Here is a 115,095-nt window from a genome sequence, read left to right as displayed (position 1 = left end):
GCAGTTACTGGAAATGATGAAATTTTAACTATTTTAACAGATGCTTATTTATTTGATGAATATTTATATCAACACTCCTTCCAAGTGACCTTGTACTCCATTGCGATTGCCAAAGAGCTTGGTTATTCGGCTGAGGATTTACGCTTAATCGGTATTGGTGCTTTACTGCATGATGTTGGTAAACTCATGGTACCTAAAGATATATTAACAAAGCCTGATCGTCTCACTAATGATGAGTTTGAAACAATGAAAATGCATGCTCGTTATGGTTTCGATTTATTGCGCAATTTACATTCTATCTCATTACTTGTGGCACATTGTGCTTTTCAGCATCATGAGCGAATTGACGGAAGCGGCTATCCAAGAGGGCTTGTTGATTTTGAAATTCATCCTTTTGCCAAGATTATTGGCGTGGCAGATGTTTTTGACGCAGTTACAACCAATCGTGTTTACCGTGAAAAGATGCTACCCTCACAAGGGTTAGCAATTGTTGAAGCAGGCTCTGGTACTCTTTATGATGCTCGTGTTGTAAAAGCGTTAAAAAGGGCAGTGGTCCACTATCCAAATGGCGTTATTTTAAAATTATCGGATGGACGACGCGGTATTGTATCCAGACAAAATACATTGGATGCAGCATTACCGTGGATTCGTATTTTTGAAGAGCAAAATCAATTGCTCGCAGCTACATATGAAATCAATTTAGTGGATTATCCTAGTGTTTCAATTGAAAGTGTTGAGACCGATTACGTGGCTTCCGCAAAAGTAGAATAAATTGCTCCCCCTGTTCATACGTTATGGAACAGGAGGAGATTTTTTTGTTTTTCCCTCGAAAAAGGATGAAATTACGCTCATATAATCAAAGGGGAATACGTCTTAATCGATTAACAATTTTAATTGTAAGTACGGTTATTTGCCTTATATTATTTATTTATTATTTAAACGAACGGCTCATGCCAACCTATTTGCAGTATGCCGAGGTACAAACCACTAAGATTGCGTCATACGTTGTGAGCAAAGCCATTAATTCACGTACCTCAAATGTATTAGATGTCAATGATATCATTCAAGATATTCCTCCCGGTACATCTGAAATGATGACGACTAAGTTTAATACAGAAATTATTAATCGTGTTCGAGCAGAGACATTAGAGCTTGTTAAAATGTATTTAGAGCAAGCTGAACAAGGAGAATTATCGCATTTACCTGAATTAGATAATGTTGAATATGATATTAACAGAATTCAGGAAGGTGATGGTATTGTCTTCTTTGTACCTCTTGGTCAAGCGGCCAATATACCTTTGCTCGGAAATTTAGGGCCAAAGATTCCGATACGCTTCCACGTGATTGGAAATGTTCATAGCAATGTGACGTCCTCCATTCAGGAATTTGGGATCAACAGTGCTTATGTGGAGGTAGGTATTCATTTAGAAGTCAATGTACAGATTATTGTCCCGTTCGCTAGTAAATCTTCAACCGTTGCACAAGATATCCCTGTAGCAATGGGCTTAACGAGAGGTCCTGTTCCAAACATTTATACAAATAGTAGTGATGCACCGCAACCCTCCATCGAAATACCTGTCCCTTATAAGTAGAAATGTTATTGTGATAGTTGTTGGAGCTCCTTTAATATGTTACATTGACAACAGTGAAGATAGTTAATATTAAAAAATGCATATTTTTGATAGGGGCGATATTCGTATGACATCTTGTAAACCTACAAGTAAAGAAGAACATGTAAGAAAACCAGACTGGCTAAAAATAAAACTAAACACGAACGACGAATATAAAGGGCTTAAAAAGCTGATGCGTGAGAAAAATCTGCATACAGTATGTGAAGAAGCTCGCTGTCCAAATATCCATGAATGCTGGGGAGAAAGACGTACTGCTACCATGATGATTCTTGGTTCCGTTTGTACACGTGCTTGTCGTTTCTGTGCAGTCAAAACAGGGTTACCCAATGAACTAGATTTGGCTGAACCAGAGCGCGTTGCAGATTCAGTAGCAATTATGAACTTAAAGCACGTTGTAATCACAATGGTAGCGCGTGACGATTTAAAGGATGGCGGTGCGCAAGTATTAGCCGAAACAGTTCGTGCTATTCGCCGTAAAAGTCCTTTCACATCTGTTGAGGTGCTGCCATCAGATTTAGGTGGTATAAAAGAAAACCTTCAACTGCTAATGGATTCGAAACCAGATATTTTAAACCATAATATTGAAACGGTACGCCGTTTAACACCAAGAGTACGTGCTCGTGCAAAATACGAACGCTCATTAGAGTTCCTTCGCTTGGCTAAAGAGATGCAGCCAGAAATTCCAACGAAATCATCGTTAATGATTGGCTTAGGCGAAACACACGAAGAAATTTTAGAAGTAATGGACGATTTACGTGCGAATAATGTAGATATTATGACAATCGGTCAATATTTACAGCCAACGAAAAAGCATTTACCAGTTAAAAAATATTATTCACCAATTGAATTTGGTAAACTGCGTAAGATTGCCATGGAAAAAGGCTTTAAACATTGTGAAGCAGGCCCACTTGTACGTAGTAGTTATCATGCAGATGAACAAGTAAATGCTGCAACAAAAGAACGTCAATTACAAGCAGAACTCTAAACGTCAAGGCTGAACGAAAAGGGTGGTGTCACTTTGATCATAATTGAAGGATTAGAATATGAACTAATAAAGGATTATCGAGAAGCCTTTCAGGAGGAAGTTTTTCAGGAAAGGTATTCAGATATTTTAGCCAGATACGATTATATTGTAGGGGATTGGGGCTATAATCAATTACGTTTAAAGGGTTTTTTTGATGATAAAAATCAAAAATCAACTTTTGATACGAAAATAAGTACGCTTCAAGACTATCTATATGAGTATTGTAATTTTGGCTGTGCTTATTTTGTGTTACGTAAAACGGGCAAAGTCATGAAACAGCCCGAAGTGTTGGATACAAGTGTGGTAACAAAGCCAACAGACCAAGAACCTTTAGCGGAATAAAAAAGATAAGAGAAACCTGATGTGATAGGCATCAGGTTTTTTCTTGTGTCCTTGTTTTCTTTTGCAGTAATGGGGGAAAACTAAAGCACAAAACAGCTTATTAAAGGTGTGTTGCATATGAAAAGAGCCGTATTTTTAGATCGCGATGGTGTCATCAATGAGGTACTAACGAGTCGTGTGAAATTTGTCAATAAGCCTAAGGATTTATACTTTTTACCACAGGTGCCTGAGGCGATCAAGAAGTTAAATAAACATTTTGATTATGTGTTTGTTGTGACAAATCAAGGTGGTGTCGGTTTAGGTTTCATGAAGGAAACGAGCTTACAGAAAATACATGAGCATATGGTGAAGGAGCTCAAGAAAAAAGGCGCCACTATCCATGAGGTCGTTTATTGTCCACATAAGCCTAGGTCGGGCTGTGCTTGCCGAAAGCCCAATAGTAAATTAATTGTGGATTTAGCGAGGAAATATAACATTGATGTATCTAAATCCTATATGGTTGGTGATACGGACACGGATATAATTGCAGGCAAACAAGCAGGAACAAAGGGTGTATTTTTAGGAGACCAAGATCCATTAGCAGATGCCGTTTTCCCAGATTTAATAAGTGCTGCACATTGGATTATTGAGGATTCAACGACTTAATTAGTGTGAAAAAAAGAAGTATAAAACATTAAAAAAAGGATAATTTATGAGTGGAGGTGATGATATTGGCAAAGAACAAGCGCGATAAAAAGCCATTAGATCGTGAGGAATACGGATATGGTTTTGATATAAGTGTAGATGATTTAGCGGTTATTGGTCAAAATCAGCAAGCAAAAAAACAAAATGATGAAGAAAACAAAGACAATAAGCCCCATAATAAAAATAATCCATCTACTTTAAATAAATAACAATACGTAAAAAGATTTCGCAATCGCCTACAGGGTAACGCGGAATTTTTTTATGCCCTATAAAAAAACACCCAATAAAAAGGGTGTTAGTTCAATAATTCACGTAAATATTCTCGTAACTCTATCGTTTCTTCCTCTGTGCGATTGTACACATGTTCTAAGTAACCAGGTTCTTCTATATCATCAGGGCCGATGATAGCAAAGCGACCAAATTGAATATCCATGACAAGCACTTTTCCAAAGAAGCGGCCTGATTGTAAAATAGCTAAATCATAACGTAGCTTTTTCCCAGCAAAACTAACAAAGCGTGTTTTTGTATCTTCTACATCATCATATAAAAAAAAACGTTCCATCTTTTAATCTCCTTCCAGTCCTATAGTTATGGTACTATAGAAGAGAAAAGACTATCAACTTTTAATGATTTGAATGGGGGCTTTCCTTGTGTATTTTGTAGATCGTAATAAAATCACAAAAAATTTACAGTACTTAGATGGGCTATTAACTATTTTGGAGACAGAGGATAATGATAACTGGCTTCAAAATGATATAAAGAAATTAGCTATCGAGCGAATTGGACACAACATTATGGAGTCAATGATGGATGTAGGCAATTTAATGATTGACGGTTTCATTATGCGTGATCCAGGAAGCTACGAGGATATCATCGATATTTTAGTCGATGAAAAAGTTGTAGCTGCTGAAATGGAAGCACCATATAAAGCAGTTGTTGGCTTGCGTAAAATGCTTGTACGCGAGTTTATAGATGTAGATATCCCAGAGGTTATTCAGGTACTAACAGCCAATTTAGAGGCTTTAAAGCAATTCTCGCCAGCAGTCCACCATTATTTAACAAATGAATTAGGGCCAGTTTCAGCTTTTTTACCAGAGGACCATCAATGAAACAATATAAAGCCTATTGCTTTGATTTAGATGGCACTGTCTATCGCGGGAAGGAAGGAATTCCTTCAGCGGTTGCGTTTATTCATCGTTTACAGCAAGCAGGAATTGAGCCATTTTATGTAACGAATAATTCTTCGAAGACGCGAGAACAACTGCAGGAAGCTTTAATGTCTATTGGTGTAAACGCACCATTAGAGCATATTTATTCAAGTGCATTGGTAACAGCAAAATATGTGGCACTTCATTTCGCAGGCAAAAAAGTAGCCATGATGGGCACAGATGGAATACGTCAGGCATTACTCAATGAAAATATTGAACCTGTTGAAGATGAGCCGGAAGTATTTGTTATGGGTATTGATCGTACGCTTGATTATATGGCACTTGCTAGAGCAACGATTTTTGTCCAAAAAGGGGCAACCTTTATTGCGACTAATCAAGATATTAAATTCCCGACAGAGTACGGCTTTTTACCAGGCAATGGTTCTTTTGCTCGCTTAGTAGGAGAGGTTGCAGATGTTGAACCAATCTATATTGGTAAACCATCACCAGCCATGCTGGAAGTAATCGCTACAGAACATGGAATTGCTAAAGAAGACATGGTGATGATCGGTGATAACTATGACACGGACATTATGTGTGGTATTCATTTTGGCTGTGACACCATTCATGTGAATACAGGCGTTACTCCTACAAAGGTTGTACTAGAAAAAGAATGTCAACCTACATATGTAGTGGATGTATTAAAATAATAAAAGGATGTTTATGCTGATTTTTAGCATAACATCCTTTTTATTTGTTCAAATTTATTTCATATAGGCATTTTAGAAAACTACCATAATGGATTTTCTTCAATAAATTGATAAATGGCTTTCGTTAATGCATCAGGAGAATCGGCTTCTACTAATTCACCATTTACAATTGCATAAAAAGATTCCGAGCACTTTGTACAATAACTGAGGCAGCCATATTCCAAAACGTCGATGTTTGGGTCGCGTTCGAGTACTTCATAAGTTGCTTGAGAGCCATTTGCTAAATTACTTATACAAAATTCAACCATTGGATTCATTCATGTCACCTCACCAAAGTAATGCTACTCGGTTTTACGATTTTCGTCAATTATTTATGTTTAAGGTAAAAGAAACGTTTTTTGATAAAAGATAAAGGGAATTCGTTATTAATAGCTCTAAAATCAATCGAAATGAACAAGTTCTCATTTATTATGTGAAATCTTTCACAAAATTTCATTCTGATATTGTGAAACTTCTCACAATCGGTTATACTCGTTTGTGGATACTTTGTGAACAATTATTAAAAGAGATATAAAAGGAGACTATTATGGGTAAATTAGTACTTTTAGGTGGCGGCTACGGCAATATGCGTGTCATGCTTCGTCTATTAAATAGCTTACCATTAGACAGAGAGGTAGTTATAGTAGATAGAGCCCCTTTCCATAGTTTAAAAACAGAATTTTATGCATTGGCGGCAGGGACTGCAACAGATAAAGAAATTCGTGTAAGCTTCCCAGAGCATGAACGTTTAACGGCTGTATATGGAGAAGTCGTTGAAATTAATCGTGCAGAAAAAGTAGTCCTTTTAGAAGATGGGCAACGTATTGAATATGATGATTTAGTCATTGGGCTTGGCTGTGAAGATAAATATCATGGTGTACCAGGTGCGGAAGAGCACACATATAGCATTCAAACGATGGGACAATCGCGCGCAACATTCCAAGCACTTTGTGGTTTACCGGCTGGGTCTACAGTGGGAATTGTAGGGGCTGGCTTGAGTGGAATTGAGCTTGCAAGTGAGCTACGTGAAAGTCGATCAGATTTAAAAATAAAGTTATTTGACCGTGGTCAACGTATTCTTAAGGATTTTCCAGAAAAACTAAGTAAGTATGTAAAAGATTGGTTTGTTAAGCATAATGTTGATGTTATAGCCAACTCCAATATTACAAAAGTAGAACCAGGTAAAATTTTCAATCACGAAGATGAAATATTACTCGATGCTGTCGTTTGGACTGCAGGTGTACAGCCTGTCAAAATCGTTCGTGATATGGATGTTGAGAAAGATAAACATGACCGTCCACTTGTCACTCAGTATTTTAATGTACTTGATGATGAACATGTCTATATTGTAGGGGATTGTGCTTCTTCAGAATTACCTCCAACAGCACAGTTAGCTGAGGAACAAGCGGAGCAAATCGTAAAAGTACTTCGTATGCGTTGGAAAGGTGAACATTTACCAGAGAAGATGCCAGACATTAAATTAAAAGGCTTCATGGGGGCTCTTGGTAAAAAACAAGGCTTTGTGTACTTAGCTGATACAACAGTCACTGGACGTATCGCGCGCTTAATGAAATCAGGATTATTATGGTATTACAAACGTCAAAATGATTAATTAGCTACTGTCTTTCATAGAGAGAAAAGGGATTGCTCTAACATCATGTTGAAGCAATCCCTTAGCTTTGTTTAAACAGTTTCGTCTGGAACAAAGCCTAAATTTTCAAGTGCTGTAAATACAGGCTTTAATTGCACATAGCCTTCACCAACAACTTCATTATTTATGAGGACAAGAGGGTAAAAAAACTCATCTTCTTGAATACGTTTGGCATACTCTTGGTCGCGATCATTCTCAATTGGACCTTCAATATCAATATAGCGAATATCGTAGGTTTGCTCTGGGTACTTACGGTCGATGGCTGCTTGAAGCCACTCATATGTATCTTTTGAAGATGGAGCATTGACACAGCTAGCACAGATAACAGCTGTTCCATAAATTTCAATCATCGGTTTTGTTGATGGCATAGTATTTTCTCTCCTTGTGATTCAATATTGGATTTTTTCTGTTGCTAACATTATAATCATTATAAGGAAAGGAGTCGAGATAAATGGCAGAAGCAACAATTAACGACCAAGTACAAGAGGTATTAGATAAATTACGTCCATTCTTACTACGTGACGGTGGAGACTGTGAATTAGTAGATGTTGAGGATGGCGTTGTTAAATTACGTTTATTAGGTGCATGTGGCAGTTGCCCAAGTTCTACGATTACATTAAAAGCTGGTATTGAACGTGCTTTACTAGAAGAAGTACCAGGTATTGTGGAAGTAGAGCAAGTATTCTAAGCTATCATAAAAAGTTCTAGCTGTCAGCACAGCTAGAACTTTTTTCAGCTATACATGGCGTGCATGTTCTTTCTCTTCACGTATAATGGCCCATTGCTCTTTCGCCATATCCACAATTTTTGCTTCGCCCCCAGCACTTTGTTTTTCAATGACTCTTGAAAAGAAACGTGTGGCATTTTCAATATCTCCAATGCGTCTGGATAATTCAGCAATCATATACATGATGCGGACAGCTGACATTTGTGTGGAGCTGTAATCCTCGGTAGAATAAGATTCCATATAATAATCACGTGCTAATTTCATAAAGCGCTCCTCTTGTCCACTATTGTTCAACGAACGATAGAGCCAAGCAAGACGTAGAGTTAATCCGGCAATCGCTACATTTTTTTCTTTTTTAATTGTCCCACAAAGAAAAGCTAACTTATAGGCTTGAATCGCTTGAAATACGGTACGTTCACCCTTGAAATCATGGTGCACCCATTTTTCCGTAATGTGTGTACGAATTTCATCTTGAATACCTGGTGCAAAATATTTTGTAAAGTCTTCTGTAAAGGAGAAGCCGCAATGCTCGCAAACAAAGACGTTGTAATAAAGAGCATTGACATCATCTGCATAGATCGGTTGAAAATCTGTTTCGGTATGGTCTACTTTAATAAATTTTGAGCGTACCTTTAATGTTGGAAATTCTTTTTTGCAATTCAAACATTGAATTTTTTTTTCGTAATATGGTGAAATCTCCATATATATTCCCCCCTACAAAGAAGTCGTTGTAACTATTATACCAATAGAGTTTTTATTAACATGAATAAAAAATACTAAAAATGTGAAAAATATTAGAATTATGACTAAAAATCGACTTGAAGCTGAATGTTTGTCATACAATGGTCAAAATTGATATGATAATACGTAAGAAGGAAGGTGATTGGGATGACAAGTACAAAAAAAGTAATAGAAGTTACACAAGCTGCTGGCTTTCATATTAATGAAATGATGGAGCATAATGAAGAACAAGGTTCTTTTTTACGTGTAGTGGTGAACGGTGGCGGCTGTAGCGGACTATCCTATGGCATGCACTTTGATCAAGAGAAAAAAGAAGATGACTTTGAAGATGTACAGCATGGTTTAACAATTCTTGTTTCCCGTGAAGATGCGCCGATTTTGATGGGAACAAAAATTGACTATAAACAATCGCTAATGGGCGGTGGCTTCACAATCGATAATCCAAATGCTATTGCATCATGTGGCTGTGGTACTTCATTTAAAACAGCTAAACGTGAAGGTACACCTGAGGTTTGTGAATAAAAACTTGTATCAGGAAGTTGATAGATAAGTGTACACAATCCTTAAAATAAGAACACAACCCTAAAATAGCGGTTTAGGGTTATAGATACCAAGCCTTTTTGATTTGTATGTTGGGATAACAACAAATTGAAGAGGCTTTTACTATGGTTTGCAAATATAAAAATTTAAAACGAAAGCCCCGTTTATATAATGAAACAGGGCATTCTAATAATCTAAAATTTATAATACCAAAAAATCGCTATTTCATTTGCTGTTGGAAAGTTTGCATAAAGCATTGTATCCACTGCACCTATTATAAAGTGATTTTTGGCATAAAAATGACAAGCTGAAACATTGATATCCTGTGTTTCAAGCGTGACACCACAAAAGCTCCTTTCTTTTGCCCACTCAATTGCTTTATTTAGTAAGGCAGTACCAACACCCTTTTTTCTATAATCCTTTGCAACAGCAATATCTTCAATAAGTGCATATCCATTCCAATTGGAGCACATCTTAATCTGCCCAACACAGTTGTTTTCAATATAATAAAAAAATACAGCTTTCTCGACTTCCTCTATGTAACGAAGGTCCATTTCATCATCATTATATTTCTTGAAGTAAGGCTCAGCAAATATTTCCTCTGTGAATGTCCAAATATTATTTGCATATGTCGGTACAATCCTTCCTGAAACCATAAAACCGTCGTTTGTTTTATTAAAATCCTTTAGATTATCTTGAGTCATTTTAATAATCATTTTCATCTCCCTTTCTCCATTGAGGTAGGATTTCTACCTATCTTAAGCCAAACTAACATCTACCTTCTTTAATGGAATTCCCGACAGCATGAAATTGGAATTTACATGTTTACATTGGTGGGACCCTCTTTGATGAAATAATAGTTAATGTACAGTCAGTTCTAAGAAAAGGGCTTCTTTCATGGGCTAATCAGATTTTTCACGCTCAATAAACTTTGCCTCATTTAAAATAGCTAGCTGGTAAATGGCCCTTTTTTCATCGAGACCAAATTGTCCGTTTTCCTCGATAACAAATTGTTCATTGTTTGTTGTTTGAAAGTAATACGTTCCTACAGAGCCTATTTCATATTCGTAGATAACCTCATTTATATCTTGCCATTTATAAATAATTTGTTTGTGATAATGTTGAAAAACGATTTGATCCTTTTGTATGGCGCTATAGCTTAAAAAAGAATAATAACCTAATACGAAGCTGCTTAAGATGATTGCAGAAGAAATGGCGTAAATATATGGATTTCTTTTTAATCCGAGGACAATCAAAGCTAATACTATCAATCCGATGGCTATTAAAAGCATAATAAAGTTGCTAGGAGGTGTAATCAGTACGACATTATCCCTATTAAAATAAAATGTATGCGATATAGTTAAGGGCATAAAAAAGGCAAGAAAAGGAGTTAATATTGCTAACATAAGTGCTGTTATAAAGTACTTTGCTCGCACTGAGAGTGCATTTAACATAATAAATCAAACTTCCTTGTTATTAAAAGTGTAACATATTTACAAATAAGGTATGTATACGCATTTTTATAGTATATAAAGATTGGTCTTAAAATTCTGAATAAAAGCTTCATTCCATTGAAAGCAAGCAGGTATAATAGTTAGATAGAGGTGAAGGTTATGAAAAAAGATCGAGGAAAAATATGGTTGGGTGTATCAGGTGTTACGGTCAATGAGCTTGGACAATGGTTAGTTGTGAAAAAGGCTTATAGCGGCTTGAAAGGACGTTGGTCATTGCCAGCAGGGTTTGTCAACGCAGGTGAAACAGTGGATGAGGCGGTCATTCGTGAAATCAAAGAAGAAACAGGAATTGATTGCAGTGTATCAGGCTTAATTGGATTTAGAACGGGTGTCATCCGTGATGACATTAGTGATAATATGGCGATTTTTTATTGTCATATGCTAGATGAGCAGCAACAGGTATGCATTCAGGAAAAAGAAATACTAGAAGCCAAATGGTTGTATCCTCATGAGCTAGCACAGGATGAAACAACCTCGGTTATGTTAAAAGAAATGGCATCCAATCAATTCGAAAAACATCAATTAGAAGCGATAGAGGGGATTAATCCTGGCGATATTTTTGGTTATACCTCTTATCGACTGTTCTTTAAAAAATGATATGACTTCAGGAGGAAGGCTATGATGGAGTTATTTTTATTTATGCTGGAGCGAGTCGGTTTGATCATTGTGTTTGCCTTTTTAATGTCCAGATGGAGACTTTTTCGAGAGAAGCTGTTTCAGGAGCAAGGAAAGAAGGAGAAAATATGGCTTATCATTATCTTTAGTAGCTTATGTATTATTAGTAGCTATACAGGTATTAAAATTGAAAGCGGTACGATTCATCCTTTAAATCAGATGATACATAGTACGATCAATGCTGAGGAGGCTATTGCTAATACGAGGTTAATCGGCGTAGCCATTGCAGGTATTTTTGGTGGGCCCCTTGTAGGTGTTTGTGTAGGGATTATTGCAGGTGTTCACCGAATTACACTTGGGGGCTTTACAGCGATAGCCTGTGGTGTTTCGACGATTCTTGCTGGCTTTATGACAGGTGGATTAAGCAAACGTTTCAAAATACGTCAAACTTTTTCCTATAAGAAAGCTGTCATTATTGGAATCTGTGCGGAAACGATTCAGATGATTGTCATTTTAGTAGTCGCGAAGCCATTCGAGCAAGCTTTGCAGTTAGTATCGTTAATTGCGCTGCCAATGATTTTGATGAATGCCTTTGGGATATTTTTATTTTTCATGATTATTAAAACATTTATTGATGAGGAAGAACGGACAAAAGCTTTACAAACACATCAAGCTTTTTCGATTGCCCAACAAACGATTGAGCATTTTCGTAAGGGTTTGAATGAAGAATCATGCCAAACGGTTGCTGAAATTATTAAAAGGGAAATAAAAGTGGAGGCGGTCGCTATTACTGATAAAAAGGGCATATTGGCACATGTCGGTGTTGGTGAGGATCATCATTTAATTCATCGTGAAATTATGACAGCTCTAACGAAACGTGTATTAAAGGAAGGCGAAATTTTAATGGCTACTTCGGCAAAGGAGATTCAATGTCCACATGATGGTTGCCCATTAAGCGCTGCCATTGTTCTGCCTTTAATGGTACAGCAGCGCACTGTTGGAAGCTTAAAGCTCTATTTCACGAAAGCAGAATCTTTAACAGGAGTGAAGAAGGAACTTGCGGAGGGCTTAAGTAGACTATTCTCCTCACAGCTCGAATATGCTGAAATTGAACAACAGCGAAAGTTATTAAAAGACGCTGAAATTAAAGCATTACAGGCACAAGTTCATCCTCATTTCTTCTTTAATAGTCTGAACACGATTTCGAGCTTGATCCGAACAGATGCAGATGCGGCAAGAGCACTATTGATCAAACTAAGCACATTTTTTAGAAGCAATTTGCAAGGCGCACGGCAAATGCTCATTCCATTAAAAAATGAAATTGATCATGTTGAGGCTTATTTATCCATTGAGCAAACAAGATTTCCTAATCGTTACGAAGTCGAATTTATGATGGATGAAACACTCTTTGATGTGCAAATTCCTCCATTTACATTACAGCCTCTTGTTGAAAATGCTATTTATCATGCCTTTAAAAACCGCAAGGAAGGCAAGATTTTTGTCAAAGTACAACGAGTGAACGATAAGCTAGTACTAGTAACGGAAGATAATGGCTGTGGTATGAGAAAAGAACAGGTGAAACAGCTCGGTAAACATATTATGCAATCGGAGCAAGGAACAGGAACGGCGTTATGGAATATTTACCAACGCATTCATGAAATTTACGGCACAGAGGCAGATTTTCATATAGCGAGTACATTGGATGTAGGAACGAAAATAATGATTCAACTGCCGCTAAAGGCGACTAGATGGGAGTAGAAAAGATTGAATGTATATATTGTGGATGATGAACCGTTGGCACGCGCTGAGTTGAGGTATTTATTAGAGCAAACAGCGTTAGTAAATGTTTGTGGCGAATCTGAAAATCTAGAGGACTTTTGCAAACAGTATGAACAGATAGATTGTGTATTTTTAGATATTGAGTTAGGAATGAATAATGGACTCGATTTAGCTAAGCAACTACTGTTAGATGCACAAAGACCCGAAATTATTTTTGCTACAGCCTATGATGAATATGCATTACAGGCATTTGAGGTCAGTGCCTTTGATTATATTTTGAAACCATTTGAGGCACAAAGAGTACAAGCTACTGTGGAAAAGCTATTAGCTAAAAAAAGAGCTGCCCAGGTAAAAACAATGGAAGAAATAAAGTTTTCACAGTTGGACAAGCTCGATAAATTAACGGTTTATGTAAACGATCGAATTTTATTAATGAAAATACAGGATATTTTATATTGTACATCTGAGGACAGTAAAACGGTGGTTGTGACAGAGCAAGGGAGATTTTTCGCTTCGGAGTCATTGGCAGCGTTAGAGAAGAAGCTGGCTTTAAAAGGTTTTGTGCGTGTCCATCGTGCGTTCATTGTTAATTTAGAGCATATTGTGGAACTAGAGCCTTGGAGTAGTTCTAAATATAATTTAATATTGCACAACAGACATTCAATTCCGGTTAGTAGGCTGTATATGAAGGATGTACGGAAAATTTTTGACCTATCAAAATAGTTGCATTTCAATAGAAGAATACGACATTTCAACTTTGATTTCTGACATTTCAGTTAATTTTATGAATATGGGGGACATTCCTTTGCTATGATGTGAAAAAAGTAAAAGGGGTGTTTGCATGAATGCGATTACAATTGTGATAGGATCTATTTGTGTTTTGGTGATTAGCTATCGTTTGTATGGCATATTCTTTACAAAAAAGGTACTCAAAATAAAAGATGATACGCCCACGCCAGCGCATGCTTTGGAAGATGGTAAGGACTATGTTCCGACGAATAAATGGGTAACCTTTGGGCATCATTTTGCAGCGATTGCCGCCGCAGGACCATTGGTTGGACCGATTTTAGCTGCACAGTTCGGGTATTTACCTGGACTTCTATGGTTATTAATAGGAGCGGTAATTGGTGGGGCTGTCCATGATGCTGTTGTGTTATTTGCTTCCATGCGTCATGGGGGGAAATCCTTATCAGAAGTGATGAAGGAGGAGCTTGGTCCTATTGCTGGCTTCTGTACAGGCCTTGCGATGCTATTTATTATTACGATTACTATGGCAGGTCTTTCAATGGTGGTGTTAGGAGCTTTAGAACGTAATCCATGGGGAACGTTTGCGGTAGGGATTACTATTCCAATCGCGATACTAGTAGGGATTGCTTATCGAAAAACAGGCAATTTAATTTTAACATCCACAGTAGGCTTTATTTTATTGATGATTGGCGTATTTATCGGGCCACTTATTCAAGGTACAGCATTTGGTGAATTTTTAACGTTTGACCGTGATACATTAGCTATTATCTTACCGATTTATGCCTTTTTCGCCGCTGCCTTGCCTGTATGGCTATTACTAGCCCCACGTGATTATTTAAGTAGTTTCATGAAGATTGGTGTATTTATTGCATTAATTATTGGCGTTTTCTTTGTCAATCCTGCTATTCAGTTCCCGCCGTTAACAGAATTTATTCATGGCGGTGGCCCAGTAATTGCAGGTCCTGTATGGCCATTTGTGTCTATTACGATTGCCTGCGGAGCTATTTCAGGCTTCCATGCTTTTGTAGGCTCAGGAACGACGCCTAAAATGATTGATCGTTGGGAAGATATTCGTATTGTTGGCTTTGGCGCAATGTTAGTAGAGTCATTAGTAGGCGTGATGGCCTTGATTGCAGCTACAGCCCTTCATCCAGCAGACTATTTTGCGATTAATTCAGCACCAGCTGTATTTGCCACATTAGGGATGGAGCCTGTTCATTTACAAGCCTTGTCTCAAAGCATTGGCATGGATTTAGAGGGACGAACAGGAGGCGCTGTAACCTTGGCTGTTGGAATGACAGATATCTTTACAGGCATTCCTTGGTTCGCAGAGTTATCTTCTTATTTCTATCAATTTGTAATAATGTTTGAGGCTGTCTTTATTCTAACAGCTATTGACGCAGGAACGAGAGTAGCTCGCTATTTGATTCAAGACTTTGGTGGCAATGTTTATAAACCATTGAAGCGTACCAATTGGGTACCGGGTACAATTTTTGCCAGTGCACTCGCCTGCTTTATGTGGGGTTATTTATTGTATTCGGGGGATATTAGCTCCATTTGGGTATTATTTGGTGTATCCAATCAACTGATGGCAGCTATTGGTTTAGTATGTGGAGTGACGATGGTATTGAAGGTGGCAGATAAGCGAGTTTATGCGTTAACATGCTTTATTCCATTGGCTTATTTATACGTCACTGTCAATGTTGCAGGCTATTGGATGATTAAAAATGTGTATTGGAATCCAGCAGCTGCAGGCTTCAATATGTTAAATGGCATCTTATCCGTTATTATGCTGATGCTCGGTTTATTAATCGTCATCACAGCCTTTAAAAAATGGGCACAGCTTTGGAAATCACCGAAGTTCTTGCTAGCTCAAACAGCTTCATAAAGAAACAGTAAAACTATTGAAGATTAGAAGTCCTATCTTCAATAGTTTTTTGATGATAAAAGCGGGAAAATACTCGCGATGAAGGAAGGAATACTCGCAGAAGACAGGGAAATACTCTCGATAGGAGGAGGAATACTCGCGGAAGACAAAGAAATACTCTTGTTAAGAGAAAGAATACCTGCAAAAATCCACGATAACTGAAAGATTAACTAAATATGTCGAACAAGCGAAAACAAGGATATGTTCATTGAAAGCGTTGTCGTAATCATGTAAACTAATGAGAGGAAAACGGAGGTTATACATACATGGATGGTCCAGTTTCATTAGTACAGTTAATCATTTCAATATTGTTATTTTTCGTCATGTTCTTTGGTATCGGATTTTTGTTAAATATGCTGTTACGTATGACATGGTTAATGTCGATTGTGTATCCAATCGTTGTCATCTTTATTGTAGATGAAGTAAGCTTCTTAGATTATATTTTTAAGCCAGGTTCTGCATTCCCAGCACTAATCGATAAATTACAGGCGCTACAGTTTGTAGATATTGCTATTTTATCAGGTGGATTTGCGGGTTCCATTGTGGCAGGTATCGTGATGATTTATTTACGAAAAAGTGGATATCGAATGTTCTAACTTGCTGAGTATTCTTCTTTCAATCGAAGGAAGAATACTTTTTTTATACAAAAAAACACAACCTCCCTCTAGAGGATGTGTTTTTATTGCTTATAATATGAAAAACTCGTAGGTTATGATGGCGATAAAAATACCTGTGAGAGCCCCAAAAAATACTTCGCTTCGTTTATGACCTAATAATGTTTTTAATTCCTCCATTTTCTCCTGCCCATCCATCTGAGGCCATTTTTTTAAATCATGGAGCAATGTTTGGAAGTCCTTGCGCAGCTGATTTAATATAGCGGCATGCTGTCCTGCTTGGTAACGAACACCACTGGCATCGTACATCACAATAATGGAAAACATAGCGGCTACTGCAAAAATAGGGGATTCCAACCCCGTCTCATAAGCAATCGAGGTTGCCAGTCCAGTGACTGAGGCAGAGTGAGAGCTAGGCATACCACCCGTCGAGGTAAACAGGCTCCAATTCACTTGTCTAGTCATTAAAAAATGGATGGGGATTTTGACAAACTGTGCAAAGAGAACGGCAAAGAGGGCAATTAGTAATGGGGTATTTTGAAGTAAACTCAATTCATCACAACCTTCGCAAATAATTGCTTTTATTATAACATTCATTATTTTCTAAAAGAAGATACAGGCAAATATTACGTACTTTTCAGAAACTTCGTTATAATAGTATATGGAATGGAGGAATTTACATGCATATTGTAAAAGAAGCAAAAACATTTGAAACGATTTCTACAGAACTATTAGTGGTGGGAGTCACAAAACATCGTGAACAAATGCAGGATTGGACAAGCTTTTCATCTTTTTACGGTGAATCACTTGATACGTGGATTAGTGCTGGGGACGTATCAACAGAATTAAAGAAACTAACGAAATTGCCATTTGTGAAAGACCATGCGAACCTTAAACGTATTTTATTTGTAGGCCTGGACGAGCGTAAAAACTTAACAGAAGGTGATATTCGCGCAGCATTTGGTTTAGTAGGAAAAGAATTAAAAGCTTTAAAGGCAAAAGAGTATTCCATTTGGCTTGAATCATTTACAACAGATTCAATTGCAACTACAGATGTAGCGTTTTTAGCAGGAGAAGGAATTGGACTTGGCTATTATGCTATTCCTCATTACAAAACAACTTCAAACGAAGTAGATAAACGTATTAATGCTGTTCATCTTGTGACAATGTCAGAGGATATAGATGAGGTTGTGGCTAGCTTTGAAGTAGGTGTAATTTATGCGGATGCTGTCAATGAAGCTCGTAGTTTAATTAATCTACCACCAAATCTACTAACAGCAACTGATTTAGCCAATTATGCACAATCACTTGCAGTAGAGTATGATTTTGAAGTAGAGATTTTAGGTAAAGCTCAATTAGAGGAACTAGGTATGGGCGGTATTTTAAGTGTTAACCAAGGCTCATATGAAGAACCACGATTAATTACTTTAAAATATAAAGCGACTGAAGATTTTGAAGATCCAATTGGCCTTGTCGGTAAAGGGGTAACGTATGATACAGGTGGATATTCTTTAAAGCCAAAAGACTCAATGGTCGGTATGAAAGGCGATATGGGCGGCGCAGCAGCTGTGCTTGGAGCGATGAAAATTATCGGTGAATTACGTCCAAATAAAAATGTTGTAGCTGTTATCGGTTCTACAGATAACATGGTATCTGATACAGCATTTAAACCAGATGATGTGATTACTACGTATAGTGGGAAAACGGTTGAAGTCTTAAACACGGATGCAGAAGGACGTTTAGTTCTGGCAGATGCAACTACATATGCTAAACAGCAAGGTGCTACATCACTGATTGATGTTGCTACTTTAACTGGAGGCGTCATTACTGCGCTAGGTATGGATAAAACAGGTGCTCTTGCGAATGATGATGCATTTTTCGCAGCATTTATGGAAGCTGCAAATGAGACAGATGAATTTGTTTGGCGTATGCCTTTAACAGATAATGATAAAAAACGAATTCGTAAATCAGATGTAGCTGATTTAAACAACTCTCCAGGTCGTGATGGTCATATGATTTTCGGTGGAGGCTTTGTAGGCGAATTTGTTGGCGATACGCCATGGATTCATTTAGATATTGCTGGCACATCTGATGCAGTGGCTATACATGATTTAGGGCCTAAAGGCGGTACTGGGGTTATGGTACGTACGCTTGCGAATTTTGTTCAACGTTTAGGGGAAGAAAAGTAAGAGAGAATGGCAATCAGCGGGAATTTGTTCTCGCTGATTTTTTGTGATTTAAGCACTAATCCCGATAGAATAGGCATTCTACATATGATAGATGTATCTTCCTTCATACGATAGAGTAAAAAGGGAGGTAGCATATGCGCAATTTCGGAGGTTACCCAGGAGGAGGATTTGGAGGCTTTATTTGGCCATTTGGTGCACCGTTTTTCGGTGGTTTTTTAGGAAGTTTCCTTGGCTCTCAATTTAATCAATATCCTTATAATCCATATTATCCAAACTATCGACCATATCAGCCAGGTCCATATTTTCGACCAGGTCCACGGTATCGCAGACCTTGGTAAGCACATAAAACGATCAACCAGTTGCCCTATAATCGGCAACTGGTTTTTGTTGTGCCTTACGAAGTAGCAAATTGGGTGTTGACAGAATATACTAAATTATTTATTATTCTTATTATATTACTAAGAATTAAATAGGTGGCTGACTAGCAAACTAGAGGCTTTTATTGTTCATAGGCATTGTTGTGCCTAAGGATAATATTGGCCTCTTTTATTATCTTGATTCAATAAGTGTTTTTTGAACCACCAGGTACAGAAGACTCCCTCCACTATAAATAGAGGATAGAAGGAGTGAAACGGAATGGGGAAAGTTTATATCGTAGGTGCAGGTCCTGGAGATGTTGACCTCATTACGGTCAAAGGATTACGTTGTATTGAATGTGCTGACATTATTTTATATGACAGACTCATTAATAAAGAGCTATTGGATTATGCCAAGCAAGACGCTAAATTGATTTTTTGTGGGAAATTACCACAACAGCATGCAATGATTCAAGAGCAGATCAACCAGACTCTTGTCAGTTATGCACAGCAAGGGTATGTCGTAACAAGATTAAAAGGAGGAGATCCGTTTGTCTTTGGTAGAGGGGCTGAGGAAGCTGAGGTACTAGCTAAGCATCAGATTCCATTTGAAATTGTACCTGGCATTACTTCAGGTATAGCAGCGCCAGCGTATGCAGGCATTCCTGTTACACATCGGGCATTAGGTTCAAGTTTTGCCATGGTTACGGGGCATATGCAGGATGGGAAAGAAGATGCGATACGTTGGGAAAGTCTTGCGAAGGGAATTGACACGATTGCCATTTATATGGGGGTTGGTAATCTGCCATACATTCGTCAGCAATTACTCAAATATGGCCGTGATGAAAATACGCCTGTGGCTGTTATTCATTGGGGCACATTAGCCACAAAGCAACAAACCGTTACGGGTACTTTAGCTACAATTGAAGAAATTGTGTGTACGGAAACTATTCAAAACCCTAGCATCATATTAGTAGGGAAAGTTGTGACACTAAGAGAAACAATTCAATGGTTTGAGCATAACACGCCACAGCCAGTCCAAATAACGAGGTAAGGATGTGGAATGATGCAAGCAATTTTATATATTGCACACGGCAGCCGAGTCAAGGCAGGCGTAGAGCAGGCCGTAACGTTTCTTCAACGCGTGCAGCAGGAAGTTCATGTATCCATTCAAGAAATCTGCTTTTTGGAGCTTGCAACACCGACCATTGCTGAAGGAATTGAGAGCTGTATTCGAAAAGGTGCAACAGCGATTGCAGTGATGCCCATTCTACTACTAGCTGCCCAACACGCCAAACAAGATATTCCGAAAGAAGTGGCAAAAGCTCAAAAGCAATATCCATCTGTAAAGTTTACTTATGGTGAGCCTCTTGGAATCCATGAACGATTAATTGACTCATTACAAGCTAGGATAATAGAAAAACAGCAACCTAAGTTTGACGCAAGTGTTTTACTCATAGGGCGTGGGAGTAGTGATCCAGCCGTCAAAAGAGATCTAGCAAAAATTGCAGCAAAGTTACGTACTAAATACCACTATAAAGTTGTTGATACATGCTTTTTATATGGGATGGGACCGACTTTTGAAGACTGGCTCCAACAAGAAAAAGGGAAGCAACGGCAAGTCTTTATTGTACCGTATTTATTATTTACAGGTATTTTAAGGAAAAGTATTGCCAAGCGAATACAGAGTTTTGACAGCCAAGATATCGTGCTTTGTGAAAGCCTAGGCTACGATGACAATGTGAAAAAGGTGTTAGTGGAACGTATTGATGAATTATTACATTTTAAAGAGGAAGGTGTTTCGTAATGGTAGATAAAAGAGCTGAAAACGTAAATCTAGCATTAGAGAATGTCCGCCAAATGTTAAATACTGTGAACCACGGATCAATTACATTAATTGTACAAAATGCTTACGTGGTTCAAATTGAAAAAAAGGAAAAAATCAGGCTTCGATAATCTAAAAAATGAAATGATGATGATTCGTGAGGTGGCAAAGATTGAAATTGCAAGTAATAAACAGTCCATTTAATGAAGAGCAGGTGAAGTTATTAAATGAGCTTCTTCCTAAATTAACAACCGAACAAAAAATTTGGCTTAACGGTTATTTAAGTGCACCACTAGCAATGTTGGAGGCAAGTGAGGAACAGCCAACACCAGCAGCCCAACCCATTACCCAAACAATGACCATTTTATATGGCTCTCAAACAGGCAATAGTCAAGGATTAGCTGAAAAATATGCAGCCGCTTTAAAAGCTCAACATGTAGAGGTTACTATCTCATCATTAGGAAAATTTAAAGCAACTAATTTAAAAAAGATAACAAATCTTTTACTGATTGTTAGTACACATGGGGAAGGTGATCCACCCGATCAAGCGATACAATTCTATGAGTTTTTGCACAGTAAGCGCGCACCTAAGCTAGAGCATCTACAGTATTCGGTCCTTGCTTTAGGGGATAGCTCCTATGAATTTTTCTGTAAAACGGGGAAGGATTTCGATGAGCAATTCGCCAAATTAGGTGCAACAAGAATGGTTCCCCGAACTGATTGTGATGTGGATTATGACGACGCAGCTGCACAGTGGTTCTCAGCAGTTCAACAAAAATTTCTGCAGCAAGCAACTGCTGTAGGGTCTACTTCAACATCAAACGAAGACACGCAACTACTAGAAGAATCTACATATTCAAGAAAAAATCCATTTTACGCTGAAGTACTTGAAAATCTGAATTTAAATGGTCGTGGCTCGAATAAAGAGACACGTCATCTTGAATTATCAATTGAGGGAGCTCATTTTCATTTTGAACCTGGAGATAGCATTGGCATTCTGCCAGAGAATGATGAGCAATTAGTCCATACATTGCTGGCAGCCCTTCAATTCAATCCAGAAACGGAAGTGACTGTTTTTGAGGAAACGGTAGCATTGAAGGATGCGTTACAGAAAAAATTAGAGATTACGGTGTTATCTAGGCCTTTACTCGAAAAAATAGGTGCTTATACAGAGCATCAACAATTTTTAAAGCTATTTGAGGAACCGAATGCTTGGAAGGGCTATGCAAAAGGTAGAGATTTACTTGATGTGGTAAAGGATTTTGCACCATTTACATGGAGTGCTCAGCAATTTGTAGAGATGCTACGTAAAATTCCAGCACGACTTTATTCAATCGCTAGTAGCCAAAAGGCCAATAACGAAGAAGTTCATTTAACCATTGGAAAGGTTAGCTACGAGACAGCTGGCAGAAAACGTTTGGGTGTTTGTTCTGGCAGTGTAGCAGAACGTGTTCAAATTGGTGATACATTACCAATCTATGTTCATAAAAACCCGAACTTCAGATTACCAGAGAATGAAGATACGCCAATTATTATGATTGGAGCAGGTACAGGAGTTGCCCCGTATCGAGCTTTCCTTGAGGAGCGAGAAGAGTTAGGGATTGAGGGGAAGGCGTGGCTTATTTTTGGCGACCAGCATTTTGTTACGGACTTTCTTTATCAAACGGATTGGCAACGTTGGCTTGCATCGGGCACATTAAGCCAAATGCATGTAGCCTTTTCACGAGATACCGACCAAAAAGTATATGTTCAGCATAAATTACAAGAAAATGCGGCGAGCTTTTATGAATGGCTTGAGCAGGGTGCTGTCATTTATGTGTGTGGTGATAAGCAGTCGATGGCAGCTGATGTGGATGCAACCATTCATCACATCATTGAGCAGCAAGGGCAGAAAACACCAGAGGAAGCAAAAATCATTGTGAATGAATTAAAACAGCAGAAACGCTACCAACGTGACGTTTACTAACTGTATTTAGCATGAGTTCTTTAGCAAATGATTCCTCTAGTGAGGCTCGTACCTTAGCTAAAAAGCACAGCCCCAGATGGAAGCCAAAACGCCAAGGTGAAGGATTAAAGGAGCGATCAAGAATGACAGAAAAGATAGTTTTACCTCCACAGCCTGGAGAACCAAGTGATGTAGAGCGCATTAAGACTGACAGTAATTACCTACGTGGTACGCTTGAACGTACCATGAATGATCCATTAAGCTCTGGTATTCCAGAGGATGATAACCGTCTCATGAAATTCCATGGTAGTTATTTACAGGATGATCGAGATCTGCGCAATGAACGTCAACGTCAAAAGCTGGAGCCTGCTTATCAATTTATGGTGCGTGTACGAACACCAGGTGGCGCAGCTACACCAGCACAATGGCTAGTCATGGATGAAATGGCTAGAACGTATGGTAATGGCTCTTTAAAGTTAACAACACGTCAAGCATTTCAAGTACATGGTATTTTAAAATGGAATGTCAAAAAATATATGCAGGAAATCAATGAGGTACTATTGGATTCTCTGGCAGCTTGTGGAGATGTAAACCGCAATGTGATGTGTAATGTGAATCCAAACCAATCGGCATTGCATGAAGAGGTTTACAACTGGTCTGCCAAACTAAGTGAGCATTTATTACCTCGAACACGGGCTTACCATGAATTGTGGTTGGATGGGGAAAAGGTGATAGATAGTCAGGATGAAGAAATTGAACCGATTTACGGAGCACAATATTTGCCTCGTAAATTTAAAATAGGGATTGCGATTCCACCAAGTAATGACGTGGATGTTTTTTCACAAGATATTGGACTTATTGCCATCGTTGAAAAAAATCAGCTTATTGGCTTTAATGTAGCTGTTGGTGGAGGAATGGGCATGACCCATGGTGACCATGAAACCTATCCACAGCTTGCTCGTTTAATTGGCTTTATTACGCCAGATAAATTATTGGAAACAGCAGAGAAAATTATTACGATACAGCGTGATTATGGGAATCGTTCTGTGCGCAAAAATGCACGTTTTAAATACACGATCGATGCAAGAGGGCTTGCCTGGTTCCAAGAAGAATTAACACGTCGGCTAGGCTGGGAAATTCAGCAGGCTCGTCCCTATACATTTGAGCGTACTGGTGATGAATTTGGCTGGATTAAAGGGGCAGATGGTCATTGGCATTACACGTTATTTATTCAAAATGGTCGTATAAAAGACTTTGAAGATTATCAGCTGTTAACAGGATTACGCGAAATAGCTAAAGTACACACAGGTGATTTTCGCCTAACACCGAACCAAAATTTAATGATTAGCAATGTGACTCCAGAAAAAAAGAAAAAAATTAATACGATTATTGAACAATACAAACTAACAGATGGTGCGCATTATTCTGCCTTACGTCGCAATTCCATTGCCTGTGTTTCTTTACCAACCTGTGGTTTAGCAATGGCGGAAGCAGAACGCTATTTACCTTCGCTCATTACGAAGCTTGATGCCATTATCGATGAGGCAGGATTAAATGAAACAGAAATTGTTATACGCATGTCTGGCTGTCCAAACGGCTGTTCACGTGCAGCTATGGCTGAAATCGGCTTTATCGGTAAAGGACCAGGGAAATATAATATGTATTTAGGGGCAAGTTTTACAGGCAACCGATTGAATAAAATCTATCGTGAAAATATTGGCGAAGAAGAAATATTAGCAGAGCTTCGACCAATTCTTCTGCATTTTGCGAAGGAGCGTTTAGAGGGGGAGCATTTTGGTGACTTTGTTATTCGTGCTGGATATGTGACAGCTGTTAATGATGGGAGAGAATTTCACTAATGATTAAAGCCATGTAGCAAATTGCTTTGCTACATGGCTTGTTGTTGAAAAAAGGTGATGTCAATAGCAAAAAAAGAACCTTTAGCAAGGCGAGAGGTTGATTTCCGTTCCGCCAGCGTCCTTTCCAGGGGGCGTCCGATGAGCCGCTTCACTCACTGCGTTTCGCTCCAGGGTCTCACCTGTGGACGCTAAATCCCCTAGGAGTGACGCTGGCTCCACTCCAACCAACCATGTGGTAAAAGTGTCTTTTCCTTCTCTTTCATACGAGCCGTAGTGAACAAAATAGCCCATTATTTGTAGAGAAAGGATAGCCTCTTATTTTCAATGTAGAGAAGTGATGAGTGACAACATCCCTCCATAAAGAGTAGTGAATACCTTCACTTTAGTTGAAAGCCTTTGCTAACAAGAAACATTTTTATGGATTGGAGCGGTAGCGGAGGAAGCGGCTCGGCTCTCGCCCACAGGAAAGCAAGTAGTCTGCAATGGAAATCTATTTTCACATTTCACAAAAATACTATTAATGGTTTTGTTTTTTCAACACTGAGCCATGTAGCAAATTGCTCTGCTACATGGCTTTTTAAATGGAGTAATCTTCGGGGGTAAATACTTTTAATTGTTTTGGCTTTACAAATACTTGATCGCCAACTTTAAGCTGTAGGTGGAAAAATTGTTCTTTTGATAACTCCGCCTCTAAAAATTCATCAAGATCCTCACGGCGTAGCTCAATTTGGACAATAGGTCCTAGCAAATGAATATGACTGATTTTAACAGGAACTGTCCCTGGAATACTTGTTTTTTCGATATGAATGTCATGAGGGCGTACATAGCCAATTACGTTATCATTCGTATGTGTGAGGGCATCTGGTACATCCAGTGCAACTTCGCCTTGCATGAGCTTACCATTATGTAAGCGACCTTTAAAAAGATTGACATTGCCCAAGAAGTCATAAACAAATGGACTATTTGGGTTCGTATACACCTCATCTGGGCTGCCAATTTGTTCGATTTTGCCATTATTCATTACGACAATGCGATCCGCTACATCTAGTGCTTCCTCCTGGTCGTGTGTCACAAATATACTGGTAATATGAAATTCATCATGCAACTTTCTTAGCCAGCGACGTAATTCCTTGCGAACTTTTGCATCAAGTGCTCCGAACGGTTCATCCAATAAAAGAACCTTAGGCTCTACAGCAAGGGCTCTTGCCAGTGCTACACGTTGCCGTTGCCCCCCTGAAAGCTGTGTTGGATATCGATTAGCGTAATTTTCGAGTTTGACTAGTTGCAATAATTCCATCACTTTATTTGTTATTTCTTGTTTTGAGGGTCTGCTTTTTCGCGGGCGAACCTTTAGCCCATATGCGACATTATCAAAGACTGTCATATGACGAAAAAGGGCATAATGCTGAAAGACAAAGCCCACATTGCGCTCCTTTGGATGTCGATTGGTTATGGACTGACCATCAAATAAGATGTCACCAACATCAGTGGTTTCCAGCCCCGCAATCACACGTAATAAAGAGGTTTTTCCCGAACCAGAAGGGCCGAGCAGTGCTACTAGCTCCCCTGACTGAATATGAACTGATATATCCTCTAAGGCTTGGAAAGCACCATATTTTTTGGATATGTTTTGAATTTGTATACTCAACGTGACCATCTCCTTTTAACTAGATTTTGATTTCCATGCGATTATATCTTTCACAACTAATGTAAAGATGGCCATAACACTCATTAAGGAGGCAACAGCAAAGGCTGCTGAAAATTGATATTCATTATAGAGAATTTCAATATGAAGTGGCATCGTATTGGTCATGCCACGGATATGACCTGATACAACAGAGACCGCCCCAAATTCCCCGATGGCTCGTGCATTACATAAAATCAAACCATAGAACAATCCCCATTTAATATTGGGCAATGTAACATACCAAAATGTTTTAAAGCCGTTGGCACCAAGTGAAATGGACGCTTCCTCCTCAGATGTGCCCTGTGTTTGCATGAGTGGTATTAACTCACGTGCAACAAAGGGTAAAGTGACGAAAATAGTGGCGAGGACAATGCCAGGCAAGGCAAAAACAATTTTAATATCATGTGCGAACAGCCAATCACCGAAAAGTCCCTGTGAACCAAACAATAAAATAAATACTAGTCCTGCGATAACAGGGGAGACGGCAAATGGTAAATCAACGATGGTAAGTAATAGATTTTTCCCTTTAAAATTAAACTTTGTAAGGGCCCATGCAGCCATTACGCCAAAAAGAGCATTAAGTGGTACAGCAATAGCTACAACCGTTAACGTAAGCTTAATAGCAGCTAACGCATCTGGATGTGTAATAGCAGCAAAATAAACGTCGGCTCCCTTTTGAAAGGCTGTAATAAAAATAGATAGTAAAGGTAGTACGATAAAGAAAGCTAAAAAAGCTAAGGCAATGAACGTTAACGAATAGCGAACAATACGGGGCTCCTGTAATGCAGCAGACTTTGGGGCTGCTTTATTTTTCTCACTACTAGCCTGCTGAATAAATGTTGATTGTTCCATGTGGTACCTCCTACTGTACAAAACGACGATTGGCTAGCCATTGGATCAAGTTGATGGTGAACAACAGAATAAAGGATGTCACAAGCATGACAACTGCTATTGCGGTAGCACCTGCATAATCATATTGTTCTAGCTTCGTCATAATAATTAACGGTGTAATTTCTGTTTTCATCGGCATATTTCCTGCAATGAAAACAACGGAGCCATATTCACCAAGTGCACGGGCAAAGGCTAATGAAAAGCCAGTTAAAATGGCAGGTAATAGCTCTGGCAGAATGACTTTACTGAAGGTTTGTAAACGATTGGCACCAAGACTTGCCGAAGCTTCCTCGACCTCAGCGCTAATATTTTGTAATACGGGTTGGACTGTACGTACTACAAAAGGTAGCCCGATAAATGTTAACGCGATCATAATACCAAGAGGTGTAAAGGCAATTTTAAAATCAAAAAATTGACCGATCCAGCCATTTGGCGCATAGAGTGATGTTAAAGCAATACCAGCAACAGCAGTAGGCAAGGCAAAGGGTAAATCTACTAGCCCATCAATGATTCGTTTAAATGGAAATTGATAGCGAACGAGAACCCATGCGATAATGGTGCCGAAAAGTACATTTAGTAAGCCCGCAATCAATGCTGTGCTGAAGCTCACTTTATAAGAGGCAACAGCACGAGGCTCTGTAATGATAGCGATAAACTCAGTCCAGCTTAAGGACATGGTATGAATGAAAATCGTTGAAAGTGGTAGTAACACTAGTAAACTAACATAGAGCATTGTATAACCAAGAGACAGATGAAAGCCTGGAATTATTCGCCGTGATTTTTTAGGAAGGATTAACTGACTCATCAAAACGCTCCTTATTGTGGTACATATATTTCATCAAAGGTACCACCATCTTTAAAATGGGTAGCTTGTGCTTGTGACCAACCGCCAAAATCATCAATGGACACAAGTTCAAGCTGAGGAAATTGCTCTTTATATTTTGCTAGAATGGTTTCATTACGTGGTCGATAATAGTTTTTTGCCGCAATTTCTTGCCCGATATCACTATATAAATGTTGTAAGTAAGCTTCCGCAACTTCACGTGTCCCTTTTTTATCAACGATTTTGTCAACAACTGCAACTGGTGGCTCTGCCAAAATACTTAATGATGGTGTGATGATTTCAAATTCGTCCTTCCCTAATTCATTTAAAGATAAGTAGGCTTCATTTTCCCATGCAATTAAGACGTCTCCAATCTTTCGTTCTACGAATGTCGTTGTAGCACCACGAGCACCAGAATCTAATACTTCAACATTGCTATAGAGTGATTTCATAAATTTTTTTATTTTTGTTTCATCATTGTTATATAACTTTCCAGCATAAGCCCAAGCCGCTAAGTAGTTCCAACGTGCACCACCAGATGTTTTGGGGTTGGGTGTAATGACCGACACATCTTCTTTAATTAGATCATCCCAGTCTTGAATGTTTTTTGGATTCCCTTTGCGTACTAAAAACACAATGGTCGATGTATAGGGGGTCGAGTTATAATCAAATTCTGTCTGCCAATCTTTATTCAATAGCTCGCGTGTTTGAGCAATTTCGTCTATATCGTAAGCTAGTGCAAGGGTGACAACGTCAGCTTCGAGACCATCGATCACAGCTCGACCTTGTTTGCCAGATCCACCATGTGATTGATTGATTTTGACATCTTGACCTGTTTCGTCTTTCCATTTTTTTATAAAATCCTTGTTAAATTCATCGTAAAGCTCGCGTGTTGGGTCATAGGAAACATTGAGTAGTTCTACAGACTTCTTTGCTTCCTGACCACTTGCTTTTTCATCAGAATTAGCACTTCCACAGCCAGTTAAACTTAACGTTACTGCAGCTAATAGTGCTAACGTTTGGAGAACATAGCTCCTTTTTTTCATATCATTTCGCTCCTTTTCCATCTAAAGAATGCAAAAAGCCATCCCCCATAATGTTATGACTTCATGGGTAGATGGCCTTCAGATTCTCTGATCAGCAACTTATTATTTATGTCAAAGCTTTAATAATACATTAAACATATATTTCCTATTAGTCAACAAGGAATTAAATAAAAAATTAATTATTTAGAAAATGAATGTAACGGTCACTAGATACCACTCATTCTATGCAGGAAGGAACTGAAAAAATGGGTGGATGAAAAAGATATGTCAAAAAACCTAGTTGACTACTTGGTGTATTTTAGTATATATTTGGTAATAAGAAGAATGATTGTGGTACGAGGTAGCAAATACTAGTGAACAATCATTAAATAAAGAGCTGGCTAGTCAAACTAGAGGCGTTTTAACAAAGACCTGTTTTACTGTGTCTATTGTTAAAATGCCTTTTTTGCTATGAGGGGGATTTGATGTTAACGTACGAAAATTGGCAAGAACCGATTATTGATTTTCAAGTCGATGATCTGTATAAGGGTGCACTGGAAGTTTTACAGTGGGGCTATCGAGAATATGGAGAGGAAATCGTCTATGCATGTAGCTTTGGCATTGAAGGTATTGTCTTAATTGATCTCATTTCAAAGGTAAAGCCAAACGCTACGATTGTTTTTTTAGATACAGATGTCCATTTTAAAGAAACCTATGAAACGATTAATAGAGTCAAAGAAAAATATCCACAACTAAATATTGTCATGAAGAAGCCTATCCTTACATTAGAACAACAAGCTGCTCAATATGGTGATGAGCTTTGGAAGTCCAATCCAAATAAATGCTGTGACATTCGCAAGATAAAACCTTTGCATGAAGCCTTGTCAGGTAACAAGGCTTGGATATCTGGCTTGCGGCGTGAACAATCGCCAACACGTCAACAGACAAACTTTCTAAATCGGGACGATAAATTTAAATCGATTAAAGTTTGTCCACTGATTCATTGGACATGGAAGGATGTCTGGCGCTATGTTTCTAAGCACAATCTGCCATACAACCCATTGCATGATCAAGGTTATCCAAGTATCGGCTGTGAGCATTGTACAAAGCCAGCATTTACGATGGATGATTTACGTTCAGGACGATGGCAAGGTTCTGGTAAAACGGAGTGTGGTTTACATGAATAAAGGAGTTTTGCCATGCTTGAATATTTTGCAATAGCTATTAGTTTATTTTTTGCGATGAATATAGGGGCAAGCGGAGCAGCAGCCTCAATGGGCGTTGCTTACGGTGCAGGTGCCATCAAAAAAGCTTGGCAAGCATTACTTTTATGTGCAATAGGTGTCTATAGTGGAGCTGTATTAGGCGGAGGAGAGGTTGTCAAAACGATTAGCTCAGGCATTATGCCGCAGGACTATATTACGGTAAAGGTTGTCATCATTATCCTAATTTCGGCGACAAGCTCCTTATTTTTCGCCAATCTTTTAGGTATCCCCTTATCAACGAGCGAAGTAACGGTTGGCGCTGTTGTTGGGGTAGGAATAGCCTATAAAGTATTATTCGTGCGTTCACTGTTAGTTATCATATCATTTTGGATCATTGTACCGCTTGTCGCCTTTGTCATTGCACTTGTCTTTGGAAAATTATTATATAAATTACAAAACAGAGGGCTGCTAAAAGATCGTCCGATTTTAACGATTCTTCTCGTATTAGCTGGATTTTTTGAAGCCTTTTCAGCGGGTATGAACAATGTCGCCAATGCTGTTGGACCACTTGTTGGTGCAGGGATGATAGATGTTACGATGGGCATTGTCCTAGGTGGGGCATTTGTGGCACTAGGTGCTATGCTACTTGGCAAACGAGTGCTTGAAACCAATGGTAAAAAAATTGTGCGCTTTCAAAAGGCAGAAGGAATCTTAATTTCTAGTACAGGTGCCCTTCTTGTTGGCGTAAGCTCGCTTTTTGGGCTTCCAGTTCCTTTAACACAAGTAACATCTTCATCCATCATCGGGATGGGCATGGCGAAGAATGGAAAACAAATTTTCCATCAGCATATTGTCAAAAAAATCATTCGGATTTGGATTGTATCGCCTATCTTTTCGTTAGCTATTTCGTACTTTTTAGTGCAGCTATTTTTAGAAAAGGACCTCTATGCCATTATTTTGATTGGCACTATTATTGTTGGGACACTAGGTGTCATTAGCCTAATGCGGACGATGCGAGAAGAAGAGCAGTCCATTTATGACGCAGGTGAAGGCATATAAATTGAATCATGCTAGAACTACTATTTTGACTATAAAACTTAGTATTTAACTAGAAGTAGGAGGAGATTTTCATGAGTTTACAACCACATGGTGGGCTTCTTGTGCAAGCGTTTAACCCAGAAAAAGAGATAGCAACCATTCACAAGGAAATTGAGCTGGATGCTATTTCTTTAAGTGATTTAGAGTTAATTGCGATAGGTGGCTATAGCCCAATTGAAGGCTTTTTAACACAAGAAGATTATGAGTCAGTTGTGGAACAAAGTCGCTTAGCATCAGGCGTAGTATGGAGTATTCCGATTACATTACCTGTTACACAAGAAAAAGCAGCTACTATACAGCCTGGTGATGAGGTGAAACTGGTCTATCAAGATGAAGTTTATGGCGTTATTGAAGTAGTTGATATTTATGAGCCGAATAAACGAAAAGAGGCTTTGCTTGTATATGGGACAGAGGATTTAGCACATCCAGGAGTTCAAAAGCTTCATGACCGACCTGCTATTTATGTCGGTGGAAAAATTACCTTAATCAAACGTATCGCACAACAATTTCCTGCGTATTCGTTTGATCCCGTAGAAACACGTCAATTATTTGCCGACAAGGGATGGAAAACAATTGTTGGCTTCCAAACTCGTAATCCAGTTCATAGGGCGCATGAATATATTCAAAAGGCAGCGCTTGAAACGATTGATGGGTTATTTTTAAATCCACTTATTGGTGAAACAAAATCGGATGATGTGTCAGCTACAATACGTATGGAGAGCTATGAGGTTTTATTGAAAAGCTACTATCCTGAAAGCCGTGTACAATTAGGCGTTTTTCCTGCCGCAATGCGTTATGCTGGGCCAAAGGAGGCCATTTTCCATGCGCTTGTAAGGAAAAATTATGGCTGTACCCATTTTATTGTTGGTCGTGACCATGCAGGTGTAGGTGATTATTATGGTACGTACGATGCACAAAAGATTTTTGAACAGTTTACAGAAGATGAATTAGGAATAGTGCCATTAAAATTCGAACATAGTTTTTATTGCCAGCGATGTGAGGGGATGGCTACTACCAAAACGTGTCCGCATGATGGCTCTGCCCATGTTATTCTATCAGGAACGAAAGTACGTGAAATGCTTCGTAATGGAGAAGTACCACCTAGTACATTTAGCCGCAAAGAAGTTGTAGATGTATTAATCAAAGGCATGCGTAAGGAGGTAGTTAAATGAGTTCAAATATTGTTTGGCATGAAGCCTCCATTACGAAAGAGGAACGTCGTTCAAAAAACAAACATCAAAGCTTTATTTTATGGTTTACGGGATTATCTGCTTCAGGGAAATCATCCGTGGCCAATGCTTTTGCCCGTCGATTATTTGAACGGGGCAATCAAGCCTTCGTTTTAGATGGTGATAATGTACGCCATGGCTTGAATAAGGATTTAGGATTTGATGAGTCCGGACGAAAGGAAAATATTCGCCGAATAGGGGAAGTTTCTAAGCTATTTATTGAAAGTGGTCAAATAGTGCTAACCGCTTTTATTTCACCTTATCGAGAAGATCGTCAAGTAGTACGTGGACTTGTAGACGACGGTGAATTTTTAGAGGTCTATGTAAAGTGTTCAGTAGAAACATGTGAAAAAAGAGATCCGAAAGGTTTATATAAAAAGGCAAGGAATGCTGAAATTACGAACTTTACAGGTATTAGTGCCCCATATGAAGAACCAGAGAATCCAGAAATTATTTTGAACACAGAACAGCATTCCATCGAGGAGTGTGTTGAACAACTGACGAAGATTTTAACTTTGAAGGGATACATTTAAAGAAATTAAAAGAACTGCTCGACAGTACGAACGAGCAGTTCTTTTATGTTTATTTTACATTTTGTTCCTTTTTCATTCTGTCAATTTCAGGACCTAACTCATCACGTACTGTACCTTTCCAAGGCTTTACACCAGCGATATAGGAAGAACGAGTCATAATGTGTCCCCCTACAGGACCAGTGATGAAGAGGAACAGTATCCCTAGTAAAATTCGGGGATTGAAATGATCTTCTATTAGCCAAAAGTGAAAGAATACACCAATCAATACACACATGACACCCAGTGTTGCACTTTTAGAAGCTGCATGGGCACGCGTATACAAATCAGGTAAGCGGACAAGTCCGATAGCTGTGACGACGATAAACAGTACGCCAACAGAAATGAAAAAGATAACTAAGCTATTAGCGAGAATTGTCACGTTTAATGATATCTCCTTTCTCTATGAATTTAGAGAAAGCCATTGTCCCGATAAACGATAAAATCGCAAGCAATAAAATAATTTCTAGAAAGAAGCTTGTTTCCACTAAAATCGAAAATAGTCCAATAAGAGAAATAAGTGAAACACCAAGTGAATCCAAAGCGACAACACGATCAGATGCAGAAGGGCCTTTTACCATTCGGTAAATAACTGCAATCATCGATAAGCAAATCACTACGATCACAGCAATAATAAATGTTGTCATGATTTACTCACCTCCAAAATCGCTTTCTCAAATGAATCTCGAATGGAAGCAACAGCTTCATCCACATCATTAATATCAATCGCATGTACATACAATGTTTTCGCATCATCTGATACATGCACTACCACTGTTCCGGGTGTTAACGTAATAAGACTTGATAATAAAGTGATTTCCCAGTCTTCGGTTAAAACAGTAGGATAGGCAAAAAAGGCAGGTTGCATGTCCAATTTAGGCTTTAACACGACCTTTAAAACTTGCACATTGGCTAATATTAACTCTTTAAAAAACAGCAAAGTCAGTTTAATAAGGGCCCATAAGCGGTAGACATAAAGACGTGATTTGAAAAATCTTCGCATGATGATAAGTAAAATGATTCCCATGATGAACCCTATGATAAAGCCAGCTGCTGTGTAATTAGAGGAAAGGAACATCCAGACGAAGGCAAGTACAAAATTTAAAATCATTTGAAATGCCATTGTGTTAATCCCCCTTCATGACAGCATCTATATAGATAGATGGATCCGTTAATAATTTTGCTGCATCGTCCATGAATGGCGTAATCCATTCTGAACCAACACCATATGCTACAGTAATGAGTACTAAAAGGGCAGTAGGCATAAACAGCATCTTATAGACAGATTTATCGACAGACCCGTGTGTTTCTTTCTCCTCACCCCAAAAAGCATAAAGGAAAATACGAATCACGGATAATAGGACAAGCAGTGAAGATGCTAAGATAAAAATACTACTCCACATACTACCAGCCTCAAAGCCTCCCTGTACAATAAGCAGCTTTCCAACAAATCCACTAAGTGGTGGAATGCCAGCTAAACCAAAAGCTGCAATCAAATAACACCAGCCTAGAGCCGGATATTTCTTCATGAGACCACCCATCTTACGTAAATCAGATGTACCAGTAATGTAGATGACAATGCCGATTAACATAAAGAGTGCTGCCTTTATAAGCATATCGTGAATTAAATAAAACATAGCACCCTTTAAGGAAACCTCATTCATTTGAGAAACACCAAATAAAATGACACCTACTGCAATAACAATGTTGTAGATAATAATGAGTTTGACATCAAAATAAGCGAGTGCCCCAATACATCCAGCTACGATAGTAGCAATGGCTAGTACCATTAATAAATCGTGCGTATAGGATAAATCATGTACAAAAAATAGCGTATAGGTACGTGTAATGGCATAGACCCCCACCTTTGTAAGCAAAGCACCAAATAGAGTTAGGACAGGAATTGGCGCTGCCGCATAAGAAGTAGGAAGCCAAAAGTATAATGGGAAAATGGCTGCTTTTAGTCCAAATACCATTAAAAACAGGACGGCAATAACTGTAATAATTCCCGGCTGATTAATTTCAGCAATTTTGACAGCAATATCCGCCATGTTTAATGTACCGACTACAGAATATAAAAAGGCAACGGTAATAACGAATAAGGCCGAAGAAATAACATTAATTAAAATATATTTAATAGACCCTTTCAGTTGTCCCTTCTCACCACCTAGAACGATGAGTAAGTAGGAAGCCATTAACAATACCTCAAAGAAAACAAACAAGTTGAAAATATCGCCAGTCGTAAAGGCCCCATTGACCCCCGTTAAAATAAACATAATACCAGGGTAATAAAAGAAGCGTTCACGTTCCTTCGTAATGGAACCGAAACCATACCAAACAACAAAAAATGCAATAAGCAATGTCGTTGTAACGAGTAATACAGATACCATATCAGATACCATTGTAATACCGTAAGGAACAGGCCAATTTCCGAATGTTACCTTTTGAATACCATCCTGTTTCACTTTTAAAAGAAGTGAAATAGCAGAGATGAAGGCGAGCCCAATACCAAGTAATGAAAATGACCGTTGATAGGTTAGATTTTTTTGCCCAAACATTAAAATCATACCGAAGAAAAACGGGATGATAATGGGCAATAATAGGAAGTTATTCATCCTCATCACTTCCTCTCATTAAGCTAATATCATCTGTGTTAAGCTCCTGATAGGAACGATAAGCAAGTACAAGGAAGAATGCTGTAACCCCAAAGCTAATAACAATAGCTGTTAAAATAAGTGCCTGGGGTAAAGGGTCCGCAAAAGTTTTGGCTCCTTCGTTTAAAACGGGTGGTGCTTCGCCACCAAGGCCCCCCATTGTTAAGATGAGCAGGTGGGCACCATGACTTAAAAGACCTGTACCAATAATAATGCGTAATAAGCTTTTCGATAAAATTAAATAGACAGCTGCCATAAAGAGAAAGCCGATGACAAAGGCCATAATTATTTCCATTATTCATCCTCCCCAATCGTTTGAATAATGGTCATCGTAACGCCGACAACAACCAAATAGACACCGCTATCAAAAAGCATAGCCGTGTGTAATGACTGTTTGCCCAGAAGCGGTAAATCGAAATAATCAAAGTAATGCGTAAAAAACGGTTTGCCCACAAACATTGGGAATGCCGCAGTAGCAAGGGCTAATAGTAAGCCAATAGCTGTTACATACGTATAATTGATAGGTAAGATATGGCGCACTGTATTGATATCAAAAGCTAACACTAAGAGAACAAGTGCACTTGATGTTAACAGTCCTCCAACAAAGCCGCCCCCAGGCGTGTAGTGACCAGCTAAAAATATATGAATGGAGAAGAAGAAAATAATGAAAAATACAATTTTAGCTGTAAATTGTATTATCACATCATTTGTTTTCATGTGTTTTCTCCTTTCTATTCATACGTAACTTAATCATGGCTAAAATCGCCATGCCCGCAATGCCTAGTACTGTAATTTCAAATAATGTATCGAAACCACGATAATCTACTAAAATTACGTTTACAATATTTCCTCCACCAGCTAATGAGTACACGGTTTCCTCGTAGTACTTAGCAATAGAAGGAATCAGTTTTTGTGAATGCGCAGATAGTGCCACAAGTGTTACCATAACACCAACTGCAATTGAAACAACGGCACGATTTAATTGGAATCTCATTCTTTCCTCGCGCTTACCAAGCTTCGGGAGATGATAAAATGCTAATAAAAATAGTGCTACTGAAATCGTTTCAATAACGAGCTGTGTTAACGCTAAATCCGGCGCGTTAAAAATAACAAAGAATAATGCAACAGTGTAGCCAACAGCACCCAGTCCAATAATGGCTGTTAAACGTGACTTGGCCAAGATAGTAATGGCTGTACCAATTAATAAAACCACAATCAATATAATTTCATATGGTCTAATTGGTGAGGTCCCTTGGAATGAAAGACTAAAAGCATCCTTCACGAAAAGAGAGCCAATGACGATAATAGCGATTCCACTAAACATATACAGTAAATAGTGACGCATCGAGCCAGTCATATAGCGTCGTGATAAACGATTTAAGCCAACACCCAACCCCTGCATGATTTTGTCATAGGCATTGTTTAATGTGAATGCTTGTGGGAATCGTTGGTATATTCCTTGCCATTTTGGTAAGGCAACAAATAATAATACCCCAATGATAATTATTCCGATTGTCATCAGTAGCTCAGGGTTAATGCCATGCCAAGCTGATACATGTATATCAACAGCTTGTGGTGTATCATATAAAAATGGCTGAATGGCTTGAACAGCAGGCTTGACAAAGGTATTGCCTATCAAATTCGGGATGAAGAAAATAATTACGACTAATGCTGCTAAAAGTATCGGCGAAATAAGCATCCCTATTGGTGCCTCATGTGGTTTATGAGGTAATTGTTCCGGCTTGTAATTGCCATTAAATGTTCGGAAAACAAAATAAAAGCTATAGATAAATGTGAAAATACTAGCGATCCAAGCAATAATAGGGAAGAGTGCTCCCCATGTTTCAAAGCCGAAAAATTCAAACTTTTGAAGGGCAAGCATAGCTGTTAAAAACATTTCTTTACTTAAGAAGCCATTAAACGGTGGAAGACCAGCCATTGATAAGCTGCCAATTGCTGCCACAGTAAAGCTAATCGGCATGATACTCATTAATCCACCAAGTTTTCGAATATCACGAGTTCCTGTTTCATGATCCACAATCCCTGCAATCATGAATAGACTGCCTTTAAATGTTGCATGGTTGATAAGGTGGAAAATAGCTGCATATGCCGCAAATTTAATCGTATCGACTGTGTCGTTAGCATGAAAGGCAACGGCGCTCGCCCCAAGCAGTGACATAATCAGTCCCAGTTGACTGACTGTAGAAAATGCAAGAATGCCTTTTAAGTCTGTTTGCTTCACTGCAAAGAAGGAACCCCAGAATAATGTTAAGAGACCTACTCCTGTTACAAGCCATACCCAAAGCTCTGAGGCAGCAAAAATAGGTGTAAAGCGTGCCACTAAATAGATACCTGCTTTGACCATTGTTGCGGAGTGAAGATAGGCACTTACTGGTGTCGGTGCTTCCATTGCATCTGGTAGCCAAATATAGAATGGGAATTGTGCGGACTTTGTAAATGCGCCTAAAAGTAATAAAACGAGCGACCAAGTGAATAAAGGTTGGTCTACTAAATTAGGTGCCATCACAATCAGTTCACGGATGGAATAGGTTCCTCCCATTAAATAAAGAAGAACGAAACCACCTAGCATCATTAAGCCGCCACCGACTGTTATCATCATGGACTTCAGTGCACCGAAGCGTGAGGCATCACGGTTATACCAATAGCCAATGAGTAAAAATGACGAAATAGATGTTAGTTCCCAAAAGAAATAAAGTGTTATTAAATGATCTGACTGTACTACTCCCAGCATGGCTGACATAAATAGCAATAAGTAAACATAAAAATTATGTAATTTTTCTTTATGCTTATCTAAGTAAAAGATAGAGTAAAGTACAACCAATGAACCAATTCCGGTAATGAGTAGTGAGAATAATAAGCTAAGTCCATCCAAATACGAAACGATGGAAATATCAAGTGATGGAATCCAAGGTAGCTCTGCAATAAATACTTCTCCTTCAGCTACTTGTGCAATATATGTTGCATAGATAACTGCGAGTGTAGCAGGTACAGCAAGAACAAACCAGCCTGTGTGAATATTTTTCATGCGTTTATATAAAAAAGGCACTAATATTGCAGCAAGCATTGGAATGAAAATATAAAGTACTTGTAACAAAAAAACCCTCCTTTATGCAGGTAAGTATACCAATTATAACGTACTTTAATTGCGAATGCATATGGACGAATGGGATTTAGCTTGCGGTAGTGGAAGAATTTTCGTTATATTATAAATAGGAAGTTATCAATAAAAATAGAGGAAAAAATTTTTTATGAGGAATCCTTATATCTATGGTTATCTACCATTAATTACAATTTTATTGTTTAGTTTGACATTTGGCATGTATGCTGTTGGCGAATCCTTACAGATTTTTCAAGCAATCGGTGTTTATTCAGGTATGCGAGAATTTTTATCTGATTTTGAGTTACGCGTATTTTTGCTCATTGTTTTTGCTATTGTTTTTTTTATGTTATTCTCTGCACTCAAACTAGTAGGGGAAACGATTCATGAGCTAGGAATGCTGTTTTTCTCAAAAGATAATGATGGAGCTACTGTTAGTCAGGCTCGAGGTGGCTATATTATCTTGTTTATCGGCGCCATGTGTTCCGCATTTGCCATCCAATTTATTTATGTTTTGATTGGTATCTTTATCATAACAGTGTTTACCTATTTTATTTATCTGATTTATAAAATGAGTCATTTTATGTCGATGGGCGGCACAATTGGTCTATTAATCTTTGAGCTTTTTATGTGGACCATTCTTTTAACACTCATTATTTATGTTGTGTTGAAGCTATATAATGGCATTTTGGCAAGTTTGCCGTTTGCCAATTAGTTACATTACATACTAGTGAAAAGAGGTAGCAGTCATGTAAGACTGCTACCTCTTTGCTGTTGTTGAAAAAAGATGATGGCAATAGCAGAAAAAGAACCTTTGGTAAAGTTAGGGGTTGATTTCCGTTCCGCCAGCGTCCTTTCCAGGGGGCGTCCGATGAGCCGCTTCACTCACTGCGTTCGCTCCAGGGTCTCAGCTGAGACGCTAAATCCCCTAGGAGTGACGCTAGCTCCACTCCAATCAACCCTGTGGCAAAAGTGCCTTTTCCTTATTTTTATACTAGTCGTAGATTATTTGTATAATTAAAGAAAGGATAGGCTCTTATTTTCATTGTAGAGAAGTGAATAGTGACAATACCTCTCCATAAAATGAGTAGTGAATACCTATATTTTATATCACAAAAATTTTATGGATGGTTTTGTTTTTCAACACTATGAAGAGGTAGCAGTCATGTAAGACTGCTACCTCTTGGCTGTTTCACTACTCTAATAAAACATTAAATAATTGATGATGAATTTTGTATGCCTCTAATTTTTGCATGGATTGAGGCTTATCATAGCCTAGCCATACAGCCGCAGTATAACCATCATTAAGTCCGGTAAGCCAGTAGTCCCGATAGTCATTAGTTGTGCCTGTTTTTGCTCCTATATAGTCGCTGTTACTGTAAACCCCTTGTCCTGTCCCATTTGCCACAACATCAGCAAGAAGCTCACGCATATATTTCACCGTTTTCGGAGACCAGATTTGATTACGCTGTGTATCCCAACTATAAAGCTCAGTTCCATCTAAAGCTGTCACTTTACGAATACCATGTGCTAAAACATAGGAGCCATCGATAAAGCTTGTATAGGCATCTGCTAGCTCTAAGGCTGTCACACCGTAAGTTAGCCCACCCAATGAAGCGGCATAATTATGATCTTTCGCTACAATCGAACGGAAGTGAAAGCGATTAAGGTATTGAAAGGCCGTTTCAACGCCAATAGTTTCAAAGAGACGCAGTGCAGATGTGTTGTAGCTGTGTCGAAAAGCTGTACGGAGGGACACATCACCATACGTATAGCCCCCATAGTTTTGCGGACAGAACGAGCCAACACAGTATCTACCTCCATTGACAATAGAATCAGGTGTATGTGCTGACGTTTCAAAGAAAGGGGCATAGACTGCTAAAGGTTTAAAGGCTGATCCAGGCTGACGTGTTCCTTGGAATGCACGATGATAATCAAATTTTTCATAGTTTTTTCCTGCATACAAGCTGACAATTTCTCTTGATTGGTTTTCAATGACTGCACCAGCTGCTTGCAACGAACCTGTACCGAGAATAGCTGACATTTTAACCTCATCATGTTGCTGTTTATTTGGATCAAGTGCAGTTTGAATGATGAGTCCATTTTGAAATAGTGTATCTAGTCGATTATCTAATTGTGCTTTAATTTTTTTCTTTTCTTCCTCATTCTCTGTATTGCTCAGTCGATCCGCATAACCCTCTTTTTCAGCAACTAACCACTTTAGCTCTTGAAGAACGTAAGTGCTATACATTGGATAACTTTGAATTTTATCTTTCACATTTAATGTAATCGGCTCAGCTTTGTAGGTAGCTGCATTTTCCTTTGTAATAGCGCCATTAACTGCTAGCGTATCTAACAAACGCTCCTGCCTCGCTTTAGTTTGATCGAAATTTTTCAAAGGATTATAAAGTGAGGGGTTATTTGGGATCGCCGCAATGAAAGCAATTTCAGCAATGCTTAATTCTTGAAGTGGCTTTTGAAAATAATAGGTCGCTGCTCCGCCGATGCCATAAACCTGGTTGCTAAAATAGGATTCATTAAGATACATTGTTAAAATAGTTTCTTTATCAAATTCTTTTTCTAATTCATGCGCATAAAAAAGCTCTGTTAATTTCCGCTCATATGTTTTTTCATCAGATAAATAACGCATTCGAACGAGCTGCTGTGTAATCGTACTACCACCTTGAGAGGCTGTGTTGCTATTCGAATTGGCTACAACTGCACGAATGATGGCACTTAAATCAAAACCGATATGCTCATAAAAATCAGCATCTTCACTTGTAATGAATATTTCCTGGGCAATTTGTGGAATTTCTTGTAAGGTTAACGGCTGTCGCCATTCGACATATTCCTCGCTAAATGTTTGCCCATTTCGATCAATTAGAGTGACAGGAAGTTGGGTTTGTACCTCAGGTAAATGAATAGCACTCGATATTTGTTCCTCATGTGCTTGAGCGATATTGATTTCTGTCCTAATGTTTGTACTAATCCACCATAAAGCAGGTAGGGATAGTAATATAATAAAAAAACCAAAAGCCTTTTTCATGTGTGCCTCCACTCTTTCGATAAATCCTTCATCAGAATAACATATTTTGGATTGATTCCAAATACTCGCTCAGACCTATTTCCTTGGTTTTGATTATGAAAGTTAAAATTGCAAAAATCGTCAATACTTTGATGAAGAAAACCAATAAGAAGTATGTTAGACTAAAATGAGGTCGGAAAGGATGCATTAGTCATTTTTTTCATTGAAACTGAAATTTATCATTAAAGGAGAGACTTCCATGTTTCCACAATTAACAACAGACGTACAAGCAGGCGAAGTGCTTGTAGAAATGAACACAACATTAGGTGCTATCAAAATTAAGTTGTTCCCTGAGCATGCACCCAAAACGGTTGAGAACTTTTTAGGCCATGCTAAATCAGGTTACTATAATGGCATTATTTTCCATCGTGTTATTCAAGACTTCATGGTTCAAGGTGGAGACCCAACTGGTACTGGTATGGGTGGAGAATCGATTTGGGGTAATTCTTTTGAAGATGAATTCTCAGATAACTTGTTTAACCTGCGCGGTGCGTTATCAATGGCAAATGCAGGTCCAAACACAAATGGCTCTCAATTCTTCATCGTACAAATGAAGCATCTGCCAAGTGATATGCTTCGCCAATTACAAGGAGCTGGTTTCCCAGAGGAGATCATTGAAGCTTATGCACAAAATGGTGGTACACCTTGGTTAGACCATAAACACACAGTATTCGGTCATGTTGTGGAAGGTATGGACATTGTGGACAAAATTGCTGATGTTGAAAAAGATTTCCGCGATAAACCATTAGAAGATGTGAAAATTGAGTCAATTACGGTTTTTGAATAATACTTATAAGGACGTGTAGAGTATGCAAAACTTTATGTACCAATTTTTATATTTCCCTGAAGACAAATCAGGTTATATTCCAGCGGCTTTTGAGTTTTTAATCATGCTTATTCTATGTATTATCGTGTTTATGCTTTTTAGAAAAATTTCTAAGAAACAGGAAATGAAATCAAAAGAAATCGAAGCACGTATTCTAGCAGATAAGAAAAATACAAACAATCAACAAAACATTTAGCTAAAAAAGAATCTGCTTCCCACATTAGATGTTAAGGGTAAGCAGATTCTTTTTTATAGATCATTTTTTATAACGACGAATCATATTTTGCACCGTCTTGAAGCCAGTGAAACAAACGAGTACAAGCGATAAACCAATCCCACTTAATGCGGTAATAAACGCTACCCATTCGAATAGTGTATAACTCCAAATACTCTCGAAATCACTGCTATCCTTCCACCCCTCAATAACTAAGTTCATACCGTAAATACCAGATACCACAGTAAATACAGTTAAAATAAACAGTAAATTATTACTTCTATTATCTGATTGATCCTCTTGTGTGCGATACAAACTGTCCAATGTCGCTTTGGTTTCTACATAATGCTCATTAATACGGAACAGCTTTCGTAGCATTTGGGAAATTTCTCTTCCTTCCGTTCGAACAATCACTTCTTCAAAATAATAGCGTGCCGAAAATTTTGTAATTAATTCAATTAATTCATTCACAACGAGCTTATCCTTGCCCCATTTGATTTCACTATATTCATAGGACAACTTTAAGAGCATCATTTTGTAAAAATAATGAATGAAAAGATTATAATAGTGTGTTCCCATAAACTCTTGAATGCTATGTGTACACTTTTCAAAGGGCAAATTCGTAAGGGTCATTTGTGCCTGTGCCGAAGTAATAATATAGCTATTGGGTGCCCAACGTGTATGTGCATGGTCTTGCACATATTGCGCAATATATTGAGCGTTTGTGCTGGAAATAAAGGGCTTGCCTGCAGGTGTTCTACCATCTACTTGTCCTAATCGAAATAAATGCTCAGGTAATATGTCTGCTTCTTTCTCAGCAATTAAATAGGCAGAAGCATACATCCGCTCATCCTCGAAAAACGGTAATCCTTCGTAGCTATTGTCTTGTTGATGCTGTAAAAAAGGCTGTAAATAGGGGATAAAATAGTTAAATAATAGTTCACTGGTTGAAGAACAATGGCCAAAGGAAAAATGATGACTCGCCCCTTTTTCTTCTCGAAGCTTAGCCTCCAGTACTCTAAAATAGTGAATAAAATTTAAAATGTCACTTATATCATGTGGGGTATCTGTTATATTTGTTCTCACGGTTATAATACCGTTTCCAAAAGGACATAGTGTTACATCAATACTCGTGATTTCATAATGGATACGACTGTCTAGATGATGTAAGGAGCCTTGGGTATAGAATGCTTTTGAAAACCGAATAAAGTCAGGGCTATTCATATCGTATGGGAATAATTTATCCTCTAAAAAGGGATAGAAAAACTGGGCAAGCTCCTCATGGATGATTGTCGTATCACCATAAAAGGCATTTTCAAGAGCTGTATTATTTAGGGTGAAAAAAGTAAAACCTTCCTTTAGTAGTACCTCTCCAATTTTTTGACGGTTTTTCGTGGAATAGGCAAAGGGAAATAAGAATGTCATATATGCACGTTTAATCATTAATGGCGCTAAGTCCATGAAAACACCTCTTTTTACATCCGATTGATAAGAAACTTTTCCACAAAATCATTATTTTAAACATATAAAAGGATATCTCCAAAAGTTGAGATATCCTTTTTACTGTCATTTTCTATTCAAACACTTTTTTAAAGCGTTTTACACCATCTTGAACGGTTTCAAATGAACAAGCGACATTCATACGTAGGAAGCCATGACCTTCTTCCCCATATTTTGTCCCTGGCTCTAATGCAAGCTTTCCGATTTTTAATAAGCGATTCATGATGTCCTTTTCTTCAAGCTCTAGCTCGCGGTAATCAATCCAGATTAAATAAGTGGATTGTGGTATTGTGACACGAATGCCTGGAAGCTGCTCTAACTCGGCTTTTACATATTCCATATTTGTAGAAATATATGGAAGTAACTCGTCTAACCAAGGAGCTCCTTCTGTATAAGCGGCATGAAGTGCAACAGAGGCAAATGTATTTAACGAGCCTTGCCCACTTGCCATATTTATTGCCTCTAGCTGTAGACGTTTTTTCCTATCTGTTACGATCATATAAGAAACTTGAATTCCTGCTAAATTAAATGTTTTGGTAGGAGCCATGCAAGTAATAATACGATTGATCTCATCACCTGCAACCTTTGCTAGAGGAATATGCTTATCCCCGTTTAACATTAAATCAGCATGTATTTCATCAGAAATAATGATGACATCGTATTTAGCACAAAGTCGTACAATCTCCTTTAAAGTAGCTTCATCCCATACATAGCCTCCTGGATTGTGAGGGTTACATAATATGTAGGCTTTCACATCTTGCGCTAATGCCTGTTCAAAGGCTTCGAAATCATAGCCAATCACACCATCTTTTTCAACTAATGGGCAGCTTACAACTTCACGCCCATTACTTTTGGGGATGTTATAGAATGGTGGGTAGACTGGTGGCGAAATGAGTACTTTGTCACCAGGGTTTGTTAGGGCTACAATGCTATTGGCTAATGCCGCTACAACACCATTACAAAATAGGATAGATTCTTTATCAATATGCCAGGCATGGCGAGTATTTTGCCAGTCTACGATTGACTGAATCGCTTCTTCACCCATAAAACTATAGCCAAAAATAGTTTGTTCAGCGTGTTTCTGTAATGCCTTTGAAACGGCTATTGGTGCTGCAAAATCCATATCGGCTACCCACATTGGCAAGATATCTGACGCATCATCTAGGCCATATACCTTTTCCATTGCGTCCCATTTTACAGAGTTTGTACATCGACGTTTGAAAGTTTGATCAAAAATAGACAAGCAAATCACTCTTTTCTTTTTTATTTAATATGGTATCATACGGGTATGATCAAAGGATAACAGGTGAGTATTTTGGAAAATATAAAAATGAATCAAGCAGCTGTACATCTGCTAGAGGAGTGGGATCCATTCCACTTAGGTCCAGACCATTATGATACAGAAACGGCAGATGTAGTAGCAGCATTGCAAGGGATAGATGATCCATCGACACTTGCAAAAATTATTCAAGAAACATATGAGCATTCGTTTGAACAATGGATACCATTTGAAGATTGTGTAGCCATTTCTTACAAACTAATTGCTATTAAATTTGAAGCAAAATGTATTATTTAAAATATTTTGCATATTTCTTATAAAAAAAGGGGGCTGTCATTCGACAACCTCTTTTTTAATGTGCACGTTTAAGGCTAGTTCTTATTTAAATAAAGGTAAAATCCCCTGAATGAAAATAATGAAAATGGCAATTGGAGAAACGAAACGAACTAAAATATACCAGATATTAAACATTAAGCTAGATGCGGCTAATTCCTTACGTGAAATATCCTTCGTATAATAATAACCTGCAAATATAGAAATAAGGAAGGCTCCTATCGGCATGCCGATGCTGTTCGTCAGAAAATCAACAAAGTCAAAAATAGAGCGATCTAATATTTTTACATCTGATAATATACCAAACGACAGCGCACTTGGGATACCGAAAATAAAAATGATGATTCCACCAATCCAAGCAATCTTTCTACGTTTTTCTGGATGGTCTCCAATCGCAATGGCTACAACAATTTCTAACATAGAAATGGAGGAAGTGACGGTAGCAAATAGCAACAGGATGAAAAAAATGGTTAAGAATAGACCACCAAGTGGCAACTGCTCGAAAACAGCTGGCAAAATAATGAAAACAAGGCCAGGCCCTTGGTCAGGCGTATAGCCTAGAGCGAATACTGCGGGGAAAATAACAAGACCCGCAAGTAAAGAAATAATAATATTCATGGAAGCTACATTGATTGCTGAATTACCAATCTTCTCTGTTTTAGACAAATAGGAAGCATATGTAATCATAACGGCAATACCTACACTTAAAGAGAAGAAGGCTTGTCCTAAAGCCATTAAAAATGTTTCAGCGTTAAAGTAAGACCAATCAGGCACAAACATAAATTTAACGCCTTCCATTGCGCCATCTAAAGTTAATGAGCGTATAACTAAGACAATGAAGAAAATAAAGAGCAAGGGCATCATCCATGTGCTGGCTTTTTCGATTCCACCCTTAATACCTGCCGATACAATCACTACTGTTAATAGCATGAATAGTCCCTGTACTAGAATGGCTTCGGAGGGGCTTGAAATAATATTGGTAAATAAATCTGCGTAATTCATCTCAGAACTAGCATTTGTTAGCTTAAATGTAATGGCACGACCCAAATAGCTTAAAATCCATCCACCAACAACACTATAAAACGATAAGATAAGGCCCGCAATCACCATGCCACCCCAGCCAATCAAATACCACGGCTTTCCTGGCGCTTGTTCCTTAAAGGAAGTGACAGCGTCTTTTTGCCCTCGACGACCAATCATAAACTCAGCAATAAGCACTGGTAAGCCGATAAAAAATGTACATAAAATGAATAATAAAATAAAGACACTACCGCCATTAGTACCTGCCATATAGGGGAATTTCCAAATGGCTCCTAACCCTATAGCACTTCCAGCAGCAGCTAAAATAAAACCAATTTTAGTTGTAAACTGATCTCTCGATGACACGAAAATAAATCCTCCTTATACTAAAGTTTTATTTTACCTCAATATTCTCATAACACAAGCAGATATCAGAAAATTGACGACGGATATTCCTATATCAGCAGCTATTTAGAAATAGAATAATAACATATTAGGAAGGGTCTTCTTTTTGAGTAAAAGATATATTATTTTTGTAACAATTGGGTATAATATTTCGTTTCACTAACAAAAGGGGGAATCGCTTTGACGGAGTCGGACTTAATAGCAAGGGCCCAACAAGGAGATAAGGAGGCCTATACCGAGCTTATTCGTATCCATCAACGAACTGTTGAAAAATTTGCCTTTCAATGTGATGTACATAGGAATGATTTAGCTGATGTTTCACAGGAGGTATTTGTCAAATTGTACCGCTTTTTACATCAATTTAAGCAGGATCGTCTTACAACGTGGCTCTATAAAATCACCTTAAATGCTACTCGTGATTACTACCGCAAGGAACAATGACAGCAGGAAAAAGAGGACAAGCTACACGCTCAACAACAAAATAACTACTCATCTGCAGAAGATAATGTTCTTCTATTTGAAGAGGACAGGCTGTTACCTAGTGCCATTCAAACTCTTGATGTAAAGTATCGCTATGCAATAAATCCATCCCAAACAACAATTAAAGTGGGCGTTAAACCAGAATCAATGCAGAAGATTGGTCAGCATTTAACCTTCCAGCTAAGTACAATGTCTACAGAAAAAGGCGGAGAACGTTGCATCATTACGGCCATTTCCGAGTAAGGAGATTTTTTGCCCCGTTTTTACACGTATGTTATAATTTAAGCGATATATACGTAGCAAACAAAAAGAAAGTGGGCAAAGGTTATGGTAAAAAAATATGAATTAGGAGACGTGTTGACCGGAAAAGTTACAGGTATTCAACCATACGGTGCATTCGTAGCACTAGATGACAATACGCAAGGCCTTGTGCATATTTCGGAAATAACATACGGCTTTGTTAAAGACGTTAGTGAGTTTTTAGCTGTTGGGCAGGAAGTAGAAGTAAAAATTCTTGAAATCGATGAAGAGGCCGAAAAAATTAGTTTATCGATGAGAGCGCTACAGGAACGCCCCACATCAGTACGAAAAAAAGATGCACCGCCGCGTAAAACATTGCAGGACCGTGTAGATGAATCGGATGCAAATGGTTTTAATTCCTTAAAAGATAAGTTGCAAGACTGGATCGAACAATCAGGACACTAAAAAAACGAGGATACTTTCGACGGAAGGGATCCTCGTTTTTTTGCTATTGTTTTTTTATTTTTCGGATTCGATATTGCAGGTTTTGGCGACTCATGCCAAGTGCATTCGCTGCTTTTGTAATATTGCCCTCATATAAATTTAAGACATTTTGCACATAATATGATTCGGCTTCACGCAAATAAGCATCCAGTGGCATGACTTCATGATTTTGATGAAACATAAAAAATTCTGGCTCACGGTTGTTTGTGTCTTGCTGTTGTACCTTGAAGCGGAAATGGAGTGGCAATAAATCTGAAGTAACCGTTGACTCTGTTGTCATAAATGAAACGATTTCATCCAATAGCAGCTCAAGTTCCTTAAGATTTCCTGGCCAATCATATTGTAAGAATAATTCCTGTACATCTGGTGCAAGTTCAGTGACTTGGGAGGCAAAGCGTTCTCGATGTCGAGTAAAATAATCATCGACAAATGGAAGAATATCTTCTTTTCGATCCGTTAAATTAGGAATGGTAATAGCCATTGTTGCAAAGAAATAATAAAGTGACTTAGACAGCTTTTTTTCAGCGATCAATGTAATGGGGTCACTGCCCACACTTCCAATCAGCATATATTTGGACTGTGGAAGGGATTGTAGTATAGCTAAAAGTTGTTCCTGAATGTCTAAGCTCAAAAAATCTATGCGTTCAAAGAAAAAGGTATAGTCCGTATCTTCTTCTAACAGTTGCTGTAATTTATCCAGCACGGATTGAGCAGAACGGCGGCTGACAAGCGTCACAAAAGCTTCAGGATCTGGAGAGGCTGCATGGTGGATTCCTTCAGCCACTAAATCTTTCCCTGTGCCAGATTCACCAATTAATAATACAGGTAATTTTACGGCTGCTGCTTTTTTAGCATTCTCGATAACCTGCTTCATTGATTCTGAATCAGCTTTAATCATATCAAATGTTAATGGTTCATCATAACGACGAAGGGGTTGATAAACAAGCTTTTCAAGTGAGGTAATATCTCGAGCAAATTCTATTGCCCCGATGAGTTTACCTTCCACAAAAAGTGGAAAAGTATCATTGATTGTTGTAATTTCATGACCATTTTTATTCCAATAGGATTGTTTAACATTGATTTCCTTTTTTCCTGTTTGTAAAACACGCATTAATGTACTTTCGTGTTGACGGAACGAAAACATTTCAATAATGGAACGGTCCGCAAGTTCATCAAAATGAAATCCTTCAATTTCTTTCATTTTTGTATTGTAAATAATTGTTTTACCAGATAGGTCTACTGCATGGATACCAACGGATACATTTGTTGCAATAAACTCATAAAAAGGTAGTAAAGGTTCAGAATTTTTCATAAAAATGTGCACCTCAAAAATTTTTTACTTGAAATATGCAACGAAATTTTGCATTATAATAAGTGTAAGAATATTTTATACGCAAAGATATTTTGCGTCAATGTTTTTTGCATACCCAAATACATCTCACAAGGGAGGATTAAGTATGATTCCATACAAACACGAACCATTCACAGATTTTTCACAAGAGGCAAACTACAATGCTTATGTGGAGGCTTTAAATAAAGTTGAAGGTTACTTAGGTCAAGACTACCCACTTATCATTGGTGGCGAGCGCATTACAACAGAAGATAAAATCGTTTCGTACAATCCTGCAAAGAAAACAGAAGTGATCGGCCGTGTGTCAAAAGCAAGCAAAGAGTTAGCTGAAAAAGCGATGCAAGCAGCGGATGAAACATTTAAAACATGGAAAAAAGTTGACCCTGCGATTCGTGCTGACGTTTTGTTCAAAGCAGCAGCTATTATTCGTCGTCGTAAACATGAATTCTCTGCATTATTAACAAAAGAAGCAGGGAAACCATGGGCAGAGGCAGATGCAGATACAGCGGAAGCAATCGACTTCTTGGAATACTATGGTCGCCAAATGCTACGCATTAAAGGCGGTCAACCAGTAGAAAGCCGTCCAGGCGAATACAACCGTTATGACTATATTCCATTAGGAATCGGTATCGTTATTTCTCCTTGGAACTTCCCATTTGCGATCATGGCTGGTACAACAGTGGCCGCTTTAGTAACAGGGAACACAGTCTTATTAAAACCAGCTTCTACAACACCAGTAGTGGCGTATAAATTTATCGAAGTATTAGAAGAAGCAGGTCTTCCAGCAGGTGCCGTGAACTTCGTACCAGGTTCTGGTGCTGAAGTAGGCGACTACTTAGTTGATCATCCAAAAACACGCTTCATCAGCTTCACAGGTTCACGTGATGTTGGTTTACGTATCAACCAACGTGCTTCTGTATTAAATGATGGTCAAATTTGGATTAAACGTGTCATCGCTGAAATGGGCGGAAAAGATACAATCGTGGTTGATAAAGAAGCAGACTTAGAATTAGCTGCACAATCAATCGTCAAATCAGCATTTGGCTTCTCAGGTCAAAAATGTTCAGCATGTTCTCGTGCAGTCATCGTAGAAGATGTATATGAGCAAGTTGTTAATCGTGTAGAAGAATTAACAAATGCTTTAACAGTTGGAGATCCAACAGATTTCAGCAACTTCATGGCAACGGTTATTGACCAAGCGGCATTCAACAAAATTACGGAATACATCGAAATCGGTAAAGGCGAAGGTCGTCTAGTGGCTGGTGGTACAGCAGATGATTCAGTTGGTTACTTCGTACAGCCAACTGTGTTCGCAGACGTAGAACCTTCTGCACGTATTATGAAAGAAGAAATCTTCGGGCCAGTGGTAGCAATCGCAAAAGCAAAAGATTTCGATCACGCTATTGAAATTGCGAACGATACAGAATACGGTTTAACAGGTGCAGTCATCACGAAAAACCGTGTGAACTTAGAAAAAGCACGTGAAGAATTCCATGTAGGAAACCTTTACTTCAACCGTGGCTGTACAGGTGCCATCGTTGGCTACCAACCATTTGGTGGCTTCAACATGTCAGGTACAGACTCAAAAGCAGGTGGACCAGACTACCTACAACTGCATATGCAAGCAAAAACAACTTCAGAAATGCTTTAATTTTATATTGACGTTAGGGCTACTCTAATAAGTAGAAATTAAAGCATTATGACAGGATTTGCAAAACTTCTCCAGGTAATACTATCCCTGGCTCAAACCGTAGACACTCATGACGAGGTAGTTTATTTTGGAGAAGTGAGCAAATTTATGGTTGAATTGTTGCTGAATTCTTAATTATTCTACTCATAGAGATACATAGTCCCTATCTTCCATAGATTTTTCATCATGATTTAGTAAGGAGAGAATAGGATATGACAAAAACTCAACAAGTTATTGAACAAACACAAAATTATGGTGCAGCAAACTATCATCCACTGCCAATCGTAATTTCAGAGGCTGAGGGTGCTTGGGTTAAAGATCCAGAGGGCAACAAATATTTAGATATGCTATCAGCTTATTCAGCTGTAAACCAAGGACACCGTCACCCAAAAATTATTGCTGCTTTAAAAGAACAAGCTGATAAAGTAACGTTAACTTCACGTGCATTTTACAGCGAAAATCTTGGTGAATGGTATGAGCTAGTAGGAAAATTAACAAATAAAGAAATGGTCTTACCAATGAATACTGGTGCTGAAGCAGTAGAGACTGCCTTTAAAGCAGCTCGTCGTTGGGCATATGATGTAAAAGGCGTAGAAGATGGCAAGGCTGAAGTTATTGCATGTAATGGTAACTTCCACGGTCGTACAATGCTTGCTGTATCTTTATCTTCTGACGAAGAATATCGTCGTGGCTTCGGTCCAATGTTACCAAACGTTAAATTAGTAGACTATGGTAATCTTGAAGCATTAAAGGCAGCTATTACACCAAACACTGCAGCATTCTTAATCGAACCAATTCAAGGCGAAGCTGGTATTGTTATTCCAACAGAAGGCTTCTTAAAAGCTGCTCGTGAACTTTGCCGTGAAAACAACGTATTATTCATTGCTGACGAAATTCAAGCAGGTCTAGCACGTACTGGTAAAATGTTTGCTTGTGATTGGGAAGAAGTAGAACCAGATATGTACATCTTAGGTAAAGCACTAGGTGGCGGTGTATTCCCTATTTCTTGTGTGGCTGCAAACCGTAATATCCTAGGCGTATTCAACCCAGGTTCTCATGGTTCAACTTTCGGTGGAAATCCTTTAGCTTGTGCAGTTTCAATTGCATCAATTAAAGTGTTATTAGATGAAAAATTAGCAGAACGTTCACATGACCTTGGTGAATATTTCAAAGGTAAATTAAGAGAAATTAACAACCCGGTTATTAAAGAAGTACGTGGTCGTGGCTTATTTATCGGTATGGAATTAACAGAGGCAGCGCGTCCATACTGTGAAAAACTAAAAGAATTAGGTCTATTATGTAAAGAAACACATGATACAGTTATTCGTTTTGCACCACCACTTGTTATTTCTCAAGAGGATTTAGATTGGTCAATTGAACAAATTGAAAAAGTATTTAAACTTTAACAAAATGTTCACATTTTAATTCGGAAGTATGTTACAATGATGCCGATATACTATCATTAAAAAAAACAAAGAGGCGATTTAATATGTCTGAAAACTTAAATCTTTTCACATCAACACAAGATGTCATTCAAGATGCTCTAAATAAACTTGGCTATGATGAAGCAATGTATGAATTACTAAAAGAACCACTTCGCATGCTACAAGTACGCATTCCAGTGAAAATGGATGATGGTACAACAAAAGTATTTACTGGTTACCGTGCACAGCATAATGATGCTGTAGGACCAACTAAAGGTGGGGTTCGTTTCCACCCACAAGTGTCTGAGGAGGAAGTTAAAGCGCTTTCAATGTGGATGACATTGAAATGTGGTATTGTCGATCTACCATACGGTGGTGGTAAAGGCGGTGTCATTTGTGATCCTCGTCAAATGTCTATGGGCGAAATCGAACGTTTAAGCCGTGGTTATGTACGTGCAGTAAGTCAAATCGTAGGACCAACAAAAGATATTCCTGCGCCAGACGTATTTACAAATGCACAAATTATGGCATGGATGATGGATGAATATAGCCGCATGGATGAATTCAACTCTCCAGGCTTCATCACTGGTAAGCCACTAGTACTTGGTGGTTCTCAAGGTCGTGATCGTGCGACTGCACAAGGTGTTACAATCGTAATCGAAGAAGCAGCAAAAAAACGTGGCATTGACATTAAAGGTGCTCGCGTTGTGATTCAAGGATTTGGTAATGCAGGTAGCTTCCTTGCGAAATTCATGCATGATTTAGGTGCAAAAGTAATCGGTATTTCAGATGCTTATGGTGCACTGCATGATCCTGAAGGTTTAGATATCGACTATTTATTAGATCGTCGTGATAGCTTCGGAACAGTAACAACTTTATTTGAAAATACGATTTCAAACAAAGAATTATTAGAGCTTGATTGTGATATTTTAGTGCCAGCTGCTATTGAAAACCAAATTACTGCTGACAATGCACACAATATTAAAGCCACTATCGTAGTAGAAGCAGCAAACGGTCCAACAACATCTGAAGCAACTAAAATCTTAACAGAGCGTGGCATTTTACTTGTACCAGACGTATTAGCCTCTGCTGGTGGTGTGACAGTTTCTTACTTTGAATGGGTACAAAATAACCAAGGTTATTATTGGACAGAAGAAGAAGTTGAAGAGCGTCTATACAAAAAAATGGTTGAAGCATTTGACAATGTTTATACAACAGCAACAACACGTAACATCAACATGCGCTTAGCGGCTTACATGGTAGGTGTTCGCCGTACTGCTGAAGCTTCACGCTTCCGTGGATGGGTTTAAGTAGAAGATAAATGAAACGAGTCATTCCTATATTAATGGGGTGACTCGTTTTTTCTTGTTTATTTGTTTGAATAAGGTACTCGAGGCGCTGTTGTACTAATCTAAGTAGTAATGACGTAATAAGTATACGCAATAATCCATTTATATAGAGGGTGACTCAACAAAATCTGAACAATCACTAGTATTATGATTGCAAAGTCGGCGTTTAATCTTTGCTTTCTCCAATATAAATATGAGAAAATCCAACTAGAAAGGGGCGAATTAAATGGATTCATTTACATTTTTTAACCCAGTGAAGCTCCATTTTGGTGAAGATGCACTGGAAAAATTACCGAACGAATTAGCGCAATATGGCGAGAAGGTACTAGTTGTCTATGGTGGCGGAAGCATCAAAGCGAATGGTGTTTACAATGCTGTTATAGAGAAATTACAACAGGCAAATAAAACAATAGTTGAATTAAGTGGTGTTGAACCAAATCCACGTGTGGAAACAGCGAGACGTGGTATTGAAATTTGTAAAACTGAAGGCATTGATTTAGTGCTAGCTATTGGTGGCGGCTCTGTTATTGATTGTTCCAAATTAATTGCTGCCGGTGCAAAATATAATGGTGATGCTTGGGATATCGTAAAACGTAAGGTAATTGTAGAGCAAGCCATACCGTTAGGAACGGTATTAACGCTTGCAGCTACTGGTTCTGAAATGAACTCAGGATCTGTTATTACCAATGCAGCTACCGAAGAAAAACTAAGCTGGGGTAGCCCAGCGACATTCCCGAAATTTTCAATACTGAATCCAGTCTATACGGTGACGGTACCTAAAAACCACACCGTTTATGGAATCGTTGATATGATGTCACATGTTTTCGAACAATATTTCCATAACACAACGAATACCCCGATTACAGATGAAATGTGTGAAGGAGTATTACGAACGGTTATTACGACAGCGCCCAAATTACTTGAGGATTTAGAGAATACGACATTACGTGAAACGATTTTATTGGCGGGGACAATTGGTTTAAATGGATTCTTATCAATCGGCTCTCGTGGTGATTGGGCATCTCATAATATTGAGCATGCTGTATCCGCTGTATACGATATTCCACATGCAGGGGGATTAGCTATCCTCCAGCCACATTGGATGCGTTTAAATGTGCCTGTGAATCCTGAGCGTTTTGCGGGTATAGCAACACGTGTATTTGGGGTCGACGCAACAGGCAAGACAGTAGAAGTAGTTGCTTACGAAGGAATCGATCGTCTATCAGCATTTTGGACGTCATTAGGGGCGCCTAATCGCTTGGCTGATTATGATATTGATGATTCGAAATTCCAACAGATTGTGGAGCATGCTATGCAGAACGGTCCTTTTGGAAACTTTAATAAACTGCAAGAGGAAGATGTAAGAACCATTTTACAAAATTCTCTTTAAAACAATGAGTGTGAGGCTATGATTTATGGTCTTGCACGCATTGTTTTTTTTAGGTTTCATGAATCGAAATGTTAAGAAAAATTAACGATTTATGTTGAATTTTGTCGTAGAAGTTTCTTAAGTCCTGCGATATAGTGAAATAGATAGATGAATAAGATGGTAGAAATATAATTTTCATTGTTTTTAGGTGAGAAAAGTCATGTGAAAATTGAATTGTTGGTTAATTGTTGAAAACAATATTACTTTTGAATAAGAAGAAAAGTATTTTTGTCGTAATTGCTCGAATGATGTAAAGATGTTCAGAAATTGTTCAGCCATCTTTATTAAAATAATGACAATTTAAAACAAAGGGGAGAGGGATCAAATGTTGAAACGATTGTTAGAGAAGCGCATTGTTACATTAAATTGTGTGGAGATACCATTTCAACAGCATGTTTATAAAATGCAAAATTGTGTAGAAGTATTGGGAATTGAAGCGAAATCTCTACAAATTGAAAATAATAAAATTATCACAGGATACATTGATGATCAAAGTATATTTTTCAAAAGCTTACGTTTTGGACAAACGATTATTCATTTTTCGGATGGTGTAAATAAAGCAATTGTACAATTATTTGTTCGTCCTTCTGGAGAAATTGTTGTAGAAGTAAAGCCTTATTTAGGAGAAGCTGAAATTGTCACTGTGTATTATCGAACAATTTTAGCGGATACATTTATCGCAATTGATTTAAAAGGTGCTTTAAAACATTATCTGGTGGCCCATCAATTCATGAACAGAGAAGATTCGATTGCAGAGGTGCACTATCAATCCATGCATCCAAATGTTTTAAAGGATTCTTTTGCTGGACATTTTGTATTAGGTTGTCATATGGATGGCAGAGAAATTCAAAATGCTAATGAATATGCTTTAGCTAACCGTCAAGCTTCATTACAATTTTCGAAAATCATCATTCTACAAAGGGGGAAGAGAAAGGCGATAGCCTGTGACAGACTGCTTACTTTTATGATTACCAACCATGTCTTTGTTGGGTACGAGGATATACCTGATTATCAAAATGAAGTTGAAAATTATGTAAAACGAGATTGTTTAATACCAGTATAACAAATAGCCAACTGCCTGAAATATGGCAATTGGCTATTTGTTTTCTTTAAATGATTATATGGTGTCTTTTGGTTTTTCGTTAACATGTACCCAATTTGTTTTTCCATCATCTTCATCAAATAAAATCGCTACTTTCGATACCCCTTTTTGGCTTAAGATGACCTCTGTTAAATGGTCACGTACGTCATCTAAAAAAGCCAGCGATAAATGAGGATCCGCTTCAGCTACTAATTCGACATGCAAAAATTCTCCTTCTTTAATTACTTCAAGGCGGAAGATATCTTTAATATTGGGATCATCCATTACAATATGGGCGATGTGATTTAACATTTCCTCGTCAGTCTCCCCAATGACGCCACGAGCGTTATCTAGAAATACTTTACCGACAACATAAAACATCATCGCGCCAATAATCATCGAAACAAGACCTTCTATTCGGCCCCAACCAGTAAAGTAGGCAATTAAAATGGCAGCAAAGGCTAAAAAGTTTCCGCTAGTAGCAACTAAATCTTCCATAAAGACTAATTTGGTTGCAGGCTTTGCACGATTTAAATAAGAAAACGCTTTTGGAATTGTGGAGAGACCTGCTTTTTCTTGACCCGCTTCATGCAGCACTTCAGCAGCTGCTTTGGCAAGCACTGTACCCTCTAAAACAATCCCTATGAATAATACCCCGAGTGCAATTAGTATTCCACTAGACTCTCCTGTAGGATGAATAAAATGATGCCAACCTTCTTTTATCGTTTCATAAGAAAGGATAGCTACAATAATGACAGCAAATAAGCAGACTAAATTGACAATTCGACCGAAACCACCGGGAAATTGTTTTGTAGGTGCCTTTTTTGAAAGTGCTGAGCCTATATACACAAATAATTGGTTTGCTGCATCACCGAGAGAGTGCATCATTTCTGCAAACATGGCAACATTACCAGTTAAGAAAAAGGCGACTCCTTTGATGATTCCTAAAAAGGTGTTGACACATGCTGCCAATAGGGAGGGTTTGTTGCCATCCTTTAGTAATTTTAATAGTTCTGCCATAAAAAATCCTCCAACTAGTTTAAAATTTCCATTTCGATTTTTTCTATATAAGATAGTGCTCGTAATGAACGATAAAATGATAATAGGTTATCAGAGACAATTAAGGATAGCCGCAAGTCCAATTCATGTAAAACATTATCATTTTTTAAAGGTACATCTTTAATGCGGATATTTTCGATGATAATGTTGTTGTCCTTTAAAAATAATAGAAATGATTCCGTATGGTTGTCATCATCAATTTGGACTTTTAATAAAATTTCTCGCATTCGAATTCGCTTAGGTCCAATTTTCATCAGGAAAGGCGATAGTATTTCAATGCCGAACACAATAATTACGACAGCTAGCGTTGCATCCATATAAAATCCTGCACCAACTGCAATACCGATACCAGCGGCTCCCCATATCATGGCTGCAGTTGTTAATCCCGTAATGCTATCATTGCCACGTCTTAAAATGACACCTGCTCCAAGAAACCCAATCCCGCTGACAATTTGTGCAGCTAAACGGAGAGGATCCATCGTAATATTAATATCTTCTCTGGAAGGAGTTGAGTATGCTGTTTCAATGGAGATGATGGTTAATAGGCAGCTGAAAGTAGCAATAACTAAACTGGTTTTTAATCCAACTGGCTTCTTCTTTAATTCCCTTTCGATACCGATCACTAAACTTAATGTGGCTGCAATAATTAATTTTATGCCAACTTCATATGTAATCATATTTTCCAATAATGTTTCCATACACAACCCTCCATAGATATTTCGTATTGCTAAGAGATATGCAAGCTGTCATTATTATATGTGCATTACTTTTTTGTATTGTACATCATGGAAGTAAGGAAATATAATTATTTTTTTCTTGATTAAGCAGATGTTTTTTTGAAATGAAAGAGAAGTATCAGACATAGAAAATCTCCTTCTTGTAATGAATGGAGTGGAGCTTGTTTTTTCAGCGGGGATTCAAACACCTGGTGAAATAGGGGAACCTATGTGCTAAGGTAATGTGTTTGCATGAGGCAGATCAATTAACTGTTGTTACAAGACGTAATAGCTTCTGGGGATTCAGTTAGAATATTACGCGCGAGGCATCAATGATGGAGGTGAGATTTTTGGAGCAACCTAAAATTCATCCATACATCCCAATCGTAATTGGTGTTATTTCAGTATCCATGTCCGCTATTTTTGTGAAATTAGCATCAGCGGAAGCTGGCATCATAGCTTTTTATCGTATGCTATTTTCTGTTTTAATAATGGCACCGTTATTTTTGAGGAAGTATACAAAGGAGTTAACAGCTTTAAGGAGACGTGATTGGTTATTTTCTTCAGTTGCGGGAATCTTTTTAGCTTTCCATTTTATTTTATGGTTTGAATCACTCAACTATACTTCAGTAGCAAGCTCTACAGTTTTGGTGACATTACAGCCGTTGTTTGCATTTGTGGGAACATACTTTTTCTTTAAAGAGAAGATAACAAAGAAAACGATCGTTGCAGGTACCATCGCTATAGTAGGCAGTGTGTTAATCAGTTGGGGGGATTTTAAAGTAAGTGGAACAGCTTTTTATGGAGATATACTTGCGCTCATTGCTTGTGCGCTTGCTACGGCTTATTTTCTATTAGGACAGGATGTGCGTAAAAGATTATCTTTAATGACGTATACGATGGTTGTGTATGTTGTGTGTACCATTACTTTACTTTTTTATGTATTGATTAAAGGAGAATCTTTTGGTCCATACTCTTCGATGGATTGGTTATGGTTTTTCTTATTAGCGTTAGTCCCTAATTTATTGGGTCATACTCTATTTAATTGGTCTATTAAATATGTTAGTACGAATGTTGTTTCAATCGCTATATTATTTGAACCTGTAGGGGCAGCTCTTTTAGCCTTGCTGATATTTAAAGAGTATTTGATTATGACACAAATCATTGGTGGATTGATTGTATTAGCAGGGATTCTATTGTTTGTCATCGATGTTAAAAAGATTTTTAATTTTTTTACGAAAAATGCTTGATTTTTATAATGCTATATTATATATTATTACTTGTCCTTAACAAGAAGGAACGCTTGAAAATAAAGTTTTAAAAAGTTGTTGACTTCTTGTTGTGAACAAGATATGATAATAAAGTCGCTGAAAACGACTTGAATAAAATGAACCTTGAAAACTGAACAAGCAAAACGTAATCAATAAAGTTTTCAGTAACTAATTTCGGTTAGTGAACGAAACAAAATTTTGGACATCAAAATGATGCCAGCAAAACAATTTGAGCTATTCAAATTTCTTTTATGGAGAGTTTGATCCTGGCTCAGGACGAACGCTGGCGGCGTGCCTAATACATGCAAGTCGAGCGAACAGAGAAGGAGCTTGCTCCTTCGACGTTAGCGGCGGACGGGTGAGTAACACGTGGGCAACCTACCTTATAGTTTGGGATAACTCCGGGAAACCGGGGCTAATACCGAATAATCTGTTTCACCTCATGGTGAAACACTGAAAGACGGTTTCGGCTGTCGCTATAGGATGGGCCCGCGGCGCATTAGCTAGTTGGTGAGGTAACGGCTCACCAAGGCGACGATGCGTAGCCGACCTGAGAGGGTGATCGGCCACACTGGGACTGAGACACGGCCCAGACTCCTACGGGAGGCAGCAGTAGGGAATCTTCCACAATGGGCGAAAGCCTGATGGAGCAACGCCGCGTGAGTGAAGAAGGATTTCGGTTCGTAAAACTCTGTTGTAAGGGAAGAACAAGTACAGTAGTAACTGGCTGTACCTTGACGGTACCTTATTAGAAAGCCACGGCTAACTACGTGCCAGCAGCCGCGGTAATACGTAGGTGGCAAGCGTTGTCCGGAATTATTGGGCGTAAAGCGCGCGCAGGTGGTTTCTTAAGTCTGATGTGAAAGCCCACGGCTCAACCGTGGAGGGTCATTGGAAACTGGGAGACTTGAGTGCAGAAGAGGATAGTGGAATTCCAAGTGTAGCGGTGAAATGCGTAGAGATTTGGAGGAACACCAGTGGCGAAGGCGACTATCTGGTCTGTAACTGACACTGAGGCGCGAAAGCGTGGGGAGCAAACAGGATTAGATACCCTGGTAGTCCACGCCGTAAACGATGAGTGCTAAGTGTTAGGGGGTTTCCGCCCCTTAGTGCTGCAGCTAACGCATTAAGCACTCCGCCTGGGGAGTACGGTCGCAAGACTGAAACTCAAAGGAATTGACGGGGGCCCGCACAAGCGGTGGAGCATGTGGTTTAATTCGAAGCAACGCGAAGAACCTTACCAGGTCTTGACATCCCGTTGACCACTGTAGAGATATAGTTTCCCCTTCGGGGGCAACGGTGACAGGTGGTGCATGGTTGTCGTCAGCTCGTGTCGTGAGATGTTGGGTTAAGTCCCGCAACGAGCGCAACCCTTGATCTTAGTTGCCATCATTTAGTTGGGCACTCTAAGGTGACTGCCGGTGACAAACCGGAGGAAGGTGGGGATGACGTCAAATCATCATGCCCCTTATGACCTGGGCTACACACGTGCTACAATGGACGATACAAACGGTTGCCAACTCGCGAGAGGGAGCTAATCCGATAAAGTCGTTCTCAGTTCGGATTGTAGGCTGCAACTCGCCTACATGAAGCCGGAATCGCTAGTAATCGCGGATCAGCATGCCGCGGTGAATACGTTCCCGGGCCTTGTACACACCGCCCGTCACACCACGAGAGTTTGTAACACCCGAAGTCGGTGAGGTAACCTTTTGGAGCCAGCCGCCGAAGGTGGGATAGATGATTGGGGTGAAGTCGTAACAAGGTAGCCGTATCGGAAGGTGCGGCTGGATCACCTCCTTTCTAAGGATTATTTCGGAATACAAACCTAGGGTTTGTAAGATTACGTTTTGCGTTCAGTTTTGAAGGTTCATTCTTCTTGAATGAATTACTTCTAATTATGTGCTCCTGTCGCTACGCTTTCGTCGCAAAGCTGCGAGATGTATAAGCAGGCAGTAGCTTTGTTCTTTGAAAACTGGATAAAACGACATTGAAATTGTAACAAACACATTTATTTTTTAAGTTTTTTATAGGCTTAATAACTTGGTTAAGTTATTAAGGGCGCACGGCGAATGCCTTGGCACTAGGAGCCGAAGAAGGACGGCACTAACACCGATATGCTTCGGGGAGCTGTAAGTGAGCTTTGATCCGGAGATTTCCGAATGGGGGAACCCACTACGTTTAATCGCGTAGTATCTTGACGTGAATACATAGCGTCTTGAAGGCAGACCCAGGGAACTGAAACATCTAAGTACCTGGAGGAAGAGAAAGAAAAATCGATTCCCTGAGTAGCGGCGAGCGAAACGGGAAGAGCCCAAACCAAGAGGCTTGCCTCTTGGGGTTGTAGGACACTCAATACGGAGTTACAAAAGAGCGAGTTAGATGAAGCGACTTGGAAAGGTCCGCCAGAGCAGGTAAAAGCCCTGTAGTCGAAAGTTCGTTCTCTCCTGAGTGGATCCTGAGTACGGCGGAACACGTGAAATTCCGTCGGAATCCGGGAGGACCATCTCCCAAGGCTAAATACTACCTAGTGACCGATAGTGAACCAGTACCGTGAGGGAAAGGTGAAAAGCACCCCGGAAGGGGAGTGAAAGAGATCCTGAAACCGTGTGCCTACAAGTAGTTAGAGCCCGTTAATGGGTGATAGCGTGCCTTTTGTAGAATGAACCGGCGAGTTACGATTACGTGCGAGGTTAAGCTTTAGAAGGCGGAGCCGCAGCGAAAGCGAGTCTGAATAGGGCGAAATAGTACGTGGTCGTAGACCCGAAACCAGGTGATCTACCCATGTCCAGGGTGAAGGTAAGGTAACACTTACTGGAGGCCCGAACCCACGCACGTTGAAAAGTGCGGGGATGAGGTGTGGGTAGCGGAGAAATTCCAATCGAACTTGGAGATAGCTGGTTCTCTCCGAAATAGCTTTAGGGCTAGCCTCGTGATGAGAATACTGGAGGTAGAGCACTGTTTGGACTAGGGGGCCATCCCGGTTTACCGAATTCAGACAAACTCCGAATGCCAGATATTTATACACGGGAGTCAGACTGCGAGTGATAAGATCCGTAGTCAAAAGGGAAACAGCCCAGACCACCAGCTAAGGTCCCAAAGTAATCGTTAAGTGGAAAAGGATGTGGCGTTGCACAGACAACCAGGATGTTGGCTTAGAAGCAGCCATCATTTAAAGAGTGCGTAATAGCTCACTGGTCGAGTGACGCTGCGCCGAAAATGTATCGGGGCTAAACGATTCACCGAAGCTGTGGATTGACATCTACGATGTCAGTGGTAGGAGAGCGTTCTAAGTGCGTTGAAGTCAGACCGGAAGGACTGGTGGAGCGCTTAGAAGTGAGAATGCCGGTATGAGTAGCGAAAGACGGGTGAGAATCCCGTCCACCGTATGACTAAGGTTTCCTGAGGAAGGCTCGTCCGCTCAGGGTTAGTCGGGACCTAAGCCGAGGCCGATAGGCGTAGGCGATGGACAACAGGTTGATATTCCTGTACCACCTCCTCACCGTTTGAGAAATGGGGGGACGCAGTAGGATAGGGTAAGCGCGCTGTTGGTTATGCGCGTCCAAGCAGTAAGGCGTGTGTGTAGGCAAATCCGCACACTGTAACGTTGAGCTGTGATGGCGAGTCCGTATGGACGAAGTTCCTGATTTCACACTGCCAAGAAAAGCCTCTATCGAGGTGAGAGGTGCCCGTACCGCAAACCGACACAGGTAGTCGAGGAGAGAATCCTAAGGTGTGCGAGAGAACTCTCGTTAAGGAACTCGGCAAAATGACCCCGTAACTTCGGGAGAAGGGGTGCTCTTGAGCGTGCAAGCGCATGAGAGCCGCAGTGAATAGGCCCAGGCGACTGTTTAGCAAAAACACAGGTCTCTGCAAAACCGTAAGGTGACGTATAGGGGCTGACGCCTGCCCGGTGCTGGAAGGTTAAGAGGAGTGGTTAGCGCAAGCGAAGCTGCGAATTGAAGCCCCAGTAAACGGCGGCCGTAACTATAACGGTCCTAAGGTAGCGAAATTCCTTGTCGGGTAAGTTCCGACCCGCACGAAAGGCGTAACGATCTGGGCACTGTCTCAACGAGAGACTCGGTGAAATTATAGTACCTGTGAAGATGCAGGTTACCCGCGACAGGACGGAAAGACCCCGTGGAGCTTTACTGTAGCCTGATATTGAATTTTGGTACAACTTGTACAGGATAGGTAGGAGCCAGAGATCTCGGAGCGCCAGCTTCGAAGGAGGCGTCGGTGGGATACTACCCTGGTTGTATTGAAATTCTAACCCATGCCCCTTAGCGGGGCAGGAGACAGTGTCAGGCGGACAGTTTGACTGGGGCGGTCGCCTCCTAAAAGGTAACGGAGGCGCCCAAAGGTTCCCTCAGAATGGTTGGAAATCATTCGTAGAGTGTAAAGGCACAAGGGAGCTTGACTGCGAGACCTACAAGTCGAGCAGGGTCGAAAGACGGGCTTAGTGATCCGGTGGTTCCGCATGGAAGGGCCATCGCTCAACGGATAAAAGCTACCCCGGGGATAACAGGCTTATCTCCCCCAAGAGTCCACATCGACGGGGAGGTTTGGCACCTCGATGTCGGCTCATCGCATCCTGGGGCTGTAGTCGGTCCCAAGGGTTGGGCTGTTCGCCCATTAAAGCGGTACGCGAGCTGGGTTCAGAACGTCGTGAGACAGTTCGGTCCCTATCCGTCGTGGGCGTAGGAAATTTGAGAGGAGCTGTCCTTAGTACGAGAGGACCGGGATGGACACACCGCTGGTGTACCAGTTGTCTTGCCAAAGGCATCGCTGGGTAGCTATGTGTGGACGGGATAAGTGCTGAAAGCATCTAAGCATGAAGCCCCCCTCAAGATGAGATTTCCCATTACGCAAGTAAGTAAGATCCCTCAAAGACGATGAGGTAGATAGGTTCGAGGTGGAAGTGTGGTGACACATGGAGCTGACGAATACTAATCGATCGAGGACTTAACCAAAATGTTTGAACCATTCAATGAACCGTTTATCCAGTTTTGAAAGAACAAAACTTTCAATAAAAAAAGAGCTTCAAGACACAAGTAGAACAAGGAAGCAAACGAGTGATTGAAGGAGCGTACTTCTGTACGTGACTGATTGAACGAGAGCAGCTGACGCAGTAATACGCCGTGTATTGAAGGTCGACCATAGTCTAGTGATGATGGCAAAGAGGTCACACCCGTTCCCATACCGAACACGGAAGTTAAGCTCTTTAGCGCCGATGGTAGTTGGGGGCTTCCCCCTGTGAGAGTAGGACGTCGCTAGGCATAATACCCAGGAGGATTAGCTCAGCTGGGAGAGCATCTGCCTTACAAGCAGAGGGTCGGCGGTTCGAGCCCGTCATCCTCCACCATATGCCGGTTTAGCTCAGCAGGTAGAGCAACTGACTTGTAATCAGTAGGTCGTGGGTTCGATTCCTATAGCCGGCACCATTTTTTTAGAGCCATTAGCTCAGTTGGTAGAGCATCTGACTTTTAATCAGAGGGTCGAAGGTTCGAGTCCTTCATGGCTCACCATTTTTAAATAATAATAAGCGGGTGTGGCGGAATTGGCAGACGCACTAGACTTAGGATCTAGCGCCGCAAGGCGTGGGGGTTCGACTCCCTTCACCCGCACCATTATTTCATTGCCAGATAAAAAAACTTATGCACATGCGGAAGTAGTTCAGTGGTAGAACACCACCTTGCCAAGGTGGGGGTCGCGAGTTCGAACCTCGTCTTCCGCTCCAAATGTGCCGGGGTGGCGGAACTGGCAGACGCACAGGACTTAAAATCCTGCGGTAGGTGACTACCGTACCGGTTCGATTCCGGTCCTCGGCACCATTTTTAATGCGCCCGTAGCTCAATTGGATAGAGCGTCTGACTACGGATCAGAAGGTTATGGGTTCGACTCCTGTCGGGCGCGCCAAAAAGAACGGGAAGTAGCTCAGCTTGGTAGAGCACTTGGTTTGGGACCAAGGGGTCGCAGGTTCGAATCCTGTCTTCCCGACCATTTCCAAAGAAATTATGGGGCCTTAGCTCAGCTGGGAGAGCGCCTGCCTTGCACGCAGGAGGTCAGCGGTTCGATCCCGCTAGGCTCCACCATAATAAATTAACCAGTATAAAGATCCTGGCGGCGTAGCTCAGCTGGCTAGAGCGTACGGTTCATACCCGTAAGGTCGGGGGTTCGATCCCCTCTGCCGCCATCTTAAAGGACCTTTAGCTCAGTTGGTTAGAGCAGACGGCTCATAACCGTCCGGTCGCAGGTTCGAGTCCTGCAAGGTCCACCATTTATATATTGCAACGGAGGTATACCCAAGTCTGGCTGAAGGGATCGGTCTTGAAAACCGACAGGCGGGTAACACCGCGCGGGGGTTCGAATCCCTCTACCTCCTCCAGTTTTAAATCTTTATAAATGGTGCTTTAAAAACTCGAAACCGTATAAAATTATCGCGGGGTGGAGCAGTGGTAGCTCGTCGGGCTCATAACCCGAAGGTCGTTGGTTCAAATCCGGCCCCCGCAACCAAATGGTCCCGTGGTGTAGCGGTTAACATGCCTGCCTGTCACGCAGGAGATCGCCGGTTCGATCCCGGTCGGGACCGCCATTATTTTCATAAGAAGATATGAAAAGCAAAAGAAAATAAGCTTAGCATGGACGAAATGGGTCAGTAGCTCAGTTGGTAGAGCATTAGATTGAAGCTCTAAGTGTCGGCGGTTCGATTCCGTCCTGACCCACCATTTATGCGGGTGTAGTTTAATGGTAAAACCTCAGCCTTCCAAGCTGATGTCGTGGGTTCGATTCCCATCACCCGCTCCAAGGGCCTATAGCTCAGCTGGTTAGAGCGCACGCCTGATAAGCGTGAGGTCGATGGTTCGAGTCCATTTAGGCCCATCATTATTCCGAAGTAGCTCAGTTGGTAGTAGCACCTGACTGTTAATCAGGTTGTCGCAGGTTCGAGTCCTGCCTTCGGAGCCATTTTTATGTGGGGAAGTACTCAAGAGGCTGAAGAGGCGCCCCTGCTAAGGGTGTAGGTCGGGTAACCGGCGCGAGGGTTCAAATCCCTCCTTCTCCGCCATTGGCCCGTTGGTCAAGTGGTTAAGACACCGCCCTTTCACGGCGGTAACACGGGTTCGAATCCCGTACGGGTCATACTAAAAAACAGTAGATGCACACGCATCTACTGTTTTTTCATATTCATAGATATAAATATTACTCTTGATTCAATGCATTTTCATCCATATAAACTACTTCCCAGATATGCCCATCTACATCCTGAAATCCCCAGCCATACATAAACCCATGATCTTGGGGTTCACTATAAGATTTACCACCGGAGGCCAGTGCCTTATTTACTAATTGATCTACTTGCTCTCGATTTTCAGCAGATAGACATAAAATTGCTTCTGCAGACGTAGTAGTATTTGTAATTTCCTTCTTACTAAACCCTTTGAATCGTTCTTCCACCATCATTAATGCGAAGATATTTTCACTAATAATCATTGAGGCTGTAGTCTCATCGCTAAATTGTTGATTGAACTCAAAACCTAGTTCCTTAAAGAAGTTGATGGATTTGTTTAGATCTTTCACTGGTAAATTGATAAAAATATTTTTCGATTGAAAAGCCATTTATTTTCACCTCCAAATCGACAGTAGCATAGAGCATAAAGCCATGTCAATTTCAGCAATAGATGGATATTCTTTGATTGGATCGATGATGATGCATTTGAAAATGGCAGTTGTTTAAGCTATTCAAAATAGATGTTATATGAACATAAAAAGCAGAGACGTTTTTTTACACCATCTCTGCTTTTAAAGTAACCTAATTATCCTCGTGCTAGCATTCTTTCGAGAGAGCTAAGTGCTTCAGCTGTAGTATATTCATCTACTTGGATACGGTTATGTGGTTGCCCCTGCTCAATACTTTCTAAGCTCCACAACAGATGGGGAAGGTCAATGCGATTCATTGTTAAGCAAGGACAAAAATTTTCATTTAAAGAGATAATATGTTTATCTGGATGCTGCTTCATTATGCGATTGACAAGATTCATTTCTGTTCCAATAGCCCATGACGATCCGCTTGGTGCACGATTGATTGTCTCAATGATGTATTTTGTGGAACCTGCATCATCAGCAGCTGCTACAACTTCACGACTGCATTCAGGGTGAACAATAATTTGCATAGTTGGATGTTCTTTGCGAACAACCTCCGTATGGTGAACCGTAAATCCTTCATGTACAGAGCAATGACCTTTCCATAGAATAACCTGAATGTTCTCAAGCGGCTCATTTGTTTCAAGAATATTCTTATGGGGATTCCAAACAGCCATATTTTTAAGTGGAATACCTAAATCATAGGCAGTATTTCTTCCTAAATGTTGGTCAGGTAAAAAGAAAATACGCTGTTTTTGTGTAAATGCCCATTGAACAAGCTCCTTAGCATTCGATGAAGTGACACAGGCACCACCATGTCTTCCCGTAAAGGCTTTAATGGCAGCAGTTGAATTGACATAAGTTAGCGGGATAATTGTATCACCAAAGAGTTGCTGAAGAATCGGCCATGCTTGTTCTGTTTGATAAATATCAGCCATATCAGCCATTGAACAACCTGCACGCATATCTGGTAAATAGACATGTTGCTGCTTCGTTGTCAGCATATCAGCAGTTTCAGCCATAAAATGCACACCGCAAAATACGATATGCTCAGCTTCCTTGTTTGCGGCAGATAATTGAGCTAACTGTAGGGAATCACCAGTTGCATCTGCAAATTGAATGACTTCATCTTTTTGATAATGATGTCCTGGTATAAATAGTTTAGATCCTAATTTTTGCTTTATTGATAAAATACGAGATTCCATTTCCTTTACGGATAATGCCCGGTAATGCTCTGGAAGTAGTGTCGTTTGTTGTAATAAACTAGTTATGGACAAGGGAATGATCTCCTTTCATTTGAACGAGTGCACTAATGTCAAAGGCTTTAACGGAATGCGTTAATGAACCAAGTGAAATAAACTGAACACCTGATTGTGCATAGGCCTTTAAATTTTCAAGTGTGATGCCTCCTGATGCCTCTGTCACAATAGAAGAAGGGACAGTGGGAAGCCATGCTCGTATTTCTTCTGGACTACGGTTATCAAACATAATAATATCTGCTCCAGCAATGATGGCTTCTTCTAGCTGGTCCTTTGTTTCAATTTCCACTTCGATTTTTACAGTATGACCGACTTTTGCTCTAGCAGCCTGAACAGCTTTTGTAATGCTACCAGCAAAGGCAATGTGGTTATCCTTTAGCATGATGGCATCATACAGGCCATTACGATGATTAAAGCCACCACCGATTCTAACAGCATATTTATCCAGCATACGCAATCCAGGCATGGTTTTACGCGTATCACATATTTTCGCATGCGTACCAGCTGTTTCTCGAACGGCATGATGGGTCGCCGTCGCAATAGCGGACATACGCTGAATAAGATTTAATATAACGCGCTCACCTATTAATAATTTTTGTAAGGGTCCCTTTACCACAGCAAGCACATCACCGGTCTTTACTGTCTCTCCATCTTTTTTTAGAAGTTGGATTTTTATTGATCGATCGAGTAAGTGAAAGCCATACTCAATAATGAGCGCCCCGCAGAAAACCCCATTTTCTTTAGCATAAAAAGAAAATGATCCCTGCTGTTCAGCTGAAAAGATATATTCACTCGATAAATCCCCATCACCTAAATCCTCATTAAAAAATTGCTTGAGCATTTCCTCGAGTTTGATGATATTCATACAATGAGTTCCTCACTTTCATTTGGCCTTGCGAAAAAATAATCCAACGACTTGCCCAGTGTGCGTCCATTTCTAATTTATCCGTACGAATATGAGCACCACGCGTTTCCGTTCGTGTAATTGCAGCATGTGCCATTAATGTTGCAACAACATGCATCATAAATAGTTCCAATTCAGCTTGTTCTAGACCCTTTAGATTCGTATAAAGAAGTGATTGCAAGGAGGGTAATTGCTGAATAAAATGCTGCAAGTCATTAACGTTTCGCACGATGCCTAAAAACTGCATCATGTATTGCTGTAACTGCTGTTTGCTAAATAAAGATGGCATTATTTCAGCACATTGATGGTGGTTATGTGTGAAATTTTTTTGATGGCAACCATGTTGAATGATGAACTGAGCCATTCTTTGCCCAAACGTAATACCTTCCAATAGGGAGTTACTTGCTAAACGGTTCGCACCATGGACACCTGTACAGGCAACTTCCCCCACTGCATATAGATTAGGTATAGTGGTTCTTCCTTTGTCATCAGCAATAACGCCCCCCATTAAGAAATGACTTCCTGGAGCTACAGGAATTAAGCCATCTTGTAAATAAACTTGATTGTCATAGCAAAGCTGAGCAATTGTTGGGAATTTCATTTCAAAATTTTGAATGTTAGTAATATCAATAAACGTCTCCTCACCAGCAGCACGTTTTTTAAAAAGTGCAAGTGCCGTAATATGTCTTGGTGCTAAGTCAAGTTGGGCATGTAAGCCTGTCATAATGGGCTGACGCTGTGCATCCACAAAGATGCCACCAGCACCTCGAACAGCTTCGGAAACTAATCCCTTCGCCTCATTTTCACACCAAAGCAGACTAGGGTGGAACTGCATAAATTCCATATCACTGATGGCAGCACCTGCGCGAAATGCTAACGCGATGCCGTCACCTGTATTGGTTGGATAATTAGATGTGCTTGAATAGAGTGCACCTGCACCACCTGTCGCTAAAATGACATGATGGGCCAAATAGCGTGTAATGCCTTTTTGTCCTTTGGTAAGTGCGCCTATGCAGTCACCATCTGTATTCCGTAAAAGCTCATAAGCCATTTCATAGCAATTCACCTTTGTTTTAGGCGAAAGTTTATGAAGTAAGTAATCTATGAAAATTTGACCAGTACGATCACCACCTGCATGTAGAATACGATGATGACTATGTGCCCCTTCGAGTCCTAGAGCCGGTTTTCCATCAACATGACGATCGATAGGGAGACCAGTCTTTAAATATTTCTGCATGATTTTAGTGCCATCTTCTATGAGTGTAGTAACATGTTTTTTCTCGTGATGATATTCTCCAGCTTTCAATGTATCAGCAATGTGGTGTTCAATATGATCTTTCTCACTTGTAACAGCAGCGATGCCACCTTGTGCACGATAAGAACTACTCATATAAAGAGATGATTTTGTAACAATTTGTACTTGAAAATGTTCTTCGAGCAGTAAAGCAGCTTGAAGTGCAGCAATTCCACTGCCGATTATAAGGACATCTGCCTTTACATCCATAGTTATACCCTCTTTACAGTTGTCTTGACACTTATCTTTACATAAAATAAAAAAGAAAACAAGACTTGATGAACTAGAGAGGGAGAAGACAATGATTTATATGGATTATGCTGCGACATCACCGATGACGAAGGAGGCTCTTGCAGCTTATGTAGAGGTAGCACAGCGTTATTATGGAAATAGTGCAAGTCTTCATGATTTAGGAGGACAAGCCTATTATTTTGTCCAGCAATCAAGAGAGGTTGTAGCCAATGCTTTAGGCGTAAATAGTGACGGTATTATTTTTACAGGGAGCGGGACAGAAGGAAATATCCTGGCTATCTTGTCATTAGCGCTGGCCTCTAAAAAAGGAAAACACATTATTTCATCTCAAGCTGAGCATACGTCTGTGCATGCAGCGTTGAATACGCTTGAGAAAATGGGTTTTATAGTGACAAAATTGCCTTTACAGATGGATGGATGGATTGACCTTGAACAATTACAGCAAGCAATCCGCAAAGATACGGCTTTGATTACAATTCAACATGTCAATTCTGAAATTGGTGCTATTCAGCCTGTAGAGAAAATAATAGAGATGGCTAAAAAATCTGATGTTTTCAGCCATATTGACTGTGTACAATCATTTGGGAAGCTTGCTATACCAAGTGGAGTAGATGCCATCACAATCTCAGCTCATAAAATAGGTGGACCAAAGGGGTGTGGTGCTGTCTATCTGAATCCTGCGCTCCGAGTACCTGCCTTAACACCGGGTGTGACTCATGAGAGGGGTTTAAGAGGCGGCACATTAGATACACCAGCAATTGTAGCCTTTGCGGCAGCAATTGAAAACTATCAATATGAAAGACAACATTATGAGACTTTAAGAAGATTTTTGAAAAACAATTTGCCTGAAACATGCCAATTAATAGAATGTAACCAACAATTGCCTACTATTTGTGGCGTAATGATGGATAAAATAGAGGGACAATATGTTCTTTTAAAGTTAAATGAGGCAGGAATCTGTATTTCGACGGGTAGTGCATGTGATATTCATAGTGAATCTGGAACGAAAGCCATTTTATCAATGGGTTACTCTTTGGAAGCAGCACGCCAATTTTTTAGACTATCTTTTGGAGCTTCCACAACATTTGAAGAAATTCTAAGATTGAAACAAGAGCTTTTAACTATTTAATGAAACAACAAGTGAAGGGTTTTCTATACCCTTTCCTTGTTCAGAAATAGATTATAAGCTAAGAAAATAGGTGAAATAAAATAATTGTTTTCTTTTGAAACAACAATTGTTATAATATTTTGCAGGGCAATATTTTCTCTTACTTAGCAAAAATAACTTCAAAAAGTAATAATTTCTTTTTTTTATAAAAAAGTATTGCACAATGTGAGAAAACGTTATACAATAATTCTTGTCTTGAAGGACAGGTAAACAACTTCAAAACAAGATACATAAAGAAACTTCTGCTAAAAACGCAGAAGCCAGCACATCCATGTGCAAGTCTAGTGATGATGGCAAAGAGGTCACACCCGTTCCCATACCGAACACGGAAGTTAAGCTCTTTAGCGCCGATGGTAGTTGGGGGCTTCCCCCTGTGAGAGTAGGACGTCGCTAGGCATAATACCCAGGAGGATTAGCTCAGCTGGGAGAGCATCTGCCTTACAAGCAGAGGGTCGGCGGTTCGAGCCCGTCATCCTCCACCATATGCCGGTTTAGCTCAGCAGGTAGAGCAACTGACTTGTAATCAGTAGGTCGTGGGTTCGATTCCTATAGCCGGCACCATTTTTTTAGAGCCATTAGCTCAGTTGGTAGAGCATCTGACTTTTAATCAGAGGGTCGAAGGTTCGAGTCCTTCATGGCTCACCATTTTTAAATAATAATAAGCGGGTGTGGCGGAATTGGCAGACGCACTAGACTTAGGATCTAGCGCCGCAAGGCGTGGGGGTTCGACTCCCTTCACCCGCACCATTATTTCATTGCCAGATAAAAAAACTTATGCACATGCGGAAGTAGTTCAGTGGTAGAACACCACCTTGCCAAGGTGGGGGTCGCGAGTTCGAACCTCGTCTTCCGCTCCAAATGTGCCGGGGTGGCGGAACTGGCAGACGCACAGGACTTAAAATCCTGCGGTAGGTGACTACCGTACCGGTTCGATTCCGGTCCTCGGCACCATTTTTAATGCGCCCGTAGCTCAATTGGATAGAGCGTCTGACTACGGATCAGAAGGTTATGGGTTCGACTCCTGTCGGGCGCGCCAAAAAGAACGGGAAGTAGCTCAGCTTGGTAGAGCACTTGGTTTGGGACCAAGGGGTCGCAGGTTCGAATCCTGTCTTCCCGACCATTTCCAAAGAAATTATGGGGCCTTAGCTCAGCTGGGAGAGCGCCTGCCTTGCACGCAGGAGGTCAGCGGTTCGATCCCGCTAGGCTCCACCATAATAAATTAACCAGTATAAAGATCCTGGCGGCGTAGCTCAGCTGGCTAGAGCGTACGGTTCATACCCGTAAGGTCGGGGGTTCGATCCCCTCTGCCGCCATCTTAAAGGACCTTTAGCTCAGTTGGTTAGAGCAGACGGCTCATAACCGTCCGGTCGCAGGTTCGAGTCCTGCAAGGTCCACCATTTATATATTGCAACGGAGGTATACCCAAGTCTGGCTGAAGGGATCGGTCTTGAAAACCGACAGGCGGGTAACACCGCGCGGGGGTTCGAATCCCTCTACCTCCTCCAGTTTTAAATCTTTATAAATGGTGCTTTAAAAACTCGAAACCGTATAAAATTATCGCGGGGTGGAGCAGTGGTAGCTCGTCGGGCTCATAACCCGAAGGTCGTTGGTTCAAATCCGGCCCCCGCAACCAAATGGTCCCGTGGTGTAGCGGTTAACATGCCTGCCTGTCACGCAGGAGATCGCCGGTTCGATCCCGGTCGGGACCGCCATTATTTTCATAAGAAGATATGAAAAGCAAAAGAAAATAAGCTTAGCATGGACGAAATGGGTCAGTAGCTCAGTTGGTAGAGCATTAGATTGAAGCTCTAAGTGTCGGCGGTTCGATTCCGTCCTGACCCACCATTTATGCGGGTGTAGTTTAATGGTAAAACCTCAGCCTTCCAAGCTGATGTCGTGGGTTCGATTCCCATCACCCGCTCCAAGGGCCTATAGCTCAGCTGGTTAGAGCGCACGCCTGATAAGCGTGAGGTCGATGGTTCGAGTCCATTTAGGCCCATCATTATTCCGAAGTAGCTCAGTTGGTAGTAGCACCTGACTGTTAATCAGGTTGTCGCAGGTTCGAGTCCTGCCTTCGGAGCCATTTTTATGTGGGGAAGTACTCAAGAGGCTGAAGAGGCGCCCCTGCTAAGGGTGTAGGTCGGGTAACCGGCGCGAGGGTTCAAATCCCTCCTTCTCCGCCATTGGCCCGTTGGTCAAGTGGTTAAGACACCGCCCTTTCACGGCGGTAACACGGGTTCGAATCCCGTACGGGTCATACTAAGTGCAGTAGATGAATTACATCTACTGCACTTTTTAATTGATTTGATAACATAGTTACTATAAAAATGAAGCCTTCACAGAACATCGGATCTGTGAAGGCTTGTTAATTATATAGGAAGTTAAGAAATTTTTCTCCCTTTTCCGTAGGGGATCATAAACGCATAACAAGGAACTTAGACAAATGTAAGTTCTGTATTGTATAATTTTGTATTTTGAAGCTAGATGGACTAAGCTAATGATAAAGGAGGGATAGGAATGAATGAAAAATTAAAGTGGGTGCACAATCAGCTGGATAAAGCAAATGACGGAACAGCTTTACTGCCATATTTTACATTGGAACAAGTAAAGAAAGTGGGGCAATTTCTACGTACATATGAGCAATTTGAAAAGACACCTCTCCATCATCTTGATTCACTTGCTTCATGGATGGGTGTAGAAAAAATTTTGGTAAAAGACGAATCCTATCGATTTGGCTTAAACGCATTTAAAGTATTAGGCGGAGTTTATGCAATTGCGCAGTATGTTGCCAATAGACTCCAGAAAAATATAGAGGAACTATCGTTTGAACAATTAAAATCATCAGAAGTAAAAGCGCAGATAGGTAATTTAACCTTTATTTCAACAACAGATGGTAACCATGGTCGTGGTGTGGCATGGGCGGCTCGTGAACTGGGGTATCAAGCGCGAATATATATGCCAGCTGGCAGTGCCGATGAACGTTTACAGCATATTAAAAAAGAAGGAGCCTATGCTGAAATAACGACAATGAATTATGATGAAACCGTGCGTTATACCTCGCAGCTAGCACAAGAAAATGGCTGGGTCCTGATTCAGGATACGATGTGGGATGGCTACGAAGAAATACCATTATGGATTATGCAAGGCTACACAACACTTGTACATGAAATCGTTGAACAGATGCAGCAAGCTCCGACACATGTATTTTTACAAGCTGGTGTTGGGTCATTTGCAGGGGCAGTAGTAGCTTTTTTACAACAATATTATGAGCAGGATATTACATTTGTGTTAGTTGAGCCACATGTTGCTAATTGTTATTATGAGAGCTTTAAGGCAGGTACTGAGCAATATGTAACTGTTGGTGGAGAGATGAAAACCATAATGGCGGGCCTTGCTTGCGGTGAACCTAATCCACAGGCTTGGCGACTCTTAAAAGCCCATATAAAAATAAGCATCTCCTGTGAAGAAGAAATAGCAGCAACAGGAATGCGCGTTCTTGCAAATCCATTGGCTTCAGACTCACGTATTATAGCAGGAGAATCAGGAGCGGCTCCGTTTGGTTGCTTTTATGAATTAATGACTAATGAACACTACAAAGATTTAATACTCGACCTACAGCTAGACGAACATGCGAGGGTGTTGTTTATTAATACAGAGGGTGACACAGATAAAAAGAATTATCATCACATAGTGTGGCATGGGAAATATGCGAATCAATGAACAGTAAGATAGCTGGATCATTTTTAAACTACCAAAACAATGCAGAAGAAACGAACTATTGCGAAATAAGAGTATCTCGCGATAGTTTATTTTTTCCTTGCTTATTTTACGATTGTAAAAGACCTTATTAGTGAATAGTAATATGGGCAATTTTAAAAGCACCATAATCATCTATTGTAACAGTATAGGTCTTATAGCAATCATAGAATTGATAATTTTCTTGTGCATCATAAAAATCACACGTTTCGTTCATATCCACATAGTATTGACCATTTGAAAATTGTACATCTAATACCCCATTGTTTTAAATAGAAGTAATATGTAATTTCATTACTATATTTCTCTAATTTTTGATAAGCTGAACTGCCAAGTGCAAGCATATCAGCAATCCAATAAAAATCACCCTCATTGAGTGCCATCTCATAATACAAACGGAATGCTTACACGAATTGACCAGCTAGTATAGCGTCTGCTTCGTTAGTGGATTCTGTTTCAATAATAGATAGTTGACTGTTTTCATAAACATTCGCAACAGCACGAACTTCATTTGCTGAAAGTGGCTTAGCAATCCATCAAAATTGGTCAAGCATACTGTAAAGAGGGATGGAGAAGGCAAAGTTAGTACTTGTTTTGTATGACTCTCATGGTGACAATTTGGACACTTCATCCTATCACGTTCCTGTGAAATATTTATTATTCATATCGGTGTATAAAAACTCAGATTATAGATTTTTATGGAATTATATATTCTGAAAGGATGATTATAGTTCGATTAATATTTTTTATTTTGTCTTGACCTTAACGTTGCGTCAAAGTTTACAGTAGCATTAGAGGAGGTGAGCACATGGAATATTCCATTCAGGAGCTTGCTCAATTGTCGGGTGTTAGCACGAGAACATTGCGTTATTATGATGAAATTGGGTTGCTGAAGCCAGCCAGAACAAATGAGGCAGGGTATCGATTCTATGGCCAATTGGAGGTCGATATGCTACAGCAGATTTTATTTTATCGTGCATTAGATATGAAACTTGCGACGATTCAAGCGATTATTAAGGCGCCAAATTTTCAACATGCAGAGGCGCTAAAAGCACATAGAGCAGCTTTGCTTCAACGCCAGGAACAGCTTGTAACAATCTTACAGACGGTAGAAAAAACAATACAATCCATTGAGGGGGAACAACCGATGTCCAATGAAGAAAAATTTAAAGGTTTTAAAGAAAGGTTAATCGAAGATAATGAAAAGCAATACGGACAAGAAATTCGTGCGAAATATGGAGAAGGCACAGTGGATGCTTCGAATGCTAAGCTTATGAATATGACAGAGCAACAATATCAGGCGATGCAAGAGCTAGAACAGCAAATGTTTGAGCGGTTAGCAGAGGCTATGGAGCTCGGGAATCCTACAAGTGACATTGCGATGGAAGTGGCAGAATTGCATAAACGCTGGCTAAGCTTTACATGGAATGAATATTCTCAAGAGGCCCATGCAGGACTTGCACAAATGTATATAGCTGACGAACGATTTACGGCTTATTATGATGAGCGAGGTGCAATGGGAACTGCACAATTTTTACACGATGCAATCATAGCTTACACGAGTAAATAAATAGGTCTTCCTTATGCTGACATGTTTTAGAAATCGTAAATTAGGAAAAAATGAAGGCATGAGGAGGAGATTTTTTTGGATCAACAAGTAATGCAACAATTAAAAAGACAACTAGAGCAAGAATTGCAAGAAATTGAACAACGATTAGAGGAATCAGAGCGTCCCCAAGCGACAGAGCTATCTAATTATGATAATCATCCTGCTGATAATGCGAGTGATTTAACGGATCAGCTAACAGAAATGGCTATGGATGAGCATCTTGGCGACAATGCGGAGGAAATTAAAAAAGCTCTTCAAGCAATGGCAGACGGAACATATGGTAAATGTGTGGTCTGTGGTGAAGACATTCCATTAGGACGTTTAGAGGCTATGCCGCAAGCTTTGACATGCGTGGAGCATGCAGAACAGAAAGAAGAAAACTTACGACCGGTGGAAGAAGATGTACTATCTTCAACACCAAGATCTGATGATTTTATTGAACTTGAGGAATTTGGCTCTTCCGATACACCGCAAGATAAAATTTAGTAAGTTTTTCCTCGTGAAAGCAGTATAATAGCTGTAGAGGTGAGGATATGAAGATTATTGATTTACATTGTGATGCGCTTTTAAAATTAACAACTCTTGAAACGGCAAATTTTGCAGAGGATGAGCGTCTTCATACCAATCAAAAAAGACTGCAATTAGGGCAAATAGAGGCTCAAGTATTCGCCATCTTTATTGACCCAGAAATCCCACAAAATCTGCAATTTCTTGAGGTCATGCGCCAAATTGAAGCATTTCATACCCATGTTTTACAAACAGAGGGCATGGTGCATATAACAGATTGGGCGCAGTTAGACCGAATAGCTCCACATGAGATAGGAGCTATTTTAAGCTTAGAGGGCTGCAATGCCATTGGTGATGATTTAGCAAAACTGACAGCCGTACTAGATGCTGGTGTAAAATTAGTAGGCTTAACATGGAATGAAGAAAATGCTGTTGCACATGGAGCTGAACAGGATGCAAGTTTAGGATTGAAGCCGTTTGGCCAAGAAGTTATACAATTACTAAATGAGCGAGATATTATTATTGATGTCTCTCATCTGAATGAACAAAGCTTTTGGGACGTGTTGCCTTTAGCGAAGCATATTCTTGCAAGTCATAGTAATGCACGTACACTATGTGACCACCCACGTAATTTAACGGATGCCCAAGCAAAGGCGCTTGTAGAACATGGGGGACATATCCATGTAGTTTACTTCCCACCCTTCATTGGTAAAGATGCAACACTAGAACATTTAGTGGATCATGTGGAGCATTTAGCAAAATTAGTAGGTGTCGAGCACATAGGATTAGGTTCAGATTTCGATGGGATTGATAGGACTGTCAAAGGCTTAGCGCATGCAGGAGAAGCACAAAATTTAGTAGAGGCACTACGCTCACGTTTTTCAGCCGAAGAAGTGCATGGTATCGCAAGTCAAAATTTCAGACGTTATATAAAAAAAGCAGCAACCCGTTAAGGCTGCCGCATTTTTAATAAAAGAAATAATAAATTAATAAACCGATTCCTAATAGGAAGCCGAAGAATGTATTCGTTTGTGCTGTATATTTCATCGCAGGCATTACTTCTTTGGCTTCTTTTTTGTCTCGGAAAATTTGAATAGCACGTAATGGTTTTGGAATACTTAGGAAAATAATTAATGCCCAAAAAGTAATGCCATCAACTGCTACAAGGGCGATTACCCATAAATACGAGACGATAAAAAAGCCAGATAACACAGAAATCGCATTATCGCGTCCTACTAAAATAGCCAATGTTTTTCGTCCACCTTCTGTATCGCCAACAATATCACGGATATTGTTCGATAACATAATAGCACCGACTAAAATCATGCTTGGCACAGACAGCAATACAGCATCGAGTGTCACTGTAAGCGTTTGAATATAGAAGGCGATTAACACAATGCCCATGCCCATTACTGCCCCAGAAACAATTTCTCCAAATGGGGAATAGGCGATTGGATAAGGTCCACCTGTATATAAGAAACCAATAAGCATACAAACAAGCCCTACAGCTGCTAACCACCAAGATGTTGAGGCACATATGTAAATGCCAAGAAGCATAGCAATGGCATAGAAGCTTAACGCAATCAACATAATTGTTTTCGGCTGTACACCATGACGGACAATCGTTCCGCCAATTCCCACAGAATGCTCGTTATCTAATCCTAATTTGTAATCATAATATTCATTGAACATATTCGTTGCTGCTTGAATAAGCATACTTGCAATGAGCATAGCAAAAAATAGTCCAAAATCAATTGCTTCTTTTTCAATTGCTAGAGCAATTGCTGTCCCAAGAAATACGGGAACAAATGAAGCGGTTAAAGTATGTGGACGTGTTAAATGCCACCAAACTTTCAAACCCCTATCAGCTTCAATGACTTTGGTCATAAGGTCTTTCTCTCCTTCAAATGTTGTCGACTCTTCTTATTTTAAACGAAGAATGAGAAAATGGGTAGGTTCACAGCTTATTACATACTGTTTAATGAAAAAAAATGATACAATAGAACATGCATTTATGAACTGAAAATAAATAAGAATGATTAGCAACAGTACGAATAACAGTGTTGCCAACCAAAAAAATGATGTATTTTAATCATCATTGATTATGAACATTGCAGCAACGGAGGTAATTTTCATGCAACAGAAGTGGTACCAATCCACAGAGGTAGAAGTGGACTCTTTGGGCCAAAGCCTTCATTTTTATATGGAAACAATTGAAGTAAGTCGCTTATCTGCACTGGCGTTCTATGCAGCAGGCGAAGAGTGTTATAAAGGTGAACGATTTTATTGGCAAAATAGAGAAAAAACAATGACATTAGTTGGGCTAGGACATGCTCATACTATTCAAAACAATGCTCAACATGAACGTTTCGATGCTGTGGAAGCAGAATGGAAAAACTTAACGAAAAACTGTCCAAAAGGACAAAGTGAGTTACAGCCTATTTTGTTTGGTGGTTTTACATTTGATCCGCAAAATAATGTTGATGGAGAATGGACGGATTTTCCTGAGGCTTATTTTGCATTAGCAACATTTCAACTTGTGATTCGTGATGATAAAGCATACGTGAGTATTCATCTGTTGACACAAAATCATCAGGCTGAAGATCAGCTAGAAGTATTGAGAAAAGAGCGAGATCATTTAATTCATGCAGCCCAGGTTAAAGAAGTGAAAACGTATACAAAACCTGATATCACAAATTATTTCGAACCCTATAAGGAACCTTATTTAGCCTCGATTGACCAAGTGACAGCATTAATCAAACAGAAAAAAGCGGATAAAGTAGTTATTGCACGCTCACTTGCATTGCAATTTAAAGAGGATGTATCTGCACCACAAGTACTCTCTCAAATTATTCATGAGCAGCCAGAAAGCTATTTATTCGGTTTAGAGCATAAAGATTTATTGTTTTTTGGTGCATCACCTGAACGCCTTGTAAAAGTAGAAGAGGGTCGTGCGTTTTCTTCTTGCATTGCTGGCTCGATTAAACGAGGCAAGACGGCAGAGGAAGATGAGACTTATGGACAAAGTTTATTAAATGATCCGAAAAATAGTGGTGAACATCAGTATGTTGTCGATATGATTGTGGATACTTTCCGTAAAAATTGCGTGGACATGACAGTGCCAGATAGACCACGCCTATTAAAAATTCGTGATATTCAACATCTATATACACCTGTAGAAGGTCAATTAAATCAGAATGCTACAATTTTACAATTGACAAAATCATTACATCCTACACCAGCTTTAGGTGGTGTACCACGCAAAGAAGCATTGGCAGCCATTCGTAAGTATGAGCCGATGAATCGTGGTCTATATGCCGCGCCAATTGGCTGGTTAGACGCTGAAGGGAATGGTGAATTTGCAGTTGCGATACGTTCAGCTGCGTTACTAAGTGATAAAGCTTATTTATATGCAGGTGGAGGGATCGTAGCAGATTCAGAACCACAAGCTGAATATGAAGAAACATTAGTGAAATTCCGTCCAATGCTTCGTGCGCTAGGGGGACGATTACATGAGTGAACGAAAAAGATTAACAGATTATGTTTATAAAATGGTTGCATCGTTAGTACAAGCCGGTGTAGAAAATGTTGTCGTCAGTCCAGGCTCACGTTCCACTCCTCTTGCCTATGCAGTTGCTTCAACGAAAGAAGTAAACATGTATCGTCAAGTAGATGAACGCTCAGCTGCATTTTTTGCGTTAGGCCTGGCTAAGGCTACTGCTAAGCCTGTTGTCCTCTTATGTACATCTGGTACAGCAGCAGCAAACTATTTTCCTGCGATTGTAGAAGCAAGCTATGCACGAGTTCCATTGATTGTCTTAACGGCAGATCGCCCTCATGAATTACGTGAGGTAGGTGCACCACAGGCTATCAATCAGCTTAATTTATATGGTTCACATGTGAAATGGAGTGTAGATTTTCCGTTAGCAGATGGGGCTGATCCGACATTACCTTTGATTGAGCGTCACCTTGCTCGTGCGGTAGCGATTGCCACAAGTGCACCATTTGGACCAGTACATATTAATGTACCTTTCCGCGAACCGTTATTAATTGATTTACAGCATGAACTGCCAACAGTAACATTCAAACATAGCAGCATGGGACAACTAACCCCAACGTTGGCTAATCAGCAGGAGCTTTCCTCTATACTACAATTGACTAAAAGAGGCTTTATTATAATTGGGGAATTAGCGCTTGGCACGGACTTATCCATCGTTTGGGAATTTGTCCGTCAGCTCAAGTGGCCAGTCCTTGTTGAAAGCTTATCGAATATGCGTGCATCTGTACCAGAGGATTGTTTACCATATATCGTAACAACCTATGATGCCATTATGAAAAGCGAGGATTTTAAAGCACTTGTTCAACCAGATACAGTATTACGTATTGGGGCCCAGCCCGTCTCAAAATTTATTATGCAATTCATCACAAAATCACAGCCAAACGCTTATGTGATTATCGATGAAGATCCTATGTTTAGAGATGCTACGGGCGTATCTACGCATTTTATTCATGCTACTATCGGTCAGTGGCTGACACAATTAGCTATCAATGATACAGCCCTTGAAGAAACATACTTAGCCAAATGGCAAAATGCGAATGAGCTGGCATCCATTTCTATTGAGCAGTATTCAGAAGTAGAGAAAGATGAAGGCGCTATAGTTAGCCGTTTACTTAAAATGATTCCTGACGGTAGTGATATCTTCGTTAGTAGCAGTATGCCAGTGCGTGATATCGATACATTTTTATTGGCCACACCGAAAGATTTGCGTATTTTTGCCAATCGAGGCACGAATGGAATCGATGGCGTAGTATCAACCGCGATGGGCTTCAGTCAAGGAAATAAAAGAGCAACCTATTTGCTGATTGGGGATTTAGCCTTTTTACATGATGTAAATGGATTGATTGCCTCCAGATATCAGAAGTGTAACTTAACCATTCTTGTCATGAATAATGATGGTGGCGGTATTTTTTCTTATTTACCACAGTCAACTGTCGAAGATCATTATGAAGATTTATTTGGCACACCGACTGCACTTGAATTCCGTGACATTGCCCATATGTATGAGATGGATTATGTGCGTGTGGAAACAATCTCCGAGCTTTCAGAGAAATTTTCAACAAAGCAACATCATCCTTTACGTTTGGTTGAAATATTTACCGATAGAACCGAAAATGTTAATGCTCATCGAGCGCTATGGAATCGAATTAATGCGGAGCTAAAAGCATGACAAAATGCATGATTCGAGGACTTGAAACGCATATTGAAATATGGAATGACAATAGTGAACATACACTTGTTGCGTTACATGGATTTACAGGCAGCACGGCTACATGGCACGATCTAGCGCAAGCTCTACCTAATGTTCGTGTTATTGCCATTGATTTAATTGGTCATGGTCAAACAGCTATTCCAGAGGATATACAGCGTTTCTCCATGGAGGAACAATTACAAGATTTAGAAGAATTATTTTGCCAGCTTCATCTAGAGAAATTTACGTTGTTAGGTTACTCAATGGGAGGAAGAATTGCCTTATCGTATGCTATTGCACACCCAGGTCATATTCAACAGCTTATCTTAGAAAGTGCTTCTCCAGGTTTACGAACAGCAGAAGAACGAAAGGAACGCTGTGAGCGAGATGAAGTACTGGCACAAAAAATAATGGCAAATGGGTTACAATCATTTGTCCATGCTTGGGAGAACATACCTCTTTTTGCAACACAGCATCGTCTTCCTAGAAGCGTACGAGAAACCATTCGAGCAGAAAGACTTTCTCAGAAAGAAGAGGGACTGGCTGGAAGCCTGAGAGGTATTGGAACAGGTGTTCAGCCTTCAAATTGGGAGAGCCTAGCGCAAGTGGAAATACCTGTACTACTCATTACTGGTTCATTGGATGAGAAATTTTGTAAAATTGCACTAGAAATGAAAGCGCTATTAAATACTGTTAGCCATCTTACAGTAAATGACGCTGGACATGCAATTCATGTGGAAAATCCCGCTGAATTTGCTACAATAGTAGAGGAGTATTTAACGTAATATACTGTTACGTTAGCGCCTCGCTAGTAACGAGACGAATTTATTGATATAGGAGGCAATTCAATGACACGTCAATGGACTACATTACATACTTATGAAGACATTAAGTATGAATTCTATAACGGTATCGCAAAAATTACGATTAACCGTCCAGAAGTGCGCAATGCATTCCGCCCGAAAACGGTAATGGAAATGATTGACGCATTCTCACGTGCACGCGATGACAAAAATATCGGTGTGATTATTTTAACTGGTGAAGGTGAACATGCTTTCTGCTCAGGCGGAGATCAAAAAGTTCGTGGTCATGGTGGCTACGTAGGCGATGATGAAATCCCACGTCTAAACGTTCTTGACTTACAACGTTTAATTCGTGTAATTCCAAAACCTGTAGTGGCAATGGTTGCAGGCTATGCAATTGGTGGAGGACATGTTTTACATGTTGTCTGTGACTTAACAATTGCTGCTGACAATGCCCGTTTTGGACAAACTGGACCAAAAGTAGGTTCATTTGATGCTGGTTACGGCTCAGGCTATCTTGCTCGTATTATTGGACATAAAAAGGCACGTGAAATTTGGTACCTTTGCCGTCAATACGATGCACAACAAGCACTTGATATGGGCTTAGTCAATACAGTTGTTCCTTATGAGCAATTAGAAGATGAAACCGTTCAATGGTGTGAAGAAATGCTACAAATGTCACCAACTGCACTACGCTTCTTAAAAGCAGCGATGAATGCAGATACTGACGGCTTAGCAGGTCTTCAACAAATGGCTGGTGACGCTACACTTCTTTACTACACTACAGATGAAGCAAAAGAAGGTCGCGACGCATTCAAAGAAAAACGTCAACCAGACTTTGGTCAATTCCCAAGATTCCCTTGATGATGAAAGGGTGTAAAGCTCGTATCTTTTTGGAGATACGAGCTTTTTGTATGCATGCAGGAGGAGTTTGGTGGATAGAACGCTCGAAGTTGCGGATAGAACTCAAAATGTGAGGGATAGAGTAGTGCTTTGAAAAAGAGAGGTGGATAGAACGCTCGAAGTTGCGGATAGAACTCAAAATGTGAGGGATAGAGTAGTGCTTTGAAAAAGAGAGGTGGATAGAACGCTCGAAGTTGCGGATAGAACTCAAAATGTGAGGGATAGAGTAGTGCTTTGAAAAAGAGAGGTGGATAGAACGCTCGAAGTTGCGGATAGAACTCAAAATGTGAGGGATAGAGTAGTACTTATAATAAAAGAGATGGATAGAACGCTCAAATTGGAGGATAAAATGCAAAAAGAGGTTGATAAAATGCCAAAAGTGTTGGATAAAGCTCAAAATGTGAGGGATAGAGTAGTACTTTGAAAAAGAGATGGATAGAACGCTCAAATTGGAGGATAAAATACAAAAAGAGGTTGATAAAACATCAAAAGTGTTGGATAGAACTCAAGGTGTGGGGGATAGAGCAGTACTTTGAAAAAGAGAGAAGGATAGAGCGCTCAAATTGGAGGATAAAATGCAAAAAGAGGTTGATAAAACATCAAAAGTGGTGGATAGAATTCAAGATGTGAGGGATAGAGTAGTACTTTGAAAAAGAGATGGATAGAACGCTCAAAATGGCGGATAAAACTTAAAATGTGAAGGATAGAGCGATTAGCGGAACAGATAGACATACAAAAGGGCGAGAAAGATCATCGACTAATAGACAAAGTTGATGGGAAAGCGTTAAGATGTAGGGTGATTGGAGTGACAAAGATGTATCCAAATTGGATTTTACAACGAGCCTATTTAACACCATTACGGAAGGCATTGGCTTATAAAAAACAAAGCTGGACTTTTCAGGAACTACAGGATTTATCTATAAAACGTGCCCGACAATTAGTGGCACTCGGTATTCAACGGGGAGACCGAATTGCGATTATGGGACCAAGTAAGCCTGAACTAGTTATTGTGATGTATGCTTGTATGCATTTACAATGTGAGATGGTGATGCTTAATCGTAGACTATCACAGGATGAACTGGCTTATCAGCTAGAGGATTCAGGAGCGGTGTGCGTGTTAATTGCAGATGAGGATATAGCAAAGTTGCCACCTGAAACAGGTCATCATTTATTTTCAACGATTGAAGAGGGGGTTGAGCGTACCGTAGATATTGAAAAGGAGTGGCCTTTACATCAAACTACAACGATCATGTATACATCGGGTACTACTGGCTTTCCAAAGGGAGTTCGCCAAACGGTTGGGAATCATCAGGCGAGTGCGACTGCCTCTGTTTTAAACATTGGACTACAGGCTCAGGATGTTTGGTTATGTGCTGTACCATTATTCCATATTAGTGGATTTTCAATATTAGTACGTTCACTGCTGTATGGCAATCAGGTTGTTTTATACGATCAATTTGATGTAGAGGCTATCTCACAACATATTATAGTTGGGGAAGTAACTCATATGTCTGTTGTAGCAGTGACATTGGAACGGATTCTACATACGTTAGAGCAGCATAATACGAAAGCTTCGCCACACTTTAAGTTGATGTTAGCTGGAGGTGGGCCAGTGCCCGTTGATTATTTAGTGAGAGCACATGCGTTAAACTTAGCTGTCGCGCAAACCTATGGCATGACAGAAACTTCCTCACAAACAGCTACATTGGCAAGTGAAGATGCCATGCGAAAAATTGGTTCTGCTGGCAAGCCTTTATTTTTTAATCAAATAAAGATTGCGCAGCCCAATGCGAAAGGTGAGGGAGAAATTTGTATTCGAGGGCCTCATGTTACTCCTGGCTATATTGGACGTTTTGCACAAAAAGATGCAACGATGGATGGCTGGTTGCATACGGGTGATATTGGTTATATGGATAAGGAAGGTTATTTATTCGTCATTGATCGTAGAGCAGATTTAATTATTTCAGGGGGAGAAAATATTTATCCTGCAGAAATAGAAAATGTGTTACTCACACATCCTGCTGTCAAAGAAGCCGGGGTATGTGGTGTGGCAGATGAGCAATGGGGACAGGTTCCGATTGCCTTTATCGTGTTACATGAGCAGGCATCTGTTGAGCAGCTCCAAGCCTTTTGTTTACAGAAACTTGCTAAATATAAAGTACCTAAAGAAATTATTATTACAGACAGTCTTCCGCGAAATGGTGCGGATAAATTGCTGAGACGAAAATTATTACAATAAAAAATTTGTGAAAGAAGTCTTCTTAAAATGAAGGCTTCTTTTTTATTCGCACTTTTAGCATGAAATTAATCATTCATTAACATAATAAAAAATGAGAGGCATAAACTAGTTAGTAAAGGAGAATGACTCATATGAGGAAATATATATATAATGTTGTCATTATAGTATTTGTTCTACAAATGAGTCATGTGCAAGTATTTGCAAACGATGAAAAAGATAATGTAGCAACTGCTCATTCAATTGAAACACTACAATCTCTCATTAATAAAGAAGTTACGCAGCTATCTTCGGAATTTTCCATTCGCTATACTGGTGACATAACTGAAATAAAAGATGGACTAACAGACATTACAAAAACTGCGATTCAAAACTCTTATATTTATACTAATATTTCTAGCTTTAAATGGAAGTACGATGGTTATAACAATAATATTGTCATTGCATTTGCCTTTACCTATCATATTTCCCCAACAGAGGAAGCATTTGTAGGGCAAACTTTGGCGAATATTATTGCACCCATGCATGGATTAAGTGACATAGAAAAACTGCAGGCTGCACATGATTTTATTGTTTTAACTGCGGAATACTCCAAAGAAACAGAAGGAAGTCAATATTCCCCTTACACGTTACTAACAGAAAATAAGGGAGTTTGTCAGGCATATGCTTTAGTGCTTTATCGAATGTTAGAAATGTTGGGCTTTGAGGTACAATATGTGCCAGGAAAAGTGGGTGAACAGCTCCATGCCTGGGTATTAGTAAAGTTGGATCGTGATTGGTATCATATTGATGTCACTTGGGATGATCCATTGCCGGATCGTAAGGGAGAAGTACGCTATCAATATTTTTTAGTGTCGGATCGTCAATTAGCACAGGATCATACTTGGGACTACGCAAGTTTTCCTGCTGCAACAAGCGAGAAGTATACGGAGATGCTAGAAGAAACGAAAATACAGAGTGTAACAATGCCTTTACAAGCTAGCTTTACTGAAAATAAAGGAATCTCTATTATTGGAGAAAATAAGCTTTCAGTACAACAATTAGTGGAACAGCCGACAAAGCTTATTGCACAAAAAACAAATGATCCAAACACTTTAGTTCAGTTTGACTTTACTGAATGGACACCAATGTTAGTGGGAAGTATGTCCGTTTTTATTGCGATTCAGCCAAAAGTGATGCAGGATAAGGAACTAAAAACAACAAAATGCCGACCATCTTTTTATCGAACGGGGAAACGCATGCCACAAGAAAAATACGTCATAATAAAGGAGGTGTCCCATTCGTCGGGGCACCTCCTTACTCATAATATGTTGGTTTACACTGGCTTAATCTCTACTTATTGGCTCTTACTTGATTAATGTGCGTTTAACGCTTTTTCTAGTGTTTGAATATTTTTTTGCATCAAGGTGAAGTAGGTTTCTTTATTTTTTTCATCGTCAGCTGTTAATACACTTAAATTATGCAGGACAAGAGATTCTGCGCCAACTTCTTTTTGAATAACCTCTGCTAATTTAGAAGAAACATTTTGTTCAAATAAAATATAGTGAATATGCAATTCATTTGCTTTATCAACGATTTTTGTTAATTCTTTTTGAGATGGCTCATTTTGTGAATTTAAGCCGGCAATTGGCACTTGTGTAAAACCATATTGACCTGCAATATAGCCAAAGGCAGCATGTGATACAAAGAATGTTTTATTTGGTGCTTTGTCAGCCATTGCTTTGAAGTCATTATCCAAATCCTGCAGTTCTTTTACTAGTGCTTCATAATTCTCATTAAAAGTCGATTCTTGAGCAGGCATTTTTTCAACTAGTGTATTTTTAATAGCAAGTGCTAAATCCTGACTAATTGTAGGAGATAACCAAACATGTGGGTCGATATCGCCATGTTCATGCTCATCATGTCCGTGCTCATCAGCTTCATGATCGTGCTCTCCCTCTGTGGCAGCGTGATCGTGCTCATGATCGTGCTCTTCCTCTGTGGCAGCGTGATTATGCTCGTCATGCTCATCTTCTGCATGAACATGGCCTGTGCTGATAGCTAATTTTTCATCTGAAACTGTGTCAGCAGTTGCCACCATCGTGACATCTTCGTTTGCTAAAGTCTTTTTAGCGTTTTCGACAAAGCCTTCCAGTCCTAAGCCAATATAGAAGAAGATATTTGCATCTGCTAATTTCATCATATCTTTTTGAGTGGGTTCAAATGTATGCTCGTTCGCACCAGCTGGGTAAATAGAAGATACTTCAACAAAATCGCCACCAATGCGCTGTGCAAAATAGCTTAACGGATAAACCGTTGTATAGATGCTTAACGTATCCTTGTCATCAGACTTTTGGGAAGTGGAAGATTTGTCTCCACAAGCAGCAGTGAATAAGGCAAGGACTGCGACTAACAATAATAAATACAATTTTTTCATATAATCAGATACCTCTCTTAAATAGTAATCATTACGATTTATTTTTTAGAACAGTTATTATAATAACGCACAACTTAAAAAAGTACAAGAAAAAAATGCCCTCCGAAAGTTTAATTCTTTTTCGAAGGCCATTTTTCAGGCACAGGATCAAAGCCACCAGGATGAAACGGATGGCACTTCGATATACGTGTAATGGTTAAGATGGAGCCTTTCAATGCTCCATGCTTTTGAAAAGCTTCCAGCCCGTAAGAAGAACAAGTAGGATGGAAACGGCAAGTTGGTGGCGTCATAGGTGAAATGAATTTTCTATAAAACTGAATGAGCCAAATAAAGGGGTATTTCATCGTTGTTCTTCCTCTTGCTGAGACGTCATTTTTTCAGGTTTTGGATCAATAGTTTGTGTAAAGATATGATTTTTTTTCTTCAAAATAATAATGACAGAAAGACCAAACATTAACATCATCATGGCAATCATAATGATAATTGGTAAAGGTACACCCATTGCTTTCACTCCAAATTCAATAAATTATGATTAGTTATCCTCTTGATGATAGTTTTGCTGTGGTTTTTCATCAATAGTATGTTTAAAGGCATAGGCACGGTTGACACTGATAATCGTCGCAATAGTGATAAAGATAACAATGATAACTGCGACTATTAAGAGCGTAGTTAAACTCATAGTATTCACTCCGTTCTTTGTTCATCATACCTATTATAAATTATGTGGTTCTATTAATTGTGAAGGAAGTTTGACATTAAAGCGAATAAAACAACTCCGTTCTCTCCATACTATGGAAAAAGGAGTGAATCATAAAGATGGATCGTCAGCGCGTATATTTTTCACTTGCCAATAGAACCTATTATACAAATCCTTATGCTGGGCCGTGGAATTTTGAACTGAATGTAGATCGACAGGCATTAGATGTATTTGAGAGAATCTTTCAGCAAATGCAGCTGCTAGAAATTTCAAATGCATGGCGTGCACAATTACCGTATATACAGTATCACTTAGACAGGGAAAATGATGAAATCGATAAGCGATTAATGAAAATTTATGCACTCGTTCATGAATATGGGGATGATGACACAAAGGCATTTGTTGAGCAGCTTCCTTATTTCAATAAACGTGTCTAGCGGAACGGGAAAAGGGCACTGCATCGGCAGTGCCCTTTTCATAGTGTTGAAAAACAAAACCATCCATAGAATTTATGTTAAAGGTGAAAATGGATTTCCATGGGCTTTCCTGTTGGCGAGCCGCTTCGTGTAGGGACGCTCGCCCACAGGAGTCTACTAGCCTTCCAATCCATAAAAATATTTCTTTTTAGCAAGGTTTTCAAATAAAGTGAGGGTATTCACTACTCTTTATGGAGGGGTGCTGTCACTCATCACTTCTCCACATGGTTGATGAGACCCTGTGAGTGAAGCGGCTCATCGGGCATTCCCTGGAAGGGACGCTGGCGGAACGGAAATCAACCCTCGCCTTTCAAAATGGTTGTTTCTGCTGTTGACATCACCTTTTTTACCATTAACAAATGGCCTTTAAAACCGTAAATACTGCTTCTCTAGGAACAATGACGGGAATAGTGAGTTGATCTTTAATCATGTTTTTCATTGTTGTGGAATAACCCATACAATCAAGAATGAGCAAATCAGCTCCTTGATATTCTAATAGCTGTGCTTTTGCTAATAAATGTTGTGCATTGAACTGATAGGGTGAGCTAGCTGAAAAGGTGACAACGAACTGTGCACTTTGCCATTTCTCCGCAACAGTTTGTTGTTGCTCAGGCTCAGGGCCTATTAAACCAAGTGCTAATTCTGTTTGTAACCCTTTCACTAAATTTGTCATCATGCGATCAGGTAGTAACAGGTTTTTACATGACAGCTTATTCGTAAAATCTCCTGTACACATAAGCAAAACCCAAGTGAATTCATGTAAATCATCAATGCATGTCTGAATATAGGGCATCAGCTTTTGTTTACTTAGCTTGACTTGTTGTCCATTTGTCAAAAGTGTTACTAAAACATCTGTGTCTTCACTAGAGGGTGAAAGGGAAGTGATTTCGGCTGGAGAGAGTGAATCCAGTACGCCAAACTCATGAACATGTAAACCAGATGCTCTTAATTGCTGAATATCCTCCGCCATATCTTTGCGAGGCGCTTGACCAATTGTGACTACGGCAATTTTTGAATGTTTCAATAAGCTCACTCCGCTTCGTAATATTTTTGTCCATTGACATACGTTTGTAAGACCTTTGCTTCTGTTTCAAAAATAGGGTGTGACCAAACAACAAAATCAGCATCCTTGCCTTCCTCAAGGCTGCCAATGCGGTGATCTAGCTGTACGAGCTTAGCGGCATTTATTGTAATACTTTTTAAGGCGGTGTCCTCATCTAAACCATAGCGAATAGCTTCAGTAGCACAATATTTTAAGTACTGAATTGGTACGAATGGATGGTCTGTCATGATGGCAAATGGGATATTATGCTCTTTAAAAATAGCTGCAATCGCCGGTGTAGAATTACGTGTTTCATATTTAGATGGCGTTAACATATAGGGCCCAAGTGTTGCATGAAAGCCACTGTTTTTAACCGCATCGACCATTAAATAGCCTTCTGTGCAATGCTCTAAATGGAGCTTCACATTAAATTCTTTAGCAATTCTTATAGCTGTCATAATGTCATCTGCTCTGTGACAATGAAGGCGAAGGGGCATGTCACCTCGTAGCACTTCAATGAATGGACGCAACTCTGAATTTTGTTTAATTTGCTCAGCCCGTTGTTGTTCATTCAGTTGACTTGCACGTTGGAAACCATCACGTAAAAGCTGGGCAATGGCCATGCGAGTCATTGGCTTTCGTTTGTATTGATTGCCAAAAACATTCTTTGGATTTTCTCCTAACGCGCCCTTTAAGCCGCTTCGTTCTACTAAAACACGAGAGGTAAGAGTGGGCCCTGCTGTTTTAAGAATACTCCAAATGCCCCCAATGACATTGGCACTACCTGGACCAGTTTGTACAGTCGTCACACCACCTTCTAACGCATGTTGGAAGGAAAAGTGTCGGATATCTACACTATCTAGAGCATGCATAAGAGGTGTAAAGGGCTCGCTATATTCATTAGCATCATTAATGTCTTCAGTAACCTCTGCCCATGTCCCAACATGGGCGTGAATATCAATTAAGCCTGGTGTGACATAAGCTCCCTGAAGATCGACTAACTCTGCTTGAGGAGGATAATCTTTGGCTGGACCGACATAGACTATACGTCCATCTTCGATCCATAACTGTTCAAAAATATCATTTTGTTCATTGACTGTGAGAAACTTTGCATGATGATAAATAATCATTCTGAGAACCCTTCTTCCCTTGCATAAACTTTTGTTCCTTTAATAAAAGTAGCTACAACCTGTGCATCTAAATTTAATGGATGCTTATCCCATATGACAAAATCAGCTAGAAGGCCATCACGAATAGTGCCAGTTTTATGAGCGATTCCAAGGAAATTAGCAGCTCCTGTTGTTAGTGCATACAGAACATCCTGACGTGTCAGCCCTTCTCTTACAGCTAAGCAACCTTCTAATGTTAGGTGAGAGGTGCTACTAACAGGATGATCCGTACAAAAAACAAACGGAGTATGTTGTTGGGACAACTGGCGGTATAGTTTTGGTGATAATGCCATCATCTCGTTATGCTCGATATATCGAAACGTTGGGCCAGCAATGACCGTATTGAAGGATGTCCCTTGAAGCAGTGAAGCTTCAGTGCCGTGAATAATATGAAAATCAAAAGTAGACTTAAACTCTTGTTGAAGACGGTCAATGAATTCAAGATCCACAGCTTTATGTGCCCGTATGACAATTTTCTTAATTAAAGGTTCTTGCTGCTGAATCTGTTGCAATGTTTCTCTTAAAATTTTGGCAATCCCCATACGGGTTAGTGGCTTTCTCCTTTCAGCGAAAAAAGTGCTTTTTGCTTGGTGTCCAATGGAGAAGGAATAAGCAATATCTTTGGCAATGACCATTTCATCAACCGTTGTATGTGTATGATGAATAATAGCTGTTTTTGCACCGACCAAGCTTTTAGGGGAGGGAACGATATGAGAGGCTGTCACCCCATGGGAGATAGCTTTTTGAAAGGCAGCATCGAATGGATAAATGCCATCAACTACAGAATAGTCCAGATGTGAGTCAAATTCATAGCTATCATCTCCCTCCCAACGAATCCCTATTTCAGCTAAGCCAATTTGTGAACAACTATCGATAAGGCCAGGTGTAATATAATAGCCATCTAAATCGATGTCTATTTCAGACGTTGTAGAAGATGGAGCAAAGTATTGCCCCTGTACTTGAAATGACTGTTTGTTAAAGCTACGTGTCTCAGAGTTAAAAACAAGTCCATTTATATATCGAGTCATGGAATTAGATCTCTCCTTATGAAGAGAAAAGCGGAGACAAGCATCTCCACTTTTCCAGTTAATTATTTAGAAATGGATACGTTCGTACCGTTTGGATGTACAATTTGTACGGAGTTGTCAGTAGAAACCTCAAAGCCCTGTACTTTTTTGTTTACACCTGCAACGGTTTGTGTTGCTTCTAATTCAATACGCGGAACATCTGCTAAAATCAGTTTTAATGCTTCTTGGTATAATTTAGCACGTTCTTCCTGTACCACTGTTTCAGATACGGCACGCTCTAATAATTTATCTACCTCTGGGTTACTATAGCCTTTCCCATTACCTAACGCACCGATTTGATTTGTGTGGAATAATTGATATAGGAAGAAATAAGGATCTGGATACCAAGTCCAGCCACCAATATTCATTGGAGCGTTCCCTTTTGCAACAGTATCACTGTAAGTACCCCATTCAAGCACTTTAATTTCCACATCAATGTTTAAGTTTTTCTTTAATTGACTTTGGAAAATCGTTGCGTAAGGCACACGTGCTTCTGATACATAAATCTCTGTTTTGAAGCCATCAGGATAACCAGCCTCTGCTAGCAATTTTTTTGCTTCTTCTGGATTATATTTTGGTACTAAATCAACTAATGATTTATCATATCCCCATGAACCTGGTGGTAATGGTAAATAAGAAACATCACCGCCACCCCATTGGTTAACACCAGAAATGATTTCCTCAACATTTGTTGCCATATAAAGTGCCTCGCGAACACGTTTGTCAGCAGTCGGACCAACTTTGTTGTTAAGGTCAAGATAAACAATAGATAAACCTGGATTCGTTAAAAGCTCAAGGTTGCTATCTTGGTTAATAATTTCTCTGTTTTGGCCTTTGACATCCATGGCAATATCTATGTCACCAGAACGTAATGCATTTGTCATCATATTTTGATCGGAGATAAACTTCATGGATAAATTATCAACGTGAGGTTTTTCACCCCAATAATTGTCATGGCGAACTAGTTTTACTTCTTGGTCTTTTTTCCATTCTGTTAACTGGAATGGGCCTGTACCAATGAAGTGTTCTGAGAAGTTATCGCCCCAGCCTTCAACCTCTTCTTTTGGAATAATGATATTTCCTGCATCCGTTAGCATAGCAAGAAGGGCAGCATTCGGTGTAGTTAAGTGAATTTCTATTTCATAATCTGACAACACTTTAACTTCTGTCACACCACTTAAACGATTCATAGCGGATTCTTTGGCGGAGCGCTCTAAAGAATATTTCACATCTTCCGCTGTCATTTCACGGCCATCCTGGTATTGCCCCTTTTGGAATTTCACACCCTCACGTAATTTGAACGTATAGACTAACATATCATCTGACACTTTCCATTCTGTTGCTAAAGAGGGGATGATATCTGATAGATCTTTGTTATAAACAACTAAAGTATCACCCATTTGACGCATAACTTGCGATTCATAAACCCCTGTATATTTGATAGGGTCAAATGTTTTGGCATTGGCTGAAAGACCAACATTTAATTTGCCACCTGAAGTGACTTCTCCATCTTTTTCATTTGAAGAATTACTTTTTTCTGTGTTCCCACCACAAGCTGCTAAAACACCAATTAATAAAGTTAAAAAGAGTAGTAGTAAAGGTTTTTTTACGTTTATCTTCTTCATCTGCATAAGCCTCCTTTATTTTGTTTCACAATATGAACCGTTGATTCAAAAATGATAGGTTCGAATTAAAATTAGCACATTTGTAAACAGAAAGTAAATATAAAATTAAAAAAATTCAGAAAAAATATATTTACAAATAATTATCACATGGTGTAGTATGTGGTTATTCACAATATGAACCACTGATTCTAATAATGAAAAGGAGGTCTTAATAAGATGGGCTCATTTATTTTAAAAAGGTTAGTCAACCTTATCCCGACACTGCTAGTAGTAGGAATCATCGTCTTCATTATTACGCGAATGATTCCAGGTGACCCAGCTTCAGTAATGCTTGGGCCACAAGCCAGTGTGGAAGATGTAGAGAATTTAAGAGAAGAGCTAGGATTAAATAAATCAATGCCTTCGCAATTTATTTCATATGTAGGAGACTTAGCACAGTTAAATTTAGGATATTCCTATTCTTATAGTGAGTCTGTCATCGGGCTTATTATAGAAAGATTCCCTAACACAGTGATACTAGCATTGGCAGCCTTGTTTATAGCGGTTGTGGTCGGTATCCCAGCAGGAATATTAGCTGCTAGAAAGCAAAATACAATCATTGATTATATTGTCATGCTTGTATCATTAGTTGGTGTATCCATGCCCATTTTTTGGTTGGGGATCATGCTTGTTTTATTCTTTAGTGTCAATCTTGGTTGGTTCCCAGCCACTGGAATGGGCAACATCAGTGATGGTCTATGGACCTATTTGAAACATTTAATTTTGCCAGCATTTGCATTAGCAACGATTCCAATGGCGACATTTGCACGGATTACCCGTTCAAGCATGTTAGAGGTTATTTCGCAAGATTATATTAAAACAGCTCGTTCTAAAGGCATTAAAGAATATTTAGTGATTGGTAAACATGCCTTTAAAAATGCGCTAACACCTATTTTAACGGTATTAGGGATGCAGATATCCAATTTACTGGGGGGAGCGGTTTTAACAGAAACGATTTTTAGTTGGCCTGGAATGGGGCGACTAATTGTAGATGCCATTGATAAACGTGATTTTGTTGTTGTACAAGGTACTGTTATTTTCATCGCATTTATCTTTGTACTTGTTAACTTAGTAGTGGACGTGCTTTATAAAGTTGTCAATCCTAAGGTCAATTTAGAATCGGATGGAGGGAAAAAATAACAATGACTCAAGCAATCGTCAATGAAACAAGAAAAAGAAATACGTTGTTGCGCAAGTTGCTAAAAAATAAATTAGCGACAATTGGGTTAGTCATTGTCACCTTGATGGCCATTGTTGCAATTTTTGCACCATTGATTGCTACCCATCCACCAAATGAAATGATTGTCGGTAAATCATTTTTACCAATGAACACAGAAGGGCATTTGCTAGGAACGGATAATTATGGACGTGATTTGTTTAGTCGTTTAGTTTACGGTACACAAATATCGATGATTGTCGGCATTGCAGCGGTGCTATTTGGAGCTGTGTTTGGAACATTATTAGGGTTAGTGGCAGGGTATTTCGGTGGTCGCATTGATTCGATCATTATGCGTACGATGGATGGTCTTTTTGCATTCCCATTCATTTTACTTGCTATTACACTAATGACGGTATTAGGGCAAGGACTTGTCAACGTTATTGTTGCTATTGGTGTTGCAAACATTCCAGGGTTCGCAAGACTTGTTCGTGGTCAGGTTTTAAGTGTAAAAGAAGAAGAATTCATCGAAGTGACGCATTCTCTAGGTGCTACACATAGTCGAATTATTTTTAGCCATATATTACCGAACTGTTTAGCTCCTTTAATTGTTTATGGAACGATGAGTACAGCGGGCGCTATTATTTCGGAGGCGGCACTGAGCTTTTTAGGATTAGGAGTTCAACCGCCAACAGCTTCGTGGGGTAGTATTTTAAAAGATGGTAAAGATTTTTTAGTATTAAATCCTCAAATGGCGACATTTTCAGGAATCTGTATTTTATTAACAGTTCTTGGTATTAACCTTTTAGGAGATGGATTACGTGATGCGTTAGATCCGAAAATGAAAGTTTAATGGAAGGGGGTGGAGTCATGACTGAACGTTTACTAGATGTAGAAAATTTAACAGTAGAATTTAAAAGTGGCGGCTCTACAATGAAAGCTGTCAATGGAGTAAATTTACAATTAAATAAGAAGGAAACACTAGGGATTGTTGGAGAATCAGGGTCGGGAAAAAGTGTTACAGCCACTGCTCTCATGCGTTTAATTCCATCTCCGCCAGGAAAAATAACGAATGGAAAAATTGACTTTAATGGTCGTGATTTAATTGGCATTTCTGAAAAAGAAATGCGCAATGTGCGAGGTAATGATATTTCAATGATTTTCCAAGATCCTATTACAAGTTTGAATCCTGTATTAACAGTGGGCAATCAAATTATTGAAGTCATCCAAGCACATGAAAAGATCTCGAAGAAAGATGCCGCTATCAAAGCTGTCGATATGTTAAAAATGGTTGGTATTCCTGAGCCAGAGAAACGATTAAAAATGTATCCTCACGAATTTTCAGGAGGCATGCGTCAGCGTGTCATGATTGCTATTGCTCTTGCTTGTAACCCGAAACTACTCATTGCCGATGAGCCAACAACTGCACTGGATGTAACTGTACAAGCTCAAATTCTTGATTTAATGAAAAAATTACAACAAGACCATGATACAGCCATCATTATGATTACACACGATTTAGGTGTGGTTTGGGAGTTATGTGACAAAGTAAATGTTATGTATGCAGGTCGAACAGTTGAGTCGACTACAACAAGACAGCTCTATGAAAAACCTTTACATCCTTATACGTGGGGATTATTAGAGTCTCAAATTACAATGGGCACACAGGAGCAACAAAGATTGCCGGCCATTCCAGGTAGTCCACCGGATTTAACAATGCCACATAGCGGCTGTCACTTTTCATCACGTTGCCCTTTAGCAACAGATATTTGTCGTCATACAGTACCCGACTTAGTGGAAGTGCAGGACAATCATTTTGTAGCCTGCCATTTACAAGCGAAAAATCAAATTGTCGCAAGGAAGGAGGGAATTTTTAATGCAACAGCACAATGAACTTGTTTTAAAGGTAAGTAATTTAAAAAAGCATTTTCCCATTAAAAGTTCAATCCCTTTTAAAAAATCAACACAATTTGTGAAAGCAGTAGATGGCGTCAGTTTTGAATTATATAAGGGCGAAACACTTGGGATTGTAGGTGAATCAGGTTGTGGGAAATCGACGGTTGCTCGTTTAATCAACCAGCTGATTTCTCCAACAGAGGGAATCGTAGAGTTTAAGGGTACGGATTTAGCAAGCTTAAATACAAAGGATATTCGCTCTGCTCGAAAGTCGATACAAATGGTTTTCCAAAATCCATATGCATCACTCGATCCTCGAAAAACGATTGAATATCTCATTGCTGAGCCATTAGTCATCCATGGTATTGGTGATGAAGCATCACGTAAAAAGCGTGTTATTGAATTACTTGAAACAGTAGGATTAAGTGCTTATCATGCAAAGCGCCATCCACATGAATTTTCTGGGGGACAAAGACAACGTATCAATATTGCTCGTGCCCTTGCGCTTAATCCAGATATTGTTGTATGCGATGAACCTGTTTCAGCATTAGATGTTTCTGTACAAGCACAGGTAATCAATCTATTAAAAGACTTACAGAGAGACTTCGGTTTAACATATATTTTTATTTCACATGATTTAAATGTTGTGAATTATATGTGTGATCGGATTGCCGTCATGTACTTGGGTAAAATTGTGGAAATCGGGACATATAAGGAAATTTATGAGAACCCTCAACATCCCTACACACAAGCCTTATTATCGGCAATTCCTAAGGAAAATCCCTTTGATAAAAAGGACCGTATTATTTTATCTGGAGATGTTCCCAGTCCAGTAAATCCACCGAGTGGCTGTGCATTCCACAAGCGTTGTCGTTTTGCTACAGACAAATGTGCAGACGTCCAACCGACACTTGATACTGTGACAGCTACACATCAAGTTTCTTGTCATTTATTTTCGTCGATACAGCAAGAAGTGTCGACGACTTAGAGCAGAAAGTAATTGAATAAATTATAGAAGTAAAAAGGAGCGGACTGATTATGTCATTGAAGCATGTTATTGAATTATACGAGGTAATGGATAATTTCCATGTTAACGGAGAAACGATTAAAGCCTATTTACACAGCATTGATCCAACAGCAGATGTGAAGATCAAAACGATTAAAGGTGAAAGTGGCTCAACGGATTTTGTGCGTGTACTAGTGAAAGGAAAGCAAGGAAAATCCTCTGGTGGTCAGGCACCGACGTTAGGAATTATTGGTCGTCTCGGTGGTATTGGAGCACGTCCTGAAATGACAGGCTTTGTATCAGATGGAGATGGAGCACTAGCATGTATGGCAGGTGCAGCCAAAGCCATTGATATGGCGTTAAAGGGTGATCAGTTAGAAGGAGATGTTATTTTCTCAACGCATATTTGTCCAACAGCACCCACTTTGCCACATGAGCCAGTGCCATTTATGAACTCTCCAGTGGATATTAGTGTCATGAACGAAAATGAAGTGGATGAAACAATGGATGCCATTCTATCAATCGATACAACGAAAGGCAATCAAGTATGTAACCATAAAGGGTTTGCCATTACGCCAACAGTCAAAGAAGGTTACATATTAAAAATCAGTGATGATTTATTGCATGTTTACACACAAGCAGCAGGAATTTCTCCAGTTGTACTACCGATTACCATGCAAGACATTACACCATATGGCAATGGTTTATTCCATATTAATAGTATTTTACAACCAGCTGTGGCAACAACAAGCCCTGTTGTAGGTGTGGCTATCACAACAGAATCTGTCGTGGCAGGCTGTGCAACAGGCGCCACACATGTAACAGATGTAGAAAATGTAGTTCGATTTGTGTTAGAAGTAGCAAAAACGTATGGAGCTCATAAATGTTCCTTCTTTGACGAAAAGCAGTTTACACATATGAAAAATTTATATGGAAGCATGCATCATCTACAAACGAAAGGAAAAGAGGTATATACACATGAATGATTTACAAGCACTCAAAGCGCAATTATTAGAGGAAGTTGAAAAGCATCAAGATGAACTGATTGCATTTTGTTCGAAACTCATTCAAATTCCTAGTGTCAATCCTCCAGGAGATACGACTGAAATAACAGCTTTTATCGAAAACTATTTACAGGATGTTGGCATTACTTATCAAAAATACGAAGCTGCAGATAAAATGTTTAATTTAGTAGCTTCTATTGGGAGTGGTGAGGGCAAGGAACTCATTTATTGTGGTCATACAGATGTTGTTCCTGTTGGTGATTTATCAAAGTGGGAATTCAATCCATTTTCAGGGGAGGTGAAGGATGGCTGGATGCTGGGCCGTGGTGCAAGTGATATGAAAGCTGGTTTAGCTGGTATTATTTTTGCAACAAAGCTACTAAAGAAATTGAATATTGAATTACCAGGGAAACTAACATTGGCGATTGTGCCAGATGAAGAAACAGGCGGCGAATTTGGTGTTCCGTGGTTGTTAGAGCGAGGTTTTGTGCAAGGAGATGGTTGCTTAATCGCTGAGCCTTCTTCACCGCTAAATCCAACCATTGGGCAAAAGGGTTCTTATTGGTTTGAATTAGAGGTTCGTGGGGAACCTGGACATGGAAGCCTCTCACCTTTAGCTGGGAGAAATGCTATTGTCGATGCCATTCGAGCTATTCAAGAGATTCGTACACTATGGGATTTGGAAATTACGATCCCAGAAGAGGTACTGCCACTTATCGAGGTATCTAAAAAATACATGCGTGAGGTGGAAAAAGATCGTTTGAAATATCAAGAAGTTTTAGAGAAAATTACTGTAAATATTGGTACAATTGAGGGAGGTACGAAGTCCAACGTAATCCCAGATTATTGCAAGGTTCAGGTCGATTGTCGCTTACCATTCGGTATTACACAAGAAGAAGTAACAGAAATTTTGAAACATAAACTAGATGGTTTGGCTATCGATTATTCAATCAAACGTTTTGGCTTCAAAAGTGTAGCAAATTATACGCCTGCCGAAAATCCTGTATGCCAATCCATTGTGGAAAATATTTCATTTGTAACAGGGCAAGAGGCATATGGCGTTATGCAATGGGCAAGTAGTGATGCTCGACATTTCAGACAATATAATATTCCTGTATTGCAGTACGGCCCAGCCTATTTACCAAGTATTCATGGTTACAATGAAAAAGTGCGTGTTGAGGATATCGTACGCTGTGCAAAAGTATATATTACTGCTGCTGTTGATTTCCTATATCAAAAGTAAGAGATTAGCTACTCTCTTACTTTTGATAAAGTGATATCAGGTGCTGACGGCTGCTAAATCTGTCGCTTATTTCCCCCTTTAAGAGAAAGATTTGCAGCCGTTTGTACAGATAAATAGATCAAAAGGATGAGAGATATGCTAAAGACGTTAAATTTATCAATTGCGGTTTTAAAAATGTTTACAAAAGAAAAGCCCATATGGGGTGGAAGAGAGTTAGCAATGGCGATGAATATGAATCATACAAATTTATATCGCATTCTTGAAACCTTTGAAAATAATGGGTTTATTACAAAAGATCCTGTAACAAAAAAATACTCACTCGGTATTGCTTTATGGGAGATTGGTATGAATATGTATGATTCATTAAACATAGATCAGCTATGTATGCCGGTTCTTGAGAAATTAAAAGATGTCACAGGCGAAACAGCTATTTTTACTGTACTGAATGGACTGGAAGCGTTAACATTACTAAAAGCCGAACCTGTTAATAAGGTGAAATTCACCGTTTCAAGAGGAAGTAGATCCCCACTTTATGTAGGGGCATCCTATCGTTCGATGCTTGCTTTTCTAAATGAAGAGCAAATTGCCAAGGTGATTGACGAGCCTTTAACAGCCTATACGAATAATACGATGACAGATGCTAATGAAATACGAGCAGAGTTGGAAAAAATTCGTGCGTGTGGTTATGCACTCAGTAACAGTGAATATTCTGTTGATGTACTGGCACTTGCCATGCCCATATTCAATAGTGAAGATCAGGTCGTAGCCTCCATTACTGTTTCTGGACCAATCTATCGTTTTACGGAACAACGTGTTCCAGAAGTTTTAGAACCATTAAAAGAGGCGAGAAATGAAATAGAAGGAATTATTCGTAGATATCATTTGAATTTTAATTAAGGAGTTTTATTATGCAACATTTACATGATATTGCACTTACTATACTAAAAGGTAATCTAAATGTTCAATCATCTGAAACACTGTTAATCTTAACAGATATTCATAAGCAAGATATTGCGCAAATCTTTTATAAAGCTGGGCAATCTATTACAGCGAAGACAATGTTAATGGTAATGCCGCTATTAGATAAATCTGGACAGGAGCCAATCCAAGCTGTTTCGACGCTGATGACGAATGTCGATGTCACGCTTTGTATTACCTCGCACTCATTAACACATACAGCTGCTCGTAAAAACGCCTGTGAACAGGGTGGCCGAGTGGCGACAATGCCAGGTGTTACAATGGATATGCTAGAGCAAGGTGCGCTACATGCAGATGCACAGGAAATAGAAGATATGGTAGGAAAATATGTTCATTTACTTGATGCAGCAAAAAATATTCGCATTGACAAAGACGGGCATACATTAACGTTTAGTGTAGAAAATCGTTTGGGAATTCGTTCTACAGGTGTTATACGCCAAGCTGGAGAGCATGGAAATATCCCTTCTGGAGAATCTTATATTGCACCACTAGAAACATCTGCGAATGGAGAGATTTTAGTGGATGGTTCGATTGCTAATATAGGTGTTTTAAAGGAGCCATTATTATTAAAAATCACGAATGGTCGTTTAGAGGAGGCAATCGGTCCTGATGGTCCTCAATTACTTGCTTTACTTGGTGAAGGAAATGGTAGAATCATTGCAGAGTTTGGCATCGGAGCGAATAAAAGTGCCATCCTATGTGGTAATGTACTAGAGGATGAGAAGGTGTATGGGACAATCCATATTGCATTTGGTAGTAATAAGCCATTCGGTGGAGCAAATATGGCTGATGTCCATATTGATTGCGTTGTGAAAAACCCGACTGTCTATTTCGATGGTCAGCAAGTCATCTAAGGAAAAGCGTGTCTTCATATGAAGCACGCTTTTTTGCTTTACCTCACTATAGCTTACAGTTGCTTGTCTTTGTAGGATTACACTATAGTTAACATAGATAAGCTAGAGGAAAGGAAACATTTTGCATCTAGCATTCCGTTAAACTAGGAACCAACATTAGATCCTGTCCATAAAATAGGAGCAAAGAATAGGTATAGCTTCTATTGGTCATCAAGAAAGAACGTGAGGTTGAAAATATGCTAACATTTACAGATTTACATGGTCTACAAGTAGATTTGAGTTTTTCAAGAGGGGAATTTGAAGTCGAGCCAAAGCACGTCCTTGTTTTGTTAAAGCATGAAAATAAATGGCTATGTACTATTCATAAACGACGTGGTGTAGAGGTGCCAGGGGGCAAATTAGAGCAAGGTGAAACTTTAGAGGAGGCGGCTATTCGGGAAGTTTTCGAAGAGACGGGTGTCCGTGTGAAAAATCTCCAATGGTTCGCAGAATATGCCGTTCATGATGCCATTGTGTTTTGTAAATCTGTTTTTACTGCACAATTTTTAACGCAGGAGGACATTGAATTTGATTTAGAAACATCGGGTATGCTTTGGCTAACGGATGAAGAATTTGCTCATCATCCTAATTTAAGCTTTCATATGAAGGATGAGGGTATGAAGAAAATGCTGGAGGAGTTGAAAGACCGTGACATACAATGGTGAAATTGTGGAAAAACGTGCCTATCCCTCACCGAATCCAGCCATACGACTAACAGAAATAACCTATCTATCACAGGGCTTACGTATAAAAGGATTATTAGCAGAGCCAAAGGCAGAAGGTACATATGATGGTTTTTTATATTTAAGAGGGGGCATGCAAAGCATTGGGATGGTAAGACCTTCACGTATTGCCCAATTTGCTGCACAGGGCTTTATCGTTTTTGCCCCATACTATCGTGGAAATCGTGGTGGAGAAGGCCGTGATGAGTTTGCAGGAGCAGACCGTTATGATGCTGTTTATGCCGTAGATGTTCTCAAGCAATATTGTAATGACAATATACATGTTTTTGGTTTTTCTCGTGGGGGAATTATGGCTCTTTGGACAGCCATTTTAAGAAAGGATATTACCTCGGTCGTCACATGGGCAGGTGTTTCGGACGCAACAGCCACTTATTGGGAACGTACGGATATGCGCAGAATGATGAAGCGTGTAATTGGCGGAACACCGAATCGTGTACCAGAAGCATATGATGCGCGAACCCCACTTTTCGAGATAGAGCAGATCACTGCGCCTGTATTAATCATACATGGCTATCGTGATGAAAATGTAGATATAGAACATGCCAGACAACTAGCCTTTTTTTTAGAAGATGCGAATAAATCATACGAAACCTGGTATGATCCAGACCATGCACATCAATACCCACCAGCAAAAAATCGTGAAACCGTCCGTGCACTTTGTGAATGGATGAAACAGCAATGAATGATAAAAAAATACCCCCTCCCTTAGAATAGCTATCCACTTCAGGCAAGATAGCTATGTTAAGGAGTAGGGGGCAATAAAGGGGCGATGATTATTTCATGTTACTTTCTAAAAATTGTTGTATGGTAGCCCAGTAAAGCTCGCTTGCAACACTTTCTGCGCCACCATGCCCAGCTCCCTCAACAATCAACTTTTGCTTTGGTACATTTGCCGCTTCATATACTTCATTCAACATGGTAGATGGAACGAACGTATCGTTGTCTCCATGAATAAACAACATGGGTGTCTTCGATTTTGCCACTTGTTCAACTGCACTCGCTTCACCTAATGTATAGCCTGCTTTTAGTTTCGTCACTACAGAAGAGAAATGCATGATTGGAAATGCAGGTAAGTGAAAGATTGCTTTCAACTGATAGGAAAATTCATCCCATACTGAAGAATAGCCACAATCCTCAATGATTGCTTTAACGTTTGTTGGTAAATTCTCTCCTGAAGCCATCATGACAGTGGCTCCACCCATCGAAACACCATAAAGAACAATTTCAGCGCTCTCATTTAAGCTGACAATGTGATTGACCCATGAAACAACATCAAAACGATCATGCCAGCCCATGCCAATATAATCTCCTTCACTTTTACCATGGCCTCTCGCATCTGGAATAAGTACATGATAGCCCATATCATAAAAATGTTTAGCATACTTTGTCATTTGTGCGCCTTCGCTTGAATAGCCATGAAAGATGATAGCCCATTTGTCAGTGGGGTGATCATTTTGGATGGAGTAAGCATGGAGCTTTAGCGAATCATAGGATTGAAGCGAAGCATCTTCATATTGCTTATGAAACCATTGCTCAGTTGTTTCTTTCTCTTTAGCTTCCAGAGGATTGACAGCTATTACATTATGAGGTGCATCTAGCACTGCTGTTTTATCAGTGTCAGGATTTAATGCCAGATTATAAAAGTAATTTCCTGCAAAAAAACCAGCGCCAACAAATAAAGCTAACAACATTATAAGAATAGAAAATAGTATTTTATATTTTTTTGTCATATGTATCTCCCTAATACTAGCTACCTTCAAGGTAAAGAAAAAGAGAACGAATGAATTCGTTCCCTTTGATTCTTGTGTCTAGTCGTTATTTTAATGGGCCACCAAGTGTAGTAATGGCATCAGAAACGTTTGAGAATTTCTTGAAGTTTTCGTTGAATAAGCCTGCAAGTTCAGCAGCTTTCGCATCATATGCAGCTTTATCTGCCCATGCTTCACGAGGATTTAACACTTCTGACGGTACACCTTCAACTGCTGTTGGAATGTGTAAACCGAAGACAGCATCTTGTGTCGTTTCAACATTTGTTAATTTTCCGTCGATTGCTGCACGTACCATTGTGCGTGTGTAAGACAGCTTCATACGGCTACCTGTACCATATTCGCCACCAGTCCAACCAGTGTTCACTAGGAATACTTGTGCACCATGCTCGTCAATTTTTTGACCTAACATTTCTGCGTACACTGTTGCTGGAAGTGGAAGGAATGGAGAACCGAAGCAAGTAGAGAATACTGGTTCTGGCTCTGTTACACCGCGTTCAGTTCCAGCAAGCTTAGAAGTGAAACCGCTTAGGAAGTGATACATTGCTTGCTCTTTTGTTAATTTACTGATTGGAGGTAATACGCCAAACGCATCAGCTGTTAGGAAGATGATTGTTTTTGGATGACCTGCAACAGAAGGATCAACAATATTTTCGATGTATTGGATTGGATAAGCTACACGTGTATTTTCTGTTAATGAACCATCATCATAGTCACAAATACGAGTTTCTGGATCAACAGCTACGTTTTCTAAAACAGAACCGAAGCGGATTGCATTGTAGATTTCTGGTTCTTTCTCAGCAGAAAGGTTGATTGTTTTTGCATAGCAGCCACCCTCAATGTTGAATACACCATTATCAGACCAGCCGTGTTCATCGTCACCAATTAGCTTACGATCTGGATCAGCGGATAATGTCGTTTTACCAGTACCAGATAGACCGAAGAATAATGCCACATCGCCAGCTTCACCAACGTTTGCTGAACAGTGCATTGAAAGGATACCTTGCTGTGGTAATAAGTAGTTCATGATACCAAAAATAGATTTTTTCATTTCACCAGCATATTCAGTACCACCGATTAAGATCATTTTCTTTTCAAGTGATACAATGATGAAAGTTTCAGAAGCAGTACCATCAACTGCAGGGTCTGCTTTAAAGTTAGGAGCAGAGATGACAGTGAAGTCTGCAACATGAGAAGCTAATTCTTCTTCAGTTGGACGGATAAATAATTGATGAGCAAAAAGGTTGTGCCAAGCGTATTCATTAATTACTTGGATGCTTAATTGTGAATCTTTGTCAGCACCTGCGAAGCCTTTAAATACGAATAACTCGTCACGTTCTTTTAAATATTTTATTACTTTTACATATAAGTTATCGAACACTTCAGAAGAAATCGGTTGGTTGACTTTACCCCAGTCAATTTGATCTTTTGTGCTTTCTTCTTCTACCGTATATTTATCTTTAGGTGAACGACCAGTGTATTTGCCAGTTTCTGCACGAACTGCGCCATCTACTGTTAACATTGCTTCACCACGAGATGTAGCTTTTTCTGCTAATTGTGGTACTGAAAGTTGAACATTAATGTTACCGCCGTTTAATAATTCCTTCAGTTCGTTTGCAATTTCTACTGAATTCATCGATTAAATACCATCCTTTTTTATAGTATTCCCTTGATTTAGAGGGATTTTTTCTTAATTTCAAAAATAGTATAACACAATTGCTTAAATAATCTATACTAATTAAGAAATTATTTTAGAGTTTTTATCACTTTTCAATAAACTGACAAAAAATAATGTTTTTCGAGTAGAATCCGATCAATCCTACTGTAATTAGGCGCAAAAATTGAGCCACACATATGTTACCACAAGTAGCTAGGTATGTTGTAGGGATTAATTTGCTTCTATTTACATCATCATCCAAGTATGAAAAGTTTTTGTGTAATCAGTTCCTTCCTTTCTATACAGTAATACATAAGAAAATATTTGACAACGTTCAACCTTTTCAGTAACATGAAAATGAACGGATACTCTTATCCCGAGCTGGTGGAGGGTCAGGCCCTGTGAAACCCGGCAACCTGCATGTTTTATTTCACAGCATGCGTTGGTGCCAACCTGATGCAAGGGAACATCCCTTGAACGATAAGAGTGAAAGGTTACGAAGTCATTATTCCTTTCCTCATGTGCAGTAACGTGAGTAAAGGATTTTTTTATTGCTAAAAAAGAATGTAAAGGTAAGTATATGTAGTTCTTTCCTTATTATAATGACAGATCTTTCGAAATCCTCGTGTTAAAAGCAGCAGTAACGGCTTGAGAGTTCAATCCTTAGGAGCGGACTTGACATGGGTAATGAGTACCGTATTCATACACAACTACTTTTTGTAAGAGTAATAGGAGGAAAACCAAATGACAAACCGTCGACTGTTTACATCAGAGAGTGTAACAGAAGGACATCCAGATAAGATTTGTGACCAAATCTCGGATGCCATTTTAGATGCTATTTTAGCAGAAGATCCAAATGCACGTGTAGCGTGTGAAACAACTGTCACAACAGGATTAGTATTAGTAGCAGGAGAAATAACTACTTCTACTTACGTTGATATTAAAGGTATCGTTCGTGATACTGTAGCAGAAATTGGCTATACACGTGGTAAATATGGCTTTGATGCTGAAAATCTAGCGGTGCTTGTAGCTATTGGCGAACAATCGCCTGATATTGCACAAGGTGTTGACCAAGCTTTAGAGGCTCGTGAAGGCTCTATGACAGATGCTGATATTGAAGCAATTGGTGCTGGTGACCAAGGTCTAATGTTTGGTTATGCATGTAATGAAACACCTGAACTAATGCCATTGCCAATCAGCTTAGCACATAAATTAGCACGCCGATTAACAGAAGTTCGTAAATCAGGTGAATTAGCGTATTTACGTCCTGATGGAAAAACACAAGTAACGATTGAATATGATGACAATAATGTACCTGTGCGAGTGGATACAATTGTTATTTCAACACAACATGATGAAGAAGCAACACTTGAACAAATTCAAGCTGATCTGAAAGAATTTGTTATTGCACCCGTTGTGCCAAGTGAATTATTAGATGCAAACACGAAATACTTTATTAACCCGACTGGCCGTTTTGTTATCGGTGGACCTAAAGGGGACGCTGGTTTAACAGGACGTAAAATCATTGTTGATACATACGGTGGTTATGCACGTCACGGTGGTGGCGCATTCTCTGGTAAGGATGCAACAAAGGTAGACCGTTCAGCGGCTTATGCGGCACGTTATGTAGCAAAAAACATTGTAGCAGCTGGCTTGGCAGAACGCGCTGAGGTACAACTTGCCTATGCGATTGGTGTGGCTCAACCAGTTTCCATTGCGGTTGACACATTTGGTACAGGTAAAGTGAAAGAAAGCGCAATCGTAGAGTGGGTACGTGAGCTATTTGATTTACGTCCAGCAGGTATTATTAAAATGCTAGATTTACGTCGTCCGATTTATAAACAAACGGCAGCTTATGGTCATTTTGGTCGTACAGATTTAAATGTACCATGGGAACAAATCGATAAAGCAGATGCTCTACGAGAAAAGGCACATCTATAAACTATTGAGCTAAAGTAATGAATACATTAGAAAATTATTCTAATGTATTAAAAAGGAAAGGGGCAATATTGTCCCCTTTGTTTTACAAAAAATCCCTCGCTACGATCCGTGAACATTTTGGTTACACGGAAATGCGAGGTATTTTTTTCGTTAATATTGAATTTTTGTGTATATTGTTTACTTCTGAAGGGATTTATAATATTGTCCTTTTTCTGCATATTCGCGCACGATACGTTCCATATCCTCTTTATCTTCTGCATTTAATTCACGGACTACTTTTGCCGGACGACCTAATGCTAAACTATTCGGAGGAATGACTTTACCAGGAGGTACTAGGCTTCCTGCCCCAATAAATGCACCCTCTCCAATCTCTGCCCCGTCTAATATAATGGAGCCCATACCAATTAAAGCATTTTTGCGAATTGTACAGCTATGTAAAGTGACTTGGTGTCCAACTGTTACCTCATCTTCAATAATTAGCGGAAATTTTGGGCTTTGATGTAAGCAACAAAGATCTTGGATACTGACACGTTTCCCAATAATGGTTGGGGAAACATCACCACGAATGACCGTATTAAACCAAATGGTTGTTTCAGCACCAATTGTTACGTCGCCCGTAACAGTTGCGTAATCAGCAATGAAGACAGATGGATCGATCTTTGGCATTTTATCTTTAAATGGATAAATCATGAAAATCGCCTCAATTCTTTCTATAATGTAGTATTATCGTATCAAATACGCAACTTTATGGAAATATAAAATTAAAATGAGCTATTTATTTCGATATAATCAATGTGTAATTATTTTTTAGGAGGACTATGTGAATGTGGAAATGGGAAGCTGAAGGACAAGCAAAGGCTGTGATTGCTATAGTTCATGGTGCATATGAAAATCACCGATGGTATGCATGGCTGATAGAGAAATTAAGATTGGAAGGCTTCCACATAGTCATGGGAGATTTACCTAATCATGGCGTGAATGCAAGGTTTGCTCGTGTCCATGATGAGGACTTCAAATTGTACAATAAATATACAAGAAATCTGATTGAGAATGCTTTTTCATATAATTTACCAACTTTTGTAATAGGACATGGGCTTGGAGCAACGTTAGTTCTTCACACAATGCAAAAGAAGCAATATGAATGTGCAGGCATTATTTTGACATCACCGTGGCTGCAATTAAAGCTTTTACCAGGTAAATTATCAAATGCTTTAACGAGTCTAAGTGCATTGACTGCAAATGTTAAAATGACTCACAATATTTCATATGAGAACCTTACACGCAATGTTGAAGGTAGGGACGAAATGAAAGATGAGGTACCATTCATGTCAGTCGTTTCAGTGAAATGGTATCGAGAGCTTCAGCAGATGATGAAAAATTTAGTGATGCTTCCAAAAGGTGAATTTCCGAATATGCCTATGCTCATTATGACAGCTGAGAAAGATAAAATTACGGAAACACGACAAACTCGAAATTGGCTCCATCAACAAGAGTTTACAGAGTTTCAATTTAAAGAATGGGCAAATTGCTATCACAATTTATTTCACGAAGTAGAACGAGAAGAGATTTTTATGTATATTCGTGATTTTATTAATAATGCTCTTCGAAGAATCGGTTATATCATTAAATAGGTTTTATCCCTTCCATTTACTAGAAGACTTACTTAAATATTGTTACTTAAATATAATGTTGTAATTTTCAGAAAAGTGTAATACTATAATGACTTAAAGTATGGTATTTTCAAATTGGAGGGGTAAAATGGAGGTAATCGTTGGTAAGTTGAATGGTATTTTATGGGGACCGTGGTTTATTTATGGTATTTTATTGATTGGACTTTTTTTCTCAATCATCACAAGGTTTCTGCAAGTAAGACACATTAAAGACATGTTTGTTTTAATGTTTAAAGGGGAGAAATCGGAAAAGGGGATTTCATCTTTCCAAGCAATGTCGATTGCATTATCAGGCCGTGTAGGTACTGGTAATATTGCTGGTACTGCAACTGCAATTGGGATGGGGGGACCTGGTGCTGTCTTTTGGATGTGGGCAATCGCTTTCATTGGTGCGGCTACCGCATATGTAGAGTCAACATTAGCACAAATCTATAAAGAAGAAAAAGATACGGAATATCGTGGTGGACCAGCCTTTTACATAGAAAAGGGAATGGGTCAAAAATGGTTTGCAGTTATTTTTGCTGTAGCTGCGTTGATTGCAATGCTAATTTTAATGCCAGGTGTGCAGTCTAACGCCATTGCAGGAGCTGTTGAAAACGCTTTTGGTCTGGATACATGGATTACAGGACTGATTATTGTAGTGTTGTTAGGTGCTATTATTATTGGGGGAGTTAAATCTATCGCGAATGCTGCCCAAATCATTGTACCGTTCATGGCATTAGCATACATTATTATGGCTATTATCATTATTGCTATGAATATTTCTGAGGTACCTGCAGTCTTTGCTTTAATTTTCTCAAGTGCCTTTGGTGCACAAGAGATTTTTGGTGGTATCATTGGTTCTGCGATAGCTTGGGGAGTGAAGCGTGGCATCTATTCCAATGAAGCTGGTCAAGGAACAGGGGCGCACCCTGCTGCTGCTGCGGAAGTATCACATCCTGCTAAACAAGGGATAGTACAAGCGGCGTCTGTGTACATTGATACATTATTAATTTGTTCTGCTACTGCATTTATGATTTTATTTACAGGTATGTACAATGTACATGATGAAAAGGCCGCTGAAGGAGCAGATCCATTTATCCATATTGGGGAATTCAATAGTGGCGGATTAGCAGGCGATGAGCAAATGACATTTGCGAAAAGTATTGAAGCAGGTGCTGCTTATACACAATATGCAGTTGATTCATCATTACCTGGTTTTGGAGCTCCATTCGTAGCAATCGCGTTATTCTTCTTTGCCTTTACAACAATTATGGCCTATTACTATATTGCTGAAACGAATGTCGCCTATTTATTCAGAGGTAGCACGGAGAAGATTTTCATTTGGATTGCGAAAATTGCCATTTTAGTTGCTGTCTTTTATGGTACAGTCCGTACGTCTGACCTAGCTTGGGCAATGGGAGATGTGGGTCTTGGACTAATGGTTTGGATTAACGTTCTTGCTATTTTAATTATTATGAAACCAGCTATCGTAGCATTAAAAGATTACGAGAAACAGAAAAAAGAGGGGAAAGACCCTGTCTTTGATCCTCGTAAACTAGGCATTAAGGGTGCAGATTTCTGGGTTGATTATAATGAGCAACGTAAAAATAAATAGTAAATGACGAAGGCTATCTACTAGTTTCTATTAAACTAGTAGATAGCCTTTTGCATGTCATGTATTAAATAGGAAATTCTTTCATTTTCTCTAACGCAATAACGAAGGGTGGATCATTTTGTTGATTGAGAAACTCGTATTTTAAGACATGTACATGTTTTTGTGGAAGCCTACTAACATAGTCCATAACCGTATCTCGTTCTTCCTTACCACCAGGATGACCATGATAAATAACAAGAATGATTAGGCCGCCAACCTTCAAAAGCTTTAGTAATTCCTCAATAGCTTGTGTCGTTGTAGCGGGCTTTGTAATAATGTCATGATTGCTGCCAGGTAAATAGCCAAGGTTGAAAATGGCTGCAGCTACAGGCTTGTGTACATACTGTGCTACGTCTTCATGCCCTTTATTAAGGACCAGTGCACGATGTTCTAAACCGTGATCTAAAAGACGAAGGAGTGTTGCATCAACCGCTTCTTTTTGAACATCAAAGGCATAAACTTGTCCATTATCTCCCACAAGCTGTGCTAGAAACAATGTATCATGACCGTTTCCAGCAGTAGCATCAACGACCGTATCTCCCTCATCTATACTGTCCTTTAAAAGCTGCTGTGCATATTGTAAAACACGTTGTAGTTTCATTTTGTAACCTCAGCCTTATAAAACTTCCCTTGCCAGCTGCCACGACGTTCAAGCTCGGCATCAATACCATTCAATACTTCCCATTTATTGACGCTCCACATTGGTCCAATCATTAAATCAATCGGTCCATCGCCGGTAATACGATGAATGACCATTTCAGGTGGGAGAAGTTCTAATTGATCTGCTACTAGTTTTGTATAGACATCCTGATCTAAAAATTCTAACATGCCTTTTTCATATTGCTTCACCATTGGCGTCCCTTTTAGTAGATGTAGTAAGTGGATTTTTATGCCTTGGACATCTAGCTGTGCTACTGCTCGAGCAGTTTCCATCATCATGTCATAGTCTTCAAGAGGCAGGCCATTAATGATATGTGAGCAAACACGTATGCCGTGCTTGCGCAATTTTTCAACGCCTTCCACATAGGTTGCATAATCATGGGCACGATTAATCAGATTCGCTGTTTTTTCATGCACGGTTTGAAGACCAAGCTCAATCCATAAATACGTACGCTCGTTTAACTCTGCTAAGTATTCCACGACATCATCTGGCAAACAATCAGGGCGAGTAGCAATGGAAAGACCAACAACACCTTCTTGTGCTAAAGCAGCTTCAAATTTTTCCTTTAAAACTG

General features: G+C 39.5%; 108 protein-coding genes, 40 tRNA genes, 4 rRNA genes and 1 riboswitch (2 of these 153 cut by a window edge). Of the genes, 108 read left to right on the top strand and 44 right to left on the bottom strand.

The window, feature by feature from the left end; all coding sequences use genetic code 11:
* From NV349_RS18145 to NV349_RS18120, 6 genes are all read left to right on the top strand, one after another.
* Positions 1-771, top strand: the 3' portion of a protein-coding gene (locus tag NV349_RS18145) for an HD-GYP domain-containing protein (protein WP_036119715.1). It extends 339 nt beyond the left edge of the window; only the last 771 of its 1,110 coding nucleotides appear in the window; its start codon lies off the left edge, out of view; its stop codon occupies positions 769-771.
* 23 nt (positions 772-794) lie between these two features.
* Positions 795-1,592 carry a sporulation protein YunB gene (gene yunB, locus NV349_RS18140; protein WP_051891599.1) on the top strand — a complete coding sequence of 266 codons (798 nt, stop codon included), beginning with the start codon at positions 795-797 and terminating at the stop codon, positions 1,590-1,592.
* A 106-nt stretch (positions 1,593-1,698) separates the two neighbouring features.
* The gene (lipA, locus tag NV349_RS18135) at positions 1,699-2,616 is read left to right on the top strand and encodes a lipoyl synthase (RefSeq protein ID WP_036119719.1); all 918 of its coding nucleotides are present in this window, start codon (positions 1,699-1,701) and stop codon (positions 2,614-2,616) included.
* Positions 2,617-2,649: 33 nt separating this feature from the next.
* Entirely contained in the window at positions 2,650-2,997 is a 348-nt protein-coding gene (locus NV349_RS18130; protein WP_036119722.1) for a YutD family protein, read from the top strand.
* A gap of 117 nt (positions 2,998-3,114) precedes the next feature.
* Entirely contained in the window at positions 3,115-3,642 is a 528-nt protein-coding gene (locus NV349_RS18125) for a D-glycero-alpha-D-manno-heptose-1,7-bisphosphate 7-phosphatase (protein ID WP_058844836.1), read from the top strand.
* Between the two features lie 59 nt (positions 3,643-3,701).
* A complete protein-coding gene (locus tag NV349_RS18120; protein WP_170829885.1) occupies positions 3,702-3,890 on the top strand; it encodes a hypothetical protein in 189 nt (62 codons plus the stop codon).
* An 86-nt stretch (positions 3,891-3,976) separates the two neighbouring features.
* On the opposite strand, the gene NV349_RS18115 is transcribed toward NV349_RS18120, so the two are convergent.
* Complete coding sequence (locus tag NV349_RS18115) at positions 3,977-4,243, bottom strand: DUF3055 domain-containing protein (protein ID WP_036119730.1); 267 nt, start codon at positions 4,241-4,243, stop codon at positions 3,977-3,979.
* An 88-nt stretch (positions 4,244-4,331) separates the two neighbouring features.
* On the opposite strand from NV349_RS18115, the gene NV349_RS18110 reads away from it, so the two are divergent.
* Positions 4,332-4,790, top strand: a complete 459-nt coding sequence (locus NV349_RS18110) for a DUF86 domain-containing protein (protein ID WP_036119733.1) — start codon at positions 4,332-4,334, stop codon at positions 4,788-4,790.
* The gene (locus NV349_RS18105; protein ID WP_271910797.1) at positions 4,787-5,539 is read left to right on the top strand and encodes a TIGR01457 family HAD-type hydrolase; all 753 of its coding nucleotides are present in this window, start codon (positions 4,787-4,789) and stop codon (positions 5,537-5,539) included. The genes NV349_RS18110 and NV349_RS18105 overlap by 4 nt, the downstream gene beginning before the upstream one ends.
* 80 nt (positions 5,540-5,619) lie before the next feature.
* Here NV349_RS18105 and NV349_RS18100 read toward each other — a convergent pair whose 3' ends face one another.
* Positions 5,620-5,856: a YuzB family protein gene (locus NV349_RS18100; protein WP_036119739.1), complete on the bottom strand. Its 237-nt coding sequence runs from the start codon at positions 5,854-5,856 to the stop codon at positions 5,620-5,622.
* Between the two features lie 269 nt (positions 5,857-6,125).
* On the opposite strand from NV349_RS18100, the gene NV349_RS18095 reads away from it, so the two are divergent.
* Entirely contained in the window at positions 6,126-7,190 is a 1,065-nt protein-coding gene (locus tag NV349_RS18095) for an NAD(P)/FAD-dependent oxidoreductase (RefSeq protein ID WP_141905623.1), read from the top strand.
* Between the two features lie 71 nt (positions 7,191-7,261).
* Here NV349_RS18095 and NV349_RS18090 read toward each other — a convergent pair whose 3' ends face one another.
* Positions 7,262-7,597 carry a YuzD family protein gene (locus NV349_RS18090; RefSeq protein WP_271910796.1) on the bottom strand — a complete coding sequence of 112 codons (336 nt, stop codon included), beginning with the start codon at positions 7,595-7,597 and terminating at the stop codon, positions 7,262-7,264.
* 83 nt (positions 7,598-7,680) lie between these two features.
* Between NV349_RS18090 and NV349_RS18085 the strand changes: the two genes are divergently transcribed.
* Positions 7,681-7,917: a NifU family protein gene (locus tag NV349_RS18085; RefSeq protein ID WP_004228295.1), complete on the top strand. Its 237-nt coding sequence runs from the start codon at positions 7,681-7,683 to the stop codon at positions 7,915-7,917.
* 48 nt (positions 7,918-7,965) lie between these two features.
* On the opposite strand, the gene NV349_RS18080 is transcribed toward NV349_RS18085, so the two are convergent.
* Positions 7,966-8,658 (bottom strand): DUF2225 domain-containing protein, encoded by a 693-nt coding sequence (locus NV349_RS18080; protein ID WP_058844838.1) that lies wholly within the window; start codon positions 8,656-8,658, stop codon positions 7,966-7,968.
* Positions 8,659-8,844: 186 nt separating this feature from the next.
* On the opposite strand from NV349_RS18080, the gene NV349_RS18075 reads away from it, so the two are divergent.
* Complete coding sequence (locus tag NV349_RS18075; protein WP_036119760.1) at positions 8,845-9,219, top strand: HesB/IscA family protein; 375 nt, start codon at positions 8,845-8,847, stop codon at positions 9,217-9,219.
* A 212-nt stretch (positions 9,220-9,431) separates the two neighbouring features.
* Here NV349_RS18075 and satA read toward each other — a convergent pair whose 3' ends face one another.
* Both satA and NV349_RS18065 read right to left on the bottom strand, forming a co-directional pair.
* On the bottom strand, positions 9,432-9,953 hold the full coding sequence (satA, locus tag NV349_RS18070) for a streptothricin N-acetyltransferase SatA (RefSeq protein WP_271913614.1): 522 nt from the start codon (positions 9,951-9,953) through the stop codon (positions 9,432-9,434).
* A 186-nt stretch (positions 9,954-10,139) separates the two neighbouring features.
* Positions 10,140-10,691, bottom strand: a complete 552-nt coding sequence (locus NV349_RS18065) for a hypothetical protein (RefSeq protein WP_036119763.1) — start codon at positions 10,689-10,691, stop codon at positions 10,140-10,142.
* Between the two features lie 159 nt (positions 10,692-10,850).
* Between NV349_RS18065 and NV349_RS18060 the strand changes: the two genes are divergently transcribed.
* The 5 genes from NV349_RS18060 (at position 10,851) to NV349_RS18040 (ending at position 16,415) form a co-directional block, all read left to right on the top strand.
* Positions 10,851-11,348, top strand: coding sequence for an NUDIX hydrolase (locus tag NV349_RS18060; RefSeq protein ID WP_058844840.1), 498 nt, complete (start codon positions 10,851-10,853; stop codon positions 11,346-11,348).
* A gap of 24 nt (positions 11,349-11,372) precedes the next feature.
* Entirely contained in the window at positions 11,373-13,124 is a 1,752-nt protein-coding gene (locus NV349_RS18055; protein WP_058844841.1) for a sensor histidine kinase, read from the top strand.
* Positions 13,125-13,130: 6 nt separating this feature from the next.
* Positions 13,131-13,868: a LytR/AlgR family response regulator transcription factor gene (locus NV349_RS18050; protein ID WP_058844842.1), complete on the top strand. Its 738-nt coding sequence runs from the start codon at positions 13,131-13,133 to the stop codon at positions 13,866-13,868.
* A 118-nt stretch (positions 13,869-13,986) separates the two neighbouring features.
* On the top strand, positions 13,987-15,780 hold the full coding sequence (locus NV349_RS18045; RefSeq protein ID WP_058844843.1) for a carbon starvation CstA family protein: 1,794 nt from the start codon (positions 13,987-13,989) through the stop codon (positions 15,778-15,780).
* A gap of 305 nt (positions 15,781-16,085) precedes the next feature.
* Positions 16,086-16,415 carry a YuiB family protein gene (locus NV349_RS18040; RefSeq protein WP_036119784.1) on the top strand — a complete coding sequence of 110 codons (330 nt, stop codon included), beginning with the start codon at positions 16,086-16,088 and terminating at the stop codon, positions 16,413-16,415.
* A 90-nt stretch (positions 16,416-16,505) separates the two neighbouring features.
* Here NV349_RS18040 and NV349_RS18035 read toward each other — a convergent pair whose 3' ends face one another.
* A complete protein-coding gene (locus NV349_RS18035; protein ID WP_058844844.1) occupies positions 16,506-17,030 on the bottom strand; it encodes a divergent PAP2 family protein in 525 nt (174 codons plus the stop codon).
* A gap of 83 nt (positions 17,031-17,113) precedes the next feature.
* Between NV349_RS18035 and NV349_RS18030 the strand changes: the two genes are divergently transcribed.
* From NV349_RS18030 to cysI, 7 genes are all read left to right on the top strand, one after another.
* A complete protein-coding gene (locus NV349_RS18030; protein WP_271910788.1) occupies positions 17,114-18,622 on the top strand; it encodes a leucyl aminopeptidase in 1,509 nt (502 codons plus the stop codon).
* Positions 18,623-18,756: 134 nt separating this feature from the next.
* Complete coding sequence (locus tag NV349_RS18025; RefSeq protein ID WP_036119794.1) at positions 18,757-18,960, top strand: hypothetical protein; 204 nt, start codon at positions 18,757-18,759, stop codon at positions 18,958-18,960.
* Between the two features lie 298 nt (positions 18,961-19,258).
* Positions 19,259-20,032, top strand: a complete 774-nt coding sequence (gene cobA, locus NV349_RS18020; RefSeq protein ID WP_058844845.1) for a uroporphyrinogen-III C-methyltransferase — start codon at positions 19,259-19,261, stop codon at positions 20,030-20,032.
* Positions 20,033-20,041: 9 nt separating this feature from the next.
* Complete coding sequence (locus NV349_RS18015; RefSeq protein WP_271910786.1) at positions 20,042-20,785, top strand: sirohydrochlorin chelatase; 744 nt, start codon at positions 20,042-20,044, stop codon at positions 20,783-20,785.
* On the top strand, positions 20,785-20,934 hold the full coding sequence (locus NV349_RS18010) for a YezD family protein (protein WP_080717104.1): 150 nt from the start codon (positions 20,785-20,787) through the stop codon (positions 20,932-20,934). The genes NV349_RS18015 and NV349_RS18010 overlap by 1 nt, the downstream gene beginning before the upstream one ends.
* A 41-nt stretch (positions 20,935-20,975) precedes the next feature.
* Positions 20,976-22,769 (top strand): assimilatory sulfite reductase (NADPH) flavoprotein subunit, encoded by a 1,794-nt coding sequence (locus tag NV349_RS18005; protein WP_271910785.1) that lies wholly within the window; start codon positions 20,976-20,978, stop codon positions 22,767-22,769.
* A gap of 122 nt (positions 22,770-22,891) precedes the next feature.
* On the top strand, positions 22,892-24,607 hold the full coding sequence (cysI, locus tag NV349_RS18000) for an assimilatory sulfite reductase (NADPH) hemoprotein subunit (protein ID WP_271910784.1): 1,716 nt from the start codon (positions 22,892-22,894) through the stop codon (positions 24,605-24,607).
* 577 nt (positions 24,608-25,184) lie between these two features.
* On the opposite strand, the gene NV349_RS17995 is transcribed toward cysI, so the two are convergent.
* Genes NV349_RS17995 through NV349_RS17980 form a run of 4 tightly spaced genes read right to left on the bottom strand, consistent with a single transcriptional unit; the run spans position 25,185 to position 29,054 of the window.
* Positions 25,185-26,255, bottom strand: a complete 1,071-nt coding sequence (locus NV349_RS17995; protein ID WP_271910783.1) for a sulfate/molybdate ABC transporter ATP-binding protein — start codon at positions 26,253-26,255, stop codon at positions 25,185-25,187.
* Positions 26,256-26,270: 15 nt separating this feature from the next.
* Positions 26,271-27,146 carry a sulfate ABC transporter permease subunit CysW gene (gene cysW, locus NV349_RS17990; protein WP_036119808.1) on the bottom strand — a complete coding sequence of 292 codons (876 nt, stop codon included), beginning with the start codon at positions 27,144-27,146 and terminating at the stop codon, positions 26,271-26,273.
* A 10-nt stretch (positions 27,147-27,156) separates the two neighbouring features.
* Complete coding sequence (gene cysT / locus NV349_RS17985) at positions 27,157-27,990, bottom strand: sulfate ABC transporter permease subunit CysT (RefSeq protein ID WP_271910782.1); 834 nt, start codon at positions 27,988-27,990, stop codon at positions 27,157-27,159.
* Between the two features lie 11 nt (positions 27,991-28,001).
* The gene (locus NV349_RS17980; protein ID WP_036119815.1) at positions 28,002-29,054 is read right to left on the bottom strand and encodes a sulfate ABC transporter substrate-binding protein; all 1,053 of its coding nucleotides are present in this window, start codon (positions 29,052-29,054) and stop codon (positions 28,002-28,004) included.
* A gap of 464 nt (positions 29,055-29,518) precedes the next feature.
* Between NV349_RS17980 and NV349_RS17975 the strand changes: the two genes are divergently transcribed.
* From NV349_RS17975 to cysC, 4 genes are all read left to right on the top strand, one after another.
* Positions 29,519-30,220 (top strand): phosphoadenylyl-sulfate reductase, encoded by a 702-nt coding sequence (locus NV349_RS17975; protein ID WP_271910781.1) that lies wholly within the window; start codon positions 29,519-29,521, stop codon positions 30,218-30,220.
* A 12-nt stretch (positions 30,221-30,232) separates the two neighbouring features.
* Positions 30,233-31,297 carry a sulfate permease gene (locus NV349_RS17970; protein WP_271910780.1) on the top strand — a complete coding sequence of 355 codons (1,065 nt, stop codon included), beginning with the start codon at positions 30,233-30,235 and terminating at the stop codon, positions 31,295-31,297.
* A gap of 71 nt (positions 31,298-31,368) precedes the next feature.
* Positions 31,369-32,508 (top strand): sulfate adenylyltransferase, encoded by a 1,140-nt coding sequence (gene sat / locus NV349_RS17965; RefSeq protein ID WP_058844850.1) that lies wholly within the window; start codon positions 31,369-31,371, stop codon positions 32,506-32,508.
* Positions 32,505-33,098 carry an adenylyl-sulfate kinase gene (cysC, locus tag NV349_RS17960; protein WP_036119825.1) on the top strand — a complete coding sequence of 198 codons (594 nt, stop codon included), beginning with the start codon at positions 32,505-32,507 and terminating at the stop codon, positions 33,096-33,098. The genes sat and cysC overlap by 4 nt, the downstream gene beginning before the upstream one ends.
* A gap of 49 nt (positions 33,099-33,147) precedes the next feature.
* Here the strand turns inward: cysC and mnhG are convergent, their stop codons facing one another.
* Genes mnhG through NV349_RS17925 form a run of 7 tightly spaced genes read right to left on the bottom strand, consistent with a single transcriptional unit; the run spans position 33,148 to position 38,903 of the window.
* Positions 33,148-33,516 carry a monovalent cation/H(+) antiporter subunit G gene (gene mnhG, locus NV349_RS17955; RefSeq protein ID WP_036119829.1) on the bottom strand — a complete coding sequence of 123 codons (369 nt, stop codon included), beginning with the start codon at positions 33,514-33,516 and terminating at the stop codon, positions 33,148-33,150.
* Positions 33,500-33,781, bottom strand: coding sequence for a Na(+)/H(+) antiporter subunit F1 (locus tag NV349_RS17950; RefSeq protein WP_004228375.1), 282 nt, complete (start codon positions 33,779-33,781; stop codon positions 33,500-33,502). The genes mnhG and NV349_RS17950 overlap by 17 nt, the downstream gene beginning before the upstream one ends.
* Positions 33,778-34,257, bottom strand: a complete 480-nt coding sequence (locus NV349_RS17945; RefSeq protein WP_036119832.1) for a Na+/H+ antiporter subunit E — start codon at positions 34,255-34,257, stop codon at positions 33,778-33,780. Before NV349_RS17945 ends, NV349_RS17950 begins: the two co-directional genes overlap by 4 nt.
* A gap of 4 nt (positions 34,258-34,261) precedes the next feature.
* On the bottom strand, positions 34,262-35,749 hold the full coding sequence (locus NV349_RS17940) for a Na+/H+ antiporter subunit D (RefSeq protein WP_036119835.1): 1,488 nt from the start codon (positions 35,747-35,749) through the stop codon (positions 34,262-34,264).
* On the bottom strand, positions 35,742-36,083 hold the full coding sequence (locus NV349_RS17935; RefSeq protein ID WP_004228379.1) for a Na(+)/H(+) antiporter subunit C: 342 nt from the start codon (positions 36,081-36,083) through the stop codon (positions 35,742-35,744). Before NV349_RS17935 ends, NV349_RS17940 begins: the two co-directional genes overlap by 8 nt.
* Positions 36,083-36,505 carry a Na(+)/H(+) antiporter subunit B gene (locus NV349_RS17930; protein WP_036119837.1) on the bottom strand — a complete coding sequence of 141 codons (423 nt, stop codon included), beginning with the start codon at positions 36,503-36,505 and terminating at the stop codon, positions 36,083-36,085. The genes NV349_RS17935 and NV349_RS17930 overlap by 1 nt, the downstream gene beginning before the upstream one ends.
* Positions 36,492-38,903: a Na+/H+ antiporter subunit A gene (locus NV349_RS17925; RefSeq protein WP_271910774.1), complete on the bottom strand. Its 2,412-nt coding sequence runs from the start codon at positions 38,901-38,903 to the stop codon at positions 36,492-36,494. The genes NV349_RS17930 and NV349_RS17925 overlap by 14 nt, the downstream gene beginning before the upstream one ends.
* A 154-nt stretch (positions 38,904-39,057) precedes the next feature.
* Between NV349_RS17925 and NV349_RS17920 the strand changes: the two genes are divergently transcribed.
* Positions 39,058-39,621: a DUF5366 family protein gene (locus tag NV349_RS17920; protein ID WP_089934034.1), complete on the top strand. Its 564-nt coding sequence runs from the start codon at positions 39,058-39,060 to the stop codon at positions 39,619-39,621.
* Positions 39,622-40,101: 480 nt separating this feature from the next.
* Here NV349_RS17920 and NV349_RS17915 read toward each other — a convergent pair whose 3' ends face one another.
* Positions 40,102-41,952, bottom strand: coding sequence for a transglycosylase domain-containing protein (locus NV349_RS17915; protein ID WP_271910773.1), 1,851 nt, complete (start codon positions 41,950-41,952; stop codon positions 40,102-40,104).
* Positions 41,953-42,190: 238 nt separating this feature from the next.
* Between NV349_RS17915 and NV349_RS17910 the strand changes: the two genes are divergently transcribed.
* Together NV349_RS17910 and NV349_RS17905 are read left to right on the top strand one after the other, a co-directional pair.
* Positions 42,191-42,778, top strand: a complete 588-nt coding sequence (locus tag NV349_RS17910) for a peptidylprolyl isomerase (RefSeq protein ID WP_036118107.1) — start codon at positions 42,191-42,193, stop codon at positions 42,776-42,778.
* 22 nt (positions 42,779-42,800) lie between these two features.
* Positions 42,801-43,013, top strand: a complete 213-nt coding sequence (locus tag NV349_RS17905; protein ID WP_036118109.1) for a hypothetical protein — start codon at positions 42,801-42,803, stop codon at positions 43,011-43,013.
* 60 nt (positions 43,014-43,073) lie between these two features.
* Here the strand turns inward: NV349_RS17905 and NV349_RS17900 are convergent, their stop codons facing one another.
* Both NV349_RS17900 and NV349_RS17895 read right to left on the bottom strand, forming a co-directional pair.
* Complete coding sequence (locus tag NV349_RS17900; RefSeq protein WP_271910771.1) at positions 43,074-44,492, bottom strand: magnesium transporter CorA family protein; 1,419 nt, start codon at positions 44,490-44,492, stop codon at positions 43,074-43,076.
* A 112-nt stretch (positions 44,493-44,604) separates the two neighbouring features.
* Complete coding sequence (locus NV349_RS17895; protein WP_036119849.1) at positions 44,605-45,774, bottom strand: MalY/PatB family protein; 1,170 nt, start codon at positions 45,772-45,774, stop codon at positions 44,605-44,607.
* A 72-nt stretch (positions 45,775-45,846) separates the two neighbouring features.
* On the opposite strand from NV349_RS17895, the gene NV349_RS17890 reads away from it, so the two are divergent.
* Positions 45,847-46,107 (top strand): DUF1871 family protein, encoded by a 261-nt coding sequence (locus NV349_RS17890; RefSeq protein WP_080717041.1) that lies wholly within the window; start codon positions 45,847-45,849, stop codon positions 46,105-46,107.
* A gap of 81 nt (positions 46,108-46,188) precedes the next feature.
* Here the strand turns inward: NV349_RS17890 and NV349_RS17885 are convergent, their stop codons facing one another.
* Positions 46,189-47,529 (bottom strand): sodium-dependent transporter, encoded by a 1,341-nt coding sequence (locus NV349_RS17885; RefSeq protein ID WP_036119854.1) that lies wholly within the window; start codon positions 47,527-47,529, stop codon positions 46,189-46,191.
* A 219-nt stretch (positions 47,530-47,748) separates the two neighbouring features.
* On the opposite strand from NV349_RS17885, the gene NV349_RS17880 reads away from it, so the two are divergent.
* Positions 47,749-48,009, top strand: a complete 261-nt coding sequence (locus NV349_RS17880) for a sigma factor (protein WP_244504873.1) — start codon at positions 47,749-47,751, stop codon at positions 48,007-48,009.
* A 366-nt stretch (positions 48,010-48,375) separates the two neighbouring features.
* Complete coding sequence (yugI, locus tag NV349_RS17875; protein WP_036119858.1) at positions 48,376-48,753, top strand: S1 domain-containing post-transcriptional regulator GSP13; 378 nt, start codon at positions 48,376-48,378, stop codon at positions 48,751-48,753.
* A 43-nt stretch (positions 48,754-48,796) separates the two neighbouring features.
* Here yugI and NV349_RS17870 read toward each other — a convergent pair whose 3' ends face one another.
* On the bottom strand, positions 48,797-50,104 hold the full coding sequence (locus NV349_RS17870) for an AAA-type ATPase lid domain-containing protein (RefSeq protein ID WP_058844857.1): 1,308 nt from the start codon (positions 50,102-50,104) through the stop codon (positions 48,797-48,799).
* A 145-nt stretch (positions 50,105-50,249) separates the two neighbouring features.
* On the opposite strand from NV349_RS17870, the gene pruA reads away from it, so the two are divergent.
* From pruA to NV349_RS17845, 5 genes are all read left to right on the top strand, one after another.
* Positions 50,250-51,794: an L-glutamate gamma-semialdehyde dehydrogenase gene (gene pruA, locus NV349_RS17865; protein ID WP_036119871.1), complete on the top strand. Its 1,545-nt coding sequence runs from the start codon at positions 50,250-50,252 to the stop codon at positions 51,792-51,794.
* A 251-nt stretch (positions 51,795-52,045) separates the two neighbouring features.
* The gene (locus tag NV349_RS17860) at positions 52,046-53,239 is read left to right on the top strand and encodes an ornithine--oxo-acid transaminase (RefSeq protein ID WP_036119876.1); all 1,194 of its coding nucleotides are present in this window, start codon (positions 52,046-52,048) and stop codon (positions 53,237-53,239) included.
* Positions 53,240-53,322: 83 nt separating this feature from the next.
* Positions 53,323-54,567 carry a Glu/Leu/Phe/Val family dehydrogenase gene (locus NV349_RS17855; protein WP_036119879.1) on the top strand — a complete coding sequence of 415 codons (1,245 nt, stop codon included), beginning with the start codon at positions 53,323-53,325 and terminating at the stop codon, positions 54,565-54,567.
* A 265-nt stretch (positions 54,568-54,832) separates the two neighbouring features.
* Positions 54,833-55,996 carry an iron-containing alcohol dehydrogenase gene (locus NV349_RS17850; RefSeq protein WP_271910767.1) on the top strand — a complete coding sequence of 388 codons (1,164 nt, stop codon included), beginning with the start codon at positions 54,833-54,835 and terminating at the stop codon, positions 55,994-55,996.
* A 364-nt stretch (positions 55,997-56,360) separates the two neighbouring features.
* A complete protein-coding gene (locus NV349_RS17845; protein ID WP_058843226.1) occupies positions 56,361-57,098 on the top strand; it encodes a hypothetical protein in 738 nt (245 codons plus the stop codon).
* Between the two features lie 54 nt (positions 57,099-57,152).
* Here NV349_RS17845 and NV349_RS17840 read toward each other — a convergent pair whose 3' ends face one another.
* Together NV349_RS17840 and NV349_RS17835 are read right to left on the bottom strand one after the other, a co-directional pair.
* Positions 57,153-58,136 (bottom strand): cation diffusion facilitator family transporter, encoded by a 984-nt coding sequence (locus NV349_RS17840; protein ID WP_036119886.1) that lies wholly within the window; start codon positions 58,134-58,136, stop codon positions 57,153-57,155.
* Between the two features lie 14 nt (positions 58,137-58,150).
* A complete protein-coding gene (locus tag NV349_RS17835; RefSeq protein ID WP_036119888.1) occupies positions 58,151-58,873 on the bottom strand; it encodes an MgtC/SapB family protein in 723 nt (240 codons plus the stop codon).
* Positions 58,874-59,241: 368 nt separating this feature from the next.
* On the opposite strand from NV349_RS17835, the gene NV349_RS17830 reads away from it, so the two are divergent.
* From NV349_RS17830 to NV349_RS17715, 24 genes are all read left to right on the top strand, one after another.
* On the top strand, positions 59,242-60,141 hold the full coding sequence (locus NV349_RS17830) for a DMT family transporter (RefSeq protein ID WP_089935024.1): 900 nt from the start codon (positions 59,242-59,244) through the stop codon (positions 60,139-60,141).
* Positions 60,142-60,410: 269 nt separating this feature from the next.
* Positions 60,411-61,962, top strand: a 16S ribosomal RNA gene (locus tag NV349_RS17825).
* 242 nt (positions 61,963-62,204) lie between these two features.
* Positions 62,205-65,132: ribosomal RNA gene (locus NV349_RS17820) — 23S ribosomal RNA — on the top strand.
* Positions 65,133-65,322: 190 nt separating this feature from the next.
* Positions 65,323-65,438 (top strand): 5S ribosomal RNA (gene rrf / locus NV349_RS17815).
* Together the 16S, 23S and 5S rRNA genes with 20 tRNA genes alongside form the textbook arrangement of a ribosomal RNA operon.
* 10 nt (positions 65,439-65,448) lie before the next feature.
* Positions 65,449-65,524, top strand: a tRNA-Val gene (locus tag NV349_RS17810).
* A gap of 3 nt (positions 65,525-65,527) precedes the next feature.
* Positions 65,528-65,603 (top strand) — tRNA-Thr (locus NV349_RS17805).
* A gap of 8 nt (positions 65,604-65,611) precedes the next feature.
* Positions 65,612-65,687, top strand: a tRNA-Lys gene (locus NV349_RS17800).
* Positions 65,688-65,704: 17 nt separating this feature from the next.
* Positions 65,705-65,789, top strand: a tRNA-Leu gene (locus NV349_RS17795).
* 35 nt (positions 65,790-65,824) lie between these two features.
* Positions 65,825-65,899, top strand: a tRNA-Gly gene (locus NV349_RS17790).
* 5 nt (positions 65,900-65,904) lie between these two features.
* Positions 65,905-65,993 (top strand) — tRNA-Leu (locus tag NV349_RS17785).
* An 8-nt stretch (positions 65,994-66,001) separates the two neighbouring features.
* Positions 66,002-66,078 (top strand) — tRNA-Arg (locus NV349_RS17780).
* Between the two features lie 7 nt (positions 66,079-66,085).
* Positions 66,086-66,162 (top strand) — tRNA-Pro (locus NV349_RS17775).
* Between the two features lie 16 nt (positions 66,163-66,178).
* Positions 66,179-66,254 (top strand) — tRNA-Ala (locus NV349_RS17770).
* 27 nt (positions 66,255-66,281) lie between these two features.
* Positions 66,282-66,355: transfer RNA gene (locus tag NV349_RS17765), tRNA-Met, on the top strand.
* Positions 66,356-66,362: 7 nt separating this feature from the next.
* Positions 66,363-66,439 (top strand) — tRNA-Ile (locus tag NV349_RS17760).
* Positions 66,440-66,454: 15 nt separating this feature from the next.
* A tRNA-Ser gene (locus tag NV349_RS17755) sits at positions 66,455-66,547 on the top strand.
* Between the two features lie 53 nt (positions 66,548-66,600).
* A tRNA-Met gene (locus NV349_RS17750) sits at positions 66,601-66,675 on the top strand.
* Positions 66,676-66,678: 3 nt separating this feature from the next.
* Positions 66,679-66,754, top strand: a tRNA-Asp gene (locus NV349_RS17745).
* Between the two features lie 57 nt (positions 66,755-66,811).
* A tRNA-Phe gene (locus tag NV349_RS17740) sits at positions 66,812-66,887 on the top strand.
* Positions 66,888-66,892: 5 nt separating this feature from the next.
* Positions 66,893-66,966: transfer RNA gene (locus NV349_RS17735), tRNA-Gly, on the top strand.
* A gap of 1 nt (position 66,967) precedes the next feature.
* Positions 66,968-67,041 (top strand) — tRNA-Ile (locus tag NV349_RS17730).
* A gap of 7 nt (positions 67,042-67,048) precedes the next feature.
* Positions 67,049-67,125, top strand: a tRNA-Asn gene (locus NV349_RS17725).
* A gap of 9 nt (positions 67,126-67,134) precedes the next feature.
* A tRNA-Ser gene (locus NV349_RS17720) sits at positions 67,135-67,225 on the top strand.
* 2 nt (positions 67,226-67,227) lie between these two features.
* Positions 67,228-67,299, top strand: a tRNA-Glu gene (locus NV349_RS17715).
* Between the two features lie 60 nt (positions 67,300-67,359).
* On the opposite strand, the gene NV349_RS17710 is transcribed toward NV349_RS17715, so the two are convergent.
* The 4 genes from NV349_RS17710 to nadB form a co-directional block, all read right to left on the bottom strand.
* The gene (locus tag NV349_RS17710) at positions 67,360-67,776 is read right to left on the bottom strand and encodes a VOC family protein (RefSeq protein WP_036124685.1); all 417 of its coding nucleotides are present in this window, start codon (positions 67,774-67,776) and stop codon (positions 67,360-67,362) included.
* Between the two features lie 197 nt (positions 67,777-67,973).
* Positions 67,974-69,077, bottom strand: coding sequence for a quinolinate synthase NadA (nadA, locus tag NV349_RS17705; protein WP_271910764.1), 1,104 nt, complete (start codon positions 69,075-69,077; stop codon positions 67,974-67,976).
* Positions 69,064-69,924 (bottom strand): carboxylating nicotinate-nucleotide diphosphorylase, encoded by an 861-nt coding sequence (gene nadC, locus NV349_RS17700; RefSeq protein WP_249646160.1) that lies wholly within the window; start codon positions 69,922-69,924, stop codon positions 69,064-69,066. Before nadC ends, nadA begins: the two co-directional genes overlap by 14 nt.
* Entirely contained in the window at positions 69,881-71,467 is a 1,587-nt protein-coding gene (gene nadB / locus NV349_RS17695; protein WP_271910761.1) for an L-aspartate oxidase, read from the bottom strand. Before nadB ends, nadC begins: the two co-directional genes overlap by 44 nt.
* Before the next feature lie 100 nt (positions 71,468-71,567).
* Here nadB and NV349_RS17690 point away from each other — a divergent pair, with 100 nt between their 5' ends.
* The 23 genes from NV349_RS17690 to NV349_RS17580 all read left to right on the top strand — a co-directional run bounded on the left by NV349_RS17690 (position 71,568) and on the right by NV349_RS17580 (position 76,397).
* Positions 71,568-72,638, top strand: a complete 1,071-nt coding sequence (locus NV349_RS17690; protein ID WP_082673677.1) for a cysteine desulfurase family protein — start codon at positions 71,568-71,570, stop codon at positions 72,636-72,638.
* A 319-nt stretch (positions 72,639-72,957) separates the two neighbouring features.
* Positions 72,958-73,073, top strand: a 5S ribosomal RNA gene (gene rrf / locus NV349_RS17685).
* A 10-nt stretch (positions 73,074-73,083) separates the two neighbouring features.
* A tRNA-Val gene (locus NV349_RS17680) sits at positions 73,084-73,159 on the top strand.
* Between the two features lie 3 nt (positions 73,160-73,162).
* Positions 73,163-73,238 (top strand) — tRNA-Thr (locus NV349_RS17675).
* Positions 73,239-73,246: 8 nt separating this feature from the next.
* A tRNA-Lys gene (locus NV349_RS17670) sits at positions 73,247-73,322 on the top strand.
* A gap of 17 nt (positions 73,323-73,339) precedes the next feature.
* Positions 73,340-73,424 (top strand) — tRNA-Leu (locus NV349_RS17665).
* A gap of 35 nt (positions 73,425-73,459) precedes the next feature.
* A tRNA-Gly gene (locus tag NV349_RS17660) sits at positions 73,460-73,534 on the top strand.
* A gap of 5 nt (positions 73,535-73,539) precedes the next feature.
* Positions 73,540-73,628, top strand: a tRNA-Leu gene (locus tag NV349_RS17655).
* An 8-nt stretch (positions 73,629-73,636) separates the two neighbouring features.
* Positions 73,637-73,713, top strand: a tRNA-Arg gene (locus NV349_RS17650).
* 7 nt (positions 73,714-73,720) lie between these two features.
* Positions 73,721-73,797 (top strand) — tRNA-Pro (locus NV349_RS17645).
* Between the two features lie 16 nt (positions 73,798-73,813).
* Positions 73,814-73,889 (top strand) — tRNA-Ala (locus NV349_RS17640).
* Between the two features lie 27 nt (positions 73,890-73,916).
* Positions 73,917-73,990 (top strand) — tRNA-Met (locus tag NV349_RS17635).
* A 7-nt stretch (positions 73,991-73,997) separates the two neighbouring features.
* A tRNA-Ile gene (locus NV349_RS17630) sits at positions 73,998-74,074 on the top strand.
* 15 nt (positions 74,075-74,089) lie between these two features.
* Positions 74,090-74,182, top strand: a tRNA-Ser gene (locus tag NV349_RS17625).
* Positions 74,183-74,235: 53 nt separating this feature from the next.
* Positions 74,236-74,310, top strand: a tRNA-Met gene (locus NV349_RS17620).
* A gap of 3 nt (positions 74,311-74,313) precedes the next feature.
* A tRNA-Asp gene (locus NV349_RS17615) sits at positions 74,314-74,389 on the top strand.
* A gap of 57 nt (positions 74,390-74,446) precedes the next feature.
* Positions 74,447-74,522: transfer RNA gene (locus NV349_RS17610), tRNA-Phe, on the top strand.
* Positions 74,523-74,527: 5 nt separating this feature from the next.
* Positions 74,528-74,601: transfer RNA gene (locus NV349_RS17605), tRNA-Gly, on the top strand.
* 1 nt (position 74,602) lies between these two features.
* Positions 74,603-74,676: transfer RNA gene (locus NV349_RS17600), tRNA-Ile, on the top strand.
* A 7-nt stretch (positions 74,677-74,683) separates the two neighbouring features.
* Positions 74,684-74,760, top strand: a tRNA-Asn gene (locus NV349_RS17595).
* Between the two features lie 9 nt (positions 74,761-74,769).
* Positions 74,770-74,860, top strand: a tRNA-Ser gene (locus tag NV349_RS17590).
* A gap of 2 nt (positions 74,861-74,862) precedes the next feature.
* A tRNA-Glu gene (locus NV349_RS17585) sits at positions 74,863-74,934 on the top strand.
* Positions 74,935-75,194: 260 nt separating this feature from the next.
* A complete protein-coding gene (locus NV349_RS17580) occupies positions 75,195-76,397 on the top strand; it encodes a diaminopropionate ammonia-lyase (RefSeq protein ID WP_089934531.1) in 1,203 nt (400 codons plus the stop codon).
* A gap of 127 nt (positions 76,398-76,524) precedes the next feature.
* On the opposite strand, the gene NV349_RS23270 is transcribed toward NV349_RS17580, so the two are convergent.
* Entirely contained in the window at positions 76,525-76,650 is a 126-nt protein-coding gene (locus NV349_RS23270; protein WP_340809375.1) for a hypothetical protein, read from the bottom strand.
* 591 nt (positions 76,651-77,241) lie between these two features.
* On the opposite strand from NV349_RS23270, the gene NV349_RS17575 reads away from it, so the two are divergent.
* The 3 genes from NV349_RS17575 to NV349_RS17565 all read left to right on the top strand — a co-directional run bounded on the left by NV349_RS17575 (position 77,242) and on the right by NV349_RS17565 (position 79,502).
* Entirely contained in the window at positions 77,242-78,003 is a 762-nt protein-coding gene (locus NV349_RS17575) for a MerR family transcriptional regulator (RefSeq protein ID WP_271910760.1), read from the top strand.
* A gap of 75 nt (positions 78,004-78,078) precedes the next feature.
* Positions 78,079-78,528, top strand: a complete 450-nt coding sequence (locus NV349_RS17570; RefSeq protein ID WP_141905367.1) for a TraR/DksA C4-type zinc finger protein — start codon at positions 78,079-78,081, stop codon at positions 78,526-78,528.
* Positions 78,529-78,575: 47 nt separating this feature from the next.
* Complete coding sequence (locus tag NV349_RS17565) at positions 78,576-79,502, top strand: dipeptidase (protein ID WP_089934526.1); 927 nt, start codon at positions 78,576-78,578, stop codon at positions 79,500-79,502.
* Positions 79,503-79,515: 13 nt separating this feature from the next.
* Here NV349_RS17565 and NV349_RS17560 read toward each other — a convergent pair whose 3' ends face one another.
* Positions 79,516-80,436, bottom strand: coding sequence for a 1,4-dihydroxy-2-naphthoate polyprenyltransferase (locus NV349_RS17560; RefSeq protein ID WP_058845030.1), 921 nt, complete (start codon positions 80,434-80,436; stop codon positions 79,516-79,518).
* A gap of 247 nt (positions 80,437-80,683) precedes the next feature.
* Between NV349_RS17560 and NV349_RS17555 the strand changes: the two genes are divergently transcribed.
* From NV349_RS17555 to NV349_RS17530, 6 genes are all read left to right on the top strand, one after another.
* Complete coding sequence (locus NV349_RS17555; protein WP_271910758.1) at positions 80,684-82,069, top strand: isochorismate synthase; 1,386 nt, start codon at positions 80,684-80,686, stop codon at positions 82,067-82,069.
* Complete coding sequence (gene menD, locus NV349_RS17550) at positions 82,062-83,777, top strand: 2-succinyl-5-enolpyruvyl-6-hydroxy-3-cyclohexene-1-carboxylic-acid synthase (RefSeq protein ID WP_271910756.1); 1,716 nt, start codon at positions 82,062-82,064, stop codon at positions 83,775-83,777. The genes NV349_RS17555 and menD overlap by 8 nt, the downstream gene beginning before the upstream one ends.
* The gene (gene menH / locus NV349_RS17545) at positions 83,774-84,583 is read left to right on the top strand and encodes a 2-succinyl-6-hydroxy-2,4-cyclohexadiene-1-carboxylate synthase (RefSeq protein WP_089934524.1); all 810 of its coding nucleotides are present in this window, start codon (positions 83,774-83,776) and stop codon (positions 84,581-84,583) included. Before menD ends, menH begins: the two co-directional genes overlap by 4 nt.
* 63 nt (positions 84,584-84,646) lie before the next feature.
* On the top strand, positions 84,647-85,465 hold the full coding sequence (gene menB, locus NV349_RS17540; RefSeq protein ID WP_036123154.1) for a 1,4-dihydroxy-2-naphthoyl-CoA synthase: 819 nt from the start codon (positions 84,647-84,649) through the stop codon (positions 85,463-85,465).
* Between the two features lie 853 nt (positions 85,466-86,318).
* Complete coding sequence (locus NV349_RS17535; protein ID WP_271910753.1) at positions 86,319-87,743, top strand: o-succinylbenzoate--CoA ligase; 1,425 nt, start codon at positions 86,319-86,321, stop codon at positions 87,741-87,743.
* Positions 87,744-87,874: 131 nt separating this feature from the next.
* Positions 87,875-89,098, top strand: coding sequence for a transglutaminase domain-containing protein (locus NV349_RS17530; protein WP_271910752.1), 1,224 nt, complete (start codon positions 87,875-87,877; stop codon positions 89,096-89,098).
* Here the strand turns inward: NV349_RS17530 and NV349_RS17525 are convergent.
* The 4 genes from NV349_RS17525 to ytzI form a co-directional block, all read right to left on the bottom strand.
* Entirely contained in the window at positions 89,095-90,156 is a 1,062-nt protein-coding gene (locus tag NV349_RS17525) for a metal ABC transporter solute-binding protein, Zn/Mn family (protein WP_089934515.1), read from the bottom strand. The two genes, NV349_RS17530 and NV349_RS17525, sit on opposite strands and share 4 nt — an antisense overlap.
* A 110-nt stretch (positions 90,157-90,266) precedes the next feature.
* A complete protein-coding gene (gene yidD, locus NV349_RS17520; protein WP_036123166.1) occupies positions 90,267-90,500 on the bottom strand; it encodes a membrane protein insertion efficiency factor YidD in 234 nt (77 codons plus the stop codon).
* Complete coding sequence (locus NV349_RS17515) at positions 90,497-90,658, bottom strand: hypothetical protein (RefSeq protein WP_170829901.1); 162 nt, start codon at positions 90,656-90,658, stop codon at positions 90,497-90,499. Before NV349_RS17515 ends, yidD begins: the two co-directional genes overlap by 4 nt.
* 30 nt (positions 90,659-90,688) lie before the next feature.
* Positions 90,689-90,835, bottom strand: coding sequence for a YtzI protein (ytzI, locus tag NV349_RS17510; protein WP_271910751.1), 147 nt, complete (start codon positions 90,833-90,835; stop codon positions 90,689-90,691).
* 137 nt (positions 90,836-90,972) lie between these two features.
* On the opposite strand from ytzI, the gene NV349_RS17505 reads away from it, so the two are divergent.
* A complete protein-coding gene (locus NV349_RS17505) occupies positions 90,973-91,290 on the top strand; it encodes a hypothetical protein (protein WP_016992524.1) in 318 nt (105 codons plus the stop codon).
* Between the two features lie 391 nt (positions 91,291-91,681).
* On the opposite strand, the gene NV349_RS17500 is transcribed toward NV349_RS17505, so the two are convergent.
* From NV349_RS17500 to NV349_RS17485, 4 genes are all read right to left on the bottom strand, one after another.
* Complete coding sequence (locus tag NV349_RS17500; protein WP_271910749.1) at positions 91,682-92,362, bottom strand: AroM family protein; 681 nt, start codon at positions 92,360-92,362, stop codon at positions 91,682-91,684.
* Complete coding sequence (locus tag NV349_RS17495) at positions 92,359-93,501, bottom strand: amidohydrolase (RefSeq protein WP_271910748.1); 1,143 nt, start codon at positions 93,499-93,501, stop codon at positions 92,359-92,361. Before NV349_RS17495 ends, NV349_RS17500 begins: the two co-directional genes overlap by 4 nt.
* Positions 93,498-94,568 carry an amidohydrolase family protein gene (locus NV349_RS17490; protein ID WP_058845039.1) on the bottom strand — a complete coding sequence of 357 codons (1,071 nt, stop codon included), beginning with the start codon at positions 94,566-94,568 and terminating at the stop codon, positions 93,498-93,500. Before NV349_RS17490 ends, NV349_RS17495 begins: the two co-directional genes overlap by 4 nt.
* Positions 94,569-94,630: 62 nt before the next feature.
* Positions 94,631-96,232 (bottom strand): ABC transporter substrate-binding protein, encoded by a 1,602-nt coding sequence (locus tag NV349_RS17485; RefSeq protein ID WP_141905357.1) that lies wholly within the window; start codon positions 96,230-96,232, stop codon positions 94,631-94,633.
* A 216-nt stretch (positions 96,233-96,448) separates the two neighbouring features.
* Here NV349_RS17485 and NV349_RS17480 point away from each other — a divergent pair, with 216 nt between their 5' ends.
* The 10 genes from NV349_RS17480 to NV349_RS17435 all read left to right on the top strand — a co-directional run bounded on the left by NV349_RS17480 (position 96,449) and on the right by NV349_RS17435 (position 105,872).
* On the top strand, positions 96,449-97,411 hold the full coding sequence (locus tag NV349_RS17480; RefSeq protein ID WP_036118726.1) for an ABC transporter permease: 963 nt from the start codon (positions 96,449-96,451) through the stop codon (positions 97,409-97,411).
* Positions 97,412-97,413: 2 nt separating this feature from the next.
* Positions 97,414-98,280 carry an ABC transporter permease gene (locus tag NV349_RS17475; protein ID WP_058845041.1) on the top strand — a complete coding sequence of 289 codons (867 nt, stop codon included), beginning with the start codon at positions 97,414-97,416 and terminating at the stop codon, positions 98,278-98,280.
* A 17-nt stretch (positions 98,281-98,297) separates the two neighbouring features.
* Positions 98,298-99,320, top strand: coding sequence for an ABC transporter ATP-binding protein (locus tag NV349_RS17470; RefSeq protein WP_036118732.1), 1,023 nt, complete (start codon positions 98,298-98,300; stop codon positions 99,318-99,320).
* The gene (locus tag NV349_RS17465) at positions 99,304-100,311 is read left to right on the top strand and encodes an ABC transporter ATP-binding protein (RefSeq protein ID WP_036118734.1); all 1,008 of its coding nucleotides are present in this window, start codon (positions 99,304-99,306) and stop codon (positions 100,309-100,311) included. The genes NV349_RS17470 and NV349_RS17465 overlap by 17 nt, the downstream gene beginning before the upstream one ends.
* Before the next feature lie 50 nt (positions 100,312-100,361).
* Entirely contained in the window at positions 100,362-101,315 is a 954-nt protein-coding gene (locus NV349_RS17460) for a DUF1177 domain-containing protein (RefSeq protein WP_058845042.1), read from the top strand.
* Entirely contained in the window at positions 101,308-102,576 is a 1,269-nt protein-coding gene (locus tag NV349_RS17455) for a M20 family metallopeptidase (protein WP_058845043.1), read from the top strand. The genes NV349_RS17460 and NV349_RS17455 overlap by 8 nt, the downstream gene beginning before the upstream one ends.
* A gap of 135 nt (positions 102,577-102,711) precedes the next feature.
* On the top strand, positions 102,712-103,473 hold the full coding sequence (locus NV349_RS17450; protein WP_036118741.1) for an IclR family transcriptional regulator: 762 nt from the start codon (positions 102,712-102,714) through the stop codon (positions 103,471-103,473).
* Between the two features lie 11 nt (positions 103,474-103,484).
* Positions 103,485-104,408 carry an aminopeptidase gene (locus NV349_RS17445; protein ID WP_058845044.1) on the top strand — a complete coding sequence of 308 codons (924 nt, stop codon included), beginning with the start codon at positions 103,485-103,487 and terminating at the stop codon, positions 104,406-104,408.
* Positions 104,409-104,644: 236 nt separating this feature from the next.
* Positions 104,645-105,112, top strand: a complete 468-nt coding sequence (locus NV349_RS17440) for an NUDIX domain-containing protein (protein ID WP_036118781.1) — start codon at positions 104,645-104,647, stop codon at positions 105,110-105,112.
* Positions 105,096-105,872 (top strand): alpha/beta hydrolase family protein, encoded by a 777-nt coding sequence (locus NV349_RS17435; RefSeq protein WP_036118745.1) that lies wholly within the window; start codon positions 105,096-105,098, stop codon positions 105,870-105,872. The genes NV349_RS17440 and NV349_RS17435 overlap by 17 nt, the downstream gene beginning before the upstream one ends.
* Positions 105,873-105,963: 91 nt before the next feature.
* Here NV349_RS17435 and NV349_RS17430 read toward each other — a convergent pair whose 3' ends face one another.
* Both NV349_RS17430 and pckA read right to left on the bottom strand, forming a co-directional pair.
* Complete coding sequence (locus NV349_RS17430) at positions 105,964-106,920, bottom strand: alpha/beta hydrolase (protein ID WP_271910747.1); 957 nt, start codon at positions 106,918-106,920, stop codon at positions 105,964-105,966.
* Between the two features lie 85 nt (positions 106,921-107,005).
* Entirely contained in the window at positions 107,006-108,592 is a 1,587-nt protein-coding gene (gene pckA / locus NV349_RS17425; RefSeq protein WP_036118749.1) for a phosphoenolpyruvate carboxykinase (ATP), read from the bottom strand.
* Positions 108,593-108,981: 389 nt separating this feature from the next.
* A riboswitch (SAM riboswitch) is annotated at positions 108,982-109,100 on the top strand.
* Between the two features lie 257 nt (positions 109,101-109,357).
* On the opposite strand from pckA, the gene metK reads away from it, so the two are divergent.
* A complete protein-coding gene (gene metK / locus NV349_RS17420; protein ID WP_058845047.1) occupies positions 109,358-110,554 on the top strand; it encodes a methionine adenosyltransferase in 1,197 nt (398 codons plus the stop codon).
* Between the two features lie 177 nt (positions 110,555-110,731).
* On the opposite strand, the gene NV349_RS17415 is transcribed toward metK, so the two are convergent.
* Positions 110,732-111,244, bottom strand: a complete 513-nt coding sequence (locus tag NV349_RS17415; RefSeq protein WP_036118752.1) for a gamma carbonic anhydrase — start codon at positions 111,242-111,244, stop codon at positions 110,732-110,734.
* Positions 111,245-111,378: 134 nt separating this feature from the next.
* On the opposite strand from NV349_RS17415, the gene NV349_RS17410 reads away from it, so the two are divergent.
* On the top strand, positions 111,379-112,185 hold the full coding sequence (locus NV349_RS17410) for an alpha/beta hydrolase (RefSeq protein WP_036118754.1): 807 nt from the start codon (positions 111,379-111,381) through the stop codon (positions 112,183-112,185).
* A gap of 127 nt (positions 112,186-112,312) precedes the next feature.
* Positions 112,313-113,821, top strand: a complete 1,509-nt coding sequence (locus NV349_RS17405; RefSeq protein WP_271910746.1) for an alanine/glycine:cation symporter family protein — start codon at positions 112,313-112,315, stop codon at positions 113,819-113,821.
* A gap of 64 nt (positions 113,822-113,885) precedes the next feature.
* On the opposite strand, the gene NV349_RS17400 is transcribed toward NV349_RS17405, so the two are convergent.
* Positions 113,886-114,461, bottom strand: coding sequence for a tRNA 5-(aminomethyl)-2-thiouridylate-methyltransferase MnmM (locus NV349_RS17400; RefSeq protein ID WP_089934501.1), 576 nt, complete (start codon positions 114,459-114,461; stop codon positions 113,886-113,888).
* Positions 114,458-115,095: the 3' portion of a tRNA modification radical SAM protein MnmL/YtqA gene (locus tag NV349_RS17395; protein WP_036118760.1), read on the bottom strand. It continues 319 nt past the right edge of the window; only the last 638 of its 957 coding nucleotides appear in the window; its start codon lies beyond the right edge, outside the window; the stop codon is at positions 114,458-114,460. Before NV349_RS17395 ends, NV349_RS17400 begins: the two co-directional genes overlap by 4 nt.

Origin of the sequence: Lysinibacillus sp. OF-1, from assembly GCF_028356935.1 — a bacterium.
In the GTDB taxonomy this organism is placed as follows: Bacteria; Bacillota; Bacilli; order Bacillales_A; family Planococcaceae; genus Lysinibacillus; species Lysinibacillus fusiformis_D.
The sequence above is the reverse complement of the archived record's forward strand: the minus strand, read 5'-3'. Positions and strand labels throughout refer to the sequence as shown.

What these genes read in the sequence shown, in the direction of transcription:
- NV349_RS17515 (WP_170829901.1), bottom strand. Translation starts at nt 90,658, where the DNA reads ATGGGTGTACCTTTACCAATTATCATTATGATTGCCATGATGATGTTA.
- NV349_RS17975 (WP_271910781.1), top strand. Translation starts at nt 29,519, where the DNA reads ATGTTAACGTACGAAAATTGGCAAGAACCGATTATTGATTTTCAAGTC.
- NV349_RS17840 (WP_036119886.1), bottom strand. Translation starts at nt 58,136, where the DNA reads ATGGCAGAACTATTAAAATTACTAAAGGATGGCAACAAACCCTCCCTA.
- NV349_RS17940 (WP_036119835.1), bottom strand. Translation starts at nt 35,749, where the DNA reads ATGAATAACTTCCTATTATTGCCCATTATCATCCCGTTTTTCTTCGGT.
- NV349_RS17565 (WP_089934526.1), top strand. Translation starts at nt 78,576, where the DNA reads ATGAAGATTATTGATTTACATTGTGATGCGCTTTTAAAATTAACAACT.
- NV349_RS17470 (WP_036118732.1), top strand. Translation starts at nt 98,298, where the DNA reads ATGACTGAACGTTTACTAGATGTAGAAAATTTAACAGTAGAATTTAAA.
- cobA (WP_058844845.1), top strand. Translation starts at nt 19,259, where the DNA reads ATGGGGAAAGTTTATATCGTAGGTGCAGGTCCTGGAGATGTTGACCTC.
- NV349_RS18045 (WP_058844843.1), top strand. Translation starts at nt 13,987, where the DNA reads ATGAATGCGATTACAATTGTGATAGGATCTATTTGTGTTTTGGTGATT.
- NV349_RS17970 (WP_271910780.1), top strand. Translation starts at nt 30,233, where the DNA reads ATGCTTGAATATTTTGCAATAGCTATTAGTTTATTTTTTGCGATGAAT.
- NV349_RS17525 (WP_089934515.1), bottom strand. Translation starts at nt 90,156, where the DNA reads ATGAAAAAATTGTATTTATTATTGTTAGTCGCAGTCCTTGCCTTATTC.
- pruA (WP_036119871.1), top strand. Translation starts at nt 50,250, where the DNA reads ATGATTCCATACAAACACGAACCATTCACAGATTTTTCACAAGAGGCA.
- NV349_RS17535 (WP_271910753.1), top strand. Translation starts at nt 86,319, where the DNA reads ATGTATCCAAATTGGATTTTACAACGAGCCTATTTAACACCATTACGG.
- NV349_RS18075 (WP_036119760.1), top strand. Translation starts at nt 8,845, where the DNA reads ATGACAAGTACAAAAAAAGTAATAGAAGTTACACAAGCTGCTGGCTTT.
- menB (WP_036123154.1), top strand. Translation starts at nt 84,647, where the DNA reads ATGACACGTCAATGGACTACATTACATACTTATGAAGACATTAAGTAT.
- NV349_RS18080 (WP_058844838.1), bottom strand. Translation starts at nt 8,658, where the DNA reads ATGGAGATTTCACCATATTACGAAAAAAAAATTCAATGTTTGAATTGC.
- NV349_RS17980 (WP_036119815.1), bottom strand. Translation starts at nt 29,054, where the DNA reads ATGAAAAAAAGGAGCTATGTTCTCCAAACGTTAGCACTATTAGCTGCA.
- NV349_RS18095 (WP_141905623.1), top strand. Translation starts at nt 6,126, where the DNA reads ATGGGTAAATTAGTACTTTTAGGTGGCGGCTACGGCAATATGCGTGTC.
- NV349_RS18030 (WP_271910788.1), top strand. Translation starts at nt 17,114, where the DNA reads ATGCATATTGTAAAAGAAGCAAAAACATTTGAAACGATTTCTACAGAA.
- NV349_RS17850 (WP_271910767.1), top strand. Translation starts at nt 54,833, where the DNA reads ATGGATTCATTTACATTTTTTAACCCAGTGAAGCTCCATTTTGGTGAA.
- NV349_RS17430 (WP_271910747.1), bottom strand. Translation starts at nt 106,920, where the DNA reads ATGACAAAAAAATATAAAATACTATTTTCTATTCTTATAATGTTGTTA.
- ytzI (WP_271910751.1), bottom strand. Translation starts at nt 90,835, where the DNA reads ATGAGTTTAACTACGCTCTTAATAGTCGCAGTTATCATTGTTATCTTT.
- NV349_RS18100 (WP_036119739.1), bottom strand. Translation starts at nt 5,856, where the DNA reads ATGAATCCAATGGTTGAATTTTGTATAAGTAATTTAGCAAATGGCTCT.
- NV349_RS17530 (WP_271910752.1), top strand. Translation starts at nt 87,875, where the DNA reads ATGAGGAAATATATATATAATGTTGTCATTATAGTATTTGTTCTACAA.
- NV349_RS17555 (WP_271910758.1), top strand. Translation starts at nt 80,684, where the DNA reads ATGCAACAGAAGTGGTACCAATCCACAGAGGTAGAAGTGGACTCTTTG.
- yunB (WP_051891599.1), top strand. Translation starts at nt 795, where the DNA reads ATGGAACAGGAGGAGATTTTTTTGTTTTTCCCTCGAAAAAGGATGAAA.
- NV349_RS17910 (WP_036118107.1), top strand. Translation starts at nt 42,191, where the DNA reads ATGTTTCCACAATTAACAACAGACGTACAAGCAGGCGAAGTGCTTGTA.
- NV349_RS18035 (WP_058844844.1), bottom strand. Translation starts at nt 17,030, where the DNA reads ATGAATGTTATAATAAAAGCAATTATTTGCGAAGGTTGTGATGAATTG.
- NV349_RS17905 (WP_036118109.1), top strand. Translation starts at nt 42,801, where the DNA reads ATGCAAAACTTTATGTACCAATTTTTATATTTCCCTGAAGACAAATCA.
- NV349_RS17480 (WP_036118726.1), top strand. Translation starts at nt 96,449, where the DNA reads ATGGGCTCATTTATTTTAAAAAGGTTAGTCAACCTTATCCCGACACTG.
- NV349_RS18055 (WP_058844841.1), top strand. Translation starts at nt 11,373, where the DNA reads ATGGAGTTATTTTTATTTATGCTGGAGCGAGTCGGTTTGATCATTGTG.
- NV349_RS18120 (WP_170829885.1), top strand. Translation starts at nt 3,702, where the DNA reads ATGATATTGGCAAAGAACAAGCGCGATAAAAAGCCATTAGATCGTGAG.
- lipA (WP_036119719.1), top strand. Translation starts at nt 1,699, where the DNA reads ATGACATCTTGTAAACCTACAAGTAAAGAAGAACATGTAAGAAAACCA.
- NV349_RS17915 (WP_271910773.1), bottom strand. Translation starts at nt 41,952, where the DNA reads ATGAAAAAGGCTTTTGGTTTTTTTATTATATTACTATCCCTACCTGCT.
- sat (WP_058844850.1), top strand. Translation starts at nt 31,369, where the DNA reads ATGAGTTTACAACCACATGGTGGGCTTCTTGTGCAAGCGTTTAACCCA.
- NV349_RS23270 (WP_340809375.1), bottom strand. Translation starts at nt 76,650, where the DNA reads ATGAACGAAACGTGTGATTTTTATGATGCACAAGAAAATTATCAATTC.
- menD (WP_271910756.1), top strand. Translation starts at nt 82,062, where the DNA reads ATGAGTGAACGAAAAAGATTAACAGATTATGTTTATAAAATGGTTGCA.
- NV349_RS17575 (WP_271910760.1), top strand. Translation starts at nt 77,242, where the DNA reads ATGGAATATTCCATTCAGGAGCTTGCTCAATTGTCGGGTGTTAGCACG.
- NV349_RS18025 (WP_036119794.1), top strand. Translation starts at nt 18,757, where the DNA reads ATGCGCAATTTCGGAGGTTACCCAGGAGGAGGATTTGGAGGCTTTATT.
- NV349_RS18040 (WP_036119784.1), top strand. Translation starts at nt 16,086, where the DNA reads ATGGATGGTCCAGTTTCATTAGTACAGTTAATCATTTCAATATTGTTA.
- pckA (WP_036118749.1), bottom strand. Translation starts at nt 108,592, where the DNA reads ATGAATTCAGTAGAAATTGCAAACGAACTGAAGGAATTATTAAACGGC.
- yugI (WP_036119858.1), top strand. Translation starts at nt 48,376, where the DNA reads ATGGTAAAAAAATATGAATTAGGAGACGTGTTGACCGGAAAAGTTACA.
- NV349_RS17460 (WP_058845042.1), top strand. Translation starts at nt 100,362, where the DNA reads ATGTCATTGAAGCATGTTATTGAATTATACGAGGTAATGGATAATTTC.
- NV349_RS17845 (WP_058843226.1), top strand. Translation starts at nt 56,361, where the DNA reads ATGTTGAAACGATTGTTAGAGAAGCGCATTGTTACATTAAATTGTGTG.
- NV349_RS17485 (WP_141905357.1), bottom strand. Translation starts at nt 96,232, where the DNA reads ATGAAGAAGATAAACGTAAAAAAACCTTTACTACTACTCTTTTTAACT.
- NV349_RS17920 (WP_089934034.1), top strand. Translation starts at nt 39,058, where the DNA reads ATGAGGAATCCTTATATCTATGGTTATCTACCATTAATTACAATTTTA.
- NV349_RS17450 (WP_036118741.1), top strand. Translation starts at nt 102,712, where the DNA reads ATGCTAAAGACGTTAAATTTATCAATTGCGGTTTTAAAAATGTTTACA.
- NV349_RS17860 (WP_036119876.1), top strand. Translation starts at nt 52,046, where the DNA reads ATGACAAAAACTCAACAAGTTATTGAACAAACACAAAATTATGGTGCA.
- cysT (WP_271910782.1), bottom strand. Translation starts at nt 27,990, where the DNA reads ATGAGTCAGTTAATCCTTCCTAAAAAATCACGGCGAATAATTCCAGGC.
- NV349_RS18065 (WP_036119763.1), bottom strand. Translation starts at nt 10,691, where the DNA reads ATGTTAAATGCACTCTCAGTGCGAGCAAAGTACTTTATAACAGCACTT.
- NV349_RS18015 (WP_271910786.1), top strand. Translation starts at nt 20,042, where the DNA reads ATGATGCAAGCAATTTTATATATTGCACACGGCAGCCGAGTCAAGGCA.
- NV349_RS17490 (WP_058845039.1), bottom strand. Translation starts at nt 94,568, where the DNA reads ATGACTCGATATATAAATGGACTTGTTTTTAACTCTGAGACACGTAGC.
- NV349_RS18060 (WP_058844840.1), top strand. Translation starts at nt 10,851, where the DNA reads ATGAAAAAAGATCGAGGAAAAATATGGTTGGGTGTATCAGGTGTTACG.
- NV349_RS18085 (WP_004228295.1), top strand. Translation starts at nt 7,681, where the DNA reads ATGGCAGAAGCAACAATTAACGACCAAGTACAAGAGGTATTAGATAAA.
- yidD (WP_036123166.1), bottom strand. Translation starts at nt 90,500, where the DNA reads ATGAAATACCCCTTTATTTGGCTCATTCAGTTTTATAGAAAATTCATT.
- NV349_RS17405 (WP_271910746.1), top strand. Translation starts at nt 112,313, where the DNA reads ATGGAGGTAATCGTTGGTAAGTTGAATGGTATTTTATGGGGACCGTGG.
- NV349_RS17580 (WP_089934531.1), top strand. Translation starts at nt 75,195, where the DNA reads ATGAATGAAAAATTAAAGTGGGTGCACAATCAGCTGGATAAAGCAAAT.
- NV349_RS17935 (WP_004228379.1), bottom strand. Translation starts at nt 36,083, where the DNA reads ATGGAAATAATTATGGCCTTTGTCATCGGCTTTCTCTTTATGGCAGCT.
- NV349_RS18115 (WP_036119730.1), bottom strand. Translation starts at nt 4,243, where the DNA reads ATGGAACGTTTTTTTTTATATGATGATGTAGAAGATACAAAAACACGC.
- cysW (WP_036119808.1), bottom strand. Translation starts at nt 27,146, where the DNA reads ATGGAACAATCAACATTTATTCAGCAGGCTAGTAGTGAGAAAAATAAA.
- NV349_RS17440 (WP_036118781.1), top strand. Translation starts at nt 104,645, where the DNA reads ATGCTAACATTTACAGATTTACATGGTCTACAAGTAGATTTGAGTTTT.
- NV349_RS17475 (WP_058845041.1), top strand. Translation starts at nt 97,414, where the DNA reads ATGACTCAAGCAATCGTCAATGAAACAAGAAAAAGAAATACGTTGTTG.
- NV349_RS17930 (WP_036119837.1), bottom strand. Translation starts at nt 36,505, where the DNA reads ATGAAAACAAATGATGTGATAATACAATTTACAGCTAAAATTGTATTT.
- NV349_RS17465 (WP_036118734.1), top strand. Translation starts at nt 99,304, where the DNA reads ATGCAACAGCACAATGAACTTGTTTTAAAGGTAAGTAATTTAAAAAAG.
- NV349_RS17945 (WP_036119832.1), bottom strand. Translation starts at nt 34,257, where the DNA reads ATGGCATTTCAAATGATTTTAAATTTTGTACTTGCCTTCGTCTGGATG.
- nadB (WP_271910761.1), bottom strand. Translation starts at nt 71,467, where the DNA reads ATGGATGTAAAGGCAGATGTCCTTATAATCGGCAGTGGAATTGCTGCA.
- NV349_RS17505 (WP_016992524.1), top strand. Translation starts at nt 90,973, where the DNA reads ATGGATCGTCAGCGCGTATATTTTTCACTTGCCAATAGAACCTATTAT.
- NV349_RS17690 (WP_082673677.1), top strand. Translation starts at nt 71,568, where the DNA reads ATGGATTATGCTGCGACATCACCGATGACGAAGGAGGCTCTTGCAGCT.
- NV349_RS17900 (WP_271910771.1), bottom strand. Translation starts at nt 44,492, where the DNA reads ATGGACTTAGCGCCATTAATGATTAAACGTGCATATATGACATTCTTA.
- NV349_RS18090 (WP_271910796.1), bottom strand. Translation starts at nt 7,597, where the DNA reads ATGCCATCAACAAAACCGATGATTGAAATTTATGGAACAGCTGTTATC.
- NV349_RS17415 (WP_036118752.1), bottom strand. Translation starts at nt 111,244, where the DNA reads ATGATTTATCCATTTAAAGATAAAATGCCAAAGATCGATCCATCTGTC.
- NV349_RS17410 (WP_036118754.1), top strand. Translation starts at nt 111,379, where the DNA reads ATGTGGAAATGGGAAGCTGAAGGACAAGCAAAGGCTGTGATTGCTATA.
- cysI (WP_271910784.1), top strand. Translation starts at nt 22,892, where the DNA reads ATGACAGAAAAGATAGTTTTACCTCCACAGCCTGGAGAACCAAGTGAT.
- NV349_RS18010 (WP_080717104.1), top strand. Translation starts at nt 20,785, where the DNA reads ATGGTAGATAAAAGAGCTGAAAACGTAAATCTAGCATTAGAGAATGTC.
- NV349_RS17855 (WP_036119879.1), top strand. Translation starts at nt 53,323, where the DNA reads ATGTCTGAAAACTTAAATCTTTTCACATCAACACAAGATGTCATTCAA.
- NV349_RS17560 (WP_058845030.1), bottom strand. Translation starts at nt 80,436, where the DNA reads ATGACCAAAGTCATTGAAGCTGATAGGGGTTTGAAAGTTTGGTGGCAT.
- NV349_RS17950 (WP_004228375.1), bottom strand. Translation starts at nt 33,781, where the DNA reads ATGACAACATTTATTATTGCTGTGATCGTAGTGATTTGCTTATCGATG.
- NV349_RS17400 (WP_089934501.1), bottom strand. Translation starts at nt 114,461, where the DNA reads ATGAAACTACAACGTGTTTTACAATATGCACAGCAGCTTTTAAAGGAC.
- NV349_RS17495 (WP_271910748.1), bottom strand. Translation starts at nt 93,501, where the DNA reads ATGATTATTTATCATCATGCAAAGTTTCTCACAGTCAATGAACAAAAT.
- satA (WP_271913614.1), bottom strand. Translation starts at nt 9,953, where the DNA reads ATGATTATTAAAATGACTCAAGATAATCTAAAGGATTTTAATAAAACA.
- NV349_RS18105 (WP_271910797.1), top strand. Translation starts at nt 4,787, where the DNA reads ATGAAACAATATAAAGCCTATTGCTTTGATTTAGATGGCACTGTCTAT.
- NV349_RS17835 (WP_036119888.1), bottom strand. Translation starts at nt 58,873, where the DNA reads ATGGAAACATTATTGGAAAATATGATTACATATGAAGTTGGCATAAAA.
- NV349_RS17445 (WP_058845044.1), top strand. Translation starts at nt 103,485, where the DNA reads ATGCAACATTTACATGATATTGCACTTACTATACTAAAAGGTAATCTA.
- metK (WP_058845047.1), top strand. Translation starts at nt 109,358, where the DNA reads ATGACAAACCGTCGACTGTTTACATCAGAGAGTGTAACAGAAGGACAT.
- NV349_RS17870 (WP_058844857.1), bottom strand. Translation starts at nt 50,104, where the DNA reads ATGAAAAATTCTGAACCTTTACTACCTTTTTATGAGTTTATTGCAACA.
- NV349_RS18125 (WP_058844836.1), top strand. Translation starts at nt 3,115, where the DNA reads ATGAAAAGAGCCGTATTTTTAGATCGCGATGGTGTCATCAATGAGGTA.
- nadC (WP_249646160.1), bottom strand. Translation starts at nt 69,924, where the DNA reads ATGAATATCATCAAACTCGAGGAAATGCTCAAGCAATTTTTTAATGAG.
- menH (WP_089934524.1), top strand. Translation starts at nt 83,774, where the DNA reads ATGACAAAATGCATGATTCGAGGACTTGAAACGCATATTGAAATATGG.
- NV349_RS17710 (WP_036124685.1), bottom strand. Translation starts at nt 67,776, where the DNA reads ATGGCTTTTCAATCGAAAAATATTTTTATCAATTTACCAGTGAAAGAT.
- cysC (WP_036119825.1), top strand. Translation starts at nt 32,505, where the DNA reads ATGAGTTCAAATATTGTTTGGCATGAAGCCTCCATTACGAAAGAGGAA.
- NV349_RS17455 (WP_058845043.1), top strand. Translation starts at nt 101,308, where the DNA reads ATGAATGATTTACAAGCACTCAAAGCGCAATTATTAGAGGAAGTTGAA.